This is a genomic window from Streptomyces sp. NPDC001604, assembly GCF_042893475.1.
GTDB lineage: Bacteria > Actinomycetota > Actinomycetes > Streptomycetales > Streptomycetaceae > Streptomyces.
Window position 1 is genome coordinate 168,750 of sequence record NZ_JBIAUY010000005.1, and the last position, 113,449, is coordinate 282,198.

Sequence of the window (113,449 nt, forward strand, 5' to 3'; positions counted from 1 at the left end):
CGACATCGCCGTCGACCCGATCGACGGCACCACCCTGACGGCCAAGGGCATGCCGAACGCGATCGCCGTGCTGGCGGCCGCGGACCGCGGGTCGATGTTCGACCCGTCCGCCGTCTTCTACATGGACAAGCTGGTCACCGGGCCCGAGGCCGCCGACTTCGTCGACATCGACGCGCCGGTGTCCGTGAACATCCGCCGCGTCGCCAAGGCCAAGCGCTCCACGCCGGAGGACGTGACGGTGGTGATCCTCGACCGGCCGCGGCACGAGGGGATCATCAAGGAGATCCGGGAGGCCGGTGCGCGCATCAAGCTGATCTCCGACGGTGACGTCGCCGGGTCGATCTACGCGCTGCGCGAGGGCACCGGCGTCGACATGCTGCTCGGCATCGGCGGTACGCCGGAGGGCATCATCTCCGCGTGCGCCGTGAAGTGTCTGGGCGGGACGATCCAGGGCAAGCTGTGGCCCAAGGACGACGAGGAGCGGGCGCGGGCGATCGACGCCGGGCACGATCTCGACCGGGTGCTCACCACCGACGACCTTGTCGCCGGCGAGAACGTGTTCTTCGTCGCGACCGGGATCACGGACGGGGAGTTGCTGCGGGGGGTTCGGTACCGGTCGGAGACCGCCACCACCGAGTCGATCGTCATGCGGTCGAAGTCGGGGACGGTGCGGCAGATCAACTCCGAGCATCGGCTGAGCAAGTTGCGCGCTTACAGCGCGATTGATTTTGATCGCGCCAAATAGCTCGGGGGTCTCCGTGCGTCGCCGGGTGCGGGTGAGTCGTGGTTGATCGCGCAGTTCCTCGCGCCCCCGGGGAAGTGCAGTACCCCGCGCTCCAGAAGCACCGGCAGCTGTGACACCGATGGGGCGCCCCCGGTGCGGTGGGGGCGCCCCATCGGTGTGTGTGCGCTGGGCGTCAGCCCGCTGCCGCTATACGGCCCTGCGCGCGTGCCGTCTTCTTGAGCTCCATCTCGCGGCGGCGCCTGCGCGCCAGGACCACGCGGCGTTCGGCGGCGGTGAGGCCGCCCCAGACGCCGTAGGGCTCCGGTTGCAGCAGCGCGTGCTCGCGGCACTCGACCATGACGGGACAGCGGGCGCAGACGCGCTTGGCCGCCTCCTCGCGGGAGAGCCGGGCGGCGGTGGGTTCCTTGGAAGGTGCGAAGAACAGGCCGGCCTCATCGCGCCGGCACACCGCCTCGGTGTGCCATGGGGCGTCTTGGTCCCTGTCCCGCACTGGCACCCGCTGGGCCGGAACGGCAGCTACCTGCAGGGACGAATGCGGCGGTTGCAGCACGGTCTACTCCTGACGACGGCTTCGCGAGCGAGCGACGATGCAGCAAGGCCTACCCGCTGTGCGCGAGCCTATGCACTGAGTTCCGAACCGCTGGATTTCGCGTGCTCGCGAGCGCCTCGGGCGCGCGACCGCGGGTGGACCAATGCCCTGCGGCCGCGCCCGAATTAACAACCGTCAACGATTCAGGTGTTTGCGCAAACTCTTGTCGACCTTGTGCTGGACCCGGTCGAGGATGTCCGCGACGAGCTTGCCCCGCTTCGGCCGGGCCTCGACGCTGCCCAGCACGGCCCAGCCGTCGACGTAGACCACCGGGGCGTTCGCCTCGGTCGAGTCGAGGTTGTCCACCTCGAAGCTGCCGAGGACTCCGCCGCCGGTGCCGCGCAGTGACACGTTCTCCGGAACGCGGATCTCGACGCTGCCGCAGAACGAGAACGTCTTGATCGCGACCTGCTGGTACTCGAAGAGGGCCTCGCTGAGGTCTATCTCCACGCTGCCGAAGATCGCGTACGCATGGATGCGGCGCCCCGCGCGCCAGCGGCCCTTGCGGACGGCGCTGCTGAACACCGCCACCACGTTGTCGTCGGGGTCGGCCGGGATCGCGCCCACCGTGGGGCGGCTCGGGGCGGCGGCGAAGGCGGGGGCCGCGCGGTGCTGGTGGGCCGCGGGCAGGTCCCGTATGAAGACCTCCAGTTCGCCGACCGTCTTGGCGGCGAGCACGCCCTCGACGCGCTCGGCGTGCTCGTCGGCGGTCAGGCGGCCCTCGGCGAGGGCGTCGCGCAGGAGGTCGGCGATGCGGTCACGGTCGGCGTCCGAGGCGCGCAGTTCGGAAACGCGCGGTGCCGACTCCTGGTGTCGGTCGCTCTTCTGAAGGTCCACGACAGCAGCGTACCGAAACGCGATAGATCGCGACTACCCCTCATCGGGACCTGTGGAAAACCCATACGGTTCTCGAACTGAGCCTTACCTCACAAGCCCGGTGTCAGCGGCAGGTTCTACGCTGGTGAGCGCCCGCCAATGACGGCGGGCGCCGTCTGTCGAGTGAGGAATGGGCTGAGATGCCTGAGTTCGCGTACACCGATCTGCTCCCCATGGGAGAGGACACCACCCCGTACCGGCTGGTGACCTCCGAAGGTGTGTCCACCTTCGAGGCCGACGGGCGGACGTTCCTCAAGGTGGAGCCGGAGGCGCTGCGCAAGCTCGCCGAGGAGGCCATTCACGACATCCAGCACTATCTGCGGCCCGCGCACCTGGCCCAGCTGCGGCGCATCATCGACGACCCCGAGGCGTCCAGCAACGACAAGTTCGTGGCGCTGGACCTGCTGAAGAACGCGAACATCGCGGCCGCGGGCGTGCTCCCCATGTGCCAGGACACCGGCACGGCGATCGTCATGGGCAAGCGCGGACAGAACGTGCTCACCGAGGGCGGCGACGAGGCGGCGCTGTCGAAGGGCATCTACGACGCGTACCTCAACCTCAACCTGCGGTACTCGCAGATGGCCCCGCTGACCATGTGGGACGAGAAGAACACCGGCTCCAACCTGCCGGCGCAGATCGAGCTTTACGCCACCGACGGCGGCGCGTACAAGTTCCTGTTCATGGCGAAGGGCGGCGGCTCCGCCAACAAGTCGTTCCTGTACCAGGAGACGAAGGCCGTTCTGAACGAGGCCTCCATGATGAAGTTCCTGGAGGAGAAGATCCGTTCGCTCGGTACGGCCGCCTGCCCGCCGTACCACCTGGCGATCGTCGTCGGCGGTACGTCCGCCGAGTACGCGCTGAAGACCGCGAAGTACGCCTCCGCGCACTACCTGGACGAGATCCCGTCCGAGGGTTCGGAGCTCGGTCACGGCTTCCGTGACAAGGAGCTGGAGGAGAAGGTCTTCGAGCTGACGCAGAAGATCGGGATCGGGGCGCAGTTCGGCGGCAAGTACTTCTGCCATGACGTGCGGGTGGTGCGGCTGCCGCGGCACGGCGCCTCGTGCCCCGTCGCGATCGCCGTGTCCTGCTCGGCCGACCGCCAGGCCGTCGCGAAGATCACGGCGGAGGGTGTCTTCCTGGAGCAGCTGGAGACGGATCCGGCGCGGTTCCTGCCGGAGACGACCGACGAGCACCTGGAGCAGGACGGGGACGTCGTCAAGATCGACCTGAACCAGCCGATGGAGTCGATCCTCGCCGAGCTGACGAAGTACCCGGTCAAGACCCGCCTCTCCCTCACCGGCCCGCTGGTCGTGGCCCGCGACATCGCGCACGCCAAGATCAAGGAGCGGCTGGACGCGGGCGAGGAGATGCCGCAGTACCTGAAGGACCACCCGGTGTACTACGCGGGCCCGGCGAAGACCCCGGAGGGCTATGCGTCCGGCTCCTTCGGGCCGACCACGGCCGGCCGCATGGACAGCTACGTCGAGCAGTTCCAGGCGGCGGGCGGCTCCAAGGTGATGCTCGCGAAGGGCAACCGCAGCAAGCAGGTCACGGACGCGTGCAGCGCGCACGGCGGCTTCTACCTCGGCTCCATCGGCGGGCCGGCCGCGCGGCTCGCCCAGGACTGCATCAAGAAGGTCGAGGTCGTCGAGTACGAGGAGCTCGGCATGGAGGCGGTCTGGAAGATCGAGGTCGAGGACTTCCCGGCGTTCATCGTGGTGGACGACAAGGGCAACGACTTCTTCCAGGACCCGGCGCCGGCGCCGACGTTCACGTCGATCCCGGTGCGTGGGCCTGGGCTGGCGTAGCGCCTGCGGGTGCGGCGGGGGACGGTTCTCGCCCCCGCCGCCCCTACCCGTCCCATCCCCAGGGGCTCCGCCCCTTCGACCCCGCCAGGGGCTCCGCCCCTGCACCCCGCCGGGGACTACATCCCCTGCACCCCTCGCCGGACTCCGCTCCCGAACCCCGTCGGGGACCGCGCCCCTCGCACCCCTCGCGGGGCTCCGCCCCCCCACCCCGCCGGGGCTCCGCCCCGGACCCCGATCGGCCTGAACGGCCTCGTCCTCAAACGCCGGACGGGCTGAAAAGACTCAAACGCCGCGCGGGCCGAAAGCCCCACACACCGGACGGGCGGAAGACCCAAACGCCCGGCGGGCGGAAGACCCAATACGCCTGGCGGGAGGAGAAGATGCAGTCCCGGGACGGCGGCGGTATGCCGTGTTGCTGCGGTGACGCCTGAGTGTCGTCCCAGTTCGTCCCAGGAACGAGTGGGACGGCATCTTTGGGAACTTCGCCGGAAACGCTCCGTGCTGACTGGATCACAGCCCGTGATCCGCAGGTCATCTCGGAGGGACAATCCATGATCCGACGCTCACTGCGCAGCGGCCTTGTGGCCGCGTTCGCGGTCGTCGCCGTCTTCCCGGTGGCGGCCGTAGCCTCCGCCGGGCCGGCCCCGCAGCAGGCCCACGCGCTGAACTCCACTCCCCCGCAGATCTCCGTGCCGGCGTGGCAGCCGGCCCCCGCGCCGTCCACGCTGCCCGCCAAGCCGAAGGCGCCGAAGTGCCACCACGGCCACCGGCACGCGAAGGGACGTGCCACGCGCCACCACCGGCACGTCCACGGCGTCCGGCACATCGTCAGGAGCCACACCTGGGGCAACGTCGCCACCCACCGTCTGCCGCTGAACGTCCGCTCCGGGCCGGGTACCGGCTACCGGGTCGTCGGCTCGCGGCCGGTGGGCTCCAGCGTGGCCATCACCTGCAAGGTGCGGGGCTCCGGCGTCCGCGGCAACCACCGCTGGTACCGGCTCGCCCACCACAGGGGCTGGGTCTCCGCCCGCTACGTGCGCAACCTCGGCACCGTCCGCTGGTGCTGACGCCTCCTCGACCGCACCGGTCGTGATCCCCGGTACCTCCCGGCGGGCGCACCAGCCCGCCGGGAGATGCCGTCCGGTAATCCGCCGATCACACCCCCACTCGGCGTAATCGCAGGTCAACTCAGTCAACTCCCCTTCATATTCCGGTGATCGCGGTATGGCCGGGCGCCGCCGCCGGGAACACATCAGGGCGGTCACCCCGGCATGGCGAGGGAGCGAGATGGAGAGCCACGTGACGGTCCAGAGGCAGCCGCTGCCCGACGCGTCGCAGGACGACGGGCGGCTCCTGACGGAGCGGCTGCGTGCCCTCAAGCAGCGGACGGGACTGAGCCTGGCCGCACTGGCCGGCGTCACCCCGTTCAGCAAGTCGACCTGGCACCGCTATCTGAACGGCGATCAGTTCCCGCCCCGGGCCGCCGTCGTGGCGCTCGTACGGCTCGCCGACGCCGACCCCGGCCCGCTGCTCGCCCTCTGGGACTCCGCGGCACGGGCACAGGCCGACGGCGCGACCGTCGCGAAGCGGCAGCCGGACCCGTCCGTACCGCCCGACGCCGTACGGCGCCGCCGCATCCCGCGGCCGAGCCGTGCCGTCGTCGCCCTCGCCACCATGGCCGCCACCGTGGCGGTCACCGCGGCCGCCGCGGACGTCCTGGACCCCGGCCACACGGCGGCACCCAGGACGGCCGCCTCCTGCCATGGCAGCGACTGCCAGGGGGAGCTCCCCACCTCCGAGACCTGCGCCCGGGACGCGCGCACCGAGAGCACGGTCGCCCGGGCCGCCGAGGTGGTGCTGCTGCGGTTCTCACCGTCCTGCGCCACGGTCTGGTCCGAGCTGCGCACCCGCACGGGCGGCGCGCGGCAGATCTGGATCAGGTCGGGCCAGGACGAGCTGTCCGCGGAGTACCAGGGCGACAAGTCCGACGGGTTCAGCAGCCCGATGCTGGCCGCTCCGGACCCGCGCGGGGCCCAGGCCTGCGCCGAGGTGGCCGAAAAGCCCGTGTGCACCGGCCGGTTCGGAGCGCCGGGCCGCTGACGAGGACACCGGCCCGCGCAACGACCCGACGCCCCGGCCGGCCCAAGGTCCGGAACATCCCCGGCTCCCCGATCGCTATACGGGCATGAGCGACGACTACCGCATCGAGCACGACTCCATGGGCGAGGTCCGCGTCCCCGCCGACGCCAAGTGGCGGGCCCAGACACAGCGTGCCGTCGAGAACTTCCCGATCTCCGGCCAGCGCATCGAGCGCGCCCACATCGAGGCCCTGGCCCGGATCAAGGGCGCCGCCGCGAAGGTGAACGCGCGGCTGGGGGTGCTCGACAAGGACATCGCCGAGGCGATCCAGGAGGCGGCCGAGGAGGTCGCCCGGGGGGACTGGGACGAGCACTTCCCGATCGACGTCTTCCAGACCGGTTCCGGCACCTCGTCGAACATGAACACCAACGAGGTCATCGCCACCCTCGCGACCGAGCGGCTCGGCAGGGACGTACACCCCAACGACCATGTGAACGCCTCCCAGTCGTCCAACGACGTCTTCCCGTCCTCCATCCACATCGCCGCCACCGCCGCCGTCACCCACGACCTGATCCCCGCCCTGGAGCACCTCGCCGACGCCCTCACCCGCAAGTCCGAGGAGTTCGCCGACGTCGTGAAGTCCGGGCGGACGCATCTGATGGACGCCACGCCGGTGACCCTGGGCCAGGAGTTCGGCGGCTACGCGGCCCAGATCCGCTACGGCGTCGAGCGGCTGCACGCCGCGCTCCCCCGCCTCGCGGAGCTGCCCCTCGGCGGGACGGCGGTCGGCACCGGCATCAACACCCCGCCCGGCTTCTCCGCCGCCGTCATCGAGGAGGTCGCCCGCGTCACGGGGCTGCCGCTGACCGAGGCGCGCAACCACTTCGAGGCGCAGGGCGCACGGGACGGGATCGTCGAGACCAGCGGACAGCTGCGGACCGTCGCCGTCGGGCTGACCAAGATCGCCAACGATCTGCGGTGGGCCGCCTCCGGACCGCGCACCGGGCTCGCCGAGATCAACCTTCCCGACCTCCAGCCCGGTTCGTCGATCATGCCCGGCAAGGTCAACCCGGTCATCCCCGAGGCCGTGCTCATGGTCGCCGCGCAGGTCGTGGGCAACGACGCCACCGTCGCCACCGCCGGAGCCGCCGGCAACTTCGAGCTCAACGTGATGCTGCCGGTCATCGCCAGGAACGTCCTGGAGTCGGTCCGGCTGCTGGCCAACGTCTCGCGGCTGCTCGCCGACCGCACCGTGGACGGGATCACCGCGAACCGGGAGCGGGCCCGCGAGTACGCCGAGTCCTCACCCTCCGTGGTCACTCCGCTCAACAAGTACATCGGCTACGAGGAGGCCGCCAAGGTCGCCAAGAAGGCCCTCGCGGAGCAGAAGACGATCCGCCAAGTCGTCCTGGAGAGCGGGTACGTGGAGCGCGGCGACCTCACGGCGGAGCAGCTCGACGAGGCCCTGGATGTCCTGCGGATGACGCATCCGTAACCATTCGTCGCACCGTCGCGAACCGTGACGCGCGCCGCAGCGTCGTATGCCGGGGGCACCTAATATCTGTTCATGGCAGAGGGTGGAGCGATGAGAGCGGAAGCGGACGCGGCTGCGGCGGTGCGGACGGGGTTCTGGACCCCCGGGACACAGGTCCTGTGGCGCTACCGGGAGAACGCGGGCGAACGCTTCCACATCGCACGCCCCGTCACCGTCGTCCGGGACGACGAGGAACTGCTCGCCGTCTGGCTGGCACCCGGCACCGAGTGCGTGAAGCCCGTCCTCGCCGACGGCACCCCGGTGCACGTCGAGCCCCTCCAGTCCCGCTACACCAAGCCCCGTACCGTCCAGCTCGACCACTGGTTCGGCACCGGCGTGCTGAAGCTGGCCCGCCCCGGCGAGCCCTGGTCGGTGTGGTTGTTCTGGGAGCCGGGCTGGCGGTTCAAGAACTGGTACGTGAATCTGGAATCTCCGCTGGTGCGTTGGGACGGCGGGGTCGACTCCGAGGACCACTTCCTGGACATCTCGGTGCACCCGGACCGCAGTTGGCACTGGCGTGACGAGGACGAGTTCGCGCAGGCCCAGCAGGACGGGCTGATGGACGCGTCGGCCGCCGAACAGGTGCGCAGGGCGGGCCGGTCGGCGGTGGAGGTGATCCGCGCCTGGGGCGCGCCGTTCAGCGACGGCTGGCAGCACTGGCGCCCGGATCCGTCCTGGGCTGTACCGTCTTTGCCGGAGGACTGGGACCGTACGCCCGCGCATGCGTCCTCGTGAGACTCTTGATGCGCCCCCGGTCCACAACCGTAGGATCGTCCTCCGCAAGGTGCAGTGGCAACTGCCGGAGCATGCGCTGGGCTTGACCGATCGTCACCGAGGGGCGGCAGGACGTGAGCGAGGGGTACGAGGGCAACACCGCAGCGAGCCGTGAACGGTTCGCCGGTGGCACGACAACAGCCTCTGACCACGCGGGAATTCCGTTCCGGGGACACGTATTCCGGGTATCGGGATTCCTGCGGGACCAACTGCGCTCGCAATGCGCAGCCCCGGACGGACGGATTCGACACGCGTGACGGAGCACCCCATGTCCTTCGAGCGCCCGCAGCCGGGCGCCGACCCCGCGGACCCCCGCGGGGCGCTCCTGCACACCCAGACGCCCTCCACCACGGCCGCTTTACCTGCACAGGCGCGCACCGGGGAGACCCCGTCGACGCCGGGTACGGCCACGCCGTGCAGCAAAGGAAGCCACGGAAAGGACCCGGTCTCGCCCCCCTCCGACACCACCGGCCCCGAGCACTCGCAGCCCGCCGCCTCGGAAGCCCTGGAACCCGGCACGCACCGTCCGCGCCCCGTGCCCGAGACCATCCCGGACCAGCCGGACGGCACGCAGGACCGGCCGCAGGGGGCCGGCGCCCAGGAGCGCCGCACCGGTCAGGGGATGACGACGCCCGGGCAGCCCACGCCGATGCGGCGGGACGGCGACCGGCTGCGCTTCGTCGGCGCCGCGACCCGGCGGATCGCCCGCGGCATCGACCTCGACGAGATCGTCATGGGCCTGTGCCGGGCCACCGTGCCGACCTTCTCCGACGCGATCCTCGTCTATCTGCGCGACCCGCTGCCCGTCGGCGACGAGCGGCCCACCGGCCCGCTCCTGCTGCGGCTGCGGCGCACCGACCGGATCCCCGCGGAGCGGGACACCGAGGGCGGCTTCTCGCCCGCCCTGCAGCCGGAGCCGCCGGAGATGACGGGGCTCGACGCGGTCGGTGCCGAACTGTGCGAGGTACGGCCGGGCAGCGCGCTCGCCGAGGTGCTGCGCGGGGTCCGCCCGGTCTTCACGGACGCGCCCGCCGCCCGCGCCGCCCTGCCCGAACTGCTGGGCGACGGCAGCGAGTTCGTCGTACCCGGCGGACAGCGCGCGATCCTGGCCCCGCTGCGCGGCCGCCGCAGGGTGATCGGCGCCGCCCTCTTCCTGCGTCGTCCCGAGCGCATGGCCTTCGAGGCCGACGACCTCCTGGTCGCCGCCCAGCTCGCCACGCACAGCGCCCTGGGCATCGACAAGGCGGTGCTGTACGGGCGGGAGGCGTACATCGCCGACGAGCTGCAGCGCACCATGCTGCCGGAGACCCTCCCGCGGCCCACCGGCGTACGGCTGGCGTCCCGCTATCTGCCCGCTGCGGAGACAGCGCGGGTCGGCGGCGACTGGTACGACGCCATCCCGCTGCCCGGCAGCCGGGTCGCGCTGGTGGTGGGTGACGTGATGGGCCACTCCATGACGTCCGCGGCCATCATGGGCCAGCTTCGGACCACGGCCCAGACCCTGGCGGGCCTCGACCTGCCCCCGCAGGAGGTCCTGCACCACCTCGACGAACAGGCCCAGCGCCTCGGCACCGACCGCATGGCGACCTGCCTCTACGCCGTGTACGACCCGGTCTCGCACCGCATCACCATCGCCAACGCCGGTCATCCGCCGCCGGTCCTGCTGCACCTGGGCGGCCGCGCCGAAGTGCTGCGGGTGCCGCCGGGTGCGCCGATCGGTGTGGGCGGCGTCGACTTCGAGGCCGTGGAGCTGGACGCACCGGCCGGGGCGACGCTGCTCCTGTACACCGACGGCCTGGTCGAGTCCCGGCTGCGGGACGTGTGGACCGGTATAGAGCAGCTGCGTGAGAAGCTCGCCGCGACCGCACAGCTGACCGGCCCCGACCATCCGCCGCCGCTGGAAGCGCTCTGCGACGAGGTGCTCGACATGCTCGGCCCGGGTGACCGGGACGACGACATCGCGCTGCTCGCCGCCCGCTTCGACGGGATCGCGCCGAGCGATGTGGCGTACTGGTTCCTGGAGCCGGAGGACGCGGCACCCGGCCGCGCCCGCCGGCTGGCCCGGCGCGCACTGTCCCGCTGGGGCATGGAGGACCTCAGCGACTCCGTGGAGCTCCTCGTCAGCGAGGTCGTCACGAACGCCGTCCGCTACGCGTCCCGCCCGGTCACGCTACGGCTGCTGCGCACCGACGTACTGCGCTGCGAGGTCGGCGACGACGTACCGCAGTTGCCGCGGCTGCGGCAGGCACGGGCGACGGACGAGGGCGGTCGTGGGCTGTACCTGGTGAACAGGCTGGCCCGTCGGTGGGGGGCGACCCGGCTGAGCACCGGGAAGGTGGTCTGGTTCGAGCTGAACCAGAACTGAGCAATGGCACGCGAAGGGCGCCCGGTGGTCACCGGGCGCCCTTCGCTTTGGGCCGCTGCTACTGAGCGTTGGGGTTGAGCGGGTCTGCCGGGTTGGTCGGCGTCTGCGTCGGCGTCTGCGTGGGGGTTTGCGTCGGCGTCTGCGTGGGGGTCTGGGTCGGCGTCTGCGTGGGGGTCTGCGTCGGCGTCTGGGTCGGCTTCTTGGTCGTCGCCGACGGGCTGGGCGTCCGGCTCGGGGACGCCGTGGGCGACGGCGTCCAGGTCGGCTGGACCGCGGCGCCCTGCGTGGTGTCCAGGTCGAACTTGAGGCCCGTTGCGGAGACGTCGAAGGTGTACGCCGCCCAGATCTCCGCCGGGAAGGTGCCACCGTTGACGCGGGGCAGTCCGCCCGCGTGGTACATCGAGACCTGCGCGCCGCTCTTGGACTCGCCGAACAGGCCCACCGAGGTGACCAGGTCGGGCGTGTAGCCCGTGAACCAGGCGGAGCGGTTCTCGTCGGACGTACCCGTCTTGCCGGCGACCTTGCGGTCGTCGCGGTTGGGGTTGGCCTCGACCGACTTCTGGGCCGTACCGTCGTTGACCACGCCGGTCAGCACCGAGGTGACCGTGTCGGCGGCCTCGCGGCTGATGACCGAGTCGCCGATCGGGTTCGGCAGGGTGACCGAATGCCTGCTGTTCTCCACGGACTTGATGATGCTCGGGGTGACCTGCTTGCCGTGGTTGTCGAGGGTCGCGTAGACGCCGGCCATCTGCAGCGGGCTCGCGCCCATGGTGCCGAGGGTCTGCGCGGGCACCGGATCGAGGCCAGCCGTGTCCATGCCGAGCTGGCTCGCGACCTTGAGCACCTTTTTCATGCCGACGTCGGCGCCCATCTGCGCGAAGACGGAGTTCACGGACTGGTTCATCGCCGTCTGGACGGTTATAGGGCCGTAGCTCCTGTGGTCCTCGTTCTCGGGGGCGAAGCCGACCTTGTTGCCGTTGCTGTCCACGACCTGGCGCTTGTTGGTGCCGTCGTAGATCGTGTTCGCGCCGATGGCCTGACCGCTCTGTGTCTGGGCGGCCTCGTCCAGGGCGGCGGCGAGGATCACCGGCTTGAACGTCGACGCGGGCTGGTAGTCCGTGCGGGTCGCGTTGTTGCGGTAGTGCTTGTAGTAGTCCTGCCCGCCGTACATCGCGACGACCGCGCCCGTCTTCGGGTTCACGGAGACGGCACCGGCCTGGACCTCCCCGTCGACCGTGCGCTTCTTCGGGTCGAGCTTGCTGGTCAGCTGTGATTTGGCGGCCTTCTCCAGCGCCGCCTGCTTCTTCTTGTCGATGTTGAGCGTGATGGTCCAGCCGCCGGCCTTGACCACGTTCATGGCGTCGTTGAAGTTGTCGGCCGTGCCCTGGGTCACCAGCCGCTTGGCCAGCTGGGCGTTGGCCGCGTCCACCAGGTAGCCGGTCTGGCCGCCCATGCCGGGCGCGGCCTTGGGGGCCTTGGGGGTCGGGAACTTCATCTGCTCGCGCTTGGACTTGTCCAGCCAGTTCTTCTCGACCATGTTGTCGAGGACATAGTTCCAGCGGGCCTGCACCAGCTTCTTGCCGGTGGGGGTCGCGATCGCCCAGTCGTACTGGTTCGGTGCCTGGAGGAGCGCGGCGAGGTAGGCGCCCTGCTGGACATTGAGCTTCTGGGCGTCGACGTGGTAGTAGGCCTGGGCCGCGGCCTGGATGCCGTACGCGCCGCGGCCGTAGTAGCTGGTGTTGATGTAGCCGGCGAGGATGAAGTCCTTGGTTTTCGTCCGGTCCAGCTTCAGCGAGATGACCAGTTCCTTCAGCTTGCGCGAGATGGTCTGGTTCTGCGTCAGGTAGTAGTTCTTGACGTACTGCTGGGTGATCGTCGAACCGCCCTGTGCGCCCTTGCCGGAGAGCGTGTTGAGGATGCCTCGCGCGGTGCCCTTGAGGTCGACGCCGTTGTCCTCGTAGAAGGTCTTGTTCTCGGCGGCGACGAAGGTGTGCTGGACGGCCTTGGGCACCTTGGACAGATCGACGATCTCACGGTTCTTCTGGCCGTCGCGCGTCAGCAGCGAGCCGTCGCTGTACTTGTAGACGTTGCTCTGCAGCGTCGCGTCGGGGTTGCCGCCGTCGGGGACTTTGATCATCATGTACAGCGCGACGAAGGCGCCCATGCCGAGCAGGCAGAGCACGAAGAAGGTCCCGACGATCTTCTTCCAGGTGAAGAGCCGGCGTATGAAGCTCTTGCCCTCCTTGCCGTTGCCCTTGCCCGCCTTGCCGCGGCCCGCCTTGCCCTTGGCGGCCTTGCGCGCCGCGGCACGGCCGCCTATGACGGTGGGCTCCGGCCCGGAGAGGTCCGCCGGTCCTGCCGTACCGGACGAGCGCGTCGGGGGCGCCGCGCGGCGGCCACCACGCTGTCGCGCTCGTCTCTCTTCCGCTCGTCCCATGGGTCCGTTCCGCTCCGCTTCGGTCATGTGTGCTCATCTGCCACACAGGTTCGCCAGCACAGGTCAGCTCAGAAAGCTAACACCGGGAGATGTGACAAAGGTCGGTGGATCCGCTCTTTTGCGGACGTGACAATCAGCACCCGCCCCGATGGAACCGACGACCGAGAGGGGTTCAGGGTTGCTTCTGAGGGGTAAAGTGATATCACTTAGATAGGCTCACGCTTTCGCTTGAAAGCATGCCAACCAGACCGCACCACGCCAACGGGGGACCACCCATGCCCATACACGACAACGCTCCCGACACCGACATACCGGAGATGCCCGCGCCCCGCGTCCGCGAGTTCACCGCGCACAGCATCGGCGGCGCGCTCGCGCTGCTGCTCGGGTTGCTCGGACTCCTGGTCGCCGGCGTTCTGTTCGCGGCCGCGCAGGCAAATCCGGCCTTCGCGGCCGGCGGTGTCGTCGTCCTCGTCGCGGCGCTGATCTCGCTGCGCGGCCTCAACACCGTGGCGCCGGGCGAGGCGCGGGTCGTCCAGCTCTTCGGGCGCTACCGGGGGACGATCCGGCAGGACGGCCTGCGCTGGGTGAACCCCTTCACCTCGCGCACGAAGATCTCCACCCGGGTGCGCAACCACGAGACCGCCGTCCTCAAGGTCAACGACGCCTACGGCAACCCCATCGAGCTCGCCGCGGTCGTGGTCTGGAAGGTGCGCGACACCGCGCAGGCCACCTTCGAGGTGGACAACTACCTGGAGTTCGTCGCCACGCAGACCGAGGCGGCCGTACGCCACATCGCCATCGAGTACCCCTACGACGCCCACGACGAGGGCGGGCTTTCGCTGCGCGGCAACGCGGAGGAGATCACCGAGAAGCTGGCCGCAGAGCTGCACGCGCGCGTGGAGGCGGCCGGGGTGCAGATCATCGAGTCGCGCTTCACACATCTCGCGTACGCTCCCGAGATCGCCTCGGCGATGCTTCAGCGGCAGCAGGCCGGGGCGGTCGTCGCGGCCCGGCGGCAGATCGTGGACGGAGCGGTGGGGATGGTCGAGGCCGCGCTCGCCCGGATCGCCGAGCAGGACATCGTGGAACTGGACGAGGAGCGGAAGGCGGCGATGGTGTCCAACCTGATGGTGGTGCTCTGCGGGGACCGCGCCCCGCAGCCCGTGCTCAACACCGGGACCCTCTACCAGTGACGGATCCTTCCGAGGGGGCCTCGCCCCGGCGCCGGCCGCAGCAGCGCAAGCAGGTGCTGCTGCGGCTGGACCCGTCCGTCTACGAGGCGCTGGCCCGGTGGGCCGGCGACGAACTGCGTTCCGCGAACGCCCAGATCGAGTTCTTGTTGCGGCGTGCTCTCGCGGAGGCCGGGAGGTTGCCCGGGGAGGCGGGGCCGATTCCCCGTCGTGGGCGGCCGCCCGGGGGCTCGGCCCCCAGGCCCCCGTCGGCCTGAACGCGCCTCGTCCTCGAACGCCGGACGGGCTTGTTGCAGAACCATGACAATCGGCTCCCACCTGCGGAGCTGTGAGCCGGCTGTACACCGCGCCATGATCTAAACACCGGGCGTATACGCAAGGCGTATACACCATGTGTAGAGTCGTGGACATGTCCATCGGTCACACTCTTCTGGGACTCCTGGAGTCCGGGCCCCGCCACGGCTATGACCTGAAGCGGGCCTTCGACGAGAAGTTCGGTCACGACCGGCCGCTGCACTACGGCCAGGTCTACTCGACGATGTCCCGCCTGCTGAAGAACGGGCTCGTCGAGGTCGACGGCATCGAGGCGGGCGGCGGGCCCGAGCGCAAGCGGTACGCGATCACCGACGCCGGGATCACCGACGTGGAGCGCTGGCTCGCGACGCCGGAGGCGCCCGAGCCGTATCTGCAGTCCACGCTGTACACCAAGGTCGTCCTCGCCCTGCTCACCCACCGCAACGCGGCCGACATCCTCGACACACAGCGCTCCGAGCACCTGCGGATGATGCGCATCCTCACCGACCGGAAGCGCAAGGGCGACCTGGCCGACCAGCTCATCTGCGACCACGCCCTGTTCCATCTGGAGGCCGACCTGCGCTGGCTGGAGCTCACCGCCGCGCGCCTCGACAAGCTCGCGGAGGTGGTGGCCAAGTGACTCCCGCAGGTTCCCTGCTCGTCGCCGACGGGCTGCGCAAGTCGTACGGGCCGACCACCGCGCTCGACGGCGCCGAGTTCTCCATCCACCCCGGTGAGGTCGTCGCCGTGATGGGCCCCTCCGGGTCCGGCAAGTCGACGCTCCTGCACTGTCTCGCGGGGATCGTGACGCCCGACTCCGGGTCGATCCTGTACGCCGGGCGCGAGATGGCGACCATGAGCGATGCGGAGCGCAGTGCGCTCAGGCGCTCCGAGTTCGGGTTCGTCTTCCAGTTCGGCCAGCTCGTACCGGAGTTGACCTGCGTCGAGAACGTCGCCCTGCCGCTCAGGCTCAACGGCACCTCCCGCAAGGAGGCCGAGCGGACCGCGCTGACGTGGATGGAGCGGCTGGAGGTCGACGACCTCGCGAAGAAGCGGCCCGGTGAGGTCTCCGGCGGTCAGGGGCAGCGCGTCGCCGTCGCCCGGGCGCTGGTCACCAGCCCCCGGGTGCTGTTCGCGGACGAGCCCACCGGCGCGCTCGACTCGCTCAACGGTGAGCGCGTGATGGATCTGCTCACGGACGCCGCCCGGTCCACCAACGCCGCCGTCGTCCTCGTCACGCACGAGGCCCGGGTGGCCGCGTACTCGGACCGCGAGATCGTCGTACGGGACGGCAAGTCCAGGGACATGGAGCGCATCGTATGAAGGTGCGGGGGCAGTGGGCCAGGGACCTGGCCATGGGGGTGCGGTTCGCCTTCGCCGGTGGGCGTGAGGGGTGGACGCGGGCCGTGCTGACGGCCGTGGGCGTCGGGCTCGGAGTGGCGTTGCTGCTGCTGACCACGGCGATACCCAGCGCCCTGTCCGCGCGGGACGAGCGCAGCACCGCCCGGGACGACTTCACGTACAGCGAGAAGGCGCTGCCGAAGAAGGACGACACGCTGATCATCGGCAAGGCCGACACCACCTTCCGCGGTACGGACGTGCGGGGTCGGCTGCTGGAGCCCGAGGGCGTGAAGGCGCCGTTGCCGCCGGGCGTCGCGAAGTTCCCCGGAAAGGGCGAGATGGTCGTCTCGCCCGCGCTGCGGGAGCTGCTGAAGTCCGGTTCCGGCAAGCTGCTGCGCGAGCGGCTGCCCTATCGCGTCGTCGGGACGATCGCGCACTCCGGGGTCATCGGGCCCGCCGAACTCGCCTACTACGCGGGGGCGACCGGGCTGGAGCACCATCTGTCGGGCGGCTCCGTCGAGCGGATCAACTACTTCGGGCCCTCCCCCGGGCACCAGCAGGACGAGCTCGACCCGGTCCTGCTCCTCCTCATCATGATCATCTTCGTGGTGCTGCTGCTGCCCGTCGGCGTGTTCATCGCTGCCGCCGTCCGCTTCGGCGGCGAGCGGCGCGACCGCCGGCTGGCGGCGCTCAGGCTGGTCGGGGCGGACGGCGGGATGGCGCGCCGGGTCGCGGGCGGCGAGGCGCTCGCGGGGGCGCTGCTCGGGCTCGCCCTCGGCACCCTCTTCTTCCTGGCCGGGCGGCAGTCGGCGGGGCTGCTGGTGGTGCGGGACATCAGCGTGTTCCCCAGCGACCTCAACCCGTCGCCCCTGCTCGTCGCGCTCGTCGCCGTCGCCGTACCGGCCGCGGCCGTCCTGGTCACGTTGTTCGCGCTGCGCGGGGTCGTCATCGAACCGCTCGGCGTGGTCCGTACGGCGAAGCCGCCGCGCCGCCGGCTGTGGTGGCGACTGCTGCTGCCGCTGGGCGGTCTCGCGCTGCTGTACCCGATGGTCGGGCAGGGCAACACCCACGGCGACTTCAACGAGTGGATGGTGATCAGCGGCACCGTGCTGCTGCTGATCGGTGTCACCGCGCTGTTGCCGTGGATCGTCGAGGCCACGGTGGCCCGGCTGAACTCCGGCTCGGTCTCCTGGCAACTGGCCGTCCGCAGGCTGCAGTTGAGCAGCGGTTCGGCCGCCCGCATGGTCAACGGCATCGCCGTCGCGGTGGCCGGGGCGATCGCGCTGCAGATGCTGTTCGCGGGCGTTCAGCACGACTACGTCAAGGCCACCGACAGCGATCTGCGCCGGGCCCAGCTCCAGGTCAGTGTGCAGGGCAGTGTCACCCCGGACCAGGTCCGCCGGCAGCTCGCGCACACGAAGGGCGTACGCAGTGCGCTGGGCCTGGCCACGGGCTCGGCCGGGAACAAGGCGAAGGACCCGGAGCACTCGACGGAGGTCGCCGTCGGCAGCTGCAGGGAACTGCGCGAGGTGGCGCAGCTTCCGTCCTGCCGGGAAGGCGACGTCTTCCAGATCCTCGGCACCGGGTACGACGACGACACCAAGAAGCTCGCCAAGCCGGGCACCACCCTCTGGTTCGACGGCGGGACCGAGACCCGCACCGCGGCCTGGAAGGTGCCCGCCGGAATCAAGACGGCCTCCCAGCGCGAGGACCCGACCGGCTACGAGCGCGGCGGCCTGTTGTTCGCCTCGGGCGCGCTGCCCGCGGCGACGGTGGCCGGCCTGAGCCAGGAGGTGTTCGTCGCGCTGGATCCCTCGGTGCCGGACGCCCGCGAGTACGCGCGCAACACCGCCGCGCGGCTGGATCCGCTGGCGGACGTGTACGCCCTGACGTCCGGCAAGGTGGACCTGCAGTTCCGCGCCATCCGCAACGGCCTGTTCGTGGGCGCGACCTGCGTCCTGATGCTGATCGGCGCGAGTCTGCTGGTCTCCCAGCTGGAGCAGCTGCGGGAGCGCAAGAAGCTGCTGTCCTCGCTGGTCGCCTTCGGCACCCGGCGCCGCACGCTGAGCCTGTCGGTGCTGTGGCAGACGGCCATCCCGATCGCGCTGGGCCTGCTGCTGGCGTCGGTGGTCGGGCTGACGCTGGGCGCGGTGCTGCTGCGGATGACCGGCGAGACGGTGACCGTGGACTGGGCGAGCGTGCTGTCGATGACGGCCATCGGCGCGGGTGTCGTACTCACCGTGACCCTGCTCAGCCTGCCCCCGCTGCTGCGGCTGATGCGCCCGGACGGGCTGCGCACCGAGTAGCCGGCCCAGGGCCCCTCCCCGACACGGGGAGGGGCCCTGTCCGTTCACAGGCCGTACTCCCGCACCACCCGCCGTACCTGCGCGAACAGCATCCCCACATTGACCGACTTGCGGCAGACGACGACGGCGACGACGTCCTGCTGCTCGTTCATGCGCACGAACAGGTGTGTGAGGTTCTCACTGTTGACCAGGATCTCCTGGAAGAAGTGGTTGTCGCTCTGGATCCCGCGGCGCTCCTTGAAAACGTCCTCGATCATCACGACCGTGCGCCCCTGGAACAGGTCGAGGGTCGCGCCGGCCAGCAGGTCGAGGACCTCCGGCGGGTGGTTGTCGACGGTCTCGTACGACAGCAGCATGCCGGTGGACATGTCGACGACGCCCGAGGCGACACAGTCGGGGGCGTCGGTACGGAGGGACTTGACCAGGCCCATCACCTGGTCGGAGAAACCTGGGGTCATACGCTTCGTCGCCATCCCTTCAGACTCCTTCAGCTGTCTTGTTCTGGTGCGTGAGGATCGAGCCGATGCGGTCCAGGGCGGGCTGAGTCACCCGGTGCAGACGGTCGACGTCCAGGCCCTCGTCGCCCAGCACGACCATCAGGGCAGTGTCACCGACGGCGTAGAAGGCCGCGCAGCCGTGACTGCCGTACGTCACGGTCCGGCGCAGCGTGCCGCGGGCGGTCGCCTGGGCGGTGCGGCGGGCGAGGCCGAGGCCGGCCGCGGCGAGGGCGGCGAGACCTTCCGGATCGATGGAGTCGGCGGTGTCGGCGGCGATCAGCAGTCCGTCGGCCGCCGCGACGGCGGTGTCGGTGATCCCGGTCACCTGCTCCCGGAGGCCGCGCATTTCGAGCGCCAGAGCTTCGTGATCCATATGTTCAACTCCCCTATTTCTCTTCGCATTTCTGGTGTTTCGCGGCTGTTCGGCAGATTCATTTGGGTGTTCCGTTCCGCAGGCGGAAGAAGCCGCCCGGTCTGCGCCGGGGCAGGTCGACGGGTGTCGGCGGTTGCGGCGGGGGTGGTGCGGGCGGCGGCGGGGTGCGATGGCGAATGCCGTCGGGGGGTGCGAGCACCGGGATGGGCGCGGGCGCGGCGGGGCACTCCAGCAGCCCCTCGCCGAGCATCCGCGCGACCTCGACGGTGACGGTGTAGACGCCCCGCCCGGCACGGAAGGCCAGGTCGCGGGCGGTACGGCGGCCGTCGGCATGCTCCAGCAGCGCGCGTTGCAGCGCGGTGTGCGGGCCGCCGCCGGAGTGCGGGGCGGGGACGGGCCGTTCGCGGTCGGGGTGGACGGGCCGGGGCAGGGCCGCGAGGGCGGCGAGTTTGCGGGCCGCGTCCTGAAGGAGCCGGGCGGGCGGCTCGCCCACGGCGACCGGAGCGGGCGGTTCGATGCCGTCCGGGGCGCGCTCGCAGCCGTCGACGCGGCCCGCGAGGATCGCGAACGCCGCGTCCTGCAGCGCCATCACGCACACCACCCTGAGCTGGGCGGCACCGGCGTACCCGTGGGCGATCAGGCCGGCGGCCGGCCAGCGTGCGCCCCCGGCCTCCCGGACCAGCGCGGCCCACTGCTCGCCGTCGACCCGCCCGGACCGCAGCAGCAGCGTCTCGGGGCCCGGCGCCCCGGGCGACTCGGCGGCGACGACGAGCCCGTCCCGGAGGTGCAGGGCGCCGCCGGGTGCCCCGGACACGCGCAGGACACCGGTCCACCCGTCGCGCCCACAGGCGGCGAGGGCCCGCGTCAACAGGTCGTAGCCCGACATCACGCGGGAAGGTGTATCAGTCCGAACGCATATTCCGGGTGCAGGTTTCCGACCTGTCTCCAGGTGGCGGAAGTTGAACCGTGGGCTCGTTCAAATCGCTTTGTTCGGTGCGCATTTGATCGAGCGGGGGGCTCGTTTCAGGCGCCGTCGGATGTCAGGCGCCGGCGTCTTCGGCGACGTCGACGGGGGCTGCGCCCCCGGACCCCGCTCCGGCCTGAACGGCCTTGTCCTCAATCGCCGGACGGGCTGGTGGTTGCTGATCGGCGGGGAGAAGTCCGGCCGAGTACGCCCTCAGGTACCCCACCGCCGTGTTCGTCACCGCCACCAGCGGTACGGCGACCACCGCGCCGCCGATTCCGGCGACCATGCCGCCCGCCGCGACCGACAGGACCACCGCGAGGGGGTGGACGCGTACCGCTCGGCCAAGGATGAAGGGCTGCAGGATGTGGCCCTCGATCTGCTGGACCGCGAGGACCACCAGAAGCGTCATCACGGCCGTGAACACGCCCTGGGTGACCAGTGCGACGACCACCGCCAGCGCGCCGGAGGCCACCGCGCCGACCAGCGGGATGAAGGAGAACAGGAAGATGAACACGGCCAGCGGGACGGCCATGGGGACGTTGAGGAAGTAGATGCCCAGGCCGATGAAGATGGCATCGATCAGGGCCACCAGCACCGTGCCGCGCACATAGGCGGTCAGCGTGCGCCAGGCCCGCGGGCCGGCGCCCGCGACACCGGGGCGGGCCGCCGCCGGCACCAGCTTCAGCGTCCACTCCCAGATGCGCCTGCCGTCGTAGAGGAGGAAGAGGGTCGAGAAGAAGGTCAGCAGGATGCCGGTGAGGGCCTCGACGACGACCTGGACGCCTTCCAGGCCCGCGGAGGTGATCTGGTCGGTGTTCGCGCCGACCGCCTCCCGCAGGTTCTTGGCGATCTGGTTGATCTGCTTGTCGGTGACGTGGAAGGGGCTCTTCAGCAGCCAGTTGCGCAGGTCGTCGATGCCGCTCTGGATCTGGTTGGAGAGGTTGTCGATGTTCTCCATGACCTGCCAGGTCACGAACCAGCCGATCAGCCCCATGACGACGAAGCCGAGGATCGCGGTGAGCGCGGTGGCGGGACCGCGCGGCACCCCGTGGCGCTTGAGGCGGGCCACCGTCGGCTGCAGCAGCGCCGTGATGAGCAGGGCGACGACGAAGGCGAAGACGACGAGTTGCACGGCGCTGATGACCCGCATCAGCACCCAGACCGTGCCCGCGAGCACCAGCAGCCGCCAGCCGGCCTCGGCCGCGACGCGCACGCTCCACGGCACGGCCTGCACGGGGTCGGGGCGTACGACGGGCGCGGGCGGCGCCTCGGCGGTGTGGTCCGCAGGCGGCGTCGCCGTCCTGCGTGGCGAAGGCGTCGGGTCGTCCGACTCCCGCTCCACCTCGGCGCGACGCTCGTCCAACCGCTCACTCACCTCGGTCAGACCGGCACCGATACGGCCGAGCCACCCTGGCACTCGCGACATGATCCGTCCTCTTCCCCCGTCTCTCCCCACCACTCCCCCCGGAGTCGTCGCGTCCGACCGTACATTGCGAAAGCCCCTCCCCTAAGGACGGGGAGGGGCTACGCAAGGTTGAGAGGGGCGCGGAGAACTGCGGAGCGCCTAGTACCAGTGGTTGGCGGCCCAGAAGGACTGCGCCGCGCACGGGCTGCCGTAGCGGTTGTTCATGTAGTTCAGGCCCCACTTGATCTGCGTGGCCGGGTTGGTCTGCCAGTCGGAGCCGGCCGAGGAGTACTTCGAGGCGGGCAGCGCCTGGAAGAGGCCGTAGGCGCCGGAGGAGGCGTTGACCGCGTGGTAGTTCCAGCTGGACTCGTGGTCCACGATGTAGCTGAAGCACTGGAACTGGCCGCTCGGCACCATCTGCCGTGCCATCGCCTGGATCTCGGCGACCGAGTACGAGCTCTGGATCGGGAAGTCACCGGCGCTGCGGCTGGCCTTCTCCTTGGCCTCGGCGCGCTCCTTGGCCTCCTTGGCAGCCTTCTCCGCCGCCGCCTTCTTGGCGATCGCGGTGTCGGCGGCAGCCTTGCGGGCGGCCTCCTCGGCGTCCTTCTTGGCGCTCGCGTCGGCCTGGATGGCCTGGGCGTCGGCCTGCTGCGTCAGGGAGGCGGTCTGGACCTGGGCCTGCTGGCCCGCGGGTATGTCCGCCAGGAGCGTCGCGTCGCTTGCCGTCGCCTCGGCGTCGTTGGTCTGGGCGGTGCTGCCCGAGGCAACTCCGACAACGCTTCCGACGGCGGTGACCGCGGTGGCCGAGGCCACTGCGAATCCCCGGACCGAAATCCGGCTCACACGGTTTCCTTCCAGCATCGCCCGCTTCGGTGACCCTGGCGGACGCAATCGTGCCCCTGACGCTGGCCTCCCAACTAATGGGTCACGGGAGGCGCGGGCCCGGTGGGCAACTCCCGCGAGGGGAGCGCCGCGTGGTGCTCGGGCGGCATACGACGACGCTGTGGAGTTAGCTGTGGTGCTCGTGTGGTGCCGTACCGCTGGGGGTACAGGTGTGTCGTATGCGGGGCCTGACAGGAGTGAGACTCTGCCGTAACCGGACGCCGGGTGGCAATTCTGAGTTGCGTGTGAAAGCTCACATCCCGTTTGACCCCAGGGATTTTGAGAAGCAGCAACACGCGAAGGCGCCGCCCCACTAGGCTCACAGCCTTTGTGGGACGGCGCCAACTGGCCTTGAACTACCTCACACTTGGCGGCCCGTCTCAGATCTGCCCGTCTTCGAGCATTTCGGTCACAAGCGCCGCGATCTGGGACCTCTCGGACCGGGTCAGCGTCACATGCGCGAAGAGCGGATGCCCCTTCAGCTTCTCGACCACGGCGACGACACCGTCGTAGCGGCCGACGCGCAGATTGTCCCTCTGTGCCACGTCATGGGTGAGAACCACCCGTGAATTGGCGCCGATTCGGGACAGAACGGTCAGCAGTACGTTCCGTTCCAGTGACTGCGCCTCGTCCACGATCACGAACGCGTCGTGCAGCGAGCGTCCGCGGATGTGGGTGAGCGGAAGGACCTCCAGCATTCCGCGTGCGGTGACCTCCTCGATGACCTCGCGGCTGGTGACCGCGGACAGCGTGTCGAAGACCGCCTGCGCCCAGGGGCTCATCTTCTCGGCCTCGGAGCCGGGGAGATAGCCGAGTTCCTGCCCGCCGACCGCGTACAGCGGCCGGAAGACCATCACCTTCTGGTGCTGGCGCCGCTCCAGCACCGCCTCCAGTCCCGCGCACAGCGCGAGCGCCGACTTGCCCGTGCCGGCCCGGCCGCCCATGGACACGATCCCGACGTCCGGGTCGAGGAGCAGATCGAGCGCGATCCGCTGCTCCGCGCTCCTGCCCTTGATGCCGAAGGCCTCCCGGTCGCCGCGCACCAGACGGATGTTGCCCTCGGCGGTGACCCGGCCGAGCGCCTTGCCGCGCTCCGACTGGATGGTCAGCCCCGTGTGCACGGGAAGGTCGGACGCTTCGGGCACATACACGTGCCCTTCCTCGAAGAGGAGGTCCACCTGCTCGCCGGGCAGGGTCAGTTCGGACATACCGGTCCAGCCGGAGGAGTCCGTGATGGCGAGTTCCGCGCGGTACTCCTCGGCGAGGAGACCGACGGACGAGGCCTTGATCCTGAGCGGCAGGTCCTTCGACACGACGGTGACGTCGAACCCCTCGGCCTGCAGATTGCGGGCGACCGCGAGGATGCGGGAGTCGTTGTCCCCCAGGCGGTAGCCGGTCGGCAGCACGCTGGGGTCCGAGTGATTGAGCTCGACACGTACGGTGCCGCCGAGGTCCCCGATCGGGATGGGGGCATCGAGGCGGCCGTGCCGCACCCGGAACTCGTCCAGCAGCCTGAGGGCCTGCCGGGCGAAGTAGCCGAGCTCGGGATGGTGCCGCTTGGCCTCCAGCTCCGTGACCACGACGATGGGGAGCACTACCTCGTGCTCGTCGAAGCGGCTCAGGGCGTTCGGGTCGGCCAGCAGGACGCTGGTGTCGAGAACATAGGTGCGCCGGTCTGGCTTGTGGCGCTTTGTGCTGGTCACCACGGAAGGACGTACCCCCTCGGATGAGGTCGGGGAGCGACGGAGTGGAGCTGGGCCGGTCGACGGCCGCGATGCACGGGCCGAAAACCGGCCCTCCGCCTGTTCTTCCGTGCTGGAACCGCACGGTCGGGCTGGTGCAAAGGGCCTCCCGGGCGGACGGCCCCGTGCCGCCCGCTGAGATCCGACACCCGTGGTTCGGGCATCGACCTGACTGGCTTATGCCCTCGAACATGCGTCACCATGCCGACGCATATGACGGCACCCTGGTGAACTCCTTGTTACGGATGCCCCAAATCGGGGTACTCGCGCGCCCTTCGGAGGGGTACGGCGCGTCAGCCGCCGTAACGCCGGTGTCGCGCCGCGTAGTCACGCAGGGCGCGCAGGAAGTCGACCTTGCGGAAGGCCGGCCAGAAGACCTCGCAGAAGTAGTACTCCGAGTGCGCGGTCTGCCAGAGCATGAATCCGGACAACCTCTGCTCACCGCTGGTACGGATCACCAGGTCGGGGTCGGGCTGGGCGCCGGTGTAGAGGTGGCGGCCGATCATGTCGACGTCGACGGCCTCGGCGAGGTCCTCCATCGAGGTGCCCTTTTCCTGGGCGTCGAGGAGCATGGAACGCACCGCGTCGGCGATCTCCTGGCGGCCGCCGTATCCGATGGCGACGTTGACCAGTATCCCGTCGATGCCGGCGGTGGCCTCCTCGGCCTCCTTCAGGGTGGTCTGCATCTGCGGCGGGAGCAGGTCGGGGGTGCCGACGTGGTGCACCCGCCAGCGGCCGTCGGCGGCGAGGGTCTTCACGACGTCCTCGATGATCCCGAGGAGCGGGCCGAGTTCTTCCTGGGGCCGGTCGAAGTTGTCCGTCGACAGCAGCCAGAGGGTGACGACCTCGACGTCCGTCTCGCTGCACCAGCCGAGGAACTCCTCGATCTTCTCGGCACCGGCCCGGTGGCCGTGCTCGGTGGAGGAGCCCGCGGCCTTCGCCCAGCGTCGGTTGCCGTCCATGATGACGCCGATGTGCTTGGGCACCTGAGCGTGGTCCAGGTGGCCTTCCACCCGGCGTGCGTACAGCCTGACCAGCAGGCCGCGCAGCTTGTCGCGCAGGTTCACGTGATTGTCAGCCCCTCCGTACGGATCGGACAGGCGCGGCCCAGGAGTGTGGAGGGCGATCCTGTCCGTATGGCGGTCCCCGGAGGCGAAGCCTACCCCCGGCTCCACCACGGCTCTCTCAAGGGGTGGTGGGGCGCACAGAAAACGGGCCGGTCCGTGGGGGGGAGACGGACCGGCCCGAGGGGGGGTTTCCACCATAACCCTTCGTAAGTGCTGCTGGGTGCATCGGCGTGCCACAACTACTCTCCGAATTCGAACGACGACGCGCCGATGGCCATGGAGAGGCACTTTCATGGCGGGCTCATGGCCGGATCACAGCGGATTTCCAGGGAAAACGTGCGGGAAGCGCAGTGATCCGGAGGGTTTGCCGCGTCTTGGGGCTTGTTCGGCGAGTTGTCCCCGCATCCCCCAGCCGGGTGACCCGGCCCGCGAGCGCCGATTTGACGGGATACGGCACCGCGCAGCCCCCTCCACTGCGCGGTGCCGCCGCGCAGCTTTGCTCACGCGAATTACCTTGGTCTGAACTTACGTGACCCATGGGACTGGAATCGACTCTCGGGGATAACGATGTGGAAACCGCCCGCATCCGCACACCGAACGTCCATCTAGGACAGAAACTGACCTCCTTGGGACCTACGGTCGTCCCATGACCCTGAGGATCAGCTGGAACGAGGCGAGCGCGCGCCGACTGGAACGGCAGTTCCTGGCCAACCCTGCCGAGCCGGGCACGGCGGTCGCCGATGTGGTCGACGCGATGCTCGCCGCGCATGCGCAGGTGCTGTCGGCGGCCGAGGTGTCGGTGGGGGTGCGGACGGCAAAGACGACGCGGGCAGCGGTGCGCGCCGCACTGTGGGACGAGCGGACGCTGGTGAAGACGCACGGCCCGCGCGGGACCGTACATCTGCTGCCCGCACGCGAACTGCCTCTGTGGTGCTCGGCCTTGCCCGCCGTACCGTCCACCGCCGGCCCGTTCGCACCGGCGGTACGGGTCACCGAGGAGCAGGCACGGCAGATCGTGGCGGCGATCGGGGATGCCCTGGAAGGGGTCTCCCTGACCGTCGACGAACTGAGCGAGGAGGTCGTCGCGCGCACCGGTTCCTGGGCCGGCGACCGGGTGATGCCCGCGTTCCAGGACCTGTGGCCGCGCTGGCGGCAGGTGCTGCACCGGGCCGGCCAGTCCGGCGCCCTGTGCTTCGGCCCGAACCGCGGCCGCAAGGTGACGTACACCCGCCCGCCGCACTTCACTCCGCTGCCGCCGGACGAGGCGCTGCGCGAGCTGGTACTCCGTTATCTGCGCGCATACGGCCCGGCGACCCCGCAGAACTTCGCCAAGTGGCTGGCGGCGCCCGGCGGTTGGGCCGCCAAGCTGTTCGGCACACTCGCCGGGGCGGGGGAGATCGAGGAGGTCGTCTTCGAGGGGGCGAGGGGCTGCTGGGTCGTGGCGGGCGACACGGAGGTCCCTCAGGGGCGGCTGCCCGGGGTCCGGCTGCTGCCGTACTTCGACGCGTACGGCATCGCCGCGCAGCCCCGGGAGCTGCTGTTCCCGGGGGCCGCCTACGGACGCGCGCTGGCGGGCGGCCAGGCGGGCAACTATCCGGTGCTGCTGGTGGACGGCGTGGTGGCGGGAGTGTGGCACCAGCGGCGCCGGGGACGCCGTACGACCGTCACGGTGGAGCCGCTCGGACGGCTGACGGCGCGGCAGGAGCGGGAGCTGGGCGAGCAGGTGGAGCGGGTCGGCGAGGTGCTGGAGGCGCAGGCGGAGTTGGTGATCGGGGAGGTGACGGCCGGAGCGCACGCTTAGGGCTCATCGGCGGTGCGGCTTGCGCGCCTCGAAGAGGTGGCGGGTGCTGTGCGCCACGAACGGGCCCTCGGCCTCGATCTGTTGGTGCAGGGCGCGCAGCCGGTCCTCGTACGCCTCGACCGTGAAGTCCGGGACCATCCAGATCACCTTGCGGAGGAAGTGGACGACGGCTGCGATGTCGTGGAACTCGATGCGGAGCCGTTCGGCACGCAGGTCGACGATCTCCAGGCCTGCGGCTTCGGCGCCGGCGCGTTCGTGGTCGGGGTGGCGGTCGGCGCTGATCTCCGGTCCCAGGGGGCCGAGGAACCGCTCGACGAGTTCGAAGACGCTGCGTGGGCCGACGTGTTGGGCGAAGTAGGTGCCGCCGGGCTCCAGGACGCGGGAGATCTCCGTCCAGTGCGGGGTCACCGGGTGCCGGCTGCTGACGAGGGCGAAGGCGCCGTCCGCGAAGGGGAGCGGGGCGTCCTCGGGCACGGAGACGACCACGGTGCCGTGGGGGCGGAGCAGGGCGGTGGCCTTGGCCGCGTTGGGCGGCCAGCCCTCGGTCGCGGCGGTGAGCACCGGTGGCTTCTCGGCCCGGCCCAGGGCGAAGTCCAGGACCTCGCCTCCGCCGGTCTGGATGTCCAGCGTGGCGGTGGCTTCGGCGAGGCGGCCTGCCAGCGCGGTGGCGTAGCCCCAGGAGGGCCGCTGCTCCGTGGCGCGGCCCTTGAACCAGGAGAAGTCCCAGCCTTCGGTGGGTACGGCTGCGCCTTCGGCGAGGAGGGCCTCGAAGTGGTGGGTTTCGCTACGGGGCATTCTGCGGCTCCGTCGTGGCTGGTCGCGCCCACGCGGCGGAGCCGCATATCGATGCAGCCCCGCGCCCCTTCAGGGGCGCTGCTGAACCGTCGTGGACTGTGCGAACCCTGGTCATGGGACCAGCGGTCTGACCTCTTGCGCCGCGAACCGTACGAAGCCCTCGGGGTCCGGCTCGTCGCCCGTCGGCTGCAGGATCACCCTGTCTGCGCCTGCGTCCGCCAGGCGTTGTACGGCCTTGGCCACGGCTCCGGCGTCTCCGGCGACCCCGAGGTCGGGGACCGACTCCAGGCCCTCGTCGGCGAGTTCGGCGCGGAGTCGGGCGGCGGCGTCCGGGCCGGTGGCGGTGAGGAGGTACACGACCACCTGGTGCGGGTCGGTGCGACCGGCGGACTCCCGGCCCTCGTCGATGAGCCGACGGGCCCGCCGTACGCCGTCGGCCGTGGTCGACGCGGTGAGGATCGTGCCGTCGGCCGCCTCCCCGGCCAGCCTCAGCGAACGCGGCCCGGTGGCGCCGGCCAGCACGGGCACGGGCCCGGCGGGCGGCCAGTCGAGCGCGACGTCGTCGAGCCGGACGTAGCGCCCCTCGGTCGTCACCCGCTCACCGCCAAGCAGGGCCCGCAGCGCGACCAGGTGCTCACGGAGCAGTGTGACGGGCGACTCGACCCGCGCCCCGACCTGCCCCATCCAGTCCTGCACCCCGTGCCCTACGGCGACGACGGCACGTTCCGGGAACATCCGGTGCAGCGCGGCGGTCTCCATGGCGGTGATGGCGACGTTGCGCAGTGGCACCGGCAGCAGTCCGACGCCCACCCGGAGCCGCTCGGTCCAGGCCAGGGCGGCAGCGGCCGTGGAGATCCCGCCCTCCCGGAAGCAGTCCTCCCAGAGCCAGAGCTCCTCGAGGCCGCTCTCGTCCGCGAGGCGGGCGACGTCCCTGAGACGCTCGGGAGGCAGTTGGGGTCGGAACACAGCGCCGAGTCCAGTCATGGCCTCTTCCTATCCGGGCGGGAACGAACGGAACAACTCCTTTATGCACCGCTGCCTCCGGTGTGCGGAGTTCGCCCGTCAAGCCGCCGCGACTGCGCCCAGCAGCAGCCCCGTGAATGCCCCGCCGATCATGAACGGGCCGAGCGGAACGGCCGACTTGCGGCCCGCGCGGCGGGCGAGAACCATCCCGAAGCCGTACACCGAGCCGTAGAGAAGGCCCGCGAAAGCGCCCGTCAGCAGGATCTGCCAGCCGTACCAGCCGAGGGCCGTGCCCAGGGCGAGGGCGAGTTTCACGTCGCCGAAGCCCATGCCGGACGGGTGGATGAGGAAGAGGACGAGGTAGGCGGCGCCCAGGGTCAGGCCGCCGAGGAGGGCCGTGGGCCACGATCCCGTGGCGGAGGGGAGGGCGGCGGCGACACCCAGGAGGGCGGCGGTCGTGGCGGCCAGCGGCAGCGTCAGGACGTCGGGGAGGCGGTGGACCCGGTGGTCGACGAGGGTCAGCAGGACGGCGACGGGGGTGAGGAGCACCCAGACCGCCGTCTCGGGGTGGGGCCCGGCTGCGGCGGCAAGGGCCGTACAGGCGAGGGCGGTTGCGATGGAGACGGCCACCGTGCTCGGCCCGTACGGACCGCACACCCCTGCCCCCTCTGCCCCTTCGGTCTGTCGGCAGTCCGCCCTGCCCAGCCAGCCGGAGAAGGCGCCCGTGATCCGGTGGCCCGCGGGGCAGCGGTCGCGCCACGGCTGATCCGGGTCGACCGAGAAGCGGTGGGCGGCTCGGGACAGGAGCAGGCCCGCTCCCGCGCCCCACAGAGCCGCCACGAGGATGAGGAGTGTGCGCACGGCGGGACCCTATGCCCGGCGCGGGCCGGACGGCACGGGCCCCTGGGCCTACGGGGCCCACTGCCGTGCGGAGCGGATACCTTCGGTTCCAGGCAGCGGACGGCGGCGGTGGGAGGGGGCCTCGGGGTGGGACGGCAGTGGGCGGACGGGCCGGGGAAGTTGATCGTGCGTACGGTGGGTGGCGGGGCGGGCGCCGTCGCCGTCCCCCTGGAGATCGCCACCTCCTACCGCGCCCGTACGAAAGGGCTGTTGGGGCGGGACTCGGTCGACGGGGCGATGCTGCTCTCCCCAGCCAACAGCGTGCACACGTTCCGGATGCGGATGCCCATCGACGTCGCCTATCTCGACCGCGAGCTGACCGTCATCGCCGTGCTCACCATGAAGCCCTGGCGGCTGGGGCTGCCCCGGCTCCGCTCGCGGCATGTGCTGGAGTCGGAGGCCGGGGCGATGGCGGGGTGGGGGGTCGGGGTGGGAGCCCGGGTGGAGGTGCGGGTCGACGGCTGAGCGGCCTGCGGTTCCCGGGCTGTTCTGCCAGGGCCTGTCGACTCCGGGCTGATCCGAACGACAGTCCTAGAGACGGGTCGCGGTGCGGACGAGGCCCGCGACGGCCCGGGAGCGGCTGTGTGGTGGCCAGGCGATGACCGTCGTGACCTTCGGCGCGTCCAGAACCGGCACGGCGACGACGTCGTCGCGCAGCTGGGCCCGGCTCGACTCCGGCGCGATCCAGCAAGCGCGGCCGAGCGCGATCAGCTGGTACAGCTGCGCATGGTCCCGGGCCTGCGGGCCCGGGCCGTCGGGGTACTTGCCGTCCCGGCCGGGCCAGCGTGGCATCGGCAGATCGGGCAACCCGCTGACGTCGGCCATCTGCACATGGGCCCGGCTGGTGAGGGGGTGTCCGGCCGGCAGGATCGCGACCTGTCGTTCCGTGCAGAGCTCTTCGGTGTCGAGCCCTGCCGTCGCGTCGAACGGCAGATGCAGCAGAGCCACGTCCGCCCGGCCGTCGCGCAGCAGTCGTTCCTGCTCGCCGATTCCGCACAGGAGCACCTCGACGGGGGCCGCATCGGGCTCGGCGGCGTAGGTGTCGAGCAGTTTCGCCAGCAGTTCGCTGGACGCGCCGGCCTTCGAGGCGAGGACCACTCCGGCCTGGCCGCCCGCGGCGAGGGCTGCGCGCCGGGTGCGACGCTCGGCGGCCTCGACCGCGTCCAGTGCAGCGCGGGCCTCCCGCAGGAGCACCGAGCCGGCCTCGGTCAGGGCGACCGTGCGGCTGGTGCGTTCCAGCAGGACCGCCCCGAGGCGCCGTTCGAGTTGGCGGATCGTCCGCGACAGCGGGGGCTGTGCGATCCCGAGCCGCTGTGCGGCCCTCCCGAAGTGCAGCTCCTCGGCGACGGCGACGAAGTACCGCAGCTCACGCGTCTCCACACCGCCAGCGTACCGGCCCGAACCGGGATCGATACCCGTGCGGTATCGCTGCCCACCCGATCGGTGTTGGCCTGCTTCCGCCCTGCCCGGACAGGATTGACCGCATGAGCGAACAGACGATCGCGCTGGTGACCGGCGCGAACAAGGGAATCGGCTACGAGATCGCGGCCGGGCTGGGTGCCCTCGGCTGGAGGGTCGGTGTCGCCGCCCGGAACGAGGAGCGGTGCGAGGCCGCCGTGGCGAAGCTGCACGCGGCCGGCGTGGACGCGTTCGGCGTACCGCTCGACGTGACCGACGACGCGAGCGTGGCCGCGGCCGCCGAGCTGTTGGAGGACCGCACGGGGCGCCTGGACGTGCTCGTCAACAACGCCGGGATCACCGGCGGCATGCCGCAGACGCCCACCGCGGTCGACCTCGACACGGTGCGGGCGGCCGTGGAGACGAACGTGATCGGCGTCATCCGCGTCACCAACGCGATGCTGCCTCTGCTGCGCCGGTCGGCGTCGCCGCGGATCGTGAACATGTCCAGCAGTGTCGGTTCCCTCACCCGGCAGACCACTCCCGGCACCGAAACGGGCCCGATCGCCGTTGCCTACGCGCCTTCGAAGACGTTCCTCAACGCCGTCACCGTCCAGTACGCCAGGGAGCTGCACGACACGAACATCCTGATCAACGCCGCCTGCCCCGGCTACTGCGCGACCGACCTCAACGGCTTCCGCGGCGTCCGCACCCCGGAACAGGGCGCGGCGATCGCCATCCACCTGGCGACGCTGCCGGACGACGGGCCTACGGGCGGGTTCTTCGAGGATGCGGGGGTGGTGCCGTGGTGACGTGACCCGAACGTCCGGCTGCACCGGCTCGACGCCGCGCGCTGGCGACGAGAACCGCACGGAGTATGCCTATTCCGTTTCCTTGGCACTCACTCACAGTTCGGGGAACAGCCTGACGACAGGTGGAGCCGACGCCACGTCAATCGCTCCCCAGTCTCCCTCCACATGAAATACCGAACCATTCCAGAAGAGCGCATCGATACCCCCGAAGTCCTTGGCCCCCGAGGCGTCCACGGCCGGAGGTGTTCCCTGGTCGGCCCACATCAGGTTGCGTACCTTCGGGAATTCGATCGTCGCCCGCGCGTAACAGTGCTGCTCACCGGGGGCAGGCGGGTGGTATGCGGGGTGCTGGGGAGTGAGAACGAGTTCCACCTCAAGAACCAGAGATCCTGGAGTAGCTTTCACCTCCAAAACAAAACTGTCCTCCAGGTAGAAGTTCGCAAATCCATCCAACTGTGCATAGTCGACCTTTTTAGCGGTCATGGCAGATCCCATGTGATCGGCGTGTGGTTACCCGGACTCTTCCTTGTGACGAGATTCCCGTTCGGGTCAATTCTCTCCCCTTGGGCATTCCTGATTTCCACATGCGGCATGCCGCTGCCCGGCGCACGGCTGCTCCCCTGCTTCAACGTCACACGGACTATCCCGTTCTCATCGACGAACTTCGGCGGGCCGTTCTCCGTCTGTGTTTCGGTCCACCCCTGCTCGCGCGCCCATTTTGCGATACCGGATGCCGTCCGCTGTCCTCCGAGCGCGTCGCCGGAAGCAGTCGGAGCCTGCTTCGCAGGAGAGGTGCCCGGAGATTGCCCGGTCCCGCCGCCTGCGCTACCCGGCCCTCCGCCGACCGCCCCAGCAGCCATCAAGGCGAGGCCCGCCGCGCCGAGCCGCGCGGCAAGCACGGCTCCCACGGCGCCTTCGCCCCACGCGGAGACACCGGCAAGCGCCAGCCCGGCTCCCGGCGGAAAGAGCGCGAGCAGGGAGAGAAGAAGCAGGGCGAAGCCCAGGTAGACGAGGAAGTGGTTCAGGGCGTCGAGCAGGTGGGCCGCAGGGATGACGCGCCCGTCAGGACCGGCCGGCCCCGCGCTGCGCCAGAGCAAGAGCGCTCCGATCGTCGCAGAGGCCAGCGCCGAAGCGAATCGCAAGCGGTGGGTGGCGAGTTGCTCGCCCAGCGGATGGGCGGTGGCCTGCCGCCAAGTGCGCAGCAGGATCGCCAGCTGCCAGGCGATCCACACCAGGGCGGCCATCGCGAAAGCCAGCAGCACCTTCGGTCCGCTACCAGTGGTGAAGTAGTGCTGGAGTCGGGCCGTCGACTTGAACGAGCCGACGCAGAGGAAGAGGACAGACGGGAGCAGCAGGAGGCACGGGACCAGCAGCACAAGCCGCCTGCGGCCGCCCCCAGCGGCTCTGGCCGCTCTCACATGGGCGCGTATGTCGGCCGTACGCCAGGCCCGTTCGTGGTCAGTGGCATCGATCCGCGTGGCGACATCGGCCACTGCCACGCGTACCGGCTCGAGGGCAGAGGGCGGGGTGACTGCCGCCTCGTAGCAGAGGGCTCGTCGCAAGCGTACGAAGCGCAGCGCGATCAGGAGGGTCCACGGAAGGCGCCGGCTTGCGTAGCGGATCAGCACGGCAGCGGTGTCCCCGTCCGCCCGCTCCGCCGACAGCAGCAGGCCAGGTATTCGCCGCTTCCCCCGACGCAGGCAGACCCAGTCGACGGCCATCGCCAGGAGCAGTGCCACCAGAGGGGCGAGCCACAGCTTGCCGTCCAGGTGCTCCAGCCACTGCTTGGCCTGCCTGTCGGTCGGGTGCTGGACGACATAGTTGTTCAGGGTGTGATGCGCCACGGACGCGACGAGCGGAACCACCGCCAGCGGCTTCGCCCAGCCCTTCGCCCGCCACACGAGGCCAACTCCCAGTCCCGCCAGGGCTGTCCACACCAGGTGGTTGAAGGTGGGGACGGAGATGTCACCGGTCTGCCCGAGGTCCAGTGACGCAGCCGGGGCGGGCAGCCAGGAGGTGAGCACCTGGCTCGGGCCGGGGATGTACGGCGGGGAGAGGCTGTCCGGGACGATCCAGCCGCCGTGACGTGCAAACGCCCGATCCGCGTCCAGGGAGTAACGCAGCAGCGCTTCCAGCAGACCGAATCCAGCGCCCAGCCCGGCTCCCAGCACGGTGAAGTCTGCCAGGCCCCACTGCCGCCGTACGTTGGCATGCAGCCCTACGACCAACAAAGGCAAGACCTTTACCAGTTCCTCCACCCAGGGAGCCGTGGTGTAGGACGTGGCGTTCACGACGTCGATCAGAGACTGGCCGGTCCGGTCGGCGATCACCCTGGTGTACGTCAGTTCCAGCAGGGCCACGGCCGTTCCGCAGACGTAGACGCCCACGATCAGCGCCAGCAGCACCGTGCCGAGGCGCACCGAGCGCGTCGGATACGACAGCACGAACAGCTGGAGAACCCCGTACACGGCCGCGGCCATCATGAGTACGGTCACGCAAGCCCCGCTCCCCCAAAGCAAGTACGTTGCTAACGCGAACATCATGTCAGTTCGGCCAGTCGATGACTACAACGATTAACTTGCCTTTGCTTCTGGGTGGATTGATGGTGCCGGTGGCGATCCGATGGGTGCGCAACATTCGCCCCATGAACATGCCCGCCAGGGAGAACGGACGGTAGGGCCTGGAGATCAGAGCAGGCACAGTCGATCACTTGCTGTAGCACCTCCTCCCCCGGCGTCAGAGGCCCCAGCTCAGGTGCTCAGATCGAGGGACTCAACTCGAGGCGCAGGCGCACATAGTTCGCGTCACCCGGACCGGGCCTATGGTGCCCGTCAGGCTTCCATCCGTGCCGGGCGTAGAAGGCCTGAGCCCGGCTGTTGCGCTCCCATGCTTCCAGCACGCCGGTCGTGAGGGACCCATCGCGAAGCCGCTGCACGAATGCCGCGTGCAGCCGAGTGCCGATCCCTTGTCCCCAACTCCCGGGGCGAACATGGATCTGGTAGAGCTGACCGGCAGCTGCGGCGTCCACCTCAGGATCCAGGGGCGGGCCCATCGCCAGGATGCCTACGGTCTCGCCTCCGCGCACTGCGCACAGCACCGTCCTGGTGTCGTCCCCGATGGCGCGCATCCACATCTCCCGTCGGCTGGAGCGCGCCTCAGGAGAAGTGAGATCCGGCTCCGAGAATCCGCCCGCCTGGTAGTACGCGGTGCGCGCCCGCGTGTGCAGGTCGGTGATCCGATCCAGGTCGTCGAGGCCGGCAGTCCGCAGCAGAGTCTGGGAAGTCGTCACGATCAGACGACGTGTCTGGCTCGATGCGCGGTTCCGACATGAGCGACCGGCCAGGTTCAGCGAGACACTTCCCCGCCTGCCAGAGCAGCCCGGTGAGCGACGGTGACCTCCCGCATCCTGCGCCGCATCTCCACGGACTCCTCGTCCGTCACGTAATGCCCGAAACGCTCGGCAAGCAGGGCGCGCGGGTACGGCTGCCCCGCTCCCTGATCTGCTCTGGAGTCAGCGTTTGAGCAGACATCTCCTGCATCGCAGTGTCACCGACTGACCCGCCCCGGGTGAACCCGACGTCATCACCCATCTGCAGCACGCGTGGGAAACGTGCTGGTGTCGATCTTCACCCGCTCCCCGGTGGCCAGAGTGAAACTGACCGGCTGCCCGTACGGGATCTCGACGACCCGCCCGTACCCCGAGGCGTGCGGCTCCGACATCAGCGTGACCGTCTGCTTGAACGGGTCGGCGATCATGTAGAAGTCGATCCCGTAACGCCCGTACTTCCGGACGTTCCGCACGTAGTCCTTCTCGTCCTCCGGCTCGGACGGGACCTCGACCACCGCCAGCACGTCGATGCAGGAGTAGCTGTTCTTCCGCCGCTCGGCGTCGAATCCGACGATCGTCAGGTCGGGCGCGGCATCGTTCTCGCCGGGAAACGTGATGAGTACGTCGCCGAAGACCCGCTCACGAGCGATGCCCGCGGCAGAGACCGCACTCTCGACATCCCTGACGGTCCAGTGCTGCTCCGGACTCTGCGGGGTCATGATCACCCTTCCGTCGAAGACCTCGACCTTGAAGCCCTCAGGGATACCGCCCCGCTCGATCAGGTCGCTCATGATGGACACGGCAGTTCACCTCCTACGAGCATTATGGCTGGCCGGAGGGCAGGAAGTGCGGGGCGCACGCCTGGCAGGCGTACACGGTGAACCCGGGCCCCGAGTTCTGGTGCACCACGCACACGACGACCGGGGTTTCGGTGGTCACCTGGCAGCGCACGCACATCCGTACCGGCGGGCGCGTCCCCAACTCCCGTGCGGTTGGGGGCCCCGACTCCGGCTCTGCGTGTTCGTGTGCGTCCAGGGGGACCGTGTCTACGGCTGCGTCATCGTCGTACGGCCTGCGGGGCCGCTCGCTTCGGCTCCTCATTACGCCGCCCTCTCCGCGCCCACCACGTGCCGGTCGAGGTCGATACCGAAGTCCGCCGCCAGGACCAGGGTAATCCGGCGCCGCCGGGCACACTCCCGCTCATACTCTCGTTCCGCCGCCAGCACGTATGGACGGATCGGGGCGGTCGCTCGGCCGTCGAGAGGTACGGGCAGGCCGTACGGGGAACGGTGGGCGGGAAGCGGTACGGCTGGAGGGAGAGGCGCCTTCGGGGCACGGGCGGGGGCCGGTGCGGCGGGACTTGCACTCGCTCGGCGGATACCGGTGCCGGGCGCGAGGACACCCAGGATCCAGCGGGCCATCGCGTGGATAATGCTCACCGTCGTCAACCTCCATGGGGTTGGTGGCCATGCCCCCGGACGGCTCGTATCCGTCGCGGGGATCTTCTCTCAGTGACGACTGTAGCGAACTTAGTACGTCCTGGTACGCCTTATTACGTGCTGACCAGACCTATGCTGACCCTGATCGGCCTTTTACGCTTCCAGGCATGATCGAGATCGACCGGGAGAGCATCACGCCGATGTACGTGCAGCTGGCATCAGCTCTGCGCGAGCGGATCCGACGCGGCGAGATCCCGGTCGGCCGCCGCATTCCCTCCCAGAACGAGCTGGAGCAGGAGACGGGGGGCTTGGTGAGCCGCCGCACCATCAAGTCCGCCATCGAACTCCTGCAAGCCGAGGGAACCGTTCAGGGAGTCCAGGGCAAAGGCGTGTTCGTCATCGCCATGCCCGCCGACCCGTCCGAAGACAACGAAGCCGACGGCTGACGAGCGTCAGTTGCCGCTCTCACTCCGCGGGAACGTGACCTCCACCCGCCGGTTCTTCCTCCGGCCCGCCTCCGTCGAGTTGTCCGCGATCGGGTACTGCTCCCCGTAGCCGCGTACCTCGAAGGTGATGTTCGGGTCGTGCAGTTCCTGGTCCAGGACGTCCTGTACGGCGTTGGCGCGTTGCCGGGAGAGGACGTCGCCGTGGGCCGCCGAGCCCAGGTTGTCCGTGAAGCCGAAGACGCGGACCCTTGTCGCGTTCTGCTTCTTGATCTCGTCCGCGATCGCCGCGATACGGGACTTCGACTCGTCGCTCAGCTTCGCGCTGTCCTTGCTGAACAGGACCTCGGCCTGGAGGGCGAACGTGACGTCGGAGTTGGTGTCTTCGCGGCGCTCTTCGCCACCCTGGTCCTCTACGACGGACTTGATGTCCAGGACTTTGGGGGCCGCGAGGGTGGCGCCCTCGGGGAGTTTGAGGTCGGGGTCGTTGGGGTCCACCTTGACCGGGGCCGAGGCCGATGGTTCGGTGCCGGGCGGGACGCTCGGGGAGTCGTCGGCGTGGGCGGTCACGGCGCCGAAGAGGTTGGTGGCGACCATGAGGGAGGCGGCGGTGAGGGTGAGGGCGAGGCGGGGCGCGCCCGCTCGCGATGGCGTGTGGGTGACGGTCATGGCCGGCCTCACCCAGAGATCGCGATGTCGGCGGGAGCGAACATGGGCAGCTGGAAGGAAACTTGGGTCGTGTCCGTGGGCGGGGAGGGGAACTGCATGAACACGGGCACGGTTTCGCCCGACTTGACGGAGGTGATGCCTGTCGTCGTCAGCGGACGACCATCCGTGTCGCGCAGGACGTAGTAGCGCTTCTTCCCCTTGGAATCCACCAACGTGGCTCCACCGAGCGATCGGCCATTCCTGATGATCTCGGTCTCGTTGCCGCTCAGTTGCGCGGGAAGGGTGAGGGTCTTCCCGCTGTCGTTCTTCAGGACTCCGTTGACTGTGACGAATCCGCCCGAGTCCCGCTTGGCCGAGGCGATCTGAAGCAGCAGGCCGTCCGGGCCCTTCAATTCGGCCAGGGGTTCGTCCGACTGCCCTTCCTGAGCACTCGCGTTTGATCCACTGCCCTTGGAGGCGGACGCCGACGTGTCCGGCTTCTTGTCGTCGCCGCCACCACCGTTGCCGCAACCGGCCACCCCGATGGCCAGACCCGCCGCAAGGGCCAACGCGACCATCCCCCTACGGGCCTTCGCAGTGAACCGAATGCTCATGACTCCGCTTCCTTCATCACTCGTCGTTCGCTTGTCAGTCGGCCAGATGGACATCGAAGAGGTCCTCGGGTCCCGGGAGACGGGTGGGGTCGTTCGGGTCCCAGGTCCGGCCGCCCTTGCAGGTGAGCTGCGGCAGCGTGGCGTCCCCAGCGCCCTCAGGCAGGGGTGGGAAGGTGCAGAGCGGATCGATCACGGCAGTGGCAGAGGCCCTTGAGTACTGGTTCTCCGTGCCAGGAACGATGGACTCGCCGACGGACTTGTTCGTCTTGACCGTCACCGTGTAGGTCAGCGGTTCCGGACGCACGCAGTCTTCACCGTCCAGCGCTGCATCGTTCTGCTCGGCGAGTTGCCTTGCGCGCAGACAGGCCACGTCATCTGGCAGCTTGCCGTCAAAGATGTCCTGCCACTTGGTCGGGTCGAGCACGTCGTCCAGCCACTGGCCCGCGAGCTGGTTGCGGGTCTCCTGGGCGGCCGCCAGCGCGGCAGCGTCTGCTGCCGTCTGGGCCCCGTTCCGATTTGCCGCAGCCTGGCCGACCGCAAGATACGCGAACGCGAGAAAGAGCAGACCCGCCACCACCGTGATGTAGATGGGGAAGGCCTGCCCTGCGTCGTCGTACCTGTGGGGCCGCATCAACCGCCGGTAACCTCGGTGATCTTGTCGGTGATCGCGTTGAAGATCGTCTGGCCGATGTCCGTACCCGTGATAGCCAACACGATCGCCACCACCACCGCGATGATCCCCAGATACTCCACCGCCGTCTGCCCCTTGTCGTTGCGCGCGGCGCGGGTCTGCAGGTACGCGACGGTGGTGTTGATCCAGTTGCTCATGGTGTTCCCCTCCGGGTCGGATCTCCGTGCCGCACTCGGCACGAGAACCGTACGGTGCAACACCCCTTCCGCTGAAGGGTCCCAGGGCCCAATCAAGGGCCCAGAGCATCGCCCGGCCGCGACCTCGCGGTTTCCCCTTCCCCCCTGCCGTCACCTCTGCTCACCCCACCCCTCGGCCCGAACCGGGCGCGGTGCCGAGCCATTTGGCGGCTGCTTCGGCGCGGCTGGTGCTGTGGAGTTTCGCGAAGATGCGGTTGATGTGGTTCTTGACCGTCTTCTCGCTGATGAAGCAGGTGGCGGCGATCTGCTGGTTGTTCATGCCGGACGCGATGAGGTCCATGATCTCCGCCTCCCTCGTGCTCAGTTGGAACCTTGTCCTGTCGGGAGCAGCCATGGGACGGCCACTCGACCACCCAGACGACGACTGTCCCATATGCGGTTGCACTTGCGAAAGGTTTTTTGAAGAAATAGTGGAGGTCGAGGTGGGGGGTTCCCCTAAGTCCACTGGTGGGACGGGATGTTGAGTAGATGAATGCGGATGCACTGGGCTCTCATCTTCGTATGCAGTTGCACTACCCAGACCCTCTGGGAGCGGAAGGCCTCCTTGACCCTGGCGCAGCTGCTCCAGCAGCGCCCCCGCCGCCGTAGACGTGAAGTGGGCCCTGCCCTCCTTGATGTCCCATACCGCTGTGACCAGTTGGTCCGCGGTGAACTCGCCGTGGACCAGATAGCCGCCGGCGCCCCGGCGCAGGGCCTCCTGGACGATTTCCGATTCCCTGCTGTACGTCAGCATCACGACCGGAGCGATCTGCACCAGGTACGGGAGCGCTGAGATGCCGTCCACGCCGGGCATGCGGACGTCCAGGAGGATCACGTCGGGCTGGTGCCGGCGGGCCGCTTCGTAGGCCTGGCGGCCGTCTGCCGCTTCCGCCACCACGGTGATGTCGGCGCGGCCGGAGAGGAGCGCCGTGAGGCCTGCGCGGACGACCGGGTTGTCGTCCGCCACCACGACCTTGAGCGGCGCGGGCGCCGGGGCTGCCTCGAACGGGCTGTGGAGCGGCTGCTGTTCAGGGACTGGGTGGGGAGTCGTGGGGTCCGGCATCGGGCGGGCCTCCTCTCGGGAGGGGGGAAAGGACGGGGGGTGGGCGCGATGTCTACGTCGTCACGGCCGCCAGTGGGAGTTCCAGGCAGACCTCCGTGCCCTTGGAGTGGGCGCCGCGGCCGATGCTGATGCGGGCGCCCACCGATGCCGCGCGTTCGACCATGCCGACCAGGCCGAAGTGGCCTGCCCGGCGGAGTTGTTCGAGGGTGGTGCCGGAGGGCAGACCGCGGCCGTCGTCCTGGACGCTGATGCGGAGGAGGCCGCCGTGGACGCCTGCGTGTACGTCCACCCGGCTCGGGGCCGCGTGGCGGTGGGCGTTCTCCATCGCCTCGGCGGCGATGGTGAGGAGTTGCCGGGCCACGGCCGGCGGGACGGGCGGCACAGGGGCGTCGCCCGTCGCACGGCAGGCGGCCGGGACGCCGGTGCGGGCGGTGAAGTCCACGGTGCGGGCGGCCAGTTCGGCCAGGACGTCGGTCGCGTGATCCGGGTCGGATGCGCGGCGCAGATCGGCCAGCAGCTCACGGGACTCGGCGGCGGCCCGGCGGGCCGAGCGGGCGACCAGTTCGGCCTGTTGTTCGACCAGCTTCGGGTCGAGGTGAGGGCTGCCCGCCGATCCTGCCAGGCCGTCCGCGGCGAGGGCCACGCCGTGGAGGGTCTTGGCCACGGAGTCGTGCATCTCCCTGGCGAGGCGTGCCCGTTCGGCGCTGACCGCCTCCGTCACCGCGAGCCGGGCCTGCATCGTGGTCAGGGCCTGCGTTGCGGCGCCGAAGCGGAACATGAGGTTGCGCAGGGCCGAGCCGACCGCGCCCGCGATCACGCACAGGCCCGGCAGGAGCAGGGTCTCCGCGGGGCGGCCGGAGTGCAGGTGCCTCGCCGCGTGCACGAAGAAGAGGATCAGGGACTGCAGCGACGCGAAGACCGCGGCCCCTCGCCAGCCGTAGACGATGCCGGCCAGGAGCGGGGTGCAGACGCTGACGTAGGCGAGAGGGGTGTCCGGGCCCGCGGAGATCAGGAGCAGGGAGCCGAAGAGCATGTCCACGGCGAGGAGCGTGGGGTGCCGCAGGAGCAGGGGGCCGAAGCGCTCCCAGTCCCTGAAGAGGACGTACGAGCCCATGAAGGTGACCACGACCGCCGCGCCCACCAGTCGGGTGGCCAGGCCCGGCGCCGCGTGGAGGAGGGCGGCGGGGGCGGCCAGCGCGATCATGGCGAGGCGGAAGCCGAAGACCTGGCGGCACATGGCCTGGAGGGCGTTGATCTGGAGGGGGATCGTGGGGGGTGTGCGGCTCTCCTCGTCCGGCGCCGGTGGTCCCGTCGGCGACACCAGAGCTGCCGCCACTGGTGCAGCCGCAGGTGTGGGTGGGTCCGGCGGCCAGGCCCGGCCTCGGGGATCCGGCTGCGCCGGCAGCGCGGGCAGCGGCGCATCCGCCTGCTCCCACCCCGGGGGCAGCTGCGGTCTCGCCGACGTCACCGGGACGTCGTGGGCGCCCGTGCGGGCGTGGGGCGGCAGGACGGTGCCCGACGGCGGGGTCGTGATCTCCTGGGTCTTCGGGCGTCGTCGCAGCAGCCGCGTGCGTGCCTCACGGCCCGCGCGTTCCCCTGTCGTCGCCATCGTCCTCGTCACCCCGTCCCTACTTGCCCGTGAGTGATCCGAAGTCGGTGCCGGAGCCGAGGATCAGGCCGGCGCCGAGGAGGATCATCGTGGCCGGGACCATGAAGGTGGTGATCATCATGGTGGCCTTGGGGACCGCGCGGGCCGCCTTGCGGCGGGCGTTCTGCGCGTCCGTGCGGCGCATGTCCTTCGCCAGAGCCACGAGGGTGTCGACGATCGGCGCGCCCAGTTCCTCGCCCTGCTGCAGCGCCGTCACGAACATCGCGACCTGTTCGGAGTCGTTGCGGCGGCGCAGCTCCGCGAAGGCCTGGCGGCGGCTCATGCCGAGGTCCATCTGGCGGAGCGTGATGCGCAGTTCGTCCGCCCAGGGGCCCTCGTACTTCGAGGCCACCCGGTCCAGGGCCTGGCGGAAGCCGAGGCCCGCGCTCACCACGACCGCGAGCACGTCGAGGAAGTCCGGCAGGGTGCGCTCGATGACGTCCTTGCGGATGCGGATCGCCGACCAGATGCCGACCTCCGTCCAGAACGCGCCGAAGGCGAACAAGACCACGGCCGGGATGAAGTTGCCCTTCATCAGGAACACCAGTCCGCCCACGCCGCCCAGGAACCCGTAGACGGCGCGCCGGGCCGCGTAGCGGTCGATGGTCAGGCCGCCGGGGTTGCCCGCGAGGTCGATCTTGCGGCGGTACCTGGCGACCAGCTTCGGGCCCATCAGGCGCAGAACCGCGGGCGCGTACCGCATGCCGAGGCGGTCGATGAGCGAGTCGACCGCGCCCGTGCGGGTCGAGCCCACCTCCAGGGCGAGCACCAGGTCGCCGGGCAGCTTGGCGTCCGCGCGGTACATGCGGATGCCGGCGAAGATGCCCGCGACGCTGAGGCCCATCACCAGTGCCAGCAGAAGTCCCAGTCCCATGGTCGTCCTCCCTCCAGAGTTCTCGTACGCTCGGGCGTCTCAGACGTCGATGCGGGACAGGCGGCGGATGAGGATGAAGCCGACCGCGTAGAGCGCGAAGGCGATGATCACGGCGGCCTGGCCGACGGTGGAGCCCGTCATACGGTCCAGGGCGCCGTGCTTGACGCCGTTCATCAGGAACAGGGAGCCCACGCCGAGCACGGGGACGGCGTACGAGGTCATGTTGACCTGGGAGAGCTGGGTGCGGACCTCGCGCCGCGTCTCCTTGCGTTCCTCCAGCGTGTCCGTGAGGTTGCGCAGGGCCGTGACCACCTGCCCGCCCGCCCGGTTCGACAGCACCAGCGTCGTCACGAGCACGACCAGCTCGCGTGACGGCAGCCGCTCGGCCAGTTCGCCCAGCGCGTCGTCCATGGACGCGCCGAGCGCCAGCTGGTTGGCGACCTTGGCGAGCTCCTCACCGGCCGGTGCCTCCAGTTCCTCCGCCGCCATCCCGATCGCGGTGCGCAGGGCCAGTCCGGCCTGGGTGGCGTTGGCCATGATCCGGGCCAGCTCCGGCAGTTGGTTGATGAACTTCTCGATCCGCTTCTGCCGCTGCCAGTTCAGGAACTGCAGCGCCACCCAGATGCCCAGCAGACCGGCCAGCGGTCCGAAGAAGGGCGCCAGGGACGCCTGGCCGACGAGCCACAGGCCCGCCACCGTCGCCAGCATGTAGACGAAGAACTCGCCCGGAGTGATGTCCAGGCCCGTCGCCGCCAGCCGCAGTTCCAGCTTCTTGCCGAGCTTCGTACGGCGCAGGCGGCGGTCCAGGTTGCGGAAGCGCCGCCGGCGGCCGCCCGCCGATATCTGCCCGGCGGCCGAGAGGCGGTCGACGAGCGCCTGGCGCTGGGCCTTGCCGGTGGCGTAGGAGTGCAGGCCGATGACGGCAAGGACGCAGGTCAGCAGGGTGATGCCGGTGGTGAGCAGGACTAGGGTGTGCAGATCCATCGGGCGGTTCCTACCTGGGTTCCATCGGGACGGTTCCTACCTGGCTTCTCGGATGGCGAGCTGTGCTGCGGACTCGGCGACGCCGAACGCCTGGGGAACCGGCTGGCTCGCCATGTAGAGGCGGTCCGCGGTGCGGCGTGGGAGCGGGAAGTACTCGAAGGCGCCGTAGATGCGGCCGTCGGCGGCCATCGGCTGTGCGTTGAACCGGGCCACCGTCGCCAGGCGGTACGGCTCGCTGCCGTGGCTGTCGAGGATCGCGATCTCGGTGATGCGGCGGGCGCCGTCGGCGAAGCGGGTGAGCTGGATGATCACGTCGATGGCGCTGTTGATCTGGTCGTGCAGCGCCTCGAAGGGGACCTCGACCTCGGACATCGATGCCAGGGTCTTCAGTCGCATCAGCGCGTCCTCCGCACTGTTCGCGTGCACCGTGGCCAGGGATCCGTCATGGCCCGTCGACATCGCCTGGAGCATGTCGAGGGACTCGCCGCCGCGGACCTCACCGACGACGATGCGGTCGGGGCGCATACGGAGGGAGTTGCGCACCAGGTCGCGGATGGTGACCTGGCCCTTGCCCTCGACGTTCGGGGGGCGGGACTCCAGCCGGATCACATGTCCTTGCTGCAGCTGGAGTTCGGCCGAGTCCTCGATGGTGATGATGCGCTCGGTCTCGGGGATCAGGCCCGACAGGGCGTTCAGCAGCGTCGTCTTGCCGGTGCCCGTCGCGCCCGACACGATCACGTTGGACTTCGCCTGCACCAGCCCCGCCAGCAGATACAGGATGGGCTCGTCCAGCGAGCCGAAGCCGATCATCTCCTGGAGCGTGAAGGAGCGCGGGAAGCGGCGGATGGTGAGGGTGGCGCCCGTGAGGGACAGCGGCGGGATGATCACGTTGACGCGCTCGCCGGACGGGAGGCGGGCGTCGACCATGGGGTTCGACTCGTCCACGCGCCTGTTGACCGTGGAGACGATCCGCTCGATCGTCTGCATCAGCTGGTCGTGGGAGGGGAAGCGCAGGGGCAACTGCTCCACCCGGCCGCCTCGTTCGACGAAGATCGCGTCCGGGCCGTTCACCATGATCTCCGTGATGGACGCGTCTTCGAGCAGCGGCTCCAGGATGCCGAGGCCCAGGGCCTCGTCCACCACCCTGCGGATCAGCTGCGAGCGCTCGACCGTGGACAGCACCGGGCCCTCGCGGCTGATGATGTGCCCGAGCACCCGCTCCAGGCGGGCCCGGCGCTCGGCCGCGGCCAGTGCGCTCATCTCCGCGAGGTCGATCTCCTCCAGGAGCTTGGCGCGGTAGGAGGCGACCAGGTGGCCGTCCTCGGCCCGGTGGCCGTTCTCCTCGGGGGTGTTGATGCGTGCGCGCAGGCTCATCGTCGGTGCTCCTTGTTCCCGCGTCAGCCGGTGGTCGAGTGGGTCGAGTCGAGCGGCATGGTCGCGGTCTTCCTGGCGGGGTCGAAGTCCCAGCCGGGGACGATCGACGGGATCTGGACGGTGGCGGTCACGGTGACGGTGTCGCCGTTCGGCGCGGCATCACAGGTGACGGACAGCCAGTCGCTGACCGCGTTGGCGCAGCCCTCCTGGGCGGTCCCCGGCTGCAGCGATTCCGCCCGCGCCCCGGCCCGGGCCGCCGTTCCGGCCTGTTGTGCGGTGTAGGCGATCAGGCCGAGCTGCACGACCGCCATGCCGACGATCAGCAGGATGGGCAGGAACCCCAGGTACTCGATGGCGACTTGGCCGCGGTCGCGGAGCGTGCGGGCGTACGGCATCTCAGTTCTTCGCCTCCTCTACGGCGCCCGCGTGGCCCCGCACGGTGAACGGAAGGCTGAGCGCGCCCGGGAAGAGGACGGGGACCCTGATGCTGACGTCGGCTGTGACGTAACCGTTCCCGGTCGTGCAGCCCGCCTCGGCCCCCTCCCCCCATGCGCCCCCCAGCTTGTCGAGCCCCGCCTGCCGGCACTTGCCGTCACGGTCGTCCTTCGCCGCCGTCCCCGCCCGCACCGCCTCGTCCGCAGCATTCCCCGCAAGGACGAACGCGTACCCCACCAGCACGAGCTGCCACAGCACCACCAGCGTGATGATGATCGTCGGCATCATGCCCAGGAACTCGATGGTGACCTGGCCCCTGTCCCCCTCTTTCCAGGCAGCTTTCCAAGCCGTGCGCATGCCCGTCCCCCTCAGTCCCTGCGCCGCCGGAAACTCACCGACCCGCGGTCCCCCCGGAACCGCCCACCCCGCTGCGCCCCCTCGACCGCCTTGACCAGCCCCAGCTCCCCCGCCAGCGCCCACAGCGCCTGCTTCACCGCGCCCCTGCTGTCCAGCTCGTGGACCCGGCCCGCGTCCACCGCCCCCTGCAACTCCTTGAAGTTGGCGGGGATCGCGGTCCCGGCGACCGCCGTGCCGGTGATCTTCTGGATCAGAGGCGGCTGGATCTCCGTACCGCGCGAGTGCCGGTTGACGACCACCGTCGTCTCCTCCGCCTTGCGGATCTGCAACCGGTCCCACATCCGCACGGTCCGCTTGGCGCCGCGAACCGCGACCACGTCCGGGGTGGTGACCAGCAGGGCGGTGTCGGCCATCTCCACCGCGGCCGCTCCCGCCCCGCCGAGCTGGGCGCCGCAGTCGATGACGACGACCTCGTAGCGGGAGCGCAGAGCGCTGACGATCTGCCGGGCCGCCCTGTCGGTCACCTCCTCGCCGCGCTCGCCCTCCCCCGGGGCGAGCAGCAGCGCGAGGCCGGTGTCGTGGCGGAAGACCGCGTCCGCGAGCACCCGGGGTGAGATGTCGGTGATCGCGGCCAGGTCCACGACCGACCGGCGGAACTGGACGTCCAGGTACGAGGCCACGTCCCCCGTCTGCAGGTCCATGTCCACCAGTGCGGTGCTGCGCCCGGAGGCCTGTGCCGCGAGCGCCAGTTGGATGGCGGTCAGGGTCGCACCCACGCCGCCCTTCGCGCCGCTCACCGTGACGACGGTGCCGCCGACGCCGGTGAAGACGTCGCCGCCGGAGCCGAGATGGCGCCGTACGCCCACCGACCACTGCGCGACGGCCTGGACGCGGCTGGCCAGTTCCTCGTAGCTGAGGGGGAGCGCCACCAGGCCGCGCGCGCCGTAGTCCATCGCCGCCTGGAACAGGCCGGGGCTCGCGTCCGAGGTGACGAGGATGACCCCGACCGCGGGAAAGCGCAGGGCCACCTCGCGGATGAGTTCCAGAGCCGGGACCGGGCCGATCCGTTCGTGCACCACCACGACCTCGGGCAGCTCGTCGACGGACTCGGCGGCGAGCCGCGCGAGGGTGTCGACGAGCTGGGTCGAGTCGACGACCGGGGTCACCGGCTCGGCGTCCGGGAGCTGGCTGAGCAGTGTCGTGATGGAGCGGACCGCGTCCACGTCACCGACTGCCGGGAGGATCCTCGTGGGCATGGGGGCCTCTCACTTGTCCTTGGCGAGTTGGTACGTGCGGTCCTGCTCGGGGATGGTGCCGGTCTCGCTGGGCGCGACCAGCGCGAGCCGGACCCGCTTGGCGAAGGACTCCGCGTACGTCAGGCGCTGGGCGTCGAGCGCGGAGAGCGCGAAGGTGATGGGGACGGCCTTGGTGGGCTGACCGGTGCGGTTGTCGGCGTCGGGCTGGAGCGAGGTGAGGTCGCCGACGTCGAGGACCCTGGCGTTCGTCACGATGATCTTGGACAGGTCGGGGTCGCCCTGCTTCTGCCCCTCGAAGGTGGCGTACACGTTGACCTTGGAATCCGGCGTTATCTTGCCCGCGACTCCGGTCGCCGCATCGATCATGATGGCGACCTCCTGCTGCCCGGGCTGCAGGGCGGGCTGGTCGGCGATCATGTCGCTCTGCAGCAGGGAGCCCTTCTTGAGGGTCGTCACGGCGACCTTGCCGCGGATGCCGGCGAGATCGGTGATCGCGTTCGCCGACAGCCACCGCTTGGGCATCTCGGTCTTCTCGAACTGGTCCGCGCGGAGGCCGGCGTACGGCTTGATGTCGGTCTTGACCTCGTACGCCGTGACCTTGGGTCCGACCTGGGACTTCACGTCACTGATGACGGACAGGACGCCGACGAACGCGCCGAGGGCGCAGACGACCGACAGAAGCAGGAGTAGCACGCCACGGCGCTGACGGGAGTTCATGAACCGTACAACCTCATTGGGGGATAAGGGTCGAGCGGACGGGATGGTGCGGGCGTTGCGTCTGCGGCGGGTCCGGTCGGCGGTTCAGGAGCCTCTCCCCGCGGGGAGCTGGTTCTGGCTCTCCAGGACGGGCGGCGGTCCGGCGGAGCAGAAGACACAGCGGTCGCCGATGACGTCGATGCCACACCAGTGGCAGGAGCCCTGCCGTACCGAGGTGACCAGCTGGTACAGCACGGACAGGTCGGGCAGGAAGGCGGCGAACTCGATCAGCTTGCCTGTCCCCCACCAGACCGCGGACTCGGCGGGCAGCGCAGCCTCCCGCAGCCCCTGGGCGTTCCACTGCGGGACGAGGCTCGCGGTGACCCAGTCCGACTGCAGCTGCCCCTTGGCGACCAGCATCGAGGTGCCGAACTCCGGGCCCGGCAGGGCGGCCCCGGGGGCCAGCTTCACCAACTGCGGCTCGGGATGGGCGAGTACGGCGAAGTGCTGGCCAGGCACCCAGGACTTGGCGTGCTGCTTCAGTCCGACGTGGACGCGGTCGAGGCGGGCGACCGAGCCGAGCAGTGCTCCGGCGTGGATGTAGTGGGTGAGGAGCCGGCCGGCGGAGGCGAGCACGCCGGGGCTGAGGTCACAGGAGGCCAGCTGCCTCAACTGGCGGGCCAGGACCGCCAGTCCGAGCGGGGGCAGAGCGGGGCGGAACAGGGCTATCCGGTCGGTTTCCAGCAGGGAGCGGATCGTGTGCAGCCGTCGGCCCGTCTCCGCGGAGACCGCCTGTGAGCAGACGACGATCAGATGGCCGTGCTGGTCGATCAGACTCTGCACACCCGCCAGTGCCTGCTCCAGCGGCTGCTTGTCCAGGTCCTGCAGCACGACGGCGGGCAGGGTCCGCTCGTCCTGCGGTGGCAGCGCCATGTCGGCACTGGTCACGGCGATGGCAGTTGGCACGCGCAGCTCCCCGTGGTACGCCCGTCGGCGAACCGGCGCGTTACTCCGGAACACCGAGGTGACTTCACTCCGTGACTACCTCAGCACTGTATCCACGCCTCTGTGGCCGGAGAACAGCGTTTGTGTAGCTGATGAGCAACTGGCGTTTCACAAGTTGCGTCAAAACGGGGCACGTTCGAGCATCTCGCCGATCCCCGAGCGAGCTCGCGGCTCATTTGGTCTGGACCTCTTGACAGCTCAATTGGTCTGGACCAACTTATTGTCATGTCCCCACAGAGACGATCCATGGCACGACGTACGGCACGGCTGTCGACAGCACGGCTCTGGTCAGGAGCCGTCACCGCCGCCCTCGCCCTCACCTTCGCGGGCACGGGCCAGGCGTCCGCAGCGGATGCCAACAACGCCAAGAACGCCGGTTTCGAGTCCGGTCTGAGCAACTGGACCTGTTCCGCGAGCAGCGGTACGACGGTCTCCTCCCCCGTGCACGGCGGCGCGGCCGCGCTCAAGGCCACCCCGGCCGGGCAGGACGACGCCCGGTGCAGCCAGACGGTGGCGGTGAAGCCGAACTCGACGTACTCGCTCAGCGCCTGGGTGCAGGGCGGCTACGCGTTCCTGGGCGTGACCGGCACGGGGACCACGGACGTGTCGACCTGGACCCCGGACTCGTCCTCCTGGAAGCAGCTGACGACGAGCTTCACCACGGGGTCGGCCACGACCTCCGTGACGGTGTACACGCACGGCTGGTACGGCCAGGCGGCGTACTACGCGGACGATGTGTCGGTCTACGGCCCGGACGGCGGCGGAGGCGGCGACCCGGCACCGACGGTCCCGTCCGCGCCGAACGGCCTCTCGGTGTCCGGCACGACCTCCTCCTCGGTGTCCTTGTCCTGGACCGCGGTCTCGGGCGCGACCGGCTACAACGTCTACCGGAACGGCACGAAGGTGACGGCGGTGACGGGTGCGTCGGCGACGGTCACCGGCCTCGCAGCCTCGACGTCGTACTCCTTCCAGGTCACGGCGACCAACTCGGCGGGTGAGTCGGCGAAGTCGACGGCGGTGACGGGCACGACCACCGCGTCCTCCGGGGGCGGCAGCACCGCGCTCCCCAAGCACGCGGTCACCGGGTACTGGCAGAACTTCAACAACGGAGCCGCGGTCCAGAAGATCTCCGACGTCTCGTCCCAGTACGACATCATCGCGGTCGCCTTCGCGGACGCCACGTCGACGCCGGGCGCCGTGACCTTCAACCTGGACTCGGCGGGACTGGGCGGCTACACGGTCGACCAGTTCAAGGCGGACATCGCAGCGAAGCACGCAGCCGGCAAGAAGGTGATCATCTCGGTCGGCGGCCAGAACGGCACGGTGTCGGTGAGCGACTCGGCGTCGGCGACGAACTTCGCGAACTCCGTGTACTCCCTGATGCAGACGTACGGCTTCGACGGCGTCGACATCGACCTGGAGAACGGCCTCAACGCGACGTACATGTCCCAGGCCCTGCGCTCCCTGTCCACGAAGGCGGGCTCCTCCCTCATCATCACGATGGCCCCGCAGACGATCGACATGCAGTCCACGTCGAACGCGTACTTCCAGACCGCGCTGAACGTGAAGGACATACTGACGGTCGTCAACGTGCAGTACTACAACAGCGGCTCGATGCTGGGCTGCGACGGCAAGGTCTACTCACAGGGTTCGGTCGACTTCCTCACCGCCCTGGCCTGCATCCAGCTGCAGGGCGGCCTGTCCCCGTCCCAGGTGGGCCTGGGCCTGCCGGCCTCGACGAGCGCGGCGGGCAGCGGCTATGTGTCCCCGACGGTCGTGGACAACGCCCTCGACTGCCTGACGGCCGGCACGAACTGCGGCACCTTCAAGCCGTCGAAGACGTATCCCGACCTGCGGGGGGCGATGACGTGGTCGACCAACTGGGATGCGACCGCGGGGGGTTCGTGGTCGGGTGCGGTGGGGGCCCATGTGCACGGGCTGCCATAGCTGAGAGGCTCGGCGTGGGCGCCCCTGCCTGCCGTGACGTGGGTAGCGTCCACGCCGATGAGTTGCCATTTCCGCGAAGAGACGGTGAGCGAAAATCGGCCGTTCACGATCGGCGCCAATGCCTGATCTCTTCGGCCCCTTCACCTGGGCCCATAAACAAGGCCTGCCATATGAGGCAGAACCATGCATTACCACCCGGCTGCTCTCCGCACCACCGGCCACCGGGCTTTTGAGCCACACCCTGTTGAGCTGCCAAGTAATCCCATGCTTTGCCCCCGCGGTCTGTGGCTATGGTGATCACAACATCCGGCAGCCTGACCAGCCGCTGGAGCATGCAACAGCCAACGACCCGGGGGAACACCGTCGTTACGGGGGGAGTACTTCGCCATGCCATGGCGCTGGCCGCACACGTACGCCGACCTGACTTCGCAATCCCCTCAGGGGGTTGGAATCCCTTCAGCTCCAGCCGTATGGCGGGAAAGTCAGGACCAATCGACTACAGGAGGCCACGTGCTCAACCACAAGAACCGTTTCCGCGCAGCGTTGATAGCAGGTGCCGCTGGAGCACTGCTCGCGGGTTTGACCTCGACTGCCAGCGCAGAGACGGTGATCAACGATCAGCAAGCGGCGGCCATCTCCTCCGATGAAGCCCCGTTCGACTTCAGCGAAAACGCAGTCTCGGCGCCTGTCAACGACGGAAGCGGCGGCGCCATGCAGCCCCGCGGCGGTGAAACCAGCACGGAACTGTCCAATGGGCGTCTCTACTTCGAAGGCCGCAACGGACGCGACGTCTCTGGCAACTCCATCTATTACTACTCGGCGACCAAGTACACGAAGTCCGCAGGCTCCGGGGTCAGCGTCAAGCTGGGCCTGTTTAGCGACAATGGCTCAACCCGCTTCCCCGCCAGTGGATGGCTCGGTGTCGCCAAAGGTGACACCGTGCAGCACTCCTGGGGCGCCAAGAAGGTGTCCAGTGCCGGTGACTGCTCCGTGGCCGGATTCCTCACCGCCGACGGCCAGGGTGACTTCTACACTCCCTACGAAAACATCTGCTGACCAATCGCTCCTCGTCCTTCCTCGTTCTGAGAGCCTCCGGTGATTGACGCATCCATCGCCGCCCTGCCCGATTTGTGGCCAATTTTTCTAGCCCTTGCCCTCCCTATCACTGCTGTCGTGGTGCTCGGGGCGCGGCAGGAAGACCGACCCACCTGGGCCTTGGCACTGTTCGCCGTTTCGGTGGCGGGTGTCCTGGCGGTCACTCTCTCACCGGGCCAGAACGGGGACGCGGGGCAGTCCGGCCTGTGCGAGTCCGGACTGCCCCTCGGCAGCATGTTCTCCGACAGTTCGACCCGGCTGAACGTCCTGCTGTTCATCCCGTCGACCCTGTTCGCCGTAAGGTTGTTCCGGCGACCGCTGGTGACCCTTGCCGTGGCGGGATCGGTCACCGGTCTGATCGAGCTGATCCAGGCCGAAGGAGCCCTGGGGCGGGCATGCAGCTATGACGACCTGATCGCCAACCTGCTCGGCGCTCTGCTTGGCGTAGTTGCAGGAACCCTCTGGAGCCGAGGCAGGCACCGAGGGTGGCCGATCACCATGCGCGACACCGTGTGGGGCGTTGGTGTGGCAGCCGTCGCCGGAACCTCCTTGACGTGGCTGTTCCACACGAACACCACTAGTACTCGGCATGATGCCCGACGCGAGACACAGTCCCGGATCCTTGCCAAGGACGAGTCCCAGCGCGAAGAGTGGCTGGAGTCGATCGTTACCCGGCTCTACGGTAAGGACGTTCAGGCCGGCGAGGGCGGCACCCAGATCCTCAGGGACGGACGGCTCCGCCTTACGCTCGAGACGAACAAGGGCAACATCACCGCGATATGGCCCGACCGAACCGTCACTCAAGCCTGGTCTACGAACAACCAGGACGACCACGGCGCTCTCACCCCCGCCCAGATGCGCCGGGCAGGTGAGCACTTCGCTCGATCCTGGTTCGGCAACCGCGTCAAGGGTGCACGAGAGACCTTCGGGCCGATCAACACCAAGGACGGTGCGTACCATCTCGGCTACCGGCGCTACCGCAACGATGTGATGATGCCGCTCCGGATCGACATCACCGTGACCACCTCCGGCCGGATCATGGGCTTCACTGCACAAACCACTTCTGACCCGCGCCTTCCCCCCGTCACCGTCTCCAGCAGCCAGGCCCTGTCCACGGCCCGGAAGCTGTATCCGACAGGCAAAGTCCGGATCGTCCAACTCCTCGCCCAACGCGTTGGAGACGAGTGGCGGCCTGCCTGGATGATCGCCACCGGAGGGGACGAGGCCCTGTTCCTCGACGCTGTCACCGGCAAGCAGATCCATCCCCAGCAAGGCGATTGACGCCGCCTGGGCCCCGAGAAGCAGTCGCCGCCCTAACCTCGTCTCCAGCGCGTTCCGGGCGCTCCGCCGCGTCCCGCAGGCCGGCGCCAGGGCCGCCGCTTCTTGGTGATCTCCAGCACCCGTCCGGGTCCGCCGCCATATCGGCGAGTGTCGCAGGCCGTGGCGAGGTGGGGTTGCATGTGGCGGGGATGGCTGTCGTAGGGGATCAATCGGCGGATGGCAGCCCAATAACGCAGGGACAGGCTGAAGTCGGCGGTCTCGGTGAACTGGGTGCAGTGGCGGTCACGCGCGAGGCGCAGGGCGATCTCGTGCTCGGGCAACGAGTGCCGAGGGATCGGCCTGCTTCCGCCTCGGCACCGACCCCCAAGGCAACGCCTACATCGCCATAGCCGGCGCCGAGGACACCCACCTCACCGGCACCCGCGAAGCGCTCCGCACCATGATCCTAGACATCAAGGCGGGCAAGGCCGACCACGTGCTCTGAAACATTTCCCTGGTCCCATCGCGTCAAGGAAGTGAGGACAGCGGAGCGGTCGCAGGGGGACACGGATGAGACAGGCACGCGCGGACGAGTACGCCGAGTTCGCGGCGGTGCGTGCCGGGCATCTCTACCGGTCCGCCTGTCTGCTGACCGCCGGTGACACGCATCTGGCCGAGGATCTGGTGCAGGAGACGCTCGGGCGGCTGTACGTCGGTTGGAGGCGCGTGTCCCGCGTGGAGAATCCCGCGGGATACGCGCAGACCGTTCTCATGCGTACGTTCCTCACCCATCAGCGCAGGCGCTCCAGCACCGAGCGCGCCACCGACGTGCTGCCCGACGTGCCCGACGACGGCCGTGACATGCCGCTCAGGCTGACCCTGCTGGAGGCCCTGGCCCGGCTGCCTGCGAAGGACCGGGCCGTGGTCGTCCTGCGGTACTGGGAGGACCGCTCCATCGAGGAGACCGCCCAGGCCATGAACGCCAGTTCGGCGGCCGTGCGCACCCGGTGCGTCCGGGCGCTCGGGCGGCTGCGGGAGCTGCTCGGCGAGGACCTCGGCGAGTACGCCCGCCCCTGAACGGCACCTGTCAGGCCCATGGAGCCGTCCTCTTCCCTCTCTTCTTCGTCCCTTTCGCGAAACGGTGGTCCGTCATGCCCTTCGAACAGCACGGCAACCCCTTCGAGGAACAGCTCTCGGCCGAGCTGCGGCAGGCCGGCGACACCTTCGTCGCCGACCGGGCCGCGCTCGTCGCCGCCGGTGAACTGCGGGGGCGGCGCCGTCTGCTGCTGCGGCGGCGGGCCGCCGTCGTGGGCGGGGCCGCCTCGCTCGCCCTCGTCGGTGTGGGCGGCGCGCTGCTGCTGCCCGGCACGGGATCGTCGGCGCACCAGGACGGGGCCTCGGTCGGCACCGGCAGGCACACCGCCGCCGCCACACCCGCCCCCTCCCCCGTCTCCGACGACCAGCTGATCCGCACCCTCGAAGGCCTGCTCCCCAAGGGGAAGTTCAGCAAGGCGGAAGCCCGCGGGTCGTACGTGCAGCTCGTGTACGACGACGGAAAGGGCCCAGCAGCCGTCAGCGTCAACCTGGGGCGGGTCGAGCCGGGGAGTGACGAGGCACGCGAGACCACCGAATGCCCGGGGAAGGCGTTCGCCCATTACGACGCCTGCAGCACGACCCGGCTGCCGGACGCCTCGGTGGTGATGGTGCTGCAGGGCTACGAGTATCCGGACCGGCGGGTGGACACCAAGTGGTGGAGCGCCGAGCTCGTCACGCCACAGGGGCAGCATGTCAGCGTGAGCGAGTGGAACGCTGCGGCCGAGAAGGACGCGCCGATCAGCCGGCCCGAGCCTCCGCTGTCGGCGGCACAGTTGAGGAAGCTCGCCGCCGCCGGAGCCTGGCGGGACGCCGTCGACGCGATGCCGCAGGACAAGACCAGGCCGACCGCACAGCCGAGCGACACCGGGACGGCCGCCTCCGTGCCGGTCGCTCCGACCCTCAAGTCCCTCCTTCCCAAGGGGGCGTTCACGGTGTCCGAAGACAGCGGTGACGACTCCGGATTCGGCTACCTCGTCCTCGACGACGGCAAGGGCAAGAGCCTCGTCCAGGTCAACGTCCAGGCCGACATGTCGGACGCCGAGGGCGACCTCTTCGGCTCCGACGCGGAGGTCCTGGCCGACGGGACGAAGGTCGCCACCCGCCAGACGCCGGGCGAGAAGGGCGGCGCCGGTGTCGTGATGTGGACCGTCGACACCATCAGGACCGACGGGAGGCGAGTGGTGATCAGTGCTTTCAACTCCGGCGCCCAGGACACCGCCGCAACCCGCAAGACCCCCGCGCTGACCATGAAACAGCTCCGCGAGATCGCGCTGAGCCCCAAGTGGTGGCAGCAGTAGCCGGGACGGGCCCGCTTGCCGCTACGGGTCCCGTCGGCCGCAGCCGTCCGCCCCGCACGTCCCCAGCTCGAACCACACCGTCTTGCCCTGTCCGTCCTGGTGGCAGCCCCAGCGTCGGGCCAGCGCGTTCACCAGGAACATCCCGCGGCCGCTCTCCGAGGCGCCCGCCTGCAGCACCTGCGGAGTGCGGCGGCCGCCGTCCCGCACCTCGCAGCGCAGGACGCCGTGCGCGGCGGAGAGGGTGAGCCGGAAGCGGCTCGCGGAGTGCAGCAGGGCGTTGGTGGCCAGTTCGCTGACGAGGAGCTCGGCGACGTCCACCAGGTCGTCCCGGTCGGTCAGCCCCCAGACCTCCAGTTGTCTTCGGACCTCTGTGCGGGCCTCGCGGACGGCGGTCGGGCGGGGATCGTACTCCACGCTCGAATGCCCTGCCCGCAGGGGCGGTTGAGGGTACGCGGCGAACTGAGCGTCCGAGTCCGGGTGGGGGGTCCCGGAGAGATCCAGCATGGTTTCAGAGTGTCCTCCCCGGCGGCGCGGCAAACGGGGAGGACTACCTGTTTCCCTACCTGCGTACGGGCGAGCGGTTACCCGTACTGCAGCCGTACGGTCGTCCCCGTCCCGTCCTCACGGATGTCGACGTAGGCGCAGACCTGACGGGTGAACCACAGGCCCTGGTCCGGGTCCAGTTCGGGGACGGGCGGGGGGACGAAGCCGGCCAGCGGGTCGTCGAGGCGGCGGGGTGCGCGCAGCTCGCAGATGCAGGCGGGTGCCTCGCCCCACATCAGGGCGCCGGTCAGGAGGCCGAGGGCGGTGGCCGCAGCGGTGACCGCCTCCGTGAACAACTCGGCGTCCGCGGGCGCCAGTCCCCGGGCGGCCGCCCCTCGACGGACGGCCTCCGGGTACGGCTGGGTGAGCGGTTCCACGGTGGCCGGGGGCAACGGCAGCGGTACGGAGTCCAGTTCGGCCGCGAGCCGGACGGGGTCCTCGTAGACGGCGGTGTCGGGGTGGGCGCGGCGGGCCGCCTCGATGATGGCCGCACCGGCGGTGCGGGTGTCGTAGGCGCACAGGGCCGTCGCCGCCAGTGGTGCGAAGAGGAGGTTGGCGAGCGCCTCGTAGCGGATCCACTCGGTGGTCTCCCGGACGGAGCGTCCTGCGCGGCCGTTCCAGACGGGTTCCATGAGGAGGTGGATACGGCCGCCGGGCCCTGCGTGCGCGGCGAGGTAACCGGCCCCTTGGGCCACGGCGTTGGCGGCCGAGCCGGTGTACCACTCGGTGTGCGGGACGAAGGTGACGCTCTTCGTGTCACCGCCGAGGGCGTCGCGCAGCAGGTCCAGTTTGTCGGGGGCGGCGATGGCCACCGGCGGGGGTTCGCCGGGGGTGCCGAGGCCTTCGGCGAGGAACGGCAGCGCGGCGGCCACGAACTCGTCGTCCGCGCCGTACACGGCCATGCGGTGGTCGAACGGGGTGGGGGCGGGTGGTGTGCTGGTCATGGTTCTCCGCTCTGTGGGGGGTGTGGGCCGGGAGGGGGCTCAGTTCTGGGCGGTCACCCAGGCGGCGATCTGGCTGCGGTTGCTGAAGCCGAGTTTGCTGAGGATGCGTTCCACATGGCCTTCGGCGGTACGGCGGGCGATGACGAGGCGGTCGGCGATCTGCTGGTTGGCGAGGCCCTGGGCGACGAGTTCGGCGACCTCGGTCTCGCGACGGGTGAGGGTGCCGTCCTGCGGGGACCGGGAGCTGCGCCGGCCACTCGTCTCCCGTGCCGGTGCGGGGGGTTGGGGTTCCTCGTCCTCCGTCGCACAGGCGACGAGCTCCGCCAGTCCGAGGGCGCCTCCTTTCTCGTACGACCGCTCGAAGGCGACCCGCCCCAGGGCGTCCGACGCCCGCTCGCCGCTGTCGCGGCGGATGGCGCCCAGGTGGGTCGAGCCCCAGCGGTCCCGGTCGATGTCGGCCCAGGTGCGGTCGGCGCCGCCGAGCAGGGCGGCCGCGTGTTCGTGGGCGCCCGCCCGGGTCGCGATGTGGGCCAGCAGGTCCAGGGTGAGGGCCATGCCGGTGACATCGTTGACGGCGAGCTTGAGGCGCAGGGCCTCGCGGGCGTGCCGTCCGGCCGCGTCCCAGTCCTCCTTGACGGTGTGGGCGAGGGCCAGCATCCGCAGCACGTACGAGCGCACCCACTCCTCGCCGTGCTCCTCGCACAGCCGCAGGGCGCGCTCGCAGACCTCGACGGCGCGGTCGGCCTGGCCCAGGAAGCCCAGGGCGCAGGCGAGTTCGACCTGGTCGAGGCCGTGCAGGCTGAGGTGCTGGCCGGGGACGGGGCCGCGGGCGACGGAGGTCTCGAAGTGGTCGAGGGCGGCGGGCAGTTCGTTGCCGAACAGGCGGATGACGCCGATGACGTAGGCGGCGTGGGCGGCCTCGGCCCGGTCGCCGAGGTGCTCGGCCAGCGCCTGGGCCTCCCGTGCGCGGCGCAGGCCTCCGGTCATGTCCTGGGTGGCGCCCGCCAGGAGACCTGCCACCCACAGTCCGCGGGCCCGCTCGGCGGTCGGTTCGGGGTTGGCGTCGAGGGCCCGCTCCAGCCAGTAGCGGCCCTCGCGGGGCGCCCCGCAGGCGTGCCAGTAGAACCACAGGGTGCCCGCGAGGCGCAGGGCGGCGAGGCGTTCGCCGGGTGCCGTGAGGCTGAAGTCGAGGGCGGCGCGCAGGCTGTCCTGGTCGGCCCGCAGCCGGGCGACGATCTCCCGCTGCCCGGGCCCGAACCAGGCGCGTTCGCAGTCGGCGGCCCGGCGCTGCATCCAGTCGCGCTGACGGCGCCGGGTGGCGTCCTCCTCGCCCTCCAGCCGCCGCAGCCGGTCGAGGCCGTAGTGCCGGAGGGTGTCCAGCAGCCGGTAGCGGACCCCGTCCGGTCCCGTCTCCCGCCCCAGCACGGACTTGTCGACGAGTCCCGCGACCGCCTCCAGCACCTCCTGCGGCCGCACCTCCTCGCCGTCCGCGCACACCGCCTCCGCCGTCTCCAGGTCGAAGCCGCCGGGCAGGACGGAGGCCCGCGCCCACACCAACTGCTCCTCGGCGGTGCACAGTTCGTGGCTCCAGTCGACGGCGGCGCGCAGGGTCTGGTGGCGGGGCAGTGCCGCGCTGCTGCCGGCCGTGAGGAGGCGGTAGCGGTCGTCGAGGCGCTCCAGGAGCTGTTCGACGCCGAGGACCCGCAGGCGTACGGCGGCCAGCTCGATGGCGAGCGGAAGCCCGTCCAGGCGGCGGCACAGGCGGGCCACGGCGGCGCGGTTGCCGGCGGTCAGCCGGAAGCCGGGGACCACGGCGGCGGCACGGTCGGCGAAGAGGGCGAGGGCGGGGTAGCCGTCGGCGCCGGAGAGATCCCCGTCCGGATCGGGGACGGGTAACGGCCGTACCTCCATGAGGTGTTCCTCGGTGAGCGCGAGGCGGTGCCGGCTGGTGGCGAGGACACGGACGCCGGTGGTGCCGTGCAGCAGGGCGGCGGCGAGCTCGGCGCAGGCGGGCAGCAGGTGTTCGCAGTTGTCCAGGACGAGCAGCAGGCGCCGGTCCCGTACCTGCTCGACCAGGGCGTCCAGCGGGGGCTGCGCGGAGTGGTCGTGCAGGCCGAGCGCGTCGGCGGCGGCGAGCGGGACGAGCGCCGGATCGTGCAGTCCGGCCAGGTGCACGAAGCGCACACCGTCCGGGAAGGCCCGTTCCACACGGGCCGCGATGCGTGCGGCGAGGCGGGTCTTGCCCACGCCGCCCGGTCCGGTCAGCGTGACCAGGCGTGCCCTGGCGAGCAGTTCGCGGCCCTCGGTCTGTTCGCCGCGCCGGTCGACGAAGCTGGTGGTCTCGACCGGCAGGTGACGGTCCCGTCGCGGCGCTGATCCGCCCATGATCAGCCTCCCTGACTGCATTTCCCGGGGGCCGACCCCCGGACCCCCAGCAGAAAAGCAGGCTGGCCAGCGTGACCGGCTCGGACATCGCAAGGCGAACCTGAGTGAAGCGGAACCTCACTCTTCTCCGCAATCGGCATATATGCACGTTCCCCTCACACCCGCGAGTGCACTTCGCCGGACGGCGCCTGTGCGGGGGCGGCTGCGCGTACACTCCGGCCGGTTTTCGCTCTATTGACCTGTCCATGCCATTCCCTGACGATGGGCGACACCCGCACAGGTACCTCACAGGCACGTCGCACGAACCACCCCACCTCCCTAGGAGACTTCATGCGACTTCGGATACGAGGCTCGGGCGCCCGCGGCGGCAGACGCACCGCCGCGTTCGCCGCCCTGCTCGCCCTCGCCCTCGCGGCCCCCGTCTCGGCGACGGCCCACAGCGCCCACAAGGCGGCACCTTCGGCCGACGACATCCGCCAGTACGAGATCCACGTCGACCACAACACCCCCGTCACCCGTACCGCCATCGCCGCGGCCGGTGTGACCGTGGACGAGGCCGACGAGGAGACGGTGGTCGTCTCCGGACGCGCGGCGCAGATCAGCACACTCCGCCGGCAGGGCTACGACGTCTCACCGCTGGGCTCGGCGCCGGACCGCTCTTCCGGCTCGGACGGCGTACGGCTCTACGACTTCCCCTCGGCCGACTCGAAGTACCACAACTACGCCGAGATGAACACGGAGATCGACCAGCGGCTCGCTGCCTACCCGAACATCATGAGCAAGCGGGTGATCGGCAAGTCGTACCAGGGCCGGGACATCGTCGCCATCAAGGTCAGCGACAACGTGGCGACGGACGAGAACGAGCCGGAAGTGCTCTTCACCTTCCACCAGCACGCCCGTGAGCACCTGACGGTGGAGATGGCGCTGTATCTGCTGCGCGAGCTGGGCGCCGGTTACGGCACCGACTCCCGCATCACCAGCCTGGTGAACAGCCGCGAGATCTGGATCGTGCCGGACCTCAACCCGGACGGCGGCGAGTACGACATCGCGACCGGCTCGTACCGGTCCTGGCGCAAGAACCGGCAGCCCAACTCCGGCTCCTCGTACGTCGGTACGGACCTCAACCGGAACTGGAACTACAAGTGGGGCTGCTGCGGCGGCTCTTCGGGCTCCACCTCGTCCGAGACCTACCGCGGTGCCGCGGCCGAGTCCGCGCCCGAGGTGAAGGTGGTCGCCGACTTCGTACGCAGCCGGGTGGTCGGCGGCAAGCAGCAGATCACCGCCGGGATCGACTTCCACACCTACAGCGAGCTGGTGCTGTGGCCGTTCGGGTACACCTACTCGGACACCGCGACCGGGATGACGGCGGACGACGCCGCCGCCTTCAAGGCCGTGGGGCAGAAGATGGCGGCGAGCAACGGGTACACCGCCGAGCAGTCCAGTGACCTGTACATCACGGACGGGTCGATCGACGACTATCTCTGGGGCAGTCAGAAGATCTTCGACTACACCTTCGAGATGTATCCGACGTCCAGTTCCGCTGGCGGGTTCTACCCGCCCGACGAGGTCATCGAGCGGGAGACGTCACGGAACCGGGATGCGGTGCTGCAGTTGCTGGAGAACGCGGACTGTATGTACCGGTCCATCGGCAAGGCTGCCCAGTACTGCAGCTAGCGGCTAGTCGGCGTCCTCGGCCTCGGCCTCGGCGCCGTCCTCGAAGTAGGCGTCGAGGACCGCGTCCAGCCGTTCGTCCCACTCGCTGAACTGCGCCCTGGCCGTCGCCTCGATCTCGATCGGGTACCAGCGGCGGTCAGGGGTGTGGACGGTGATGGTGAACCGCTTGCCGAAGCGGGGCGTTTCGGTCTCCACGGCGCCGATCTCGTCCCAGCGGAACTCGCACTCCTGGTCGTCCAGGGCGAGCCGGACGCCCCTGTGATCGGCGACGATCCTGGCCCGCCGGTCGGAGGCCTCGAAGACGGGCCCGTCGGGGGCCTCTTCCTCGTCACCGTCCCCGGTGTCCTCGTCCTCCGCGGCCGGCTCCTGCTCCTCGGCCTCGGACTCGACGTCCTCGTCCTCGCGCTCGGCGGGCGCGGTGTCCTCCGCCTCGGCCTCCTCCGGCTTCTCGGAGACGGGTGAGGTGAGCCCGGGAATGAAGGCCGGGTCGAATCCGGCACCGGTCACGGGCTCGCCCTTCAGGGGCTGGCTGCTCGATCCTATGCGCTGCTCCACAGCGGGCAGTATGGTCGAAGATCCTGTGGCGGACACAGCCAGCCCCAACTTCGTTATGAGACGCCTACACGAACAGGCTCAGCACCGCCGCCACCACGAACCCGACCACCGACAGCACCGTCTCCAGCACCGTCCACGTCCTGAGGGTGTCCCGCTCGCTGATGCCGAAGTACTTGGCGACCATCCAGAAGCCTCCGTCGTTGACGTGCGAGGCGAAGATCGATCCTGCTGAGACGGCCATGATGACGAGGGCGACGAAGGCCTGGGAGTGGTGGCCCTCGGTGAGGAGGGGGGCGACGATTCCGGCTGTCGTGACGATCGCCACCGTTGCCGAGCCCTGGGCCACGCGCAGGACCACGGAGATCAGGTAGGCGAGGACGAGCACCGGCAGGCCCACGTCGTTGAAGGTGTCCGAGAGGGCCTGCGCGACACCGCTCGCCTTGAGGATCGCGCCGAAGACACCGCCCGCGCCGACCACCAGCAGGATGTTGCCCACCGGCTTCAGCGAGGCCGTCGAGACGGTCTCCAGGGACTTGCGGGACCAGCCGCGGCGGATGCCCAGCAGGTAGTACGCCAGCAGCAGTGCGATCGTCAGGGCCACGAACGGGTGGCCGAAGAACTCGATCACCGAGCGGCCGGTGGAGGGGTCCAGCGCGATGGAGGAGAAGGTGGCCGCGAGAATGAGGATCAGCGGGGTGCCGATGATGCCCAGCACCGTGCCCAGCGGCACCGGGTGCTCACGCGGCTCGACGCCCTGCTCCCGCTGCTCGTTGATGACGGCCAGTTTCGCCTCCGCCGCCGCCTCCACCATGTCCTGCGGTACGGCGACGAAGATGCGGCGGCCGATCCATGCGGAGAACGCCCAGGCGGCCAGTACCGCCGGGATGCCGCAGACGACGCCCATCAGGATGACCCAGCCGAGCTGTACGTGGAGCAGTCCGGCCGCGGCCACCGGGCCCGGGTGCGGGGGCAGGAACGCGTGCGTCATCGAGAGGCCGGCGAGGAGGGGCAGGCAGTAGAGCAGGATCGACTTGCCGGAGCGTTTGGCGGCGGCGTAGACGATGGGCGCGAGGACGAAGATGCCCACGTCGAAGAAGACCGGGATGCCGAAGATGAGGCCCGTCAGGCCCATCGCGAGCGGGGCCCGCTTCTCGCCGAACAGGCCCAGCAGGCGTGACGCCAGCACCTCCGCGCCGCCGCTGACTTCGAGGATCGCGCCGAGCATGGTGCCCAGGCCGATGATGATCGCGACATGGCCGAGGATGCCGCCCATGCCGGTCTCGAGGGTGGACACCGCGTCCGAACGCTGAACCGTGCCGAAGAGCTCGGTGACCGACAGGCCCGCCAGCAGCCCCACGGCTATGGAGACGGCGAGCAGGGCGACGAACGGCTGGAGCCTTACCTTGATGATCAGGAAGAGGAGCAGGGCGATACCGATGGCGGCGACGGTGAGGAGACCTGCCGTTCCGTCGATCAGGAGGAGCAGGCCTCCGGTGTGGGGTGGGGTCGTGGGGGCGGGGGCGGTTGCGGCGAGCGGGAAGGACATTGGGGGTCCTCTACGTAAGTGCATGAGCTTTCGGGCAGGGGGGATCGCGGCACGGCACCCCGCGAGGTGCCATGCCGTCCACGACGTGCGGGAGTTGAGGGGACGTCAGCCGAGTACGGCCAGCGCGTCGATCTCGATGAGGAGACCCGCGGGCAGACCGACGTAGACCGTCGTGCGCGCGGCGGGCGGCTGGGTGAGGCCCTGTTCCTCGAAGTAGGCGTTGTAGATGGCGTTCATCTCGGCGAAGTGGTCGACGTCCGTGAGGTAGACGCGGATCATCATCACGTCGTCCCAGCTCGCGCCGCCCTCCTCCAGGATCGCCTTGACGTTGGCGAGGGTCTGGAGGGTCTGTTCGCGCAGGGTCGGGCCGACGGGCGTGGGGGGCTTGCCCTCCTCGGCGGGCAGGAAGCCGACCTGCCCGGCGACCTGCAGGATGTTGCCCTTCTTGACGCCGTGGGAGAACTTCGCGGGCGGGGTGGTGTGGGTCTTGGGGGTGAGTGCGATCTTGTCGGTCATGCGGTGCCCTTCGTGCGCTTCATACGGTGTCCGTCACAGGCGTTCTTCCGGAGTACTCCCCGCTGATCGCGTCGGCCGTGCGGCGCACCAGGGGGAGCAGGGTGAGGAGCTCGTCGGCGGTGACGACGACGTTCGGCGCGGAGACCGACATGGCGGCGACGACCCGGCCGTCGGCACCGCGGATCGGTGCGGCGACGCAGTTGATGGACTCCTCGTGGCCGCCGAGGTCGGTGGCCCAGCCCTGTTCCCGCACCTTGTCCAACTCCCGCAGGAAAGCAGGGGCGTTGGGGGTGGAACGGGAGGTGTACATGGGGTAGTCGAGCTTGTCGGCGAGCGCCCGGCGCTCCCCTTCGGGCAGGTCGGCGAGGAGCAGTTTGGCCACCGCGGCGACGGTGATCGCGACCGGCTTGCCGATCCGTGAGTACATCCGGACCGGGTAGCGGCTCTCCACCTTGTCGATGTAGAGGACCTCGGACTCCTCGTACACGGCGAGATGGACGGTGTGCCCGCACTGCTCGTTGAGGCGTACGAGGTGGGGGTGGGCGATCTCGCGGATGTCCAGGTTCTCCATGGCCTCCTGGGCGAGGGCGATGAGGCGGGCGCCGAGGCGGTAGCGCTGGTCGGACTGGCGGTAGACCAGGCCGTGCTCGTGCAGTGTGCGCAGCAGGCGGAGGGCCGTGGACTTGTGCACGTCCAGGCGGTCGGCTACCTGGCCGAGGTCGGCGGGGCCCTCGGCGAGCAGCGGCAGGATGCTGAGCGCGCGGTCGACGGTCTGGCTCATGGGGTGCGTACCTCCTCCGGGGCCTGCTCGGCTCGGGTCCAGCCGGGGCCGAGTCGAAGTCTCCCCCACGCGTCGTCGTCGAGTGCGGCGAGGCGGTCGGCGTGGTGACGGGTGGGGGGTGGGGCCAGGTCGCCTTGGGCGGTGAGGGCGGCTGCCGCCGTGAGGTGGCCGTGGCGCAGACGTTCCCTCAAGGGGAGGTTGCGGAGGGTGGCGGAGAGGAACCCTGCGGCGAAGGCGTCTCCGGCGCCGGTGGTGGCTACGACGTCCACGGTCAGGGCGGGAACAAAGGTGCCCGGCGTGGGGGCTGGGCGCGGGGAGTTGTCGCTCGCCCGCGCTGACGGGGTGCCGCCTGTCTTTGGGTCGGGAGCCGCCCCAGCGGCACGACTGCCCGCAGGCTGAGGGGAGTGGCCGCCGGGCGGTTTTAGGGGCGCGGGGAACTGCGCGATCAGCCGACGACTGCCCGCGGGCGACACGAAAGCGGTGGCCCCCACGCTCCCTTGCTTCACCACCAGCACCCCCGGCTCCGGCAGCACCGCGCGAACCGCCTCCGGTCCGCCCGTCACCCCCCACGCCTCCTCCGCCTCGTCCTCCCCCACGAAGACGACGTCGGCGCCGCGCGCCAGTTCCAGCAGCACACCCGCCCCGTCGGCGTCCGGCCACAGGCCCGGCCTGTGGTTGACGTCGAAGGAGATCAGCGGGCGCCCGGCCCGCGGCGCGGTCAGCTCGCGCATCAACCCCAGGCACCCCTCCGACAACGCCGCCGTGATCCCCGACAGATGCAGCACCCGGCCCGCGCGCACCACGTCCAGATCCGTGTTGCCGACCGTCATCGCCGAGGCCGCGGAGCCGGTCCGGTAGTACGCCACCTCGTGGGCGGCGGTCGACCGGTCACCAGCCGTGCGGAAGTAGATGCCGGTCGGACGCGCCGGGTCCCGTCGTACGGCGGTGACGTCGACGCCGTACGCCCCGATCGCCTCGACGAGGTGGTCGCCGAACCCGTCGGCGCCGACCCTGCTCACCCAGCGCACGGAGTGCCCGGCGGCCGCGAGGGTGCAGGCCACATTGGATTCCGCGCCGCCGATGGCGCGGTCGAAGGAGGGGACGTCGGCGAGGCGGCCGGGACAGGAGGGCAGGAACGTGACCATGGACTCGCCGAGCGTGACGACATCGACGACCTCGACGGCACCGGAGCCGTCGGGGGCATTGCAAGGTCCGGTCGCGGTCACGATCGTCGTAACTCCTCGGTGGTCGGCGGGCGAGCGGATGGTCGTTGACCCCGCGTTGGCCGAGATGTTAGACAGCGGTGAGCGTTATATGCAATGGACGTTGCACGCACTGCAACACACCTGATCAGGGAGGCTCAATGGGCACGGAAGACCTCGCCCGGCTCGCGGGGGAACGCGTCGACCACCGGTTCAAGGGCCTCCCTCCGGACGCCGAAGGACTGACTGTGGGCGAGCTGGCCGCCCAGCGCCGCAACCTCTTCACCGGCGGCTTCGCGACCCCCGTCCTCGCCCTGTCGGCCGAGCGCCTGGAGCACAACCTCGCGCTGATGGAGACGTATGCGGCCCGCCACGGCCTGGCCTTCGCCCCGCACGGCAAGACCACCATGGCCCCCCAGCTGTTCCGGCAGCAGATCGAGCGCGGCGCCTGGGGCATCACCCTCGCGGTGCCGCACCAGGTGCGCGTGGCGCGGGCGTTCGGGACGCAGCGGGTCTTCCTCGCCAACGAGGTCGTCGACACCGCGGCCCTCCGCTGGATCTCGGCGGAGCTCGACGCCGATCCCGAGTTCCGTCTCGTCTGCTACGTCGACTCCGTGCGCGGGGTGGAGCTGATGGACGCAGCGCTGCAGGGGGGCTCCCGGCCGCTGGACGTCGTGATCGAGCTCGCGGCCGGCGAGGGAGCCCGTACCGGGGTCCGTACGGAGGCGGAGTGCGCGGCGGTCGCCGATGCCGTGGCCGGGACGGGGACGCTGCGGCTCGTCGGTGTCGCGGGCTATGAGGGCGAGGTCCCGCAGGCCGATCCGGAGCGGGTGCACGCCTGGCTGCGGCGGCTGGTCGCGCTGGCCGTGGACTTCGACAAGGCGGGGCGGTTCGCGGGCCTGGACGAGATCGTCGTGAGCGCGGGCGGCAGCGCCTGGTTCGACGCGGTGGCGGACGTGTTCGCCGAGATCCCCGAACTCTCGGCCCCGGTGCTGAAGTTGCTGCGCTCGGGCGCCTACGTCTCGCACGACGACGGCCACTACCGCAAGCTCACCCCCTTCAACCGGGTCCCGGAGGAGGGTGCCCTGGAGCCCGCCTTCCGTCTGTGGACCCAGGTCGTCTCCCGGCCCACCGCCGACCAGGCCTTCGTCAACGCGGGCAAGCGGGACGCGGCGTACGACCTCGACCTCCCCTTCGCCCAGGTCGTCCGGCGGGACGGCGTCGAGCGCCCGGCGACCGGTATCTCGGTGACCGCGCTGTCCGACCAGCACGCCTGGCTGCGGACGACGGAGGAGGCGGACCTGGAGGTCGGGGACTGGCTCGGCATGGGTCTCTCCCACCCGTGCACCTCATTCGACAAGTGGCAGCTGATCCCGGTGGCGGAGGCGGACGGCACGGTGGTCGACTACATCCGGACCTTCTTCTAGGAGGCAGTCCGTGGAAGAGCTGGTCATCCGGGACGCGGACGTCGTGGACGGCAGCGGTGAGCCCTCGTACCGCGCGGACGTGGTGGTCGACGGCGGCAGGATCGTCTCGATCGTCAAGGAGGCGGCCGCCGCGGGCTGCCTGCGTCCGAAGGCGCGCCGGGAGCTGGACGCGGAGGGGCTGGTCCTCTCCCCCGGCTTCATCGACATGCACGCCCACAGCGATCTGGCCCTGCTCCGCGACCCCGACCACAGCGCCAAGGCCGCGCAGGGGGTCACGCTGGAGGTCCTGGGCCAGGACGGGCTGTCGTACGCCCCCGTCGACGACCGCACGCTCGCCGAGGTCCGCCGCGCGATCACCGGCTGGAACGGGTACGGCGACGACATCGACTTCGACTGGCGTTCGGTGGGCGAGTACCTGGACCGGCTGGACCAGGGAATCGCGGTGAACGCGGCCTATCTGGTCCCGCAGGGGACGGTCCGCATGCTCGCCGTCGGCTGGGAGGACCGCGAGGCGACCCCGCAGGAGCTCGACCGGATGCGGCAGTTGGTCGCGGAGGGCATGGAGCAGGGCGCGGTCGGCATGTCCTCCGGGCTGACCTACACGCCCGGCATGTACGCCAAGGACGCCGAACTGACCGAACTGTGCCGGGTGGTGGCGGAGTACGGCGGCTACTACTGCCCCCATCACCGCTCGTACGGGGCCGGCGCCCTGGAGGCGTACCAGGAGATGGTGGCCCTGACCCGTCAGGCGGGCTGCTCGCTCCATCTCGCCCACGCCACCATGAACTTCGGCGTGAACAAGGGCCGGGCGCCCGAACTGCTCTCCGTGCTGGACGAGGCGCTGGCGGCCGGGGCCGACATCAGCCTCGACACCTACCCCTACACCCCCGGCTGCACCACTCTCGTGGCGCTGCTGCCGAGTTGGGCGAGCGAGGGCGGCCCCGAGGCGATCCTGAAGCGGCTGGCGGACGACGAGACGGCCGAACGCATCCGGCACGACATGGAGGTCGTGGGCGCGGACGGCTGCCACGGCGTTCCCGTCGAGTGGGACACGATCGAGATCTCCGGCGTGGCGGATGCGGGGCCGGCCGATTTCGTCGGCCGTACGATCCTGCAGTCGGCCCAGGCGCGCGGCGAGGCCCCGTGGGCCACCGCCCGTCATCTGCTCCTTGCGGACCGGCTGGGCTCGACGATCCTGCAGCACGTGGGCCACGAGGAGAACGTCCGGGCGATCATGCGGCACCGCGTCCACACCGGCGGCTCGGACGGCATCCTCCAGGGCACGAAGCCGCACCCGCGCGCCTACGGCACCTTTCCGCAGTACCTCGGCCGGTACGTACGGGAGTTGGGCGTGCTGTCACTGGAGGAGTGCGTCGCCCATCTGACCTCACGGCCCGCCGCCCGGCTGCGGCTGCCGGACCGGGGCCTGGTCCGCGAGGGCTACCGGGCCGACCTGGTGCTGTTCGACCCGCGGACGGTGGCCGCGGGGTCGACGTACGAGAATCCGCGCACGCTTCCCACGGGCATTCCGTACGTCCTCGTCGACGGCCGCTTCGTCATCGAGGACGGCCGGCGCACGGACGTGCTGGCGGGTCGGGCGGTCCGTCGCAGTCCCGTGCGACGGAACGCCACCCGGCGGTGAGCTACGGGACTACGGCTTGGGCAGGGTGCAGCCGGCGGCGCTCAGGTTCAGCTTGTTGCCGGCTCCGAAGCAGGCCGGGATCTGGTAGGTCTCCTCGGCGTAGTTGATGCCCTGGCGGACGGTCACGTTGCCGTTCGCGTCGACCTCGCACGGGTTGTTCTCGGTGCAGCGCTCGCCGTCCTCGTTGCCGGTGTTGTTGACGGCGACGACCTTGCCGGTGGCGTTGTCGACGACGGGCGAGCCCGAGGTGCCGCCGATGGTCTGGCAGGCGGAGGTGTAGCGGAGGGAGTCCTTCCAGGTCCAGTCACCCTCCTTGAGGCGGTAGACGAAGCCGTCGACGTTGCAGGCGTACGTCTTCTTCCAGTAGCCGGAGACGACGGTGATCGCGGTGCCCGCTGTCGGGTGCGTGTCCTGCACGGTGAGCGGACTGATGCCGTAGGTGCTCTTGATCTTCGCGTAGGTGGTGGCGAGCTGGTAGATCGTGACGTCCGTGTCCGTCATCGTCGAGTACGCCACCTTGCTCGCCCTCAGCGTCCCGACCTTGGTGGCCGAGGCGTTGAGCAGGCTGAAGGAACGGCTGGAGGCCTGGTCGACGATGACCTCGCCCGGCTCCGGGAACCCGGTCTCCAGGCAGTGGCCGTTGGTCAGGACGAGCGCCGGGTCGGTGTCCGCGGAGTTCGGGAAGCGGATGACGGACCCGGAGCAGTTGCTGAGCGCCACGGTGCCGGCGAAGTTGACGGCCTTGACGGTGGGCGTGGCCGCCTTGGTCGTCGTCTTTGTTGCCGCGCCGTCCGTCAGCAGGGGCGCTGCGACCGCGGGTGCCATGCCCGCCCCGGTTATCACCAGGGCCGAGAGCACGGCGAGGAGAGGCTTCTTCATGTGGGGGTCCCCTCTTGCGACTTGGGCGACCGGAGATTTTCCGGCCGCCCATAGATTTGACATGTGCATTGTGAGGGGAGAGGGGTGGTTGGGCAAGAACGTATCCAGCCCTACGGCTGCTTGGGCCCCTTGGTGCCGCCCTGTCCATGTCCGGGCTTGCTGCCGGAATGGCCCGGTCCCGATGCGCTCACGGTGGGAGCGGGCGTCGCCGTGGCAACCGCGGTGGAGGTCCCGGCAGTGGGCTCCTGGGTCACACCCCCGGACGCGGCGCGGCTCGGCGAGATGCTCGGGCTCAGGGAAGCCGTCGACGATTCCACTCCACCGTCCGACGGCCGACCGATGGAAACCCCGCCGGGACCCTTTGAAGCAGTAGCCCCGGCAGAGTCACCTGCCGTCGGCGCCGCACTCTCCTCCTTGCCCTGCACGCCACCAGAGGGCGCGGAGGAGCCTCCGGAGACGGAGAACCCGACAACCAGGGCCAACACCACACCCCCGGCGACGACAGCCCCCTTAAGGGGCGCGGGGAACTGCGCGACAAGCCCCCACACACCCGCAGACGGCCGACGCCCCTTCCCCCGCCTCCCCGCGGAGGGTTTCCGCCGGGAGGGCCGCGGCACATACGTCTCGTCCACCGCCGGAAGCGGAGGCATCTCCCGGGTCTCGTCATACGCATTGAGCCACCCGTGCGCAACGGCCGGATCGGCATACTCCTCGTACGAGGGGACCGACTCCGGCTGCGGGTGGTACACGTTCGGCGGACCCTGAGGTGCCCCGTGTTCGTACTCGGGTGGCCTGGACATGACCGCGAATTGTAGAGACGGGCGGGACCCGTGGGACAGCTACCGGCGATAACGGCCCAAACCCCATGTCTCACGTGGCGGATAACACGGGCCAAGAGGCGTTACCGGGCCGTAAGCTCCCAGACATGCAGGTGATCCAGTCGACCAAGCTCGCCAACGTCTGTTACGAGATCCGGGGCCCGGTGCTCGAGGAGGCGATGCGGCTGGAAGCGGCCGGTCACCGCATCCTCAAGCTGAACACCGGCAACCCGGCGGCGTTCGGCTTCGAGTGCCCGCCCGAGATCCTGGAGGACATCCTCCGCAACGTGTCGACGGCGCACGGCTACGGCGACGCGAAGGGTCTGCTGGCAGCCCGCCGGGCGGTCGTCATGCACAACCAGACCCTCGGCATCGAGACCGACGTCGAGCACGTCTTCATCGGCAACGGCGTCTCCGAGCTGATCGTGATGGCCATGCAGGGCCTGCTCGACGACGGCGACGAGGTCCTCGTACCGTCGCCCGACTACCCCCTGTGGACCGCCGCCGTCTCGCTCTCCGGCGGCACGGCCGTGCACTACCGCTGTGACGAGCAGTCCGACTGGATGCCCGACCTCGCCGACGTCGAACGCAAGGTCACCGACCGCACCAAGGCGATCGTCATCATCAACCCCAACAATCCGACGGGGGCCGTCTACGACGAGGCGATGGTCAAGGGCCTCACCGACATCGCCCGCCGCCACAACCTGCTGGTCTGCTCGGACGAGATCTACGACAAGATCCTCTACGACGGTGCCACGCACACCCCGACCGCCGCCGTCGCCCCCGACCTGCTGACCCTCACCTTCAACGGCATGTCGAAGGCGTACCGGGTGGCGGGCTACCGGGTCGGGTGGATGTCGATCTCCGGGCCGCGCGCCCACGCGGACTCCTACATCGAGGGTCTGACGATCCTGGCGAACATGCGCCTGTGCGCGAACATGCCGGGGCAGCACGGCGTGGTCGCGGCACTGAGCGGACGGCAGACCATCAACGACCTGGTGCTGCCGGGCGGGCGGCTGAAGGAGCAGCGGGACGTCGCGTACGAGCTGCTCACCCAGATCCCGGGCGTGACCTGCGTGAAGCCGAAGGGCGCGCTGTATCTCTTCCCGCGCCTCGACCCCAAGGTGTTCAAGATCAGGGACGACCGGCGGATGGTCCTGGATCTGCTGCGCCGCGAGAAGATCATGGTCGTCCAGGGGACCGGGTTCAACTGGTCCGAGCCCGACCACTTCCGGGTCGTGACCCTGCCGTCGGTCGGGGATCTGCGGGACGCGGTCACCCGGATCGGGAACTTCCTCGATGGTTACAGCCAACTTTAGACGAAATCTAAGCTAGGATGGTTTCCTGACAGCACGGGAGGCCATCCATGTACGAACCGATCCGCACACCTCCTCCCCGCAAGGGGTCTGTCCACAGCACGATGGCCGGCACCACCTCCGCATCCGACTTTCCGCACCGCTCCCGTGAGGAGGAGCTGGACATCCAGCTCGCGGGTCATCTGGGGGCGCTGCTCGCCGTCACGGACGAGCTACGGGGGCTTGCGCCCTGCGCCGATCTCGACGAGGCGGCCGAGCGGCTCGCCACGCAGGTGGCCCGGTTGCGGGGCGGCGTGACGCCGGTCCGCATGTCCGCGGCACCGTCCGACGACCTCATGGCGCTGCACGAGCGGGCCCACGCCCTCGCGGGACGCGCGCTGGTCGTGGCGGCCTCGCGGGCGGACACGGCGGCGGCGATTCTTGCCGCCGAGCAGATGGACGTACATGCGGCGGCGCTGGAGCCCCGCGAGCTCACGTCCCGCTGAGCCTTCGGGCTCCCCTTGACGGCCCCGGTCCGCGTGCACCCGCAGCGACGCGCGGACCGGGAGCCACAGCACTGCGTTGGCTTAGGCCGGGGCGCCCATTCGCCATAGGGTTTCATGTTGCTTTGCGGGTGCGGGTTCGCCGTGGCTGATCGCGCAGTTCCCCGCGCCCCTGAAAAGCCGCTGCAGTGCCGCCGCGCATTAGCCGCTGCGGTGCTGCCGCGCCCCTTAGGGGCGCGGGGAACTGCGCGACAAGCCACGACGGACCCGCACCCGGTAGGCCACAGGCCCCCAACGGCGAAGGCCTGCCGGGCCGCTTCCGTCGGGGCGGACGGAAGCGGCACGGCAGGCCCGAGCCACGCACGCCGTTGTGCGCGGCCTCGCACATCGCACCGCGGCCGGCCGTGACGATCACTGGTCAGGGCATCCGTGCCGGCCGCGGAGTCTGCGGGGTGGGGCTCAGCCCAGGCGCTGCACCAGCGCCCGGTACTCGTCCCAGAGTTCCTTCGGGGTGTGGTCGCCGAAGGTGTTGAGGTGCTCGGGGACCAGGGCGGCCTCCTCGCGCCAGACCTCCTTGTCGACCGTGAGCAGGAACTCGACGTCGGACTCGGAGAGTTCGAGGCCGTTGGTGTCGAGGGATTCCTTCGTCGGCAGGATGCCGATGGGGGTCTCGACGCCCTCCGCCTTGCCGTCGAGGCGGTCGACGATCCACTTCAGGACGCGGCTGTTCTCACCGAAGCCGGGCCAGACGAACTTGCCCTCGTCGTTCTTGCGGAACCAGTTGACGTAGTAGATCTTGGGCAGCTTGGACTGGTCCTTGTCCTTGGCGACGTCGATCCAGTGGCCCATGTAGTCGCCCATGTTGTAGCCGCAGAACGGCAGCATGGCGAACGGGTCGCGGCGCAGCTCGCCGACCTTGCCCTCGGCGGCGGCGGTCTTCTCCGAGGCCACGTTGGCGCCGAGGAAGACGCCGTGGTTCCAGTCGAAGGACTCCGTCACCAGCGGGACCGCGGTGGCGCGGCGGCCGCCGAAGAGGATCGCCGAGATCGGCACGCCCTTCGGGTCCTCCCACTCCGGCGCGATGATCGGGCACTGCGCGGCGGGGGTGGTGAAGCGGGCGTTCGGGTGCGCGGCCGGGGTCCCCGACTCCGGAGTCCAGTCGTTGCCCTTCCAGTCCGTCAGATGGGCCGGAGTCTCCTCCGTCATGCCCTCCCACCACACGTCGTTGTCGTCGGTGAGCGCCACGTTGGTGAAGACCGAGTTGCCCCACAGCGTCTTCATCGCGTTGGCGTTGGTGTGCTCACCCGTGCCGGGCGCGACGCCGAAGAAGCCGGCCTCCGGGTTGATCGCGTAGAGGCGGCCGTCCTCGCCGAAGCGCATCCAGGCGATGTCGTCGCCGATCGTCTCGACCGTCCAGCCGGAGACCGTGGGCTCCAGCATGGCGAGGTTGGTCTTGCCGCAGGCGCTCGGGAAGGCTGCGGCGACGTACTTGGACTCGCCGGTCGGCGGGGTGAGCTTCAGGATCAGCATGTGCTCGGCCAGCCAGCCCTCGTCGCGGGCCATCACCGAGGCGATGCGCAGGGCGTAGCACTTCTTGCCGAGCAGCGCGTTGCCGCCGTACCCGGAGCCGTAGGACCAGATCTCGCGGCTCTCGGGGAAGTGCGAGATGTACTTGGTCGAGTTGCACGGCCAGGGGACGTCCTCCTCGCCGTCCTCCAGGGGCGCTCCGAGGGTGTGCACGGCCTTGACGAAGAAGCCGTCGGAGCCGAGCTCGTCGAGGACCGGCTGGCCCATGCGCGTCATCGTGCGCATGGAGACCGCGACATAGGCGGAGTCGGTGATCTCGACACCGATCGCGGAGAGGTCCGAGCCGAGGGGGCCCATGCAGAACGGGACGACGTACATCGTCCGGCCCTTCATGGAGCCGCGGAAGACGCCCTTCTCGCCCTGGAAGATCTCCCGCATCTCCGCTGGGGCCTTCCAGTGGTTGGTCGGGCCGGCGTCCTCCTCCTTCTCGGAGCAGATGAAGGTGCGGTCCTCGACGCGCGCGACGTCGGTCGGGTCGGAGGCCGCGTAGTAGGAGTTCGGGCGCTTGATCGGGTCGAGTTTCTTGAAGGTGCCCTTTTCGACGAGCTCCTCGCACAGGCGCTCGTACTCGGCCTCGGATCCGTCACACCAGACCACGTTGTCCGGCTGAGTCAGTTCGGCGATCTCGTTCACCCACGAGACCAGTTCCTGATGCTTGGTGGGGATGACGGTGGGAGCCGCGTTGTCGCGCGCCACGATTGCTCCTAAATGAGGGATTTTTGTTTTGGAGGCCCCGTGGGGGCTGCGGCCCGGATGCTTCGTGGCTGGATCTTCAGCGCTCATCCGGTGCCGACCGCACTCATTTGATCATCCGACGAGAGTGCCCATATGTCCAGAGGGCCTCACAGGTGAGCGGAGTGGGGATCGTCACGCGGAAGAGTGTTTCCAAGCGTGTTTTTGCGTGCACGTTGAGTTCATCTGAAGGTTCTTTTGCCCGACGGCCCCAGGCGCCAACTGCCGTGAGATGATGGCCACTCTTGGCCCGTTCTCGGCCCGCACTCATCCGCAACTTACGGTCGCGTAGGTACGATGAAGGGCATGACTGCGCCCGTCCCCGACGCGCCAACGGACACGCCGGCCGCCGGCCGCGGTTCCGCCGCGCCCTCCATTCCGCACCAGATCAAACAGCACGCCCAGCAGCTCGCCGAGCCGATCAAGCCGAAGCTCCGCGGCTGGCTGCACCTCGGTATGTTCCCTGCCGTGCTCATCGCGGGCCTGGTCCTCACGGCCCTCGCGGACTCGACCAGAGGCCGCATCGCCTGCGGGATCTACGTCCTGACGGCCTGCCTGCTGTTCGGCGTGAGCGCGCTCTACCACCGGGGGAACTGGAGCCCGCGCATGGACGGCATCCTGCGCAGGCTCGATCACGCCAACATCTTCCTGATCATCGCGGGCACGTACACACCGCTGACGATGCTGCTGCTGCCGGGTGGGAAGGGGCAGTGGCTGCTGTGGGGCATCTGGGGTGCCGCGGCGGCGGGCATCATTTTCCGGGTCTTCTGGGTCGGCGCCCCGCGCTGGCTCTACACGCCCTGCTACATCGCGATGGGCTGGGCGGCCGTCTTCTTCCTGCCGGACTTCATGCGCGCGGGCGGCATCGCGGTGCTGGTCCTGGTGATCGTGGGCGGTCTTCTCTACAGCGCGGGCGGCGTGATCTACGGCATCAAGCGGCCGAACCCGTCACCGCGCTGGTTCGGCTTCCATGAGGTCTTCCACTCGTTCACGCTGGCGGCGTTCGTCGTCCACTACGTGGGGATCTCGCTGGTGGCGTACCAGCACGGGTAGTACCTCGCAGCACCGCAGGGCCACGGCTTCCGAGCCGTGGCCCTTTTTGCATGCCCGAAGCAGATTGAGAGCTCAACCCGATTGACAGCGACCATATTTTGAGAGCTACTCTCATTTCATGGTTACTACCACCTTGAACCCACGGCGCTGGTGGGCCCTCGGGGCCCTGGTCGCGAGCATGCTCACGCTCGGATTCGACACGACGATCCTCAACGTGGCGCTGCCGACCATGGCCGCCGATCTCGGCGCCACCACCGGCCAGCAGCAATGGATGGCGGACGCGTACGTCGTCGTCTTCGCGGCGCTGATGCTCCCCGCCGGGCTCCTCGGCGACCGCTTCGGGCGGCGGCTGATGCTGATCGCGGGGCTCGCGGTCTTCCTCGCCGGTTCGCTGGCGGGCGCGCTGGCCGGGGACGTCAACTGGGTCATCGCCGCCCGTGCCCTGATGGGCGTCGGGGCCGCGCTGGTCACCCCGCTCGCGCTCTCCGTCGTGCCCACGCTTTTCGCCCGCGACGAGCAGCCCAAGGCCACCGCCATCGTCTCCGCGGCCTCCGCGCTCGGCCTGCCGCTCGGCCCGATCATCGGCGGCTGGCTGCTGAACCACTTCTGGTGGGGCTCGGTCTTCCTGGTCAACGTCCCGATGGCCGCCATCGGCATCGCCGCCTGCGTCTTCCTGCTCCCCGAGACCCGCGACCCCGCCTCCCCCAAGGTCGACACCGTCTCCACCGCGCTCACCGCGACCGGCCTCGGCGCCCTGGTCTACGCGATCATCGAGGCACCCACCCGCGGCTGGGGCGACCTGCTGGTCCTGGCCATGCTCGCGGCGGCCGTCGCCCTCATCACCGCCCTGGTCCTGCGCGAACGCCGCGTCGAGCGCCCCATGCTGGACATGACCCTCCTCGCCCACCGCGGCTTCCTCTTCAACACGATCGCCGCGACCCTGGTCATGTTCGTCCTGTCCGGCCTGCTGTTCGTCCTGCCGCCCTATCTCCAGGCGGTCCTCGGGAGCGACGCCTTCGGCACCGGCGTACGCCTGCTGCCGATGATGGGCGGCATCCTGATCGCCTCCCGGACCGCCCCGCAGGCCGCCGTGCGCTTCGGCGGACGCGCCACGGTGAGCGCGGGTCTGGTGGTCCTGGCGTTCGCCGCGTTCCTCGGCAGCCGTACGACGGTCGACTCCGGCTACGGCTACACCGCGCTGTGGCTCTCGATCACCGGCCTCGGCTTCGGCTTCTCGCTCATGCCGGCAATGGGCAACGCGCTGGGCGCCCTGCCCCGCGACCGCGCCGGCAGCGGCTCCGGACTGCTCATGACGCTGCGCCAGGTCGGCGGCGCGATCGGTATCGCCCTGCTGGGCAGCCTGCTCGCGGGCGCCTTCCGCGACCGGCTCGACGTCACCGGGCTGCCCGCCGCGGCCGCCGACACCGCCGGGGACTCCGTGGTCGCGGCGCACATCGTCGCCGAGAAGGCACACCCCGACATCGCGGCCCACCTGGCCGCCTCCGCGAACAGCGCGTACGTCCACGGCATGGGCCTGGTACTGCTGGTGTGCGGGGCCGCGGCGCTGGTATCGGCGCTGCTGGCGGCGGCGTTCCTGCCGAACACCCGGGCCGGCCGGGCCGCCGTACCGGCGGAAGGCACCCCGGACATGGTCGCCCCGGCGGCCGATGCCCGACAATGAGCCGCATGACGGCCGCACGTTCCCCCCTCTCCCCCGCCGACCGCTCCCAGCTCGGCCTGCGCGAACGCAAGAAGATCAAGACGCGTGAGGCGATCCGCACGGCGACCTACGCGCTGATCGGGGAGCAGGGGTACGACGCCACCACCATCGAGCAGATCGCCGAGCGGGCCGAGGTGTCGCCCTCGACCGTCTTCCGGTACTTCCCGACCAAGGAGGACATCGTCCTCACGGACGAGTACGACCCGCTGATGCTGGAGGAGTTGCGGGCACGGCCCGCCGACGAGTCGTGGATCGAGTCGGTGCGGCACATCATGCAGAAGGCGCTGGACCTCATGGCGCAGGAGAGCCCCGAGGTGATCCGGCTGCGGGCACAGCTCGGGGTCCAGGTCCCGGCCGTCCGTTCCAGGATGTACGAGAGCATGTCGGAGACCGGGCGCCTGATGCGGGGGGCCATCGCCGAGCGCTTCGGCCTGGACCCGGACGGCCTCGAGGTCCGCGTCTACGCGATGTCCCTCATCGGCGCGCTCATGGAGGTCAACATGTACTGGGCGGAGAACGACTTCGGGGGCGACCTCGGGACACTCATGAACCGCGCCCTGGACGTCCTGGAACACGGCCTCCCCACCGAAAAGCCCTGAGCCCGCGGCCCCGACGCATGACATCCTGACCGGGTGAACGGTCCCGAGATCCACGTCGAGTTCGCCCCCGGCCTGGCCGTGTTCGTCCAGCACAACCTGGAGCGGAGGCTCGCCACCGACGGTGTCTCCTCCCTCGGCCATGTCGTCGAGTCGGCCGGCGTCCCGCTCACCGAGGTCGGGACGCTGTGGGTGGAGGGCCGCGAGGTGCCGACGTCGTACGTCCCCGCCGAGGGCGACCGTGTGGAGGTCCGCACCGTCGAGCGCCCCCAGCAGGTGCCCGGCGCTCCCCTGCGCTTCCTCCTCGACGTCCACCTCGGCACGCTCGCCCGCCGGCTGCGCCTGCTCGGCGTGGACACGGCGTACGAGTCGACGGACATCGGCGACCCGGCACTCGCCGCCCGCTCGGCCGCCGAGCAGCGGGTCATGCTCAGCCGCGACCGGGGCCTGCTGCGCCGCCGCGAGCTGTGGGCCGGGGCGTATGTCTACAGCACCCGGCCCGAGGACCAACTCCGGGACGTCCTCGACCGGTTCCGGCCCGAACTCAGGCCCTGGACACGGTGCACCGCCTGCAACGGGCTGCTGAAGGAGGCCACCAAGGAAGAGGTCGCCGACCAGCTGCACGGCGGCACGCACCGGTCGTACGACGTCTTCGCGCAGTGCCGGGACTGCGGCCGCGCCTACTGGAAGGGCGCGCACCACGAACAGCTGGTGGCCATCGTGGAGCGTGCGTTGAGCATGCGTACCCAGGAGGGTTGAGTAGCCGCACCGATCACCGCGGCCCGGCCGGCGCGATGGGATGGCGGCATGTACACAGCGCAGCAGCAGTCCGCCGGCCGGCTCCTGACCGGTCTGTCCGTCACCGGCCTCGTGCTGCTCCTGCCGACCGTCGGCCTCGCCTGGCTCGCCGTGCTCGCCGGCGAGCGAGGCAGCCGCTGCCTGGAGTACGGCGAGCAGTGCTCGCAGATTCCCGGCAGCCTGCTCTACGCCCTGTTCTACGCGTCCGCCGCAACCGGAGTGGCGGTACTGGCATGGCCCCGGCACCGGGCGATGCCCGCCCGGGCCGGGGCCGTGGTGTTGCAGTGGGTTCTTCAGTTCACGCTTGGCCTGCTGATCCTCAGCGGCGCCTGACGTCCGCCTTTCCGCAGGCCAGCCCGTCCTTGTTCGGGTCGAGACCCAGCGGGTCGTCGCTGCCGTTGACCTTCAGGCGGCCGTAGTGGTTCTGCTTGAGCCAGGTGCAGCGGGACTTGGTCGTCGCCTTCACGCCCGGCGGGAACACGGTCGGCACACACACGTTGACCGAGCCGTAGTGCCGGTCGCAGCCGGAGATGGTGACGGGGACCTTCACCGAGGTGCGCTTCTTGCCGGGCCCCGCGACCTTGCCCGACAGGGAGTCGGCGAAGGAGTGGACGTGGGCGTCGGCGGTGGTGGCGCTCAGGGCCTGCGGGCCCTGGAGGTGCACCCACTTGGCCACCGAGGGAACCCCGTTGGCGTCGACCGCGAAGAGCATGTACCAGCCGGGCGGGGCCACGTTGGGGTTGCTCGTCACGTTCAGGTCGACGTTGTTGCCGTCGACGGACAGCGGCAGGTCGACGAACCGCTGGTTCGGGTCGGAGGAGTGGGTGACGGCGGCGGGGCGGATCAACTCGGCCTTGACGACGGGGTGGTCGACGGTGATCCGCTGGGTGTCGCCGTAGTGCCACTCCGTGTTGATCATCGAAGTGATCGTCGGGCGCTCGCCCTTGAGCAGATAGGGCGGGGTGTAGATCGACACGTTGTGGTTCCACGTGCCGTTGCCCGGGTTGTCACCCGTCGCCATCACACGGCCGTCGGGCAGCAGGAACGCGGAGGAGTGGTAGCCGCGGGCCTCGGGGTCGGCGGCCACCGGGTCGAAGGTGTTGGTGTCCGGGTCGTAGAGGGAGGCCTCGTGGACCGGGTTGGCGCGGTTGTGCAGTCCGCCGCCGGTCTCCAGCACCTTGCCGTCGGGCAGCAGGACCGCGGAGACGTACATCTTGCCCTGGTTGCCGGTCTCGGCCACCGGACCGTTGCCGAGGTCGACCGTGCCCTGCGGGATCGGGGGCCCGGCGACGTAGGACGGGTTCGCCTGCTTGAGGTCGATGACGTCCGTCAGACGGTTGGCGTCCGGGTTGGACTCGATGTTGCCGCCGCCGAGGGTGAGGACCTTCTGGTCCTGCGCCGGGGGCAGCAGCACGCTCGCGGACTGGTCGCGCTGGTCCTTGTTCTGCAGGCCCGGGACCTGCGTGACCGTGTTGGCGTTGTAGTCGTAGATCGCCGAGCCGGTGCCGGGGATGTTGTTGCCGAAGACATGGCTGCCCGAGTAGAAGAGACGGCCGTCCTGCATCAGGATCATCGACGGGTACAGGCCCCAGTACGACCAGGTCTGGTTGACCTGCCACAGCGCCAGCCACTTCTGCTGGGCGTTCGACCAGTACTCGGCGGTCACCGAGCCGGTCGAGTCCTCGCGCAGACCGCCGAAGGAGACGACGTCACCGTTGCCGAGTTCGGTCGCCGAGGGGTACCAGTGGCCGTCGTTGAGGTCGTTGGTCTTGCTGTAGGTCTCGGTCTTCGGATCGAAGATGTACGAGTCCTTGTAGCCCTCGTAGCCGTGCGAACCGTCCGCCGCCGGGAACGCCTTGTTGCCGCTCAGCACCAGCACCCGGCCGTCCTGGAGCTGGATGTGGCCGGAGCAGAACATGTCCTTCGGGGTCGGGATGACCTTGTAGGAGCCGTCGGCCGGGTTGTAGACGGCGCTGGTGAACGTGCCCGCGTTGAAGTTCTCCTCGCTGTTGCCTGAGCCGGCGATCAGCAGCACCTTGCCGTTGTTGAGGACGACGGAGTGCATGGAGCGCACCGGGTTCTGCGTGGGCAGCACGTCCCAGCGGCCGTTGGCGCACTGGTCCGCCGTGCCGGTGCAGGTGGCGGGCGGCGTGACGTCGGGGACCTGGTCCATCGTGTAGTCGTCGGTGGTCGCCGAGCCGGTGCCGTAGACGGAGACGCCCCAGGTGATGCGGTCGGTGCCGGTCGGGACCTCGGGTGTGCGGACCGTCGCCTGCGTCCAACTCCCCTGCATTTGCAGGGTTTTGAGGTCGGTCCAGTACTGCCAGCCGGCCGTGGTGTCGTGCCGGAACAGGGTGATGTTGGCGTCCGGTGTGGTCGTCTTGTACCAGAGCGACAGGTCGTACTGCTTGCCCGCCGTCACCACCGGCGCGCAGTCCGTCGACTCGGTGATCAGCGCCTTGCGGTCGCCGTCGACGCGGCGGGTGAGCGACACCTTCATCGCCTTGGACCCGCTGTGGGCGTCGCTCGTCGTCTCGAAGGTGAAGTCGTTGTCGCCCCAGCCGGACTTCTCCCAGCAGTACGGCATCCCTCCCGTGCCGTCCGTCTCGAAGCCGGGGTTCTTGACGAGGTTGGCGGCCTCGGCGGACTGGGGTGAGGTGAGGAGCAGACCGGCGGTCAGGGCCCCCACCCCGACCAGTGCGGTTCTCCTGCGGAATCGGTTCACACGGCTCTCCTTGCTGATGTGCTCTTCCCGCGGCCCCTGCGCGGGAGGTAGACCAGCGCTTCGGTCCCGACGAAGCGCAGAACGAAGGTCGTCACGAGCGCGAGCGCGGTGGCGGTCAGCGCACCCATCCCGAACCGGTGCACGAACAGTGCGATCAGCGGGATGCGCAGCACCAGGTCGGCGTTGGCGAGCAGCGCGAACCGGCCGAGGCGGTCCCACCACCGCCGGTGGGCGCGGCGGTCGCGGAACAGCAGATGCTCGATGAGCACGAAGTTCCAGGCGACGCCGAGCTGGTTGGCGAGGATCTCCGCCGGCACGTAGTGCAGGCCGGCGACCGTCAGCGCCCACAGCCCGACCAGGTTCGGCACAAAGCCGCTCGCGCCGATCAGGCCGAACGCCACCATGCGGGCGACGGGCGAGGCGGTGCGCAGTCCGACGAGATGGCGCAGGAAACGGAAGCCCTCCTGCGCGGACGACTTGGACTCCCCCGCGAAGCGGTCCTGGAAGACGAAAGGCACCTCGGTGACCTGGCGGGGGCGGCTGCGGACCGCCAGCTCCAGGAGGATCTTGTAGCCGAGGGGCCTCAGGGCGTCCGCCGTGATGCCGCTGCGGCGGATCGCGAAGAACCCGCTCATCGGGTCGCTGATGCCACGCAGTCTGCGCGGGAACAGGGACTTCGTCAGCCAGGTGGCCCCGCGGCTGACGGCCACCCGGTAGCTGCCGGCCAGGCCCGCGCGGCTGCCGCCCTTGATGTAGCGGGAGGCGACGACCAGTCCGGCGTTCGCGCGCTCGCCGGTGGCCACCAGCTCCGGTACCAGCGACGGCGGGTGCTGGCAGTCGCCGTCCATGACGACGATCCAGTCCGACCCGGCCGCCTTCATCCCCTCGACGACCGCGCCCCCGAGCCCGCCGACCGGCTCCTCGCGGTGCAGCACGGTGACCGGGAAGGGGCAGTCCTCGGCTGCCTCGCGGATCACCTCGGGGGTGTCGTCGGTGGAGTCGTCGACGAAGACGACCTCGCAGGGCAGGCGGGAGGGCACCGACTCGGTGATCTGGTGCAGGAGCCGGCGGATGTTCGCGGACTCGTTGTACGTCGGTATGACGATGGTGACGGCGCCGGGTTCGGCGATCTCGGTGCCGCGTACTGCGGGATCGTCGAGCTCTCCGGGGGCGGTGTACTCGTGGGTCATCGGACGCCTCCGGAGGCGGTCTGGATCTGCCGGATCTCGATGCGGTCGGGGCCGGTGCCGAAGGTGGCGACCGGCATGGAGTGCTCGATGGCCGCCCTGACGTTGGGCAGGTCCACCGCGTCGCGCCGCACCGTCGGGGAGGCGACCACGTAGTCGAGGTCCTTCCAGCCGTGCGGCATCGTCTTCGTCACGGCCGGGTCGAGGTCGGCCTTGTAGAACCAGATGACACCGAGCCCGGGCCGGTATCCGTCGTGCACCAGGTCCAGCCAGAGCGCGTCGTCGACCAGGACGCGGGTGTTCTTCGGGTCCGCGACCTCGGTGGCCAGCCACTTGGAGGCGGACCGGTAGGGGGCGTTGGCGTCGGCGGTGACGGCGGTGCGGTCGCCGTCGTACCACTTCGGGACGACGTAGGCGCCGGCGGCGAGCGCCAGCACGGCGGCGAGGGTGTAGCGGCCGTACGTCGTCCAGCGCGGTTCGTCGGGGCGCCGCCACCTGCGCAGCACTGCCTGCGCGACGGAGGCGGTGCCCCCGGCGAGGACCAGGGCGAGGAAGGGCAGCGCCTGGATGACGTACATCGCGGGCAGATAGCCGCCCGGGCGCAGAGCCAGCGCGGTGAGGATCGCGACGGCGAGTGCCGGTCCGGCGAGGGCGCGCGCGGTGACCGACCAGCGCCAGCCGGCCACCAGCAGCAGGGCGCCGGCGAGGCCGCCGAGCGGCAGGACGCGGTCGTAGTAGAGCCACGAGTGCAGGACGCCCCAGGAGCCGGAGCCGCGGTCGAGGATGAAGCCCGAACCCGGCCTGGTCATCTGGTACTTGGCGCCGTCGAACAGCGAGACGTGCCCGCCGCCCGGGAACAACTCGCCCTTCAGCAGGGCGAACAGGGGATAGCTCAGGCCGATCAGGGTGCAGGCCGTGACGGCTCCCGTCACCGCGAACTTGCGGGTGTCGCGGTGGCTGTGCCGCCACATCGTGACGAACAGCGCCGGGAGGACGACGAGCATCGTCTCCTTGGTGAGCACCGCCGTGGCGGCCGCGAGGCCCGCGCCGAAGTGGTGCCAGAGGTGGCGGCTCGGGGAGGCGGCGAGGGTGAAGGCGAGGAGCGTCCACATCACCGCGAGGTTGTCGAGGAAGATCTCGCGCTGGAGGACGACGGAGAGCGGCGAGAGCCCGAAGAGGGCCATCGCGAGCCCGGCGGCCCAGCGCGGCAGGGACAGGCGGCGGGCGAGGACGTAGACGAGGACCGCGCTGACCGCGGAGACGATCAGCATCACGACGCGCATGGAGCCGACGGTCATCGAGCCGGGGCTGAGCCAGGACGGGATCCAGGTCAGCAGGGCTATCTGGATCCAGCCGAGGGGCGGATGGTCGTACCAGTAGGTGTAGTGGGCCAGGCCCCTGCCGTGCTGGACCGCCCAGGCCTGGGCGAGGTAGGTGCCCTCGTCGTCGCTGAGCGTCGGGTAGTCCGCGATGTTCCAGCCCTGCACGACGAGGATCGCCACGAGGAGCGCGCCGCACAGCAGGAGGTCGGGGCGGGAGGAGCGAAGGCGCCTGGGCGGCGCCGTCGGGCCGGTCGAGCCGGTTTTGGGCGCAGGCTGCCGCTGCGCGGGGACCTTCGGAGTGGTCGCCGCGGGAAGTGTGGAGGTCACGCAGGGACGTCCTCTCGGAGTACCGCTGTGTCGTTGAGATGTGCGCCGACGTGGCTGGTCAGCTCCCAGTCGTTGCGGCCGCGCTGCTCACGCCATACGGCGCGGATCGCGGCCCCCGCGAGGAGGACCTGGTAGAAGGGGCCGCCCACGACCAGCTTGAGGTAGTGGACGAGGCGGACGTGAAGCCCGTACTGCTTGCCGAAGTCGTGCAGTCCGACGACCTCGAAGACGAAGGTGACCGCCGCGGTGACCAGCGGCAGGAAGGTGAGGAAGGCGATTGCGACGGGCACGTCCAGGAAGAGCGCGACCGCCGCGTTGAGCGGAATGATCACCCCGGAGAAGGCCTGCAGGAACGGGGTCATCAGCGTGTACCGGGCGAGCAGCCGCTGCCCGAAGCCCGGGAGCTGCTTCCAGTCCTTCTTCCGGTAGACCTGCAGGAAGCCCTGGTTCCAGCGGGTGCGCTGCTTCAGCAGCGACATGAGACTCCCGGGTGTCTCCTCGCGGGTCACCATGTCGGAGTCGTAGGCGACGACGACCTTCTTGCCGACGGACGACAGCCGTACGCCCAGGTCGCAGTCCTCGGCCAGGCAGTTGGGGTCCCAGCCGTCCGCCTCCCTGAGGACGTCCGTCCGTACGAAGACGGTGTTGCCGCCGAGCGGGATGAACCCCTTCTGGGCGTGCAGATGCAGCCGGGAGCGGAACCAGAAGAAGTACTCCAGGCAGTTGCGCAGGGAGTACCAGCTGGAGTGGAAGTTGATGAGCTGGACGCCGCCCTGCACCACGTCCGCGTGCGTGGTACGGAAGGCGTGGTCGACGTGCGCGAGGAGCTCGGGATGGACCTGGTCCTCGGCGTCGAAGACCCCGACGACATCGCCGCGGCAGTGCGGCAGCGCCGTGTTCATGGCCTTCGGCTTGTTCTTCTTCTCGTGGGTGTCGACGACGACCCGCACGCGTGGATCGCGCGCGGCCGCCTTTTCGGCGACCGCCGTGGTGTCGGGGTCGTCGTGCCCGACGATCACGATGATCTCGAAGTCGGTGTGCGTGGACTCCAGAAGCCGCTGGATCGTGTGGTCCAGCACGGCCTGCTCGTGCCGCGCGGGCAGCAGCAGCGAGAAGGAGACGTGCTCGGCCCCGTCCGGACTGCTGAACCGGGTGGAGGCGAGCACTTCGGGCGTTCGCCACGCGTGCATCTGCCACCACAGGGTGAAGGCCGCCATCCAGAACAAGGCCAGTGAAACGGCAGCGATGAAGACAGACGTCAGCAACAGATCCCCCCAGATCCCCAATGCCCCCTGCCGCGACAACACGTCACATCTGTCGCGGAACTGTGTAGACATTAAGGGTGGTCTGTGAAGTCCGCAGGCCGTTTCAATGAAGAACGCATTTCTTCACAACGGGTCCCGAGAGTGAACAATTGGAACACCGCTTACGTAACTGCCCCTTGCCTGCTGGCATTTCAGCTGGTCAGCGCGGTGCGCAACTGGTCCGGATCGGTGGTCGGAGCATCGCAGGTGAAGTTACGGCAGACGTAAGCCGCAGGTTGACCCTGCTGCAGCGGCCGGTCGGCGAGGAGCGGAAACTCGTCACTCCCCGGAGTCCCCACGGCCACGACCGCGCCCGGGGCGCTGCCCAGAAGCGCCGTGCGGTGCAGGGCCCTTGTGGCGGGATCGTCCAGCGCAGGGCCGACGATCGCGACCTCGCGCGGCCCGTCGAGAAGGGCCTCGGCGACCGCGAGCCCCCAGCCGATGAAGCGCGGCACCCGGGGCCCGAGCGCCTTGACCACGCCCAACGCCCGTTCCGCGGCGGCCCGATGGACGTTGACATTAGCCGCTGCCGCGGCGGGGGCACCGGTGTGGGCGGCGTAGCCCAGCAGGGCGCCCGCGGCGGCGGTCCAGCCGGACGGCGTGGCGTTGTCGGTGGGGTCCTGCGGCCGGCGGATCAGCTGCTCGGCGTCGGCGGCGGTGTCGTAGAGACTGCCGGACTCGGCGTCGACGAAGCGGGCGAGGACATGGTCGAGCAGGAACCCGGCGAACTCGAGCCAGACGCCCTCGCCGGTGACGGACGCGAGCGCGAGGAAGCCCTCGGCGACATCGGCGTAGTCCTCCAGCACCCCGGCGTTGGCGCCGGCCCGGCCGTCCTTGCTGGTACGGGCGAGACGGGCCTGCTCGTCCAGATGCAGCCGGACGAGGAGATCGGCGGCGCCGACCGCGGCCTCGACCAGGTCGGGGCGGTCGAAGTAGGCGCCGGTCTCGGCGAGGGCGGCGATGGCGAGACCGTTCCAGGCGGCGACCACCTTGTCGTCGCGGCCGGGAGCGGGGCGCTCGCTCCGCCTGTCGAGCAGCCGCTCACGGATGGAGGCGATCTTCGCGGCGTCGAACAGGCCGTCCTGCTGCGGGAGTTGGAGAACGGACTGGCCGTGCTCGAAAGTGCCCTCCTCGGTGACGCCGAAGTAGTGGGCGGCGAGCCGGCCGTCCTCCTCACCGAGGACCTCGGTCAGCTGCTGAGGCGTCCACACGTAGTAAGCGCCCTCGACGTGCCGACCCGTCCCGTCGTCGCTGTCGGCGTCGAGGGCGGAGGCGAACCCGCCCTCGGCGGTGCGCAGTTCACGCACCATGAAGTCGGCGGTCTCCAGCGCGACCCGGCGGGCGAGCTCCGAGCCGGTGGACCGCCACAGGTGCGCATACACACGGCACAGCAGGGCGTTGTCGTAGAGCATCTTCTCGAAGTGCGGGACGACCCACTCACGGTCCACGGAGTAGCGGGCGAAGCCGCCGCCGAGCTGGTCGTAGATGCCGCCGCGGGCCATGCGCTCACAGGTGTCCGCGGCCATCTGCAGCGCGCCCTCGGCGCCGGTGCGGGCATGGTGGCGCAGCAGGAACTCGATCACCATGGACGGCGGGAACTTCGGTGCGCCCCCGAAACCGCCGCGCTGCGGGTCGTACTCACGGGTCAGCCCGAGCAGCGCCTGCGCAAGCTCCTCCTCGCCCGGGACCTGTGCGTCGCCGTAGGAGATCTCCCGTCCGGCGAGGTCCCGCACGATCTTCCCGGCGACCTCGGAGACCTCGTCCCGCCGCTCCGACCACGCCGAGCGGACGCCCTCCAGGACCTGCCGGAAGGAGGGGCTGCCGTGGCGGGGGGCGGGCGGGAAGTAGGTGCCGAAGTAGAACGGCTCGGCGTCGGGTGTGAGGAACACGGTCATGGGCCAGCCGCCCTGGCCGGTGGCGGCCTGGACGGCCTCCATGTAGACGGCGTCCACGTCCGGGCGTTCCTCGCGGTCGACCTTGACGCTGACGAAGTGCTCGTTGAGGAAGTCGGCGGTGGCCTGGTCCTCGAAGGACTCGTGGGCCATGACATGACACCAGTGGCAGCTGGAGTACCCGACGCTCAGCAGGACCGGTTTGCCGCTCTTGCGCGCCTCCTCGAAGGCCTCGGCCGACCACGGCCACCAGTCGACGGGGTTGTCCGCGTGCTGGAGCAGGTAGGGGGACGTCTCGTGAGCCAGTCGGTTCGGCATGAGGTCCATCCTGCCGCAGTACCCCCGGCGGCACGCGCCAGGCATCTCCCGGACGCCGGTGATCGCCGCCCTCTGTCGCTGACGCCTTCCCCGAAGGACACTCGTACGCAAAGGAGTTGCCGCCGGAGGGGGATGCGACATGCGGGACAGCCATCGGGCGGATGCCGAACGGCTGTTGGCCCGGGCCGTGGAGGAAGAGGTACGGCGTTCGGGCGGGCGCACCGACGGGGCGGTGCTGCTGTCACGGTCGCGCGGCGCGCTGGACGCGATGGCTCAGACGGCCGCCGAGGAGTACGAGGCCTACACACGCGCGCTGGACGAGGCGGAGGGCGACCGGCTCACCTTCGGACAGCGCTACGCGAAGGAGGGCGCCGGGACTCCCCTGCTGGTGGCGGTCGTCGCGGCGGTCGCGGCGGCGGTGGCCGACCTGGCCTTCGGCACGGACACCGGTACGGCGGTGGGGGTGGGCGTGACGGCCGGCGTGGCCGGCGCCGCGGCGACCGTGATCAAGGTGGCCGGTTCCCATCTGCCCGCCGCACACCACCGGGCCGGCGCCGCGAACCAGCCCGGCGGTCCTGAACAGCTGCGGCTGCAGTGGCTGACGGCACTGGAGGTGCGTGGCATCCGGCCGTTCCTCGACCAGCAGCGGGTGCGCGCCGCATCCACCGGCCCGAAGAAGCCGGGACCGCAGCTGCGCGGCACCGACAAGAGCGCGGCGGCCCGTGGGCGGAACGTTCTGGCGCAGTCGTTCGCCCAGATCCCGGAGCCCGCGGGCGCGTTCGCGGGGCGGCGGCAGGAGATGGCGCGGATCCGGCAGTGGGTGCAGGCGTCCCGCGCGAGCACGGACACCCGCCCCACGGTGGTGATCCTGCACGGGGCACCCGGCAGCGGCCGTACGACCCTTGCCATGCGCGCCACGCACGACCTGAAGGACTACTTCCGCGGCGCCTGCGTGGTCGACCTGCGCGGCGGCAGCCCGGAGGAGGCGCCGCTGTCCACCCGGGACGCCCTGCTGCACCTGCTGAACCGGCTCGGCGCGCCCCGCGAACAGCTGCTGTTCCGTGAGCGCTCCTCCCCGGACCAGCAGGTCAAGCGGCTGAGCGAGCTGTACCACCAGCATCTGACGGGCTTGCCGGTCACGGTCGTCCTGGACGACGCCTCGGACCCCGAGCAGATCCGTACGCTCGTGCCCGAGCGCTCCGACAGCCTGGTCCTGGTCACCGCCCGCGAGCCCCTGGAACTCCCCGCCGACCTGCAGGCCCATGTCCATGAGCTGCCGGTCGAGCCGCTGGACGCGGCAGGCGCGGAGGAGCTGCTGGACGCGGCGGCACAGGACAGCTCGGGGCCGTACGACGCCGATGCGGCGGACCGGATCCGCGAGCTGTGCGGCGGGCTGCCACTGGCGCTGAGCATCGCCGGATCGTCGCTGGGCCCGCGCTCGCCGCGGCAGCTGGCCACGGATCTGGCGGCGTACGGACCCGTGGAGCCGATCGAGCGCGTGCTGTGGCTGCGCTACACCGACCAGTCGGAGGCGGCCCGCCGGCTGCTGCGCCGGCTGGCGCTGGCCGGGCGGGCCTCCCTCGGTGCCGCCGCGGCCGCCTCGCTGCTCGCGACGGACGAGACGGAGGCGACCCGCCATCTGGTGGCGCTCTCCCGGGCGGGCCTGATCGACCATGTGCGCGGCAGCCGCTACCGCCTCCACGACCTGGTGCGGGCCTTCGCCCAGGCCCGGCTGCTGGACGAGGAGGAGGCGGGCGAGCGCACCGCCGCGCAGGAGCGCCTGATCGTGAACTACGCCGACCTGGCCGACTCGGTGCTGCGGCTGGTCGACGGCAACATGTCGACCCGCTCGGACCGCTTCAGCCCGCACGGCTTCACCTCCCTGGACGAGGCGCTGCGCTGGCTGGACGACGAGTCGAGCTTCATCACCTCCACGCTGCGGCACGCGGAGGGCGTGAACCAGGCGGCGGTGCTGAACCTGCTGGGCGCGCTGTGCGACTACTGCCTGCTGCGCGGCGACCTCTACCGCCTGGGCGAGATCAGCGAGCTGGCGCAGGCCGTCGACCAGGGTCTGCTGGTCCGCTCGGTGCAGTGGCGCACGGGCATCGCGGCCCGTCAGCTGGGTGAGCTGGACAAGGCGCGGACGACCCTGACCTCGGTGGTCGACCTGTACATGGAGGCCCACCACGACGCGGGCGCGGCCCGCGCCCTGTGCTCCCTCGGCATCACCCTGCACCACCAGGGCAATCTCACGGAGGCGGCGGCGAAGCTCCGCGAGGCGCTGGAGCTGCAGGCGGCCCCCGAACTGGCGACGGACCGCGGCTGGACGATGCACGCCCTGGCCGCGGTGGAACGGGACCGCGGCCATGTCCAGGAGGCCCTGCGCCTGCTCGCCGAGTCCCTGGTCCTGCACCGGGCCGGCGAGTCCGTGCACGGCGAGGCCTGGGCCCACTTCCAGCTCGGCCAGCTGTCCCTGCGCATGGGTGACGTCCCGCGCGCCGAGTCCGAGCTGAACGCGGCCCTCGACCGCTACGGCCGCACCCGCGACGCCCGCGGCGAGGCCTGGGCGCTCACCCAGCTGGCCCGCGCCCGCCTGGTCGCCGGCGACCCGTCCCAGGCGGTGGACGGCCTGCGGCAGGCGGCGGCCCGGCACCGGGACAACGAGGACGCCCGCGGCGAGGCCTGGACGGTCTACTACCTGGGCCAGGCCCTGGAGGAGACCGGCGACCTCGACCAAGCGGTCCGTGAACTGGAACGCTCCCGCACGATGTTCTCCCGCATACGCGACGTCTACGGCCTGGCCTGCGCCCGCCACCACTCGGCGAGAGTCACCCGCGACCAGCGCGCCGCCCAGACGGGCTCACTCAGGAACTCCGGTTTCGCCCGCCAGCTCCTGGTCGACGCCCGGGCCGACTTCCAGCGCATCGGCGTCGCCCACGGCGAGGCATGGACCTGCCTGGAACTCGCGGTCGTGGACGCGGGAAATGCCCGCAACCAGCAGGCACTGGCGCTGTGCGACGACGCGGTGGACCTGTTCACCTCGTACGGCGACCAGCGCGGCGCGGACTGGGCGCGCTTCCTGCGCTGCACGCTGCTCCCCTACGCGGCTCCCGGCGGCGTGGAGATCGGCACGGCGGTCGCCCAGGAGGAACTGGCCCAGCTCTCCCGCACCGGCCATCCCCTGCGGGACCGGAAGCTGGACGACTACGTGGAGGCGTATCAGCTGCTGCTGGAGCGGGGCGTGAACCTGGAGGAGGGCTGGCAGGCCTGGCGGCTCGGGATGGTGCCGAGCCGGCATGCGCGGGAGGTGATGGGGGTGGCGGTACCGGCCAGTCACTGACCGCCGGCCACCCCCGCTCCCACTGCGTCAGCTCCGGCGCGCCTCGGAGTCGGCCGGGGACTCCGCGGACCCGGCGTCCGCGTCGGCCGGCTCCTTGAACTTCACCTTGCCCATGTGCCGGTTCATCGACTTCATCAGGGCCCACACCGCCAGGGCCATCGCCGCGAAGACGATGAAGCCGAGGACGCCGGGGGTGACCTTGTTCTCGTCCACCTCCTTGGCGAGGGGGACGAGGTGCGTCATTGCCAGGCTCACGCTTGCGCTCATGTCAGGCATTGTCGCGGACGCCCGCGAAGAGGTCGTCCTCGGGGAGGGAGGTATCGACGAGGGACTTCGCCAGCTCGTACTCCTCCGTCGGCCAGACCTCCTTCTGGATCTCCATCGGGACCTTGAACCAGCCGCCGTCGGGGTCGATCTGCGTGGCGTGGGCGATCAGCGCCTTGTCGCGGATCTCGAAGAACTCGGCGCACGGAATGTGCGTGGTCAGCGTGCGCTCGACGCGCTCGAACTCGCTCCAGCGCTTGAGCCAGTCCCCGTACGGCGACTCCAGGCCGCGGTCCAGCATCGCGTTGTGCAGCGCTTCGGTGCGGGGGCGGTTGAAGCCCTGGTTGTAGTAGAGCTTGAGCGGCTGGTAGATGGGGCCGAACTCGGACTCCGGGTACTTCTCGGTGTCCGCCGCGCCCTCGAACGCCACCATCGAGATCTTGTGGGTCATGATGTGGTCGGGGTGCGGATAGCCGCCGTTCTCGTCATAGGTGGTGATCACCTGGGGACGGAAGGAACGGATCTGCTTCACCAGCTCGCCGGCCGCCTTGTCGACGTCCTCCAGGGCGAAGCAGCCCTCGGGCAGCGGGGGCAGCGGGTCGCCCTCCGGCAGACCGGAGTCGACGAAGCCGAGCCACTCCTGCTTGACGCCGAGGATCTCGCGGGCCTCGTCCATCTCCTTCTTGCGTACCTCGTGGATGTGCTCCTCGATGTACTTGTCGCCCTGCAGCTTGGGATTGAGGATGGAGCCGCGCTCCCCGCCCGTGCAGGTCACGACCAGCACGTCCACCCCCTCGGACACGTACTTCGCCATGGTGGCCGCGCCCTTGCTCGACTCGTCGTCGGGGTGGGCATGCACGGCCATCAGTCGCAGCTGGTCAGTCAAGACTCAATCCTCGGTAAGTCGGCGCCCGGTGTGAACCGGCGCGATCGGCGGCTTCTATAGTGACCGAATCCGGGGGAGAAAAATTCCGTGGTCCGGTTTCGGAGAGGACGATCATGAGTACGGCGAGCACGCGGCTGCCCGAGGGTCGCTACGGCCGCTCCTCGGACGAGCGCGCCGACCGCAAGCTCAAGATCGCCGGGGCTGTGCTCGGGGCCTTCCTGCTGGCGCTGATCGGCTACTTCGCCTACCACTACGTCGCCCAGAACAAGATCAGCGCCGAGGTGATCACCTTCGATGCGCAGAAGGACTCGGTGAAGGTGCACCTGGAGGTCCGCAAGGACGCCGACGCCTCCGGCTACTGCACCATCCGCTCCCAGTCGAAGGACGGGACGGAGGTGGGCCGGGCCGACTTCCGCTTCGGCGGGCACGCCACCCGCATCGACCGGGTCGTCACGCTGCGTACGACCTCCGAGGGCACCACGGCGGAACTGCTCGGCTGCCACGCCGACTGACCTCAGCCGGAAATACACAAGCCGTGACCTGCATTGATGCAATTCTGATGGCTTATGTCCTCCCCCTTCAGCCGCTGAATTGTTAGGCTCGTGGTTTCGCCCATCCGTGAAGGACCATTCTTCTGGGTAGGGCGATGCTTTGTATTCCCAGTACCTACGAGGAGCACCTGTGACCCAGACCAGCGAGAACGTCACCTGGCTGACCCAGGAGGCGTACAACCAGCTCAAGGCCGAGCTGGAGTACCTGTCTGGTCCTGCGCGCACGGAGATCGCCGCCAAGATCGCGGCCGCGCGCGAGGAGGGCGACCTGCGTGAGAACGGCGGGTACCACGCGGCCAAGGAAGAGCAGGGCAAGCAGGAGCTCCGTGTGCGCCAGCTGACCCAGCTCCTGGAGAACGCCAAGGTCGGCGAGGCCCCGGCCTCGGCGGACGGCGCCGTGGCCCCCGGCATGGTCGTGACGATCGCCTTCGACGGCGACGAGGACGACACGATGACCTTCCTGCTCGCCTCGCGCGAGTACGCGAGCTCGGACATCGAGACGTACTCGCCGCAGTCCCCGCTGGGCTCCGGTGTGATCGGCCACAAGGTCGGCGAGGACGCGGAGTACGAGCTGCCCAACGGCAAGAAGGCCTCGGTGAGGATCCTGAAGGCTGAGCCCTACACCGGCTGATCCGGTCTGCACGTCCTTTGGTGCCCCCGGCGTCCTGGTGACGCCGGGGGCGCCTTCGTTCAGTCGGTCACGCCGTCGCCGAGCGGTACTTCCGCACCGCCAGCGTCCTGAATATGACGATGATCAGGACCGAGTAGATCAACGAGGCCCACACGGGGTGCGCCATGGGCCAGGCGTCCGAGGGCGAGACGCCGGGGTTGCCGAAGAGCTTGCGGCAGGCCTGGACGGTCGCGCTGAACGGGTTCCACTCGGCGATGTGCCGCAGCCACGGCGTCATGCGGCTGGAGTCCACGAACGCGTTCGAGATGAACGTGACGGGGAACAGCCAGATCAGACCGCCGGAGGTGGCCGCCTCGGGCGTGCGCACCGACAGGCCGATGACCGCGCCGATCCAGGTGAACGCGTAGCCGGTCAGGAGCAGCAGGCCGAACGCGCCGAGCACCTCACCCAGGTTGGTGTGGGTACGCCATCCGACCAGCAGGGCGACCATGGCCAGCACGAACAGCGTGAGCGCCGTCTGCACCAGGTCGGCCAGCGTCCGCCCGGTCAGCACCGCGCCGCGTGCCATGGGCAGCGAGCGGAAACGGTCGATGAGCCCCTTGTGCATGTCGTCGGCGATGCCCGCCCCGGCGCCCGCGGTGGCGAAGGTGACCGTCTGGGCGAAGATGCCGGCCATCAGGAACTCGCGGTAGACCTGGGGGTCCGTGGTGCCGCCGATGTTCATGGAGCCGCCGAACACATAGCTGAACAGCACCACGAACATGATCGGCTGGATGAGGCCGAAGATCACCATCTCGGGGATCCGGGACATCCGGATCAGATTGCGTTTGGCAACGACCAGCGAGTCGCGGATCGACTGGCTGACCGGGTTCGCGGGCGGTGCGACCCGCACGGCGTCGGTGACGGCGCTCACTTGGCTGCCTCCTTCTTCTGCTTGCGGTCCTTGGTCTCCGCCGGCGTGCCGGTCTCCTCGTCCTTGACCTCCGCCACGTGTCCCGTCAGGGACAGGAAGACGTCGTCGAGGGTGGGGCGGCGCAGGCCGATGTCGTCTATCTCGATGCCGCGGGTGTCCAGCTCCCGGATGACCTCGGCGAGCAGCTTCGCGCCGCCGGTGACGGGCACCGTGAGCTTGCGGGTGTGCTCCTCGACGGTGAGTTCGCCCTTGCCGAAGCCGGTGAGGATCTCGCCTGCGGTCGACATGTGTTCGCGCTCGTGCACCACGACCTCGACGCGCTCGCCGCCGGTGCGGGCCTTGAGCTGGTCGGAGGTACCGCGGGCGATGACATGGCCGTGGTCGACGACCACGATGTCGTGCGCGAGGTGGTCGGCCTCCTCCAGGTACTGGGTGGTGAGCAGCAGGGTCGTGCCGCCGGAGACGAGTTGTTTGATGACCTCCCACAGCAGCTGGCGGTTGCGGGGGTCGAGGCCGGTCGTCGGCTCGTCCATGAACATCACGGGCGGCGAGACGACCAGGGCCGCCGCGAGGTCGAGTCGGCGGCGCATGCCTCCGGAGTAGGTCTTCGCGGGCCGGTCGGCGGCGTCCGCGAGGTCGAACTGGTCCAGCAGCTCCCCCGCCCTGGCCTTCGCGGCCCTGGCCTTCATCTGGTACAGCTGGCCGACCATCTGCAGGTTCTCGCGGCCGGTCAGATACTCGTCCACCGCGGCGAACTGGCCGGACAGGCCGATGGAGCGCCGCACCTCGTTGGGCTGCTTGAGGACGTCGAGGCCGGCCACGACCGCCCTGCCGCTGTCGGGGCGCAGCAGAGTGGTCAGACAGCGGACCGCGGTCGTCTTGCCCGCGCCGTTCGGCCCGAGCAGGCCCAGCACGGTGCCCTCGGGGACATCGAGGTCGACGCCGTCCAGAGCCCTTACGTCGCCGAAGGTCTTGACCAGGCCTTCGGCATAGATGGCGCCTGGCATATGAGTCTCCACGTCGTCGGGAATTCTTCGGAAAGCCTTGGGTTGCGCACTTGTTCCGCCTGTCGGGTGGCGTGTCAGGCGACTGTCACGGACACACACCATAACGCGATGTATCGCGTCTCTCAACGCATTTACCGGATCGAATGGCGAAGAGCTTCTGACCTGGGGTTTCTGCTGGTCCCCGGTCGCCGGGCGACTCAGTCGATGACCGTGTAGCCCGCCTCGCGCAGCGCCCTGCCGACCTCGGCGCAATGCTCCCGCCCCTTGGTCTCCAGGTGCAGCTCGACCTCCGCCTCCGTGAGCCCGAGCCGTGGGTCGGTCCGTACGTGACTCACATCGAGGACGTTAGCGTCCACCACTGACAACACCCCGAGAAGCGTCGCGAGGGCCCCGGGCCGGTCCGTCAGGCGCAGCCGTACGGCCAGGTAGCGGCCCTGCGCCGCCATGCCGTGGCGCAGGACGCGCTGCATCAGCAGGGGGTCGACGTTCCCGCCGGACAGCACCGCCACCACCGGGCCCTCGAAGGCTCCCGGCTCGCTCAGCAGCGCCGCCACCGGGCTCGCACCGGCCGGTTCGACGACCAGCTTGGCCCGCTCCAGGCACAGCAGCAACGCGGTGGACAGGGCGTCCTCGGAGACCGTGCGGACCTCGTCGACCAGCTCGCGGACGATGTCGAACGGCACGTCGCCGGGCCGCCCGACCTTGATGCCGTCGGCCATGGTCGCCGGGTGTTCGACCGACACCGGGCGCCCGGCCGCGAGCGAGGGCGGGTACGCCGCCGCGCCCTCCGCCTGCACGCCCACGATCCGTACGTCCGGCCGCAGCGCCTTCACCGCGATCGCGATACCGGCCGCCAGTCCTCCGCCGCCGATGCCGACGACGATGGTGCGCACCTCCGGGCACTGCTCGAGGATCTCCAGCCCGACCGTGCCCTGGCCCGCGATGATGTCCGGGTGGTCGAAGGGGTGGATGAACACCGCGCCGGTCTCGGCCGCGTACGCCTGTGCGGCGGCCAGCGTCTCGTCGACCACCTGCCCGTGCAGGCGCACCTCGGCGCCGTACTCGCGGGTGGCGCTGATCTTCGGCAGCGGGGCGCCCTTCGGCATGAACACCGTCGCGCGTACGCCGAGCAGCGAGGACGCCAGTGCGACGCCCTGCGCGTGGTTGCCGGCGCTGGCCGCCACCACCCCGGCGGCCCGCTCCTCGGGCAGCAGCCCGGCGATCCGGACGTAGGCGCCGCGCAGCTTGAACGAACCCGTGCGCTGAAGGTTCTCGCACTTGAAGTGCACCGGCGCGCCCACCAGCTGGGACAGATGCCTGCTGCCCTCCATCGCCGTCACCCGCGCCACGCCCGAGAGCATCTTCTGGGCGCCCCGCACGTCGTCGAGGGTCACGGGCCGAAAGGAGTCAGCCGTGCTGTAGCTCATGACCCAAGCATCGCAGTTCACAGGCGCGCACGGTCGCTGTGACCAACGTCCGAGACTGGTTTGCGCAGCGCCGGTACGGCTTGCCCCCCGGCCGCGTACTCTGTCCCCCATTCCAGACAGCCCCCCTTCATGAAGTGAGCCTCCGGCCATGCCCACAACACCTGAAATGTCGATGGACATGACGACCGTCGGTGACACCGGTCTCCTCGACACGCTGCAGCACGAGGTGGCGGTCTTCGCCCGCCGTGCCGAACAGACCCGGCTCGGCGGCGTCGGGCAGGTGCGCAACTCCATGGACCGCGCCGCATACCTGCTGCTCAACCGGCTCGACAAGGAAGGCCCCATGGGCGTCAAGGCGCTCGCGGCGAGCATGGGCATCGACTCCTCGACGGTCACCCGGCAGGTGGCTCCGCTCGTGGACACCGGGCTCGTCAAGCGCACGTCGCACCCCGAGGACGGCCGCGCGGTGGTGCTCCAGCTGTCCCCGCGCGGCCAGTCACGGCTGGAGGAAGTGCGCTCCTCGAGGCGTCAGTTGATGGCCGAGCTGACACACGACTGGGCGCCGGAGGAGCGTGAGGCGTTCTGCACGCTCCTGACGCGCTTCAACACCGCTCTCTCCTCCCGGATGGCGGCCCAGGGGGTACCGGCGCCGGAGGCGTCGTCGGCCTCGTAGCCGCCCTCGGCACGCGCGCCCGCCCTGTTCGGTACGCGCGCGTGCCGCGCAGCTCTTGACCGAAAGGCCACCCCTGGCCTCAGATGAGACCGGGCCCGCCGTACGCGGTTGTGCACCCCGTGCGCGGCCGGGTCCGTTCGGTCAGGGTCGCGTCAGGGCGGGAGGCGCGGTGCGACAGCGGCAGGTGTTCCAAGGTGCCCGCCGGGCCCGTGAGTTCGAGGCGTTCGTCGCGGGCGCGGCAGGGCGGCTGCTGCATGCCGCCACGCTGCTCACGGCGGAGGCCCCCGACGACAACCCGCGCGCGCGGCGCCTGCTGACACTGGCCCTCGCGCACACGTACGCGTGCTGGGACCGGCTGCGCGGGGAGGACCCGTACGACCACGCCCGCCAGTACCTGGCGAGCCGCTTCGCGCGCGGTGCCTGGCACCAGTACGGCGGTTTCGGGCGGGGTCGCCCGCATCCGGGCAGTCCGCTGGCCCTGCTGGCACCGCAGGAGCGTCTGATCCTGGTCCTCAGGCTGTACGAAGGGGTCGGCGAGGAGCAGACGGCGGCGCTGCTCGGCCTGCCGACGGAACGCGTCCGCGCGATCTGCGACCGGGCCACGGCGACGCTGCTGCATCCGCCGCGCAGCCCGGCACCGGCGGTCGGCGGGGCGAAGGTGGCGCCGTCATGAGGCGCGCCGGCGGAGGGTGCGCATGAACCGGGCCGAGCGCGAGGCCGCCGCACGGCGGATCATGGAGCAGGTGCCGCCGCCGGTGCCGCCGGACCTGTACGCGGAGGTCGTGCGGCGCGGTGCCCGCAGCCTGCGCCGCAGGACGCTCGCGCGCCGCCTGACATGGCTGCTGCTGTGCGCCGCGAGCGTGGCGTTCCTCGTGTGGGCCATGATGGCCCGCCCGTGGGTGGAGCCGCCCTCTCAAACGACTCCCCCGTACACGGGCTGGTGAGCGGGCGGATCGGCTAGCCGAGCGCCTGCTGCAGGTCCTCCAGGAGGTCGTCGACGTTCTCGATGCCGACGGAGAGGCGTACGAGATCCGCGGGCACCTCCAGGGCCGAGCCGGCCACGGACGCGTGGGTCATCCGCCCGGGGTGCTCGATCAGCGACTCGACGCCGCCCAGGGACTCGCCGAGCGTGAACACCTTGGCGCGGTTGCAGACCTCGACGGCCGCCTCCTCGCCGCCCTCGACCCGGAAGGAGACCATGCCGCCGAAGGACCGCATCTGCTTGGCGGCGACCTCGTGACCGGGGTGGTCGGGCAGGCCCGGGTAGAGGACGCGCGTCACGCGTGCGTGCCGGGTGAGCATGTCGGCGACCTTGCCGGCGTTCTCGCTGTGCCGGTCCATGCGCACGGACAGCGTCTTCGCGCCGCGCAGCACCAGCCAGGAGTCGAAGGGGCCGGCGACCGCGCCCATCGCGTTCTGGTGGTACGCGAGCTCCTCGCCGAGCGCCTCGTCGGCGACGACCAGTGCACCACCGACGACGTCGGAGTGGCCGCCCATGTACTTGGTCAGCGAGTGCACGACGACGTCCGCGCCGAGCGCCAGCGGCTGCTGCAGGTACGGCGTGGCGAAGGTGTTGTCGACGACGAGCTTCGCACCCGTGTCCCGGGCGATCTGGGCGACCGCGGCGATGTCGGTGATGCCGAGCAGCGGGTTGGAGGGGGTCTCCACCCACACGACCTTGGTCTTCGGGGTGATGGCGGCCCGTACGGAGGACGGATCGCTGGTGTCGGCGACCGACCATTCCACCCCCCACCGGGCGACGACCTTCGCGAACAGACGGAACGTGCCGCCGTACGCGTCATTGGGGATGACCACGTGGTCGCCGGGGCTGAGCAGCGTACGCAACAGGCAGTCCTCGGCCGCCAGTCCGGACGCGAACGCGAGGCCGCGACGGCCGCCCTCCAGGGCTGCGAGGTTCTCTTCCAGGGCGGTCCTGGTGGGGTTGGCGCTGCGGCTGTACTCGTAGCCGCCGCGCAGACCGCCGACGCCGTCCTGCTTGTAGGTCGAGACCTGGTAGATCGGCGGGACGACCGCGCCGGTGAGGGGATCGGCGGTGTTGCCCGCGTGGATCGCGAGGGTCTCGAAGTGCTGACTGATGTGCCTGTCGCTCATGGGCACCGAGGGTAGTGCGCTCGCGGGGCGCGCGCCGGACGGCGGGGCGCGGGAGGCCGTACTGCCGGGTTTTCCCTCGGTTCCGGCACCGGTTCGGGGAGTTTTCCACAGGTCGCCGGCCGGGTTCGCCAATTGTCACCGGCGTCTGGAACGCTTGAGCCATGGAATTTCTCTGGGTCCTGATCGCCGCCGTCATGCTGGGCTTCGTGCTGCTTCCCGTCCTGCGGCGCAGGCGGGGCATGATCGAGCAGGTCCCGGCCGGCCACCCGGACGCCGCCGACCCCGCGAACTACGGATTCGTGCGGGAGGAGGAGCTGGACGTCCGTATGCCCGGCCCCGACCAGGACCTGCTCGACGTCCTGGACCTGGTGCAGCGCACGCAGGAGCACCGCGCGGCCTCCCAGCTGCTGGCGGGCACGGAGGCGGAGGGCGAGCTGCGCTGGCAGCGTGTGCAGGCCTTCGCGGGTGCCGCGTCGCTGGAGCTGCAGCAGCGGCCCGGCGGGGTCAGCGAGACCCCGGGCGGTCAGTGGCTGAGGGTGTGGCGGGCCGAGCAGCCCAAGGACGCGGGCGGCGCCGCGGTGCACGCGGAGTTCCTGGTCCAGCAGGCGTGGCGGACGTCGACGCCGGGCACGGACGAGTTCCGGATCATCATGGAGGAGGCGAAGGCGGCGTGCGGCGATGCGGCGCTGCTCGCCCCCGGTGACCCGGTCCCGTACATCATCGAGCTGTCGGTGGCCCGCGGGCTGGCCTACTCGCAGCCGGAGTTCGAGCAGCTGTGGCTGAGGATCCTGGACCGCGCCCCGGCCCACATGGGCGCACACCTGGCCGCCCTGCACTACTGGTGCGAGAAGTGGCACGGCTCGCGCGAGCTGGCGTACTCCTTCGCGGAGGCGGCAGCGGCGCGCGCACCGCAGGGCTCCCTCCTCGCCGCGATGCCCCTCTTCGCGGTCTTCGAGCACCTGCCCGAGGTGAACCTGGTCAGCAGCTTCTACCAGAGCGAGACCGTGGCGAAGGCGATCCACGGGGCGCTGCACGCCGTCCACTCGGCCCGCCCCGACGACCCGATGCTCGCGCACGTACGCCATCTGCTGGTCTTCTTCCTGGTGCGCGCCGAGCGCTGGGCGGAGGCCATGCACCAGCTCATACACATCGACGGCCATGTCGGCGCGCTCCCCTGGACCCTGTCCGCCGACCCGGCAGCCGAGTTCGCGGTCTACCGGGCGCTGGCGGTGGCGGGCTACGAGGCGAACGGCGGCAGTCCGGCGACGCTGCCGCACTGAGCAGGCGACGGGGTGGTCAGCCCTCCGTGCGGGCGGGCAGCCGCCATCCCGGGCGGGGGAAGTGGCAGGTGTAGCCGTCCGGGTAACGCTGCAGGTAGTCCTGGTGCTCGGGCTCGGCCTCCCAGAAGGGGCCGACCGGCTCCACCTCGGTGACCACCTTGCCCGGCCACAGGCCGGAGGCGTCCACGTCCGCGATCGTCTCCTCGGCGATCCGCTTCTGCTCGTCGTCCACGTAGTAGATCGCCGAGCGGTAGCTGAGGCCGATGTCGTTGCCCTGGCGGTTCTTGGTGCTCGGGTCGTGGATCTGGAAGAAGAACTCCAGGAGCGTCCGGTAGTCGGTCTTCTCGGGGTCGAAGAGGATCTCGATGGCCTCCGCGTGCGTGCCGTGGTTGCGGTACGTCGCGTTCGGCACGTCACCTCCGGTGTATCCCACCCGGGTCGCCGTCACGCCCGGAAGCCGGCGGATCAGCTCTTCCATCCCCCAGAAGCATCCGCCCGCCAGCACGGCCCTCTGCGTCTGCGCAGCCATTGCAGTCCTCCCATATCGGTCAGCTCGGTCACTGGGACGACGCTGCTCGCGCACCATCGGCATCCCGTGCCCACCCCCCTCAACGCGCGAGGGTCCCGGGCGATTCCGGCCCGCCCCCCGAGGTAAAACCGGTCGCCGCGCGGGGCGGCCGTCCCCCACGCTGTATGCCATGGAAGATCCACAGCGCGGCATCCGTGCGGTCCACACAGAGTCCACGATCACCGTCTACCAGGCCTACCCACCGGAGATCGGCGGGCCCGCGGCCCGCACGGGACGTTTCCCGGCCGCGTGGAAGCGGGACCGGATGACGTGGATCAAGCCGTCGTTCCTGTGGATGATGTACCGCTGCGGCTGGGGCACCAAGGCGGGGCAGGAAACCGTGCTCGCCGTCGAGATCAGCCGGGGCGGCTTCGAGTGGGCGTTGCGGCATGCGTGTCTGTCGAGCTACGAACCCCGGGTGCATGCCGACCGTGCTGCCTGGCAGGGTGCGTTGAAGACGGCGCCTGCTCGGGTGCAGTGGGATCCCGAGCGGGATCTGCGGCTGCAGGCGCTGCCGTACCGGTCCCTGCAGCTCGGGCTCTCCGGCGAGGCCGTACGACGCTACGCGGACGAGTGGACGGTCGCCATCAGGGATGTGACCCCGCTGGCCCGGCAGATACATGCGTACGTGGGGAACGGGAACCTCGACTCGGCGGCCCGGCTGCTTCCGCCAGAGCGCCCTTACCCTGCGGCGGACGGACTCCTGGCCCATCTGCGTCCGTCGGCGGGACAGCGGACGGACGCTAATTCGGTTGCCGCGTCGCGTGCCGATGCGGGCTAATGCCACCCATGGCTGACATCCGGGGCTCGTACGACGGTCTGTTCACCGCGGTGCCCAACCGGCTGGCGGAGTTGCTGGACGCCGGGGACGTGGGCGGCTCGGTGGCCGTCTTCGTGGACGGCGAGCCGGTGGTGGACGTGTGGGGCGGGTTCGCCGACGCCGAGCGCACCGTGCCGTGGGAGCGGGACACGATCGTGGGCGTCTTCTCCGTCACCAAGACCATGACGGCGCTGTGCGCGCTCGTCCTGGCCGACCGCGGCGAGCTCGACCTGGACGCACCCGTGGCCCGGTACTGGCCGGAGTTCGCCGCGGCGGGCAAGGAGCGGGTCCTGGTGCGGCACCTGCTCTCGCACACCGCCGGTCTGCCCGACTGGGACGGGCCGGTCGAGGAGATCTACGACTGGCCGGCCGCCACGGCACGGCTCGTCGCGCAGGCCCCGCAGTGGGAGCCGGGCAGCGCGGCCGGATACCACTCGCTCACCCAGGGGTTCCTCGTGGGCGAGGTGGTGTGGCGGATCAGCGGGCGGAGCGTGGGCGAGTTCTTCGCTCAGGAGATCGCCGGGCCGCTGGGGGCAGACTTCCACATCGGGCTGGCCGCCGAGCACGACCGGCGCGTGGCGCTCACGGTGCCGCCGCCGGGACGGGACGAGGAGTACACCGCGAGCGCGCCCGGCCGGGGCTCGACGCCCGCCGCCGGGACCGCCATCCGGGTCCGGGACGGCAACAGCGTGGCCTGGCGCCGTGCGCAGATCCCCGCGGCGAGCGGATTCGGCAACGCCCGGTCGGTCGCGCTCGTGCAGTCGGCGATGGCCTGCTCAGGGACACTGCGCGGAGTGCGGCTGCTGTCGCGGGCGGGGTGCGAGCGCGCCTGGGAGGAGCAGTTCAGCGGCGACGACCGGGTGCTGGGCATGCCGGTGCGCTGGGGCCTGGGCTACGGGCTCTTCGGTAGCACCTACGGGTGGGGTGGCTGGGGCGGGTCGATGGTGATGATCGAACCCGAGGCCCGGATGGTGGTGGCGTACGTGACGAACCAGATGCGCGAACCCGCCGAGGACAACCGGGGTTTGGAGATCGTCATGTCCGTCTACGACGGTCTCGTGGGACTGCGGGCCTGACGGGCGGACGGGAGAAAGTGGGGGCAGTGATGGGCAGCCGTGGCAGTCGTACGTTCCTGATCGGGGGCGGCTGGGACGCGACGGCCGCGCACGCCGTCTACGGGCCGTTCCTACGGGCGGCCACCGGGCCCCGCATCGGCTGCGTCGTGCTCGACGAGGGGGACGGCGGCGAGCAGTTCGGCCGGTACGACGCCGTACTGCGAAAGGTCGCCGACTGCAGCCCCGTACCGCTGCGGGTGCCGCTCGGCGGGGAATTCGCCGCGGACCTCCTCCGGGAGCTGGACGGGCTTGTGGTCTGTGGCGGGCTGACGCCCGCGTATCAGGACGCGTTCGCCGGGTGCCTGGACCGACTGCGGTCCGCTCTCGCCGAGTTCGGCCTTCCGTACGCCGGTTTCTCCGCCGGGGCGGCGGTCGCCGCACGGCACGCTCTCGTCGGAGGATGGCTCGACGACGGCGTACCCGTGTGCCACGAGGACACCGCCGAGGACCTGGAGGAGATCGAAGTGCGGCCCGGGCTGGGGCTGGTGCCCTTCTCCGTGGAGGTGCACGCCGCGCAGTGGGGGACGCTGCCGCGCCTGATCGCCGCGGTCGCAAGGCACGGACTCCCGCACGGCGTCGCGATCGACGAGAACACGGTCCTGGAGGTCGGCCCGGACGGACGCGCCCGGGTCTCGGGGCTCGGGCGCGCACACTCCGTGCGACCGTCCGCCGACGGGGGCGTTCTCGTCCGGTCCTACGGAGCCGGCGAGTTCCTTCCAGCCGAGTGAACCGGCAGGTCAACTCCCGCTGCCGTACGGCCTGGTGATGATCTCCAAGTTGTGTCCGTTGGGGTCGTCGAAGTACGCGCCCCGCCCGCCGTCGTTGTGGTTGATCTCGCCGCGGCGGTGGTGGTACGGATCCGCCCAGTAGGTCAGCCCGGCGTCCTGGATACGGCCGAAGATGGTGTCGAACTCGTCCTCGGACACCAGGAACGCGTAGTGCTGGGGTGTGATCTCGCCGTCCGTCTCCATGTAGTCGAGGGTCACGCCGTTCGGGATCTGGACGGGGATGAAGGGACCGAACGGCGGGCTGGGCTCCAGCCCCAGGATGTCGGCGAGGAACTGGGCCGACGCCTTCTTGTCATGGGCGGCGACGATGGTGTGGTTCAGCTGCACGTTCATCGTGTGGGCCTCCTCACGCCCAAGATACTCCGAGCAGCGAAAGGCCCCGGCGTCGTCTTCCGCCGGGGCCCTGCTCGTCAGGCCTGTCAGACCTCCAAGCCCCTCTAAGACCTGTCAGATCGTCGCCGTGTCGATCACGAAGCGGTAGCGGACGTCGCTCGCCACCACCCGCTCGTACGCCTCGTTGATCTGGTCCGCGCTGATCACCTCGATCTCGGCGCCGAAGCCGTGCTCGGCGCAGAAGTCGAGCATCTCCTGGGTCTCGGCGATGCCGCCGATCATGGAGCCGGCGAGGGTCTTGCGGCCGGCGATCACCGAGAAGAGGTTGAGGGCGATCGGCTCCTCGGGGGCGCCGACGTTCACCAGCGCGCCGTCCCGCTTCAGCAGCGACAGGAACGCACCGAAGTCGAGCGGGGCCGAGACCGTGGAGAGGATCAGGTCGAAGGAGCCCTGCAGGTCCTTGAAGGTCTGCTCGTCGCTGGTCGCGTAGTAGTGGTCGGCGCCCAGCTTCAGGCCGTCGTCCTTCTTGCGCAGGGACTGCGACAGGACCGTGACCTCGGCGCCGAGGGCGTGGGCGATCTTGACGCCCATGTGGCCGAGGCCGCCCATGCCGAGGATCGCGACCTTCTTGCCGGGGCCGGCGTTCCAGTGCTTCAGCGGGGAGTAGGTGGTGATGCCGGCGCACAGCAGCGGCGCGGCCACGTCCAGCGACAGGGCGTCGGGGATGCGGACGACGAAGTTCTCGTCGACGACGACCTTCTCCGAGTAGCCGCCGTAGGTGGGCTCGCCGTCCTTGCCGATCGAGTTGTACGTGCCGACGTTGCCGCCGGTGCAGTACTGCTCCTCGCCGGCCTTGCAGCTCTCGCACTCCCGGCAGGAGTCGACCAGGCAGCCGACGCCCACCCGGTCGCCGACCCGGTACTTGGTGACGCCGGCGCCGACCTCGGAGACGATGCCCGCGATCTCGTGGCCCGGGACCATCGGGAAGATCGCCTCGCCCCAGCCCTCCCGTGCCTGGTGGATGTCGGAGTGGCAGATACCGGCGAACTTGATGTCGATCAGGACGTCGAACTCACCGACCTCCCGGCGCTCGATGGTGGTGCGCTCCAGCGGAGCCTTCGCGGCGGGGGCGGCGTAAGCGGCAACAGTGGTCATGCCGAGGGGTCTCCTAGCTGTGGTTACGCGCCCGGCTGCCTTCTGGCCGGGCATGTCGTTCAGCATGCCGGAGCGCAGGGGCTTCACCCAGCCCACGCTTCTGCATACGTCCGCTGTGCCTACCACTGGCGGGGTCAGGATGGTGGGCGTACGACAGTGAATACTTGAGGCATGGACGAACAGCCCCATCCCCTACCCGAGCCCGCGGGGGCGCTGGACCGGCGTGCCGAGCTCAGCGAGTTCCTGCGCACCCGGCGCGCCCGGCTGAAGCCGGAGGACGTGGGGCTGCCGGACTTCGGCCGGCACCGGCGGGTGCCCGGACTGCGCCGCGAGGAGCTGGCACAGCTGGCGGGCGTCTCGGTGGCGTACTACACGCGCCTCGAGCAGGGCAACGGGCGGAACGTGTCGGCGGAGGTGCTCGACGCCATCGCGCGGGCGCTGCGGCTGACGGACGCCGAGCACGCACACCTCACGCACCTCGCGAAGCCGAAGCAGCACAAGAAGAAGCCGGCGGCGCGGTCTCAGCAGGTGCGGGGGTCGCTGCGGCAGCTGCTGGACACGATGGACTCGGTGCCGGCGTACATAGGCGGCCGCTACTCGGACATTCTCGCCTGGAACCGGATGGCCGCGGCCGTCTTCGGCGACTGGGGGGAGCTGGCGCCGCAGGAGCGGAACTGGGCCCGGCTGGTGTTCCTGAATCCGGCGTACCGCGAGCTGTTCGTGGCGTGGGAGGAGAAGGCGTCCGACGTGGTCGCCCTGCTGCGCATGCAGGCGGGCTGCTATCCGGACGATCCGCGGCTGTCCGCCCTGGTCGGCGAGCTCTCCGTCAAGAGTGAGGAGTTCAGGCGGCTGTGGGCCATGCACGACGTCAAGGAGAAGAGCCACGGCGTCAAGCATCTGCACCACCCGCTGGTCGGCGACCTGCTGCTGAACTACGAGTCGTTCCCCGTGACCGACGGCAGCGATCAGGGCCTGATCGTCTACCACGCGGAACCCGGCTCGCCCTCGGCGGAGGCGTTGCGGCTGCTGGCCAGCTGGGGGGCGGACGCCACCCGGGCGGGGCAGTCGGCGCCGTCTTCCTGAGCCGTGCCCGGCCGTCGGCACGCCGATGAACGCCGGACGGGCTGAAAGTCACCCCTGGTACGGCAGCGCAGCCCCCCACGTCCACCGCGGCACCGGCTGCTCCGCCGGCGGCTTCGCGTCCGGGCCGGAGAAGTACACCGCCAGCCTCGTCCCCCACTCCACGTACGCCAGGAACGCCGACCGGAACTCGGCATCCGTCGGGAGGCCTGCGTCGTCCGCCGCGTCCTGGATGAGGTTGACCCAGCGGCGGCGCTGGGGCTCGGTGATGTGCTTGCCGAAGTGCTTGGCGACCATGTGGCCGTGGCCGCCCTGGGTGCGGGAGTAGGTGGCGGGGCCGCCGAAGACCTCGCCGAGCCAGAGGGCTACGTGTTCGGCGTGCTCGGCCGCGAGGTCGGCGAAGAGGGGGGCGAGAAGGTCGTCCTTCAGGACCTTGTCGTAGAAGACCGACGTCAGACGGGTGAAGGCGGCGGCGCCCCCGGCCCAGTCGTACAGCGTCGGCACCGAGGATCCCGTACCGCGTACCGTCGTCGGCTTGTAGTGGCGCATCTCCTCGATGTTGCCGACGTACGGGCGGATCTCCGCGAGGAAGTCGGGGAACAGGTCCGAGCTGCGGAAGCCCTCCACGTGGTCCTCGGTCGACGTCCAGGTGATGCGCAGGACGTAGTGCTCGAAGTCCTCCTCGCAGCGCGCGAGTTCGTAGTCCACGCACTGCGGTGCCGCGGCCAGCCGGCCCGCGGCCCGTGTGTAGGCGGCGAGGAACTCCGCCGAGCGGTCTTCCGGGATGCGGTAGCGGATGTACTCGACGGTCTGTGTGGTCATGCGCCCACGGAAACACGGACCGCCCGCCGGAAGCTGCACTTCCGGCGGGCGGTTCGCTCAGCGCTCAGCGAACCTGCGGCTCACTTGGCGTAGTACGCGTTGTAGATCGAGATCGTCGACTTGTTGTTCTGCTTGTCGGTGATCTTGGCGTGGAAGGAGATGGCCTTCCCCTTCTCCGGGTTCTTCACCTTGATCTTGCCGCCCACGACGTCGAGCTTCGTCCAGGTCTGGCCGTAGTCGTACGACACGTACACGGACAGCGACTTGAGGTTGCTGCCCTTGGCGGAGCCCTCGACGGTGACCGGGATCGTCACCGTCCTGCCGGCCTCCACCTTGTTGTCCAGGCCGGTGGTCGCGTTGAAGCGGACCATGGAGGCGGGCAGGTTGGCCACATCGGACGTCTTCTTCGAGTGGAACGTCCAGCTCGCGTCGATGCGAGTGGAGGCCTCGGCGACCCGGACGCTGCGCTTCACGGACGTCGTCAGCCTGTACTCGGCCTCGCCGGACGGGACCTTGAACTCCTTCTCACCGAACAGCGGGTCGTCGTTGGAGCCGACCTTGGTGCCGTTGCGGTAGAGGGTCGTGGCGACCGCGGTGAGGTCCGAGAAGCCGGCGTGGCCGGCCCCGTCGGCGAAGAGCGGCAGGGAACCGTAGATGCTGTTGCCCTCGCGGAAGAGACCGAAGTACTTGTTCAGGTGCGGGCCGAAGACCGCCGTGTTGAAGGTCTTCGTGTACTTCTGGCCCGCCTTGAAGGTCTGTGGGTCGCCCAGCGTCGCGGACGCCTCCGCGATCGGGAGCCCGTTCGCGTCATGGCCCTTGATCTGCACGAAGTCCCAGGTCCACTGGATCTTGTCGGACGTCGACAGGTACAGGGTGCGTGCCCCCGGCAGCTTCTGCTCGATGCCGTTCGCGAAGACGGCGTCCTCGGGGAACAGCCCGATGGGCTGCAGGACGCCGGTCTTGCCGGGGGCTCCGGAGCCGAGGTTGTTCTTCACCGTGGCGAGCTCGCCCGCCTTGAAGTGGCGGACCTTGTCGCCCTGGATCTTCCTGACCTTGGCGGTGGTGGCCACGTCGTACTCGGCGTCGTCGCCCTTGGTCCACTGGCCGTTCCAGGTCTGGTGCAGGCCCGACACCTCGCCGCCCAGCGGCGCCATGCGTATGTCGGCGAAGGACTTCGCGTCGAAGGCGACTCCGCCCGCGGGGTCATAGCTGTAGCTGATCGTCGCCTGCTGCTGCTTCGCCTGCGCGTCCGGCACCGTGATGTCGGCCGCCCTGGTCCTGCGGGCGTCGATCGTCACCGTGGTGTTCTTGGTGACGCTCAGCTTCGGCTGGACCAGCCAGTCGAGGCCGCCCTCGAAGTGCACGGGGTCCTTCGCGATCCAGACGTCCAGCAGGTAGTCGCCCTTCGGCAGGCGCATCGTCGTCGTACCGGAGTCCGAGACGGTCACCGGGTACGCGCGGCCCTCGGCCAGGCCCGAGTAGCCGGCCAGGATGTCGTTGTAGTTCCCGGTCGGCTGCCCGTCACGCCCGATGTGCTTGAACGTCACGCTGTACGACTGGACCTCGCGCTGCACACCGGCCGCGGTCCGCACGGTCTGGCCGCCGCCCGTCGCCGTCACATACGCGGAGTACGCGCCGTCGAGCGTGCCGCCCAGCTTGGTGTTGACCGTCAGGTTGACGGAGGCCTTGCCGCCCGCCGGGACGGTCACCTTCGTCGCGCCGAGCTTGAAGAAGCCCGCGGGGGCCGCCTGACCCTTGGGGTTCGTGGCGGCGGCGGACAGGTTGAGCGTGATGTCCTTCGTACCGAAGTTGCGGTACGTCAGCTTCTTGGTGACCGGCTTGTCGTCGGTGTGCGGCCACTGCTGCACACCGAAGCTCACCGACACCGGGTCGGCGATCACCGTCTGCTTGATGGCCCTGTCGACGGCGATACGGCCCGCGCCCTGCTGGAACGCCGTGTACTTGCCGCCCTTCGCCGAGCCGGTCAGAGCGCCCTTGAGCTCGGAGAACTTCCAGTCCGGGTGCTCCTGCTTCAGGATCGCCGCCGCGCCCGCCACATGCGGGGTCGCCATCGACGTACCCGAGAGGGTCAGATAGCCGGGCGGGTTCTCGCCGAGCTCCTGGTCGATGACGCTGCCCTTGGCCGCGGCCGCCGTGATGTCCACGCCGGGCGCAGTGACGTCCGGCTTGATGGCGCCGTCGAAGGTCGGACCGGTCGAGGAGAAGTCGGCCAGCTTGTCGTGGTCGTCGACCGCGCCGACGGTGAGGGCGTCCTCGGCGCTGCCCGGCGAACCGACCGACTCGGGGCCGGAGTTGCCCGCGGCGATCGCGAAGAGGATGCCCTTCTGCTCGGACAGCTTGTTGACCTCGGCCTCGAGCGGGTCGATGCCGGGCGCGTCCCGGCTGCCGAGGCTGATGTTGACGACGTCGGCGCCCTGCGCGGCCGCCCACTCCATGCCGGCGAGGATGGAGGAGTCGTCACCGGCGCCGGTGTCGTCGAGGACCTTGCCGTTGAGGATCTTCGCGCCGGGCGCGACACCCTTGTACTTGCCGCCCGACTTGGCGCCGGTGCCCGCCGCGATGGAGGCGACGTGCGTGCCGTGCCCGAAGTGATCGGTGGCGTCGGCGGCGGTGGAGAAGTTCTTGGACGCGATGACCTGGGTCGCCAGGTCCGGGTGGGTGGCGTCGACACCGGTGTCCAGTACGGCGATCTTGACGCCCTTGCCGTCGTAGCCGGCGGCCCATGCCTTCGGTGCGCCGATCTGCGGGACGGACTTGTCGAGGCTGGCCCTGCGGGTGCCGTCGAGCCAGACGTGCGCGATGCCCGAGGCGGCCTTCCCGCCGTTGGTGACGGCGTCCCAGAGCTCGGGCGTCTCCTTCTGCGGGGTCTGGACGGCGTCCGCATTCAGGGACTTGAGGGTCCTGCGAAGGGTGCCCGCGTCACGGACGTCGGCCTTCGCGGCGGTCGCCGCACCCTGGTAGCCGACGATCACCTTCAGGCCCTTGGCCTGGGACTTGCGGGTCGCGGACTTGTTGAGCTCGGTGATGTCGAACAGCCGCTGGTCCAGCTTGCCGGTGGCGACCAGCCGGGCCGCGTCCGCCGGTACGACGAGCGTGTGCCCGTCTGCCTTGCGGAACTGAACGGGTATGTGCTCGCGCCCCTTCGCCCGCTCCAGGCCGACGACCCGGCCCTTGGAGTCGACGACCACGCGGTCGCCGGTGATCAGGGTGATGCGGTGCTTGGACGTGAGCTGAGTCTGCGGAGCAGTCGTCGACTGCTCGGGCTTCGCGGACGCCGGACTGGTCATGCCCGCCGCGAGGGCCACGGCGGCCGCCGTGGCAACGGTCGCCGCGCACGCTCTTTTCACTTGTCTGCGCAAGTCTCCCCCTGGAGATGAAGTACCGGGCGTTTTCCCCTGTCACCCGGCCGGGGGCGGTCCCGCACACATGAACGCGTGCACCCCCCGGAACACGCAGTATGCCGGGGGGTGATCAGGCACCTCAATAGATGAGAAGAAGGTAAGAGGCAGCCCTGGGGACTGTTACGAGCCGGCCCCAAAGCCGTTACCTTCCCGGGCAGTTACGCGCCCGCGTTCTCCTTGACGGTGAGCTTGCCCTTGCGGATCGTCGCCAGCCGCGGGGCCTTCTTCGCGATCGCGGAGTCGTGGGTGACCATGATGAAGGTCAGCCCGAGCTCCTTCCACATGCGCTCCAGCACCTCCATGATCTCGTCGCGCATCGACTCGTCGAGATTTCCGGTGGGTTCGTCGGCGAGCAGCACCTTCGGCTGCTTGACGAGTGCTCTGGCTATGGCGACGCGCTGCTGCTGTCCTCCGGACATCTCGCCGGGCAGGTGCCCCAGCCGCTCGCCGAGACCGACCGAGGTCAGCGCCTCGGCGGCCCGCTCGCGCCGCTCCTTCACCTTCACCCCGAGCGGTACGAGGGCGGTTTCGACGTTCTCCTGGGCGGTGAGGGTGGGGATGAGGTTGAAGGACTGGAAGACGAAGCCGATGTTCTCGCTGCGGACGCTTGTGAGCTTGGCCTCGGAGAGCCTGGCCAGGTCCGTGCCGTCGAGGACGACTTCGCCGGAGGTGGGGCGGTCGAGACCGCCGAGCATCTGGAGGAGGGTGGACTTGCCGCCGCCGGTGGGGCCCTGGATGACCAGGCGGTCCCCGTCGGCGATGGAGAGGTCGACTCCGTCGAGGGCGTGGATGGTGTCCTTGCCTCGGGTGTAGCGCTTGGTGAGGTTTCTCAACTCATACATGAGGTGACTCCTGGGTGGGGTTCGGGGTGGTGCGTGTCGTTGTTCGGCCGCGGGTGGGTGGGGGCTGGTCGCGCAGTTCCCCGCGCCCCTCAAAAGCCGCCGTAGCTGCGGGCAGTCGTGCCGCTGGGGCGACGCCCACCCAAGCAGTCGGCACCGCGTCCCTGGCGTAGCTGCGGGCAGTCGTGCCGCTGGGGCGACGCCCACCCAAGCAGTCGGCACCGTGTCCCTGCCGCAGCTGCGGGCAGTCGTGCCGCTGGGGCGACGCCCACCCAAGCAGTCGGCACCGTGTCCCTGGCGTAGCTGCGGGCAGTCGTGCCGCTGGGGCGGCACGGGTGGGCGCAGCGGCACCCCGCAAGCGCGGGACGAGCGCACCCGCCGTTCCCCAGCCGCAGCCGACGTTCAGCTACTCGACGCGGCGAAGCGCATCCGCCGGACGCAGTCGCGACGCCCGCCAGCCTCCGAAGGCACCGGCAATCAGACCGCCCGCCACCGCAAGCGCCACCGCCAGCACGATCGTCGTCACGCTCACCGGCGCCGTCAGCGCAACCTCCAGCGTCCTCGCCGCCTGCCGACCGGGCCCCCCGAAGCCGCCGGGACCGCCTGTACCGCCACCACCCCCCAACTGCGCCTGCAGCGTGGGGCTGACGCTGGTCACGACGTACGCCCCCGCCAGACCGAGCGCGATCCCCAGCGCACCGCCCAACAGCCCGTTGACCATGGCTTCGCCGACGACCTGCCGGGTCACCCGCCCCGACTTCCACCCCAGCGCCTTCAGCGTGCCGAACTCCCGCACCCGTCGCGAAACGGCAGCGGACGTCAGCAGCCCCGCCACCAGGAACGCGGCCACCAGCACGGCGATCGACAGCCACTTGCCGACGTTCGTGGCGAGGGACGACGCCGTGGACAGCGACCCGGACACCGTCTTCGCGAGGTCGGCGGACGTCGTGACCGTCGTACCCGGGACGTTCTTCTGGATGGTCGACTTGACCGAGTCGATCTGCTGGGAGTCGGTCGCCTTGACGTAGACCGTGGTGATCTTGTTCTTCTCGCCGGCCAGCGTCTGCGCCTGCTGCAGCGGGATGTACAGGTTGGCAGCCGCGTCCCCGCTGTCGGCGGTCGCTGTGCCGATCACGGTGAACTTGACGTTCTTGATGGTGACGGTCGAACCGACCTTGTACTTCTTCTCCTTGGCGTAAGCGGAGTCCGCCACCACGACCTTGGCGTCGGTCTCGGTCGTCTTGAAGGTACGGCCGCTGGTGATCTTCGACGAGGTCAGCGGGCCGAGCGCGGTCTTGGTGACGTCGGTGCCGTAGACCGTGTACTGGTTGATGTCGAAGTCGGCACCGCCGCCCCGCACCTCGCCCTGCGGCTGCCCGGTGCCGCCGCCCCTGCCGCCCGCGGAGTTCTGGTTCTGCTGGAACCGCCCTTGGGTGAACTGGCCGTTGACCTTCACCACGTTGAGGCTCAGCCCGCCCACCGCGGA

General features: G+C 70.0%; 102 protein-coding genes (2 of these 102 only partly in view). 42 read left to right on the forward strand and 60 right to left on the reverse strand.

Annotated features, from left to right (window positions below; genetic code table 11):
- On the forward strand, window positions 1-745 hold the 3' portion of the coding sequence (gene glpX, locus ACFY1E_RS16715; protein WP_389076314.1) for a class II fructose-bisphosphatase. Its footprint begins 290 nt before the window's first position; the window shows 745 of its 1,035 coding nt (coding positions 291-1,035); its start codon lies beyond the left edge, outside the window; the stop codon is at window positions 743-745.
- A gap of 172 nt (window positions 746-917) precedes the next feature.
- Here the strand turns inward: glpX and ACFY1E_RS16720 are convergent, their stop codons facing one another.
- The gene (locus ACFY1E_RS16720; protein ID WP_115906155.1) at window positions 918-1,295 is read right to left on the reverse strand and encodes a WhiB family transcriptional regulator; all 378 of its coding nucleotides are present in this window, start codon (window positions 1,293-1,295) and stop codon (window positions 918-920) included.
- A 174-nt stretch (window positions 1,296-1,469) separates the two neighbouring features.
- On the reverse strand, window positions 1,470-2,171 hold the full coding sequence (locus ACFY1E_RS16725) for a DUF1707 domain-containing protein (RefSeq protein ID WP_389076316.1): 702 nt from the start codon (window positions 2,169-2,171) through the stop codon (window positions 1,470-1,472).
- A 179-nt stretch (window positions 2,172-2,350) separates the two neighbouring features.
- On the opposite strand from ACFY1E_RS16725, the gene ACFY1E_RS16730 reads away from it, so the two are divergent.
- The 6 genes from ACFY1E_RS16730 to ACFY1E_RS16755 all read left to right on the forward strand — a co-directional run bounded on the left by ACFY1E_RS16730 (window position 2,351) and on the right by ACFY1E_RS16755 (window position 10,770).
- Entirely contained in the window at window positions 2,351-4,018 is a 1,668-nt protein-coding gene (locus ACFY1E_RS16730; RefSeq protein ID WP_389076318.1) for a fumarate hydratase, read from the forward strand.
- Window positions 4,019-4,569: 551 nt separating this feature from the next.
- Complete coding sequence (locus ACFY1E_RS16735) at window positions 4,570-5,085, forward strand: SH3 domain-containing protein (RefSeq protein WP_389076320.1); 516 nt, start codon at window positions 4,570-4,572, stop codon at window positions 5,083-5,085.
- 232 nt (window positions 5,086-5,317) lie between these two features.
- Complete coding sequence (locus ACFY1E_RS16740) at window positions 5,318-6,118, forward strand: DUF2690 domain-containing protein (protein ID WP_389076323.1); 801 nt, start codon at window positions 5,318-5,320, stop codon at window positions 6,116-6,118.
- Between the two features lie 85 nt (window positions 6,119-6,203).
- Complete coding sequence (locus ACFY1E_RS16745) at window positions 6,204-7,592, forward strand: class II fumarate hydratase (protein WP_389076324.1); 1,389 nt, start codon at window positions 6,204-6,206, stop codon at window positions 7,590-7,592.
- 72 nt (window positions 7,593-7,664) lie between these two features.
- The gene (locus ACFY1E_RS16750) at window positions 7,665-8,366 is read left to right on the forward strand and encodes a DUF402 domain-containing protein (RefSeq protein WP_389076326.1); all 702 of its coding nucleotides are present in this window, start codon (window positions 7,665-7,667) and stop codon (window positions 8,364-8,366) included.
- 307 nt (window positions 8,367-8,673) lie between these two features.
- Window positions 8,674-10,770 (forward strand): SpoIIE family protein phosphatase, encoded by a 2,097-nt coding sequence (locus tag ACFY1E_RS16755; protein WP_389076329.1) that lies wholly within the window; start codon window positions 8,674-8,676, stop codon window positions 10,768-10,770.
- Window positions 10,771-10,828: 58 nt separating this feature from the next.
- Here ACFY1E_RS16755 and ACFY1E_RS16760 read toward each other — a convergent pair whose 3' ends face one another.
- Window positions 10,829-13,207 carry a transglycosylase domain-containing protein gene (locus ACFY1E_RS16760; protein WP_389076331.1) on the reverse strand — a complete coding sequence of 793 codons (2,379 nt, stop codon included), beginning with the start codon at window positions 13,205-13,207 and terminating at the stop codon, window positions 10,829-10,831.
- A 275-nt stretch (window positions 13,208-13,482) separates the two neighbouring features.
- Here ACFY1E_RS16760 and ACFY1E_RS16765 point away from each other — a divergent pair, with 275 nt between their 5' ends.
- From ACFY1E_RS16765 to ACFY1E_RS16785, 5 genes are all read left to right on the forward strand, one after another.
- The gene (locus tag ACFY1E_RS16765; protein WP_389076333.1) at window positions 13,483-14,400 is read left to right on the forward strand and encodes an SPFH domain-containing protein; all 918 of its coding nucleotides are present in this window, start codon (window positions 13,483-13,485) and stop codon (window positions 14,398-14,400) included.
- A complete protein-coding gene (locus tag ACFY1E_RS16770; protein WP_078912344.1) occupies window positions 14,397-14,654 on the forward strand; it encodes a hypothetical protein in 258 nt (85 codons plus the stop codon). Before ACFY1E_RS16765 ends, ACFY1E_RS16770 begins: the two co-directional genes overlap by 4 nt.
- A 152-nt stretch (window positions 14,655-14,806) precedes the next feature.
- Window positions 14,807-15,331 (forward strand): PadR family transcriptional regulator, encoded by a 525-nt coding sequence (locus ACFY1E_RS16775; protein WP_365836432.1) that lies wholly within the window; start codon window positions 14,807-14,809, stop codon window positions 15,329-15,331.
- Entirely contained in the window at window positions 15,328-16,014 is a 687-nt protein-coding gene (locus ACFY1E_RS16780) for an ABC transporter ATP-binding protein (protein ID WP_389076336.1), read from the forward strand. The genes ACFY1E_RS16775 and ACFY1E_RS16780 overlap by 4 nt, the downstream gene beginning before the upstream one ends.
- Window positions 16,011-18,338: an ABC transporter permease gene (locus tag ACFY1E_RS16785; protein WP_389076338.1), complete on the forward strand. Its 2,328-nt coding sequence runs from the start codon at window positions 16,011-16,013 to the stop codon at window positions 18,336-18,338. The genes ACFY1E_RS16780 and ACFY1E_RS16785 overlap by 4 nt, the downstream gene beginning before the upstream one ends.
- A 44-nt stretch (window positions 18,339-18,382) precedes the next feature.
- On the opposite strand, the gene ACFY1E_RS16790 is transcribed toward ACFY1E_RS16785, so the two are convergent.
- The 7 genes from ACFY1E_RS16790 to ACFY1E_RS16820 form a co-directional block, all read right to left on the reverse strand.
- Window positions 18,383-18,811, reverse strand: a complete 429-nt coding sequence (locus tag ACFY1E_RS16790; RefSeq protein ID WP_351462188.1) for a hypothetical protein — start codon at window positions 18,809-18,811, stop codon at window positions 18,383-18,385.
- 4 nt (window positions 18,812-18,815) lie between these two features.
- Complete coding sequence (locus ACFY1E_RS16795) at window positions 18,816-19,208, reverse strand: roadblock/LC7 domain-containing protein (RefSeq protein WP_389076340.1); 393 nt, start codon at window positions 19,206-19,208, stop codon at window positions 18,816-18,818.
- Between the two features lie 58 nt (window positions 19,209-19,266).
- Window positions 19,267-20,094: a MarR family transcriptional regulator gene (locus tag ACFY1E_RS16800; protein ID WP_389076342.1), complete on the reverse strand. Its 828-nt coding sequence runs from the start codon at window positions 20,092-20,094 to the stop codon at window positions 19,267-19,269.
- Between the two features lie 154 nt (window positions 20,095-20,248).
- The gene (locus ACFY1E_RS16805) at window positions 20,249-21,601 is read right to left on the reverse strand and encodes an AI-2E family transporter (protein ID WP_389076345.1); all 1,353 of its coding nucleotides are present in this window, start codon (window positions 21,599-21,601) and stop codon (window positions 20,249-20,251) included.
- A 138-nt stretch (window positions 21,602-21,739) separates the two neighbouring features.
- Window positions 21,740-22,423 carry a transglycosylase SLT domain-containing protein gene (locus tag ACFY1E_RS16810; protein WP_389076348.1) on the reverse strand — a complete coding sequence of 228 codons (684 nt, stop codon included), beginning with the start codon at window positions 22,421-22,423 and terminating at the stop codon, window positions 21,740-21,742.
- Between the two features lie 419 nt (window positions 22,424-22,842).
- Entirely contained in the window at window positions 22,843-24,168 is a 1,326-nt protein-coding gene (locus ACFY1E_RS16815; RefSeq protein WP_389076349.1) for a PhoH family protein, read from the reverse strand.
- Window positions 24,169-24,497: 329 nt separating this feature from the next.
- Window positions 24,498-25,271 (reverse strand): isoprenyl transferase, encoded by a 774-nt coding sequence (locus ACFY1E_RS16820; protein WP_389076351.1) that lies wholly within the window; start codon window positions 25,269-25,271, stop codon window positions 24,498-24,500.
- Between the two features lie 646 nt (window positions 25,272-25,917).
- Between ACFY1E_RS16820 and ACFY1E_RS16825 the strand changes: the two genes are divergently transcribed.
- A complete protein-coding gene (locus tag ACFY1E_RS16825; RefSeq protein WP_389076353.1) occupies window positions 25,918-27,072 on the forward strand; it encodes a winged helix DNA-binding domain-containing protein in 1,155 nt (384 codons plus the stop codon).
- A 3-nt stretch (window positions 27,073-27,075) separates the two neighbouring features.
- On the opposite strand, the gene ACFY1E_RS16830 is transcribed toward ACFY1E_RS16825, so the two are convergent.
- From ACFY1E_RS16830 to ACFY1E_RS16840, 3 genes are all read right to left on the reverse strand, one after another.
- Window positions 27,076-27,867, reverse strand: coding sequence for an SAM-dependent methyltransferase (locus tag ACFY1E_RS16830; RefSeq protein ID WP_389076356.1), 792 nt, complete (start codon window positions 27,865-27,867; stop codon window positions 27,076-27,078).
- 111 nt (window positions 27,868-27,978) lie between these two features.
- Window positions 27,979-28,851, reverse strand: coding sequence for an LLM class flavin-dependent oxidoreductase (locus tag ACFY1E_RS16835; protein ID WP_389076358.1), 873 nt, complete (start codon window positions 28,849-28,851; stop codon window positions 27,979-27,981).
- A gap of 78 nt (window positions 28,852-28,929) precedes the next feature.
- Window positions 28,930-29,691, reverse strand: a complete 762-nt coding sequence (locus tag ACFY1E_RS16840) for a prepilin peptidase (RefSeq protein ID WP_389076361.1) — start codon at window positions 29,689-29,691, stop codon at window positions 28,930-28,932.
- Between the two features lie 126 nt (window positions 29,692-29,817).
- On the opposite strand from ACFY1E_RS16840, the gene ACFY1E_RS16845 reads away from it, so the two are divergent.
- Window positions 29,818-30,195: a DUF192 domain-containing protein gene (locus ACFY1E_RS16845; protein ID WP_389076363.1), complete on the forward strand. Its 378-nt coding sequence runs from the start codon at window positions 29,818-29,820 to the stop codon at window positions 30,193-30,195.
- 66 nt (window positions 30,196-30,261) lie between these two features.
- Here ACFY1E_RS16845 and ACFY1E_RS16850 read toward each other — a convergent pair whose 3' ends face one another.
- The gene (locus ACFY1E_RS16850) at window positions 30,262-31,110 is read right to left on the reverse strand and encodes a LysR family transcriptional regulator (RefSeq protein WP_389076364.1); all 849 of its coding nucleotides are present in this window, start codon (window positions 31,108-31,110) and stop codon (window positions 30,262-30,264) included.
- Between the two features lie 104 nt (window positions 31,111-31,214).
- Between ACFY1E_RS16850 and ACFY1E_RS16855 the strand changes: the two genes are divergently transcribed.
- Window positions 31,215-31,940: an SDR family oxidoreductase gene (locus ACFY1E_RS16855; RefSeq protein WP_389076366.1), complete on the forward strand. Its 726-nt coding sequence runs from the start codon at window positions 31,215-31,217 to the stop codon at window positions 31,938-31,940.
- A 93-nt stretch (window positions 31,941-32,033) separates the two neighbouring features.
- Here ACFY1E_RS16855 and ACFY1E_RS16860 read toward each other — a convergent pair whose 3' ends face one another.
- The 4 genes from ACFY1E_RS16860 to ACFY1E_RS16875 all read right to left on the reverse strand — a co-directional run bounded on the left by ACFY1E_RS16860 (window position 32,034) and on the right by ACFY1E_RS16875 (window position 36,059).
- Complete coding sequence (locus ACFY1E_RS16860; RefSeq protein ID WP_389076368.1) at window positions 32,034-32,423, reverse strand: hypothetical protein; 390 nt, start codon at window positions 32,421-32,423, stop codon at window positions 32,034-32,036.
- Window positions 32,420-34,435 carry a PrsW family intramembrane metalloprotease gene (locus tag ACFY1E_RS16865; protein ID WP_389076371.1) on the reverse strand — a complete coding sequence of 672 codons (2,016 nt, stop codon included), beginning with the start codon at window positions 34,433-34,435 and terminating at the stop codon, window positions 32,420-32,422. Before ACFY1E_RS16865 ends, ACFY1E_RS16860 begins: the two co-directional genes overlap by 4 nt.
- 263 nt (window positions 34,436-34,698) lie before the next feature.
- A complete protein-coding gene (locus ACFY1E_RS16870; RefSeq protein ID WP_389076373.1) occupies window positions 34,699-35,229 on the reverse strand; it encodes a GNAT family N-acetyltransferase in 531 nt (176 codons plus the stop codon).
- A 293-nt stretch (window positions 35,230-35,522) separates the two neighbouring features.
- Window positions 35,523-36,059: a Uma2 family endonuclease gene (locus ACFY1E_RS16875; protein WP_389076943.1), complete on the reverse strand. Its 537-nt coding sequence runs from the start codon at window positions 36,057-36,059 to the stop codon at window positions 35,523-35,525.
- A gap of 815 nt (window positions 36,060-36,874) precedes the next feature.
- Between ACFY1E_RS16875 and ACFY1E_RS16880 the strand changes: the two genes are divergently transcribed.
- Window positions 36,875-37,153 (forward strand): GntR family transcriptional regulator, encoded by a 279-nt coding sequence (locus ACFY1E_RS16880; protein WP_389076375.1) that lies wholly within the window; start codon window positions 36,875-36,877, stop codon window positions 37,151-37,153.
- A gap of 6 nt (window positions 37,154-37,159) precedes the next feature.
- Here ACFY1E_RS16880 and ACFY1E_RS16885 read toward each other — a convergent pair whose 3' ends face one another.
- From ACFY1E_RS16885 to ACFY1E_RS16950, 14 genes are all read right to left on the reverse strand, one after another.
- Window positions 37,160-37,819: an OmpA family protein gene (locus ACFY1E_RS16885; RefSeq protein WP_389076377.1), complete on the reverse strand. Its 660-nt coding sequence runs from the start codon at window positions 37,817-37,819 to the stop codon at window positions 37,160-37,162.
- Between the two features lie 8 nt (window positions 37,820-37,827).
- On the reverse strand, window positions 37,828-38,412 hold the full coding sequence (locus ACFY1E_RS16890; RefSeq protein WP_389076946.1) for a hypothetical protein: 585 nt from the start codon (window positions 38,410-38,412) through the stop codon (window positions 37,828-37,830).
- A 34-nt stretch (window positions 38,413-38,446) separates the two neighbouring features.
- Entirely contained in the window at window positions 38,447-39,043 is a 597-nt protein-coding gene (locus ACFY1E_RS16895) for a pilus assembly protein TadG-related protein (protein ID WP_389076379.1), read from the reverse strand.
- Window positions 39,043-39,240 (reverse strand): Flp family type IVb pilin, encoded by a 198-nt coding sequence (locus tag ACFY1E_RS16900; RefSeq protein WP_389076382.1) that lies wholly within the window; start codon window positions 39,238-39,240, stop codon window positions 39,043-39,045. The genes ACFY1E_RS16895 and ACFY1E_RS16900 overlap by 1 nt, the downstream gene beginning before the upstream one ends.
- Window positions 39,241-39,400: 160 nt before the next feature.
- Window positions 39,401-40,342, reverse strand: a complete 942-nt coding sequence (locus ACFY1E_RS16905; protein ID WP_389076385.1) for a response regulator — start codon at window positions 40,340-40,342, stop codon at window positions 39,401-39,403.
- Window positions 40,343-40,394: 52 nt separating this feature from the next.
- Complete coding sequence (locus ACFY1E_RS16910) at window positions 40,395-41,951, reverse strand: sensor histidine kinase (RefSeq protein ID WP_389076386.1); 1,557 nt, start codon at window positions 41,949-41,951, stop codon at window positions 40,395-40,397.
- Between the two features lie 19 nt (window positions 41,952-41,970).
- A complete protein-coding gene (locus ACFY1E_RS16915) occupies window positions 41,971-42,858 on the reverse strand; it encodes a DUF5936 domain-containing protein (RefSeq protein WP_389076948.1) in 888 nt (295 codons plus the stop codon).
- A 45-nt stretch (window positions 42,859-42,903) separates the two neighbouring features.
- Window positions 42,904-43,848: a type II secretion system F family protein gene (locus tag ACFY1E_RS16920; RefSeq protein WP_389076388.1), complete on the reverse strand. Its 945-nt coding sequence runs from the start codon at window positions 43,846-43,848 to the stop codon at window positions 42,904-42,906.
- A 36-nt stretch (window positions 43,849-43,884) separates the two neighbouring features.
- The gene (locus ACFY1E_RS16925; protein WP_389076391.1) at window positions 43,885-45,222 is read right to left on the reverse strand and encodes a CpaF family protein; all 1,338 of its coding nucleotides are present in this window, start codon (window positions 45,220-45,222) and stop codon (window positions 43,885-43,887) included.
- A 23-nt stretch (window positions 45,223-45,245) separates the two neighbouring features.
- Window positions 45,246-45,617, reverse strand: a complete 372-nt coding sequence (locus tag ACFY1E_RS16930; RefSeq protein WP_389076393.1) for a TadE/TadG family type IV pilus assembly protein — start codon at window positions 45,615-45,617, stop codon at window positions 45,246-45,248.
- A gap of 1 nt (window position 45,618) precedes the next feature.
- Window positions 45,619-46,014, reverse strand: a complete 396-nt coding sequence (locus ACFY1E_RS16935) for a pilus assembly protein (RefSeq protein ID WP_389076395.1) — start codon at window positions 46,012-46,014, stop codon at window positions 45,619-45,621.
- Window positions 46,015-46,025: 11 nt separating this feature from the next.
- Window positions 46,026-47,270, reverse strand: coding sequence for a CpaE family protein (locus ACFY1E_RS16940; protein ID WP_389076397.1), 1,245 nt, complete (start codon window positions 47,268-47,270; stop codon window positions 46,026-46,028).
- Window positions 47,271-47,279: 9 nt separating this feature from the next.
- Complete coding sequence (gene cpaB, locus ACFY1E_RS16945; protein WP_389076399.1) at window positions 47,280-47,987, reverse strand: Flp pilus assembly protein CpaB; 708 nt, start codon at window positions 47,985-47,987, stop codon at window positions 47,280-47,282.
- Window positions 47,988-48,071: 84 nt separating this feature from the next.
- Window positions 48,072-48,899: a hypothetical protein gene (locus ACFY1E_RS16950; RefSeq protein WP_389076950.1), complete on the reverse strand. Its 828-nt coding sequence runs from the start codon at window positions 48,897-48,899 to the stop codon at window positions 48,072-48,074.
- A gap of 318 nt (window positions 48,900-49,217) precedes the next feature.
- On the opposite strand from ACFY1E_RS16950, the gene ACFY1E_RS16955 reads away from it, so the two are divergent.
- The 5 genes from ACFY1E_RS16955 (at window position 49,218) to ACFY1E_RS16975 (ending at window position 55,666) form a co-directional block, all read left to right on the forward strand.
- The gene (locus ACFY1E_RS16955) at window positions 49,218-50,918 is read left to right on the forward strand and encodes a chitinase (RefSeq protein WP_389076401.1); all 1,701 of its coding nucleotides are present in this window, start codon (window positions 49,218-49,220) and stop codon (window positions 50,916-50,918) included.
- Between the two features lie 510 nt (window positions 50,919-51,428).
- Window positions 51,429-51,974, forward strand: a complete 546-nt coding sequence (locus tag ACFY1E_RS16960) for a hypothetical protein (protein ID WP_389076404.1) — start codon at window positions 51,429-51,431, stop codon at window positions 51,972-51,974.
- 39 nt (window positions 51,975-52,013) lie between these two features.
- Complete coding sequence (locus ACFY1E_RS16965; protein ID WP_389076406.1) at window positions 52,014-53,294, forward strand: VanZ family protein; 1,281 nt, start codon at window positions 52,014-52,016, stop codon at window positions 53,292-53,294.
- A gap of 549 nt (window positions 53,295-53,843) precedes the next feature.
- A complete protein-coding gene (locus ACFY1E_RS16970) occupies window positions 53,844-54,350 on the forward strand; it encodes a SigE family RNA polymerase sigma factor (RefSeq protein ID WP_389076409.1) in 507 nt (168 codons plus the stop codon).
- Window positions 54,351-54,424: 74 nt separating this feature from the next.
- Window positions 54,425-55,666, forward strand: coding sequence for a hypothetical protein (locus tag ACFY1E_RS16975; protein WP_389076411.1), 1,242 nt, complete (start codon window positions 54,425-54,427; stop codon window positions 55,664-55,666).
- A gap of 21 nt (window positions 55,667-55,687) precedes the next feature.
- On the opposite strand, the gene ACFY1E_RS16980 is transcribed toward ACFY1E_RS16975, so the two are convergent.
- The 3 genes from ACFY1E_RS16980 to ACFY1E_RS16990 form a co-directional block, all read right to left on the reverse strand.
- Entirely contained in the window at window positions 55,688-56,170 is a 483-nt protein-coding gene (locus ACFY1E_RS16980) for an ATP-binding protein (RefSeq protein ID WP_389076413.1), read from the reverse strand.
- A 77-nt stretch (window positions 56,171-56,247) separates the two neighbouring features.
- The gene (locus ACFY1E_RS16985) at window positions 56,248-57,153 is read right to left on the reverse strand and encodes an anti-sigma factor RsbA family regulatory protein (protein ID WP_389076415.1); all 906 of its coding nucleotides are present in this window, start codon (window positions 57,151-57,153) and stop codon (window positions 56,248-56,250) included.
- A gap of 39 nt (window positions 57,154-57,192) precedes the next feature.
- Complete coding sequence (locus tag ACFY1E_RS16990) at window positions 57,193-59,538, reverse strand: ATP-binding protein (RefSeq protein WP_389076417.1); 2,346 nt, start codon at window positions 59,536-59,538, stop codon at window positions 57,193-57,195.
- Window positions 59,539-59,868: 330 nt separating this feature from the next.
- Between ACFY1E_RS16990 and ACFY1E_RS16995 the strand changes: the two genes are divergently transcribed.
- On the forward strand, window positions 59,869-61,212 hold the full coding sequence (locus tag ACFY1E_RS16995) for a M14 family metallopeptidase (protein WP_389076418.1): 1,344 nt from the start codon (window positions 59,869-59,871) through the stop codon (window positions 61,210-61,212).
- Window positions 61,213-61,215: 3 nt separating this feature from the next.
- Here ACFY1E_RS16995 and ACFY1E_RS17000 read toward each other — a convergent pair whose 3' ends face one another.
- The 5 genes from ACFY1E_RS17000 to ACFY1E_RS17020 all read right to left on the reverse strand — a co-directional run bounded on the left by ACFY1E_RS17000 (window position 61,216) and on the right by ACFY1E_RS17020 (window position 65,836).
- Entirely contained in the window at window positions 61,216-61,767 is a 552-nt protein-coding gene (locus tag ACFY1E_RS17000; protein ID WP_389076420.1) for a hypothetical protein, read from the reverse strand.
- A 64-nt stretch (window positions 61,768-61,831) separates the two neighbouring features.
- The gene (locus ACFY1E_RS17005; RefSeq protein WP_389076422.1) at window positions 61,832-63,313 is read right to left on the reverse strand and encodes a GntP family permease; all 1,482 of its coding nucleotides are present in this window, start codon (window positions 63,311-63,313) and stop codon (window positions 61,832-61,834) included.
- 105 nt (window positions 63,314-63,418) lie between these two features.
- Entirely contained in the window at window positions 63,419-63,829 is a 411-nt protein-coding gene (locus ACFY1E_RS17010) for a RidA family protein (protein ID WP_389076424.1), read from the reverse strand.
- A gap of 19 nt (window positions 63,830-63,848) precedes the next feature.
- A complete protein-coding gene (locus tag ACFY1E_RS17015) occupies window positions 63,849-64,610 on the reverse strand; it encodes an IclR family transcriptional regulator (protein WP_389076426.1) in 762 nt (253 codons plus the stop codon).
- Window positions 64,607-65,836 (reverse strand): sugar kinase, encoded by a 1,230-nt coding sequence (locus ACFY1E_RS17020; protein WP_389076428.1) that lies wholly within the window; start codon window positions 65,834-65,836, stop codon window positions 64,607-64,609. Before ACFY1E_RS17020 ends, ACFY1E_RS17015 begins: the two co-directional genes overlap by 4 nt.
- Before the next feature lie 137 nt (window positions 65,837-65,973).
- On the opposite strand from ACFY1E_RS17020, the gene ACFY1E_RS17025 reads away from it, so the two are divergent.
- Window positions 65,974-67,239 carry an amino acid deaminase gene (locus ACFY1E_RS17025; protein WP_389076429.1) on the forward strand — a complete coding sequence of 422 codons (1,266 nt, stop codon included), beginning with the start codon at window positions 65,974-65,976 and terminating at the stop codon, window positions 67,237-67,239.
- A gap of 10 nt (window positions 67,240-67,249) precedes the next feature.
- A complete protein-coding gene (locus ACFY1E_RS17030) occupies window positions 67,250-68,881 on the forward strand; it encodes an amidohydrolase family protein (RefSeq protein WP_389076430.1) in 1,632 nt (543 codons plus the stop codon).
- A gap of 9 nt (window positions 68,882-68,890) precedes the next feature.
- Here ACFY1E_RS17030 and ACFY1E_RS17035 read toward each other — a convergent pair whose 3' ends face one another.
- Entirely contained in the window at window positions 68,891-69,760 is an 870-nt protein-coding gene (locus ACFY1E_RS17035; RefSeq protein ID WP_389076433.1) for a serine protease, read from the reverse strand.
- Between the two features lie 925 nt (window positions 69,761-70,685).
- On the opposite strand from ACFY1E_RS17035, the gene ACFY1E_RS17040 reads away from it, so the two are divergent.
- Together ACFY1E_RS17040 and ACFY1E_RS17045 are read left to right on the forward strand one after the other, a co-directional pair.
- Window positions 70,686-71,897: a pyridoxal phosphate-dependent aminotransferase gene (locus ACFY1E_RS17040; RefSeq protein ID WP_389076436.1), complete on the forward strand. Its 1,212-nt coding sequence runs from the start codon at window positions 70,686-70,688 to the stop codon at window positions 71,895-71,897.
- Window positions 71,898-71,944: 47 nt separating this feature from the next.
- Entirely contained in the window at window positions 71,945-72,379 is a 435-nt protein-coding gene (locus tag ACFY1E_RS17045) for a hypothetical protein (protein ID WP_389076438.1), read from the forward strand.
- Between the two features lie 456 nt (window positions 72,380-72,835).
- Here the strand turns inward: ACFY1E_RS17045 and ACFY1E_RS17050 are convergent, their stop codons facing one another.
- Window positions 72,836-74,659, reverse strand: coding sequence for a phosphoenolpyruvate carboxykinase (GTP) (locus ACFY1E_RS17050; protein WP_389076440.1), 1,824 nt, complete (start codon window positions 74,657-74,659; stop codon window positions 72,836-72,838).
- Between the two features lie 342 nt (window positions 74,660-75,001).
- On the opposite strand from ACFY1E_RS17050, the gene ACFY1E_RS17055 reads away from it, so the two are divergent.
- The 5 genes from ACFY1E_RS17055 (at window position 75,002) to ACFY1E_RS17075 (ending at window position 79,195) form a co-directional block, all read left to right on the forward strand.
- Complete coding sequence (locus tag ACFY1E_RS17055) at window positions 75,002-75,748, forward strand: hemolysin III family protein (RefSeq protein ID WP_389076442.1); 747 nt, start codon at window positions 75,002-75,004, stop codon at window positions 75,746-75,748.
- 118 nt (window positions 75,749-75,866) lie between these two features.
- The gene (locus tag ACFY1E_RS17060) at window positions 75,867-77,429 is read left to right on the forward strand and encodes a DHA2 family efflux MFS transporter permease subunit (RefSeq protein ID WP_389076445.1); all 1,563 of its coding nucleotides are present in this window, start codon (window positions 75,867-75,869) and stop codon (window positions 77,427-77,429) included.
- Complete coding sequence (locus tag ACFY1E_RS17065; RefSeq protein WP_389076447.1) at window positions 77,426-78,067, forward strand: TetR/AcrR family transcriptional regulator; 642 nt, start codon at window positions 77,426-77,428, stop codon at window positions 78,065-78,067. Before ACFY1E_RS17060 ends, ACFY1E_RS17065 begins: the two co-directional genes overlap by 4 nt.
- A gap of 33 nt (window positions 78,068-78,100) precedes the next feature.
- Window positions 78,101-78,823, forward strand: a complete 723-nt coding sequence (locus ACFY1E_RS17070) for a Mut7-C RNAse domain-containing protein (RefSeq protein ID WP_389076450.1) — start codon at window positions 78,101-78,103, stop codon at window positions 78,821-78,823.
- A gap of 48 nt (window positions 78,824-78,871) precedes the next feature.
- A complete protein-coding gene (locus ACFY1E_RS17075; RefSeq protein WP_389076452.1) occupies window positions 78,872-79,195 on the forward strand; it encodes a hypothetical protein in 324 nt (107 codons plus the stop codon).
- On the opposite strand, the gene ACFY1E_RS17080 is transcribed toward ACFY1E_RS17075, so the two are convergent.
- The 5 genes from ACFY1E_RS17080 to ACFY1E_RS17100 form a co-directional block, all read right to left on the reverse strand.
- Window positions 79,182-81,587 (reverse strand): galactose oxidase-like domain-containing protein, encoded by a 2,406-nt coding sequence (locus tag ACFY1E_RS17080; RefSeq protein WP_389076455.1) that lies wholly within the window; start codon window positions 81,585-81,587, stop codon window positions 79,182-79,184. The two genes, ACFY1E_RS17075 and ACFY1E_RS17080, sit on opposite strands and share 14 nt — an antisense overlap.
- Complete coding sequence (locus ACFY1E_RS17085; protein WP_389076458.1) at window positions 81,584-82,777, reverse strand: glycosyltransferase; 1,194 nt, start codon at window positions 82,775-82,777, stop codon at window positions 81,584-81,586. Before ACFY1E_RS17085 ends, ACFY1E_RS17080 begins: the two co-directional genes overlap by 4 nt.
- A complete protein-coding gene (locus tag ACFY1E_RS17090; protein ID WP_389076460.1) occupies window positions 82,774-84,423 on the reverse strand; it encodes an ArnT family glycosyltransferase in 1,650 nt (549 codons plus the stop codon). The genes ACFY1E_RS17085 and ACFY1E_RS17090 overlap by 4 nt, the downstream gene beginning before the upstream one ends.
- The gene (locus ACFY1E_RS17095) at window positions 84,420-85,688 is read right to left on the reverse strand and encodes a glycosyltransferase (protein WP_389076462.1); all 1,269 of its coding nucleotides are present in this window, start codon (window positions 85,686-85,688) and stop codon (window positions 84,420-84,422) included. The genes ACFY1E_RS17090 and ACFY1E_RS17095 overlap by 4 nt, the downstream gene beginning before the upstream one ends.
- A 191-nt stretch (window positions 85,689-85,879) precedes the next feature.
- On the reverse strand, window positions 85,880-87,937 hold the full coding sequence (locus tag ACFY1E_RS17100) for a thioredoxin domain-containing protein (protein WP_389076465.1): 2,058 nt from the start codon (window positions 87,935-87,937) through the stop codon (window positions 85,880-85,882).
- A gap of 139 nt (window positions 87,938-88,076) precedes the next feature.
- Here ACFY1E_RS17100 and ACFY1E_RS17105 point away from each other — a divergent pair, with 139 nt between their 5' ends.
- On the forward strand, window positions 88,077-91,277 hold the full coding sequence (locus ACFY1E_RS17105; protein ID WP_389076467.1) for a tetratricopeptide repeat protein: 3,201 nt from the start codon (window positions 88,077-88,079) through the stop codon (window positions 91,275-91,277).
- A gap of 27 nt (window positions 91,278-91,304) precedes the next feature.
- On the opposite strand, the gene ACFY1E_RS17110 is transcribed toward ACFY1E_RS17105, so the two are convergent.
- Together ACFY1E_RS17110 and mca are read right to left on the reverse strand one after the other, a co-directional pair.
- Window positions 91,305-91,553 (reverse strand): hypothetical protein, encoded by a 249-nt coding sequence (locus tag ACFY1E_RS17110; RefSeq protein WP_389076469.1) that lies wholly within the window; start codon window positions 91,551-91,553, stop codon window positions 91,305-91,307.
- Complete coding sequence (gene mca, locus ACFY1E_RS17115; RefSeq protein WP_389076471.1) at window positions 91,546-92,427, reverse strand: mycothiol conjugate amidase Mca; 882 nt, start codon at window positions 92,425-92,427, stop codon at window positions 91,546-91,548. Before mca ends, ACFY1E_RS17110 begins: the two co-directional genes overlap by 8 nt.
- 113 nt (window positions 92,428-92,540) lie before the next feature.
- Between mca and ACFY1E_RS17120 the strand changes: the two genes are divergently transcribed.
- Both ACFY1E_RS17120 and greA read left to right on the forward strand, forming a co-directional pair.
- On the forward strand, window positions 92,541-92,939 hold the full coding sequence (locus tag ACFY1E_RS17120; RefSeq protein ID WP_389076472.1) for a DUF4307 domain-containing protein: 399 nt from the start codon (window positions 92,541-92,543) through the stop codon (window positions 92,937-92,939).
- A gap of 169 nt (window positions 92,940-93,108) precedes the next feature.
- Window positions 93,109-93,609 carry a transcription elongation factor GreA gene (gene greA / locus ACFY1E_RS17125; protein ID WP_351462248.1) on the forward strand — a complete coding sequence of 167 codons (501 nt, stop codon included), beginning with the start codon at window positions 93,109-93,111 and terminating at the stop codon, window positions 93,607-93,609.
- Between the two features lie 67 nt (window positions 93,610-93,676).
- Here greA and ACFY1E_RS17130 read toward each other — a convergent pair whose 3' ends face one another.
- The 3 genes from ACFY1E_RS17130 to ilvA all read right to left on the reverse strand — a co-directional run bounded on the left by ACFY1E_RS17130 (window position 93,677) and on the right by ilvA (window position 96,956).
- The gene (locus tag ACFY1E_RS17130; RefSeq protein WP_389076474.1) at window positions 93,677-94,522 is read right to left on the reverse strand and encodes an ABC transporter permease; all 846 of its coding nucleotides are present in this window, start codon (window positions 94,520-94,522) and stop codon (window positions 93,677-93,679) included.
- Window positions 94,519-95,529, reverse strand: coding sequence for an ATP-binding cassette domain-containing protein (locus tag ACFY1E_RS17135; RefSeq protein WP_389076476.1), 1,011 nt, complete (start codon window positions 95,527-95,529; stop codon window positions 94,519-94,521). The genes ACFY1E_RS17130 and ACFY1E_RS17135 overlap by 4 nt, the downstream gene beginning before the upstream one ends.
- A gap of 197 nt (window positions 95,530-95,726) precedes the next feature.
- Window positions 95,727-96,956, reverse strand: a complete 1,230-nt coding sequence (ilvA, locus tag ACFY1E_RS17140; RefSeq protein WP_389076477.1) for a threonine ammonia-lyase — start codon at window positions 96,954-96,956, stop codon at window positions 95,727-95,729.
- A gap of 166 nt (window positions 96,957-97,122) precedes the next feature.
- Here ilvA and ACFY1E_RS17145 point away from each other — a divergent pair, with 166 nt between their 5' ends.
- From ACFY1E_RS17145 to ACFY1E_RS17155, 3 genes are all read left to right on the forward strand, one after another.
- Window positions 97,123-97,629 (forward strand): MarR family winged helix-turn-helix transcriptional regulator, encoded by a 507-nt coding sequence (locus tag ACFY1E_RS17145; RefSeq protein ID WP_389076952.1) that lies wholly within the window; start codon window positions 97,123-97,125, stop codon window positions 97,627-97,629.
- Between the two features lie 169 nt (window positions 97,630-97,798).
- Window positions 97,799-98,302, forward strand: coding sequence for a sigma factor-like helix-turn-helix DNA-binding protein (locus tag ACFY1E_RS17150; RefSeq protein WP_389076479.1), 504 nt, complete (start codon window positions 97,799-97,801; stop codon window positions 98,300-98,302).
- 22 nt (window positions 98,303-98,324) lie between these two features.
- Window positions 98,325-98,573, forward strand: coding sequence for a hypothetical protein (locus ACFY1E_RS17155; protein WP_389076481.1), 249 nt, complete (start codon window positions 98,325-98,327; stop codon window positions 98,571-98,573).
- A 13-nt stretch (window positions 98,574-98,586) separates the two neighbouring features.
- Here ACFY1E_RS17155 and ACFY1E_RS17160 read toward each other — a convergent pair whose 3' ends face one another.
- Entirely contained in the window at window positions 98,587-99,741 is a 1,155-nt protein-coding gene (locus tag ACFY1E_RS17160) for a cystathionine gamma-synthase (protein WP_389076483.1), read from the reverse strand.
- A 161-nt stretch (window positions 99,742-99,902) separates the two neighbouring features.
- Between ACFY1E_RS17160 and ACFY1E_RS17165 the strand changes: the two genes are divergently transcribed.
- The gene (locus ACFY1E_RS17165; RefSeq protein WP_389076485.1) at window positions 99,903-101,021 is read left to right on the forward strand and encodes a hypothetical protein; all 1,119 of its coding nucleotides are present in this window, start codon (window positions 99,903-99,905) and stop codon (window positions 101,019-101,021) included.
- Between the two features lie 16 nt (window positions 101,022-101,037).
- Here ACFY1E_RS17165 and msrA read toward each other — a convergent pair whose 3' ends face one another.
- Window positions 101,038-101,550: a peptide-methionine (S)-S-oxide reductase MsrA gene (msrA, locus tag ACFY1E_RS17170; RefSeq protein WP_389076487.1), complete on the reverse strand. Its 513-nt coding sequence runs from the start codon at window positions 101,548-101,550 to the stop codon at window positions 101,038-101,040.
- A gap of 169 nt (window positions 101,551-101,719) precedes the next feature.
- Between msrA and ACFY1E_RS17175 the strand changes: the two genes are divergently transcribed.
- From ACFY1E_RS17175 to ACFY1E_RS17185, 3 genes are read left to right on the forward strand one after another with little or no spacing between them, the layout of a single operon-like run.
- Window positions 101,720-102,370: a DUF4291 domain-containing protein gene (locus ACFY1E_RS17175; protein ID WP_389076489.1), complete on the forward strand. Its 651-nt coding sequence runs from the start codon at window positions 101,720-101,722 to the stop codon at window positions 102,368-102,370.
- An 8-nt stretch (window positions 102,371-102,378) separates the two neighbouring features.
- The gene (locus ACFY1E_RS17180) at window positions 102,379-103,485 is read left to right on the forward strand and encodes a serine hydrolase domain-containing protein (RefSeq protein WP_389076490.1); all 1,107 of its coding nucleotides are present in this window, start codon (window positions 102,379-102,381) and stop codon (window positions 103,483-103,485) included.
- A gap of 29 nt (window positions 103,486-103,514) precedes the next feature.
- Entirely contained in the window at window positions 103,515-104,252 is a 738-nt protein-coding gene (locus ACFY1E_RS17185; protein WP_389076955.1) for a Type 1 glutamine amidotransferase-like domain-containing protein, read from the forward strand.
- 9 nt (window positions 104,253-104,261) lie between these two features.
- Here ACFY1E_RS17185 and ACFY1E_RS17190 read toward each other — a convergent pair whose 3' ends face one another.
- Both ACFY1E_RS17190 and ACFY1E_RS17195 read right to left on the reverse strand, forming a co-directional pair.
- Complete coding sequence (locus tag ACFY1E_RS17190; protein ID WP_389076491.1) at window positions 104,262-104,645, reverse strand: VOC family protein; 384 nt, start codon at window positions 104,643-104,645, stop codon at window positions 104,262-104,264.
- A 114-nt stretch (window positions 104,646-104,759) separates the two neighbouring features.
- On the reverse strand, window positions 104,760-105,800 hold the full coding sequence (locus ACFY1E_RS17195) for an NAD(P)-dependent alcohol dehydrogenase (RefSeq protein ID WP_389076492.1): 1,041 nt from the start codon (window positions 105,798-105,800) through the stop codon (window positions 104,760-104,762).
- A 171-nt stretch (window positions 105,801-105,971) separates the two neighbouring features.
- Between ACFY1E_RS17195 and ACFY1E_RS17200 the strand changes: the two genes are divergently transcribed.
- Entirely contained in the window at window positions 105,972-106,883 is a 912-nt protein-coding gene (locus tag ACFY1E_RS17200; RefSeq protein WP_389076494.1) for a helix-turn-helix domain-containing protein, read from the forward strand.
- Between the two features lie 48 nt (window positions 106,884-106,931).
- Here ACFY1E_RS17200 and ACFY1E_RS17205 read toward each other — a convergent pair whose 3' ends face one another.
- The 4 genes from ACFY1E_RS17205 to ACFY1E_RS17220 form a co-directional block, all read right to left on the reverse strand.
- Window positions 106,932-107,702 carry an antibiotic biosynthesis monooxygenase gene (locus ACFY1E_RS17205; protein ID WP_389076495.1) on the reverse strand — a complete coding sequence of 257 codons (771 nt, stop codon included), beginning with the start codon at window positions 107,700-107,702 and terminating at the stop codon, window positions 106,932-106,934.
- Between the two features lie 80 nt (window positions 107,703-107,782).
- Entirely contained in the window at window positions 107,783-111,082 is a 3,300-nt protein-coding gene (locus ACFY1E_RS17210; protein ID WP_389076497.1) for a S8 family serine peptidase, read from the reverse strand.
- A 200-nt stretch (window positions 111,083-111,282) separates the two neighbouring features.
- Window positions 111,283-111,966: an ABC transporter ATP-binding protein gene (locus tag ACFY1E_RS17215; RefSeq protein WP_389076499.1), complete on the reverse strand. Its 684-nt coding sequence runs from the start codon at window positions 111,964-111,966 to the stop codon at window positions 111,283-111,285.
- Between the two features lie 403 nt (window positions 111,967-112,369).
- A protein-coding gene (locus ACFY1E_RS17220) for an ABC transporter permease (protein WP_389076501.1) crosses the window boundary here: on the reverse strand, window positions 112,370-113,449 show its 3' portion. 354 nt of this gene lie beyond the right edge of the window; 1,080 of the gene's 1,434 nt are visible here — the last part of the coding sequence; its start codon lies off the right edge, out of view — the gene reads right to left on this strand; it ends in the stop codon at window positions 112,370-112,372.

Bases quoted from the DNA above. Each gene is read 5' to 3' on its own strand.
- ACFY1E_RS16735 (WP_389076320.1), top strand. From the start codon at position 4,570: ATGATCCGACGCTCACTGCGCAGCGGCCTTGTGGCCGCGTTCGCGGTC.
- ACFY1E_RS16875 (WP_389076943.1), bottom strand. From the start codon at position 36,059: ATGAGCGACCTGATCGAGCGGGGCGGTATCCCTGAGGGCTTCAAGGTC.
- ACFY1E_RS17055 (WP_389076442.1), top strand. From the start codon at position 75,002: ATGACTGCGCCCGTCCCCGACGCGCCAACGGACACGCCGGCCGCCGGC.
- ACFY1E_RS16800 (WP_389076342.1), bottom strand. From the start codon at position 20,094: ATGTCGGGCTACGACCTGTTGACGCGGGCCCTCGCCGCCTGTGGGCGC.
- ACFY1E_RS17110 (WP_389076469.1), bottom strand. From the start codon at position 91,553: ATGCCTGACATGAGCGCAAGCGTGAGCCTGGCAATGACGCACCTCGTC.
- ACFY1E_RS16910 (WP_389076386.1), bottom strand. From the start codon at position 41,951: ATGGCGACGACAGGGGAACGCGCGGGCCGTGAGGCACGCACGCGGCTG.
- ACFY1E_RS17175 (WP_389076489.1), top strand. From the start codon at position 101,720: ATGGAAGATCCACAGCGCGGCATCCGTGCGGTCCACACAGAGTCCACG.
- ACFY1E_RS16835 (WP_389076358.1), bottom strand. From the start codon at position 28,851: ATGACTGGACTCGGCGCTGTGTTCCGACCCCAACTGCCTCCCGAGCGT.
- ACFY1E_RS16990 (WP_389076417.1), bottom strand. From the start codon at position 59,538: ATGGGCGGATCAGCGCCGCGACGGGACCGTCACCTGCCGGTCGAGACC.
- ACFY1E_RS17200 (WP_389076494.1), top strand. From the start codon at position 105,972: ATGGACGAACAGCCCCATCCCCTACCCGAGCCCGCGGGGGCGCTGGAC.
- ACFY1E_RS17025 (WP_389076429.1), top strand. From the start codon at position 65,974: ATGGGCACGGAAGACCTCGCCCGGCTCGCGGGGGAACGCGTCGACCAC.
- ACFY1E_RS16980 (WP_389076413.1), bottom strand. From the start codon at position 56,170: ATGCTGGATCTCTCCGGGACCCCCCACCCGGACTCGGACGCTCAGTTC.
- ACFY1E_RS16885 (WP_389076377.1), bottom strand. From the start codon at position 37,819: ATGACCGTCACCCACACGCCATCGCGAGCGGGCGCGCCCCGCCTCGCC.
- ACFY1E_RS17100 (WP_389076465.1), bottom strand. From the start codon at position 87,937: ATGCCGAACCGACTGGCTCACGAGACGTCCCCCTACCTGCTCCAGCAC.
- ACFY1E_RS17035 (WP_389076433.1), bottom strand. From the start codon at position 69,760: ATGAAGAAGCCTCTCCTCGCCGTGCTCTCGGCCCTGGTGATAACCGGG.
- ACFY1E_RS16985 (WP_389076415.1), bottom strand. From the start codon at position 57,153: ATGACCAGCACACCACCCGCCCCCACCCCGTTCGACCACCGCATGGCC.
- cpaB (WP_389076399.1), bottom strand. From the start codon at position 47,987: ATGAACTCCCGTCAGCGCCGTGGCGTGCTACTCCTGCTTCTGTCGGTC.
- ilvA (WP_389076477.1), bottom strand. From the start codon at position 96,956: ATGAGCTACAGCACGGCTGACTCCTTTCGGCCCGTGACCCTCGACGAC.
- ACFY1E_RS16855 (WP_389076366.1), top strand. From the start codon at position 31,215: ATGAGCGAACAGACGATCGCGCTGGTGACCGGCGCGAACAAGGGAATC.
- ACFY1E_RS16745 (WP_389076324.1), top strand. From the start codon at position 6,204: ATGAGCGACGACTACCGCATCGAGCACGACTCCATGGGCGAGGTCCGC.
- ACFY1E_RS17005 (WP_389076422.1), bottom strand. From the start codon at position 63,313: ATGTCCTTCCCGCTCGCCGCAACCGCCCCCGCCCCCACGACCCCACCC.
- ACFY1E_RS16775 (WP_365836432.1), top strand. From the start codon at position 14,807: ATGTCCATCGGTCACACTCTTCTGGGACTCCTGGAGTCCGGGCCCCGC.
- ACFY1E_RS17215 (WP_389076499.1), bottom strand. From the start codon at position 111,966: ATGTATGAGTTGAGAAACCTCACCAAGCGCTACACCCGAGGCAAGGAC.
- ACFY1E_RS16940 (WP_389076397.1), bottom strand. From the start codon at position 47,270: ATGCCCACGAGGATCCTCCCGGCAGTCGGTGACGTGGACGCGGTCCGC.
- ACFY1E_RS16790 (WP_351462188.1), bottom strand. From the start codon at position 18,811: ATGGCGACGAAGCGTATGACCCCAGGTTTCTCCGACCAGGTGATGGGC.
- ACFY1E_RS17015 (WP_389076426.1), bottom strand. From the start codon at position 64,610: ATGAGCCAGACCGTCGACCGCGCGCTCAGCATCCTGCCGCTGCTCGCC.
- ACFY1E_RS16920 (WP_389076388.1), bottom strand. From the start codon at position 43,848: ATGGATCTGCACACCCTAGTCCTGCTCACCACCGGCATCACCCTGCTG.
- ACFY1E_RS16900 (WP_389076382.1), bottom strand. From the start codon at position 39,240: ATGAGCAACTGGATCAACACCACCGTCGCGTACCTGCAGACCCGCGCC.
- ACFY1E_RS16755 (WP_389076329.1), top strand. From the start codon at position 8,674: ATGTCCTTCGAGCGCCCGCAGCCGGGCGCCGACCCCGCGGACCCCCGC.
- ACFY1E_RS17205 (WP_389076495.1), bottom strand. From the start codon at position 107,702: ATGACCACACAGACCGTCGAGTACATCCGCTACCGCATCCCGGAAGAC.
- ACFY1E_RS17010 (WP_389076424.1), bottom strand. From the start codon at position 63,829: ATGACCGACAAGATCGCACTCACCCCCAAGACCCACACCACCCCGCCC.
- ACFY1E_RS17195 (WP_389076492.1), bottom strand. From the start codon at position 105,800: ATGACCACTGTTGCCGCTTACGCCGCCCCCGCCGCGAAGGCTCCGCTG.
- ACFY1E_RS17060 (WP_389076445.1), top strand. From the start codon at position 75,867: ATGGTTACTACCACCTTGAACCCACGGCGCTGGTGGGCCCTCGGGGCC.
- ACFY1E_RS17155 (WP_389076481.1), top strand. From the start codon at position 98,325: ATGAACCGGGCCGAGCGCGAGGCCGCCGCACGGCGGATCATGGAGCAG.
- ACFY1E_RS16955 (WP_389076401.1), top strand. From the start codon at position 49,218: ATGGCACGACGTACGGCACGGCTGTCGACAGCACGGCTCTGGTCAGGA.
- ACFY1E_RS17185 (WP_389076955.1), top strand. From the start codon at position 103,515: ATGGGCAGCCGTGGCAGTCGTACGTTCCTGATCGGGGGCGGCTGGGAC.
- ACFY1E_RS16905 (WP_389076385.1), bottom strand. From the start codon at position 40,342: ATGCCGGACCCCACGACTCCCCACCCAGTCCCTGAACAGCAGCCGCTC.
- ACFY1E_RS17135 (WP_389076476.1), bottom strand. From the start codon at position 95,529: ATGCCAGGCGCCATCTATGCCGAAGGCCTGGTCAAGACCTTCGGCGAC.
- ACFY1E_RS16895 (WP_389076379.1), bottom strand. From the start codon at position 39,043: ATGCGGCCCCACAGGTACGACGACGCAGGGCAGGCCTTCCCCATCTAC.
- ACFY1E_RS16730 (WP_389076318.1), top strand. From the start codon at position 2,351: ATGCCTGAGTTCGCGTACACCGATCTGCTCCCCATGGGAGAGGACACC.
- ACFY1E_RS16880 (WP_389076375.1), top strand. From the start codon at position 36,875: ATGATCGAGATCGACCGGGAGAGCATCACGCCGATGTACGTGCAGCTG.
- ACFY1E_RS17165 (WP_389076485.1), top strand. From the start codon at position 99,903: ATGGAATTTCTCTGGGTCCTGATCGCCGCCGTCATGCTGGGCTTCGTG.
- ACFY1E_RS17045 (WP_389076438.1), top strand. From the start codon at position 71,945: ATGTACGAACCGATCCGCACACCTCCTCCCCGCAAGGGGTCTGTCCAC.
- ACFY1E_RS16935 (WP_389076395.1), bottom strand. From the start codon at position 46,014: ATGCGCACGGCTTGGAAAGCTGCCTGGAAAGAGGGGGACAGGGGCCAG.
- ACFY1E_RS17075 (WP_389076452.1), top strand. From the start codon at position 78,872: ATGTACACAGCGCAGCAGCAGTCCGCCGGCCGGCTCCTGACCGGTCTG.
- ACFY1E_RS16950 (WP_389076950.1), bottom strand. From the start codon at position 48,899: ATGGCGCTGCCACCGCAGGACGAGCGGACCCTGCCCGCCGTCGTGCTG.
- ACFY1E_RS17065 (WP_389076447.1), top strand. From the start codon at position 77,426: ATGAGCCGCATGACGGCCGCACGTTCCCCCCTCTCCCCCGCCGACCGC.
- ACFY1E_RS16785 (WP_389076338.1), top strand. From the start codon at position 16,011: ATGAAGGTGCGGGGGCAGTGGGCCAGGGACCTGGCCATGGGGGTGCGG.
- ACFY1E_RS16975 (WP_389076411.1), top strand. From the start codon at position 54,425: ATGCCCTTCGAACAGCACGGCAACCCCTTCGAGGAACAGCTCTCGGCC.
- ACFY1E_RS16970 (WP_389076409.1), top strand. From the start codon at position 53,844: ATGAGACAGGCACGCGCGGACGAGTACGCCGAGTTCGCGGCGGTGCGT.
- ACFY1E_RS17160 (WP_389076483.1), bottom strand. From the start codon at position 99,741: ATGAGCGACAGGCACATCAGTCAGCACTTCGAGACCCTCGCGATCCAC.
- ACFY1E_RS16795 (WP_389076340.1), bottom strand. From the start codon at position 19,208: ATGGATCACGAAGCTCTGGCGCTCGAAATGCGCGGCCTCCGGGAGCAG.
- ACFY1E_RS16765 (WP_389076333.1), top strand. From the start codon at position 13,483: ATGCCCATACACGACAACGCTCCCGACACCGACATACCGGAGATGCCC.
- ACFY1E_RS16930 (WP_389076393.1), bottom strand. From the start codon at position 45,617: ATGCCGTACGCCCGCACGCTCCGCGACCGCGGCCAAGTCGCCATCGAG.
- ACFY1E_RS16995 (WP_389076418.1), top strand. From the start codon at position 59,869: ATGCGACTTCGGATACGAGGCTCGGGCGCCCGCGGCGGCAGACGCACC.
- ACFY1E_RS16925 (WP_389076391.1), bottom strand. From the start codon at position 45,222: ATGAGCCTGCGCGCACGCATCAACACCCCCGAGGAGAACGGCCACCGG.
- ACFY1E_RS17040 (WP_389076436.1), top strand. From the start codon at position 70,686: ATGCAGGTGATCCAGTCGACCAAGCTCGCCAACGTCTGTTACGAGATC.
- ACFY1E_RS16890 (WP_389076946.1), bottom strand. From the start codon at position 38,412: ATGAGCATTCGGTTCACTGCGAAGGCCCGTAGGGGGATGGTCGCGTTG.
- ACFY1E_RS17180 (WP_389076490.1), top strand. From the start codon at position 102,379: ATGGCTGACATCCGGGGCTCGTACGACGGTCTGTTCACCGCGGTGCCC.
- ACFY1E_RS16860 (WP_389076368.1), bottom strand. From the start codon at position 32,423: ATGACCGCTAAAAAGGTCGACTATGCACAGTTGGATGGATTTGCGAAC.
- ACFY1E_RS17190 (WP_389076491.1), bottom strand. From the start codon at position 104,645: ATGAACGTGCAGCTGAACCACACCATCGTCGCCGCCCATGACAAGAAG.
- ACFY1E_RS16830 (WP_389076356.1), bottom strand. From the start codon at position 27,867: ATGCCCCGTAGCGAAACCCACCACTTCGAGGCCCTCCTCGCCGAAGGC.
- ACFY1E_RS16750 (WP_389076326.1), top strand. From the start codon at position 7,665: ATGGCAGAGGGTGGAGCGATGAGAGCGGAAGCGGACGCGGCTGCGGCG.
- ACFY1E_RS16760 (WP_389076331.1), bottom strand. From the start codon at position 13,207: ATGGGACGAGCGGAAGAGAGACGAGCGCGACAGCGTGGTGGCCGCCGC.
- ACFY1E_RS16825 (WP_389076353.1), top strand. From the start codon at position 25,918: ATGACCCTGAGGATCAGCTGGAACGAGGCGAGCGCGCGCCGACTGGAA.
- msrA (WP_389076487.1), bottom strand. From the start codon at position 101,550: ATGGCTGCGCAGACGCAGAGGGCCGTGCTGGCGGGCGGATGCTTCTGG.
- ACFY1E_RS17145 (WP_389076952.1), top strand. From the start codon at position 97,123: ATGTCGATGGACATGACGACCGTCGGTGACACCGGTCTCCTCGACACG.
- ACFY1E_RS17120 (WP_389076472.1), top strand. From the start codon at position 92,541: ATGAGTACGGCGAGCACGCGGCTGCCCGAGGGTCGCTACGGCCGCTCC.
- ACFY1E_RS16805 (WP_389076345.1), bottom strand. From the start codon at position 21,601: ATGTCGCGAGTGCCAGGGTGGCTCGGCCGTATCGGTGCCGGTCTGACC.
- ACFY1E_RS17105 (WP_389076467.1), top strand. From the start codon at position 88,077: ATGCGGGACAGCCATCGGGCGGATGCCGAACGGCTGTTGGCCCGGGCC.
- ACFY1E_RS17085 (WP_389076458.1), bottom strand. From the start codon at position 82,777: ATGACCCACGAGTACACCGCCCCCGGAGAGCTCGACGATCCCGCAGTA.